This window comes from Allobosea sp. 2KB_26 (genome assembly GCF_052115715.1).
Classification (GTDB): domain Bacteria; phylum Pseudomonadota; class Alphaproteobacteria; order Rhizobiales; family Beijerinckiaceae; genus Allobosea.
The window spans coordinates 113,240-225,839 of record NZ_JBFRHE010000004.1 but is presented as its reverse complement, the minus strand read 5'-3'; the positions used below and the strand labels follow the sequence as shown (position 1 = coordinate 225,839).

The window sequence follows — 112,600 nt, the reverse complement described above, 5'->3', positions numbered from 1 at the left end:
GTCGGCGCTGCAGGACAGGATGGCGCCGTTCCCGATGGAACAGGCACGCGTCGCAATCGAAGCCGCGCATGGCGAGCCGGTCGAAGCCCTGTTCTCCGAATTCGGCGAGCCCGTCGCGGCCGCCTCGATCGCGCAGGTCCACCGCGCACGGCTGAAGGATGGCTCGGAGGTCGCGGTCAAGGTGCTTCGGCCCGGCATCCGTGACCGTTTCAACCGTGACCTGGCGGCGATGCGCTTCGGCGCCGAACTCGCCGAGAGCCGCTCGCATGAGGCGCGCCGTCTGCGTTTCTCCGGCGTGGTCGAGACGCTGGCGCGCTCCGTCACCATGGAAATGGACCTTCGCCTCGAGGCCGCAGCGCTCTCGGAATTCGCCGAGAACACCAGGGACGATGCCGATTTCCGCGTCCCGAAGCCAGACTGGCAGCTGACGGCCCGCGAGGTGCTCGTCGACGAATGGATCGACGGCATTCGCCTCTCCGACGTCGAAGCATTGCGTGCTGCCGGCCATGACCTCGTGGCGCTCGGCCGCACCGTCATCCAGTCCTTCCTGAAGCACGCCATCCGCGACGGCTTCTTCCATGCCGACATGCATCCGGGGAACCTGTTCGTCGATGCGCAGGGCCGGCTGGTTGCGGTCGATGGCGGCATCATGGGCCGACTCGGCCTGAAGGAACGCCGGTTCCTCGCCGAGATCCTGCTCGGCTTCATCACGCGTGACTACGCCCGCGTGGCCCGGGTCCATTTCGAGGCAGGCTATGTTCCGGCCCATCACGATGTTGCGGACTTCGCGCAGGCGATTCGGGCCGTCGGCGAGCCGATCCATGATCGGCGTGCCGACGAGATCTCGATGGCGAAGGTTCTGACCCTGCTCTTCGAGATCACCGGGCTGTTCGATATGGCGACCCGGACCGAGCTCGTGATGCTGCAGAAGACCATGGTCGTGGTCGAAGGTGTAGCGCGCTCGCTCGATCCGCAGCTCGACATGTGGAAGACGGCCGAGCCGGTGGTGCGCGAGTGGATCACCCGCAATCTCGGCCCTCTCGGCAAGATCGAGGAGGTCGGCCGAGGCGCCCAGTCCATGCTCTCGACGCTCGCCAGCCTTCCCGAAACGGCCGCTCGGGCCGAGCGCGTGCTGGGACAACTCGAGGATGCCTCGCGCCAGGGCTTTGTCCTGGACGAACGCAGCATCCAGGAGATCGGCCGGGCCGAAGCCCGGCGCAACCGCTGGGGTAACTGGGCCCTGTGGCTGATCGCCGGCCTGCTGGCCTACAGCATCTTCAGCTGACGCCCCTCAGTCGGCGACCGCCCGATAGGCCAGGACCTGGAATTCCTGGCTGAGGGCGGCGTCTTCCGGACTCTGCATCAGTCTCTGGCTCAGGAAGACCGTGACGAGGTCCCGATACGGGTCGATATTGAGGCTGGTGCCGAACCCGCCTTCCCAGCCATAGCGCCCCGGAACCGCCGAGATGGGGTCGGGCTGCGTCGCGATCCCAAGGCCGAAACCCCAGCCCGTGCTCTCCCAGAAGCCCGGGAAGAACGGCGAAACCGCCTTCTGCTCCGGCGTGATCTGATCCCGCGTCATCTGCTCGACCATCCCTGGCGAGAGGATGCGCTGCCCGCCGTGCTGCCCGCGCGCCAGAAGCATGTGCCCGAACCTCAGGACATCATCGGCCGTCGAGACCAGCTCGCAGGGAAAGGCGGGCGCGCGGGCAAACGCCCCCTCGGCGCCGCGATCGAACAGGACGAGCCGGCCCAATTCCGTATCGAGATGATAGGCGCTGGCCAGTCGTTCGACCTCGCCCGCCGGCGCGCTGAAACCGGTATCGACCATGCCCAGCGGTCGAAACAGACGTTCCTGCATGAGATCGTCAAGCGGCTTGCCGGCAACCCTGGCCAGGAGCACTGAGAGCACGTCGAAACCGGTATGATACATCCAGACTTCACCCGGCTGGTGGATCAACGGCAAGGCGCCGAGCTGTTTCATCCACGCATCGGGCGACATCTCAGGGTTCATTGGACCGGGCGCGACGCCGGCATCGGCCATTGCCTGCTGGATCGGGTAACGGCCCGGCGGCGCCATGATGGCGCCGATGCCGAGCCTCAGCGTCAGCAAATCGCGCAAGGTGATGGATCGCTTGGCCGGCACGGTATCGTCGAGCGGGCCAGCGATGCTGCGCAGGACCCGGCGGTCTGCCAGCTCCGGCAACCAGGGCTCGACGGCATCATCGAGCCCGATCGCTCCATCCTCGACCAGCGACAGAGCTACGACCGCCAGCATGGGCTTCGTCATCGAGGCAATGCGGACGATCGTATCGCGACGCATCGGCGTGGCACTGTCGAGATCGGCGAGGCCGAACGTCTCGACATGCACGTCATCACCCCGGGCGATCAGCGTGGCGATCCCGGCGACGGCACCGCGCGTGACATGGCCGCGCATCGCGGCGGCCATGTCGGCGAGGCCCCTTTCGGACAAGCCAGCGCTCATCCGTTCTTGAACTCGGCATTGACCATCCAATGCGTACCGAAGCGGTCGGTCAGCATGCCGAAGCTCTTGGACCAGAAGGTCTCCCCGATCGGCATCTGGATCTGACCGCCCTCCGAGAGCCCCTTGAAGATGCGCTCGGCCTCCGCGACCTCCTTGACCATGACGTTGACATAGACGCTGCGCATCGGGCCGCTGCTGCGGTCCGGCGGCGCATCGGACGCCATCAGCATCTGGCCGTCGAGTTCCAGGCAGGCGTGGATGATCTTCTTGCGCCAGTCCGGCGAGACGTCGTTCTCCGCCGGCGTGCCTTCATGGCTCATCATCGCGGTGATCTTGCCGCCGAGCACCTTCTGGTAGGTCGTGAACGCTTCTTCGCAATTGCCGTCGAACATCAGATAAGTCGAGAGCTTCATGGGGCTATTCCCTTGAGAAACGGCCGGTCATGCCGGCCCGGATGAGCTGGCTGATCAGGTCTTCTGGTAGTGGGCCTTCATGAACTCGGTCCAGTTGCCGTCGGCGCCAAGGACCTTCGAATAGAACAGTCGTTCGGTCGGGCTCCTGAGCTCGATGATGTCCCGGTATTTCGCCGTCGTGCCGTCTCCGGAGAAGCTTGGCCCTTCGGATTCGAGCGTCAGGATCTTGCGGCTGTCGTCGAGAAAACCTTCATAGGCCCAGATCATCGCCATCATCGAGCCAAGCCAAGTTCCGACGAAACGGCCCTTCTGGGGGTCGAATCCGAGCGTGATCTGCATGGTTGAGGCACCGCCGCCAGGCATCTCGCTCGTGCTCTCCCCAACAACCCAGAGATCGCCGATGGAACGAAAGGTCTCCGAGCCCTTGAAGATCTCGTCCGGCTTGTCAGGCGAGCAGTTCGATTCGTAGGTCCAGTTGCCGACGAGCTGCTGAAGCCAGCGATGCTCGTCCTGCGGTTCGACAGTCTGCATGGGCTTATCCTCCTCTGTGCTGGATCTTCGGGACATGAGACAGGTCTAGCGCTCGGCCGCCATCTTCAGATTGGCGAGGCCGGTCTCGAAATCGCCTCCGATCATGCGATCGACGTTGAAGAAGACGTGCATGATCCGGGCGAGGAACGGTGCCGGGCCGGTCATGGTCCAGATCACCTCGGTCACTGCCCCGCGAGGTTCGAGGGCGAATGTGACCTCGTTATGAGCCTCGAAGGGCTTGATGAAATCGAGCCTCAATCCAACCTTGCGCGGAGCCGAGGCCTCGACGATCTCCATACGCCCCTGGCCGACATTCTTGTCGCCATCCCAGGCATAGACCGCGCCGATGCCGCTTTCCGCACCGCTGAAGCTGCGCTTCATCGCCGGGTCTTTCTTCTCCCAGGGCGACCAGGCACCCCAGCTTCGGAACCCATTGATCAACGGAAAGACCTGCTCGGGCGGCGCGTTGATGGCAAGCGAGCGTTGGACACGGAAACTGTCGGGCTTCATCGCGGCCAGGACAAGCACGATGACGATGCCGAGGGCGAGAATGGCGGCAATGGCCCAGAGAAAGGTGTTGAGCACGGAACGCTCCTGTGACGGATCGAGATGGAGTGGCGAGAGCTGCTAGGCGCTTCGCAGCGGGATGAGTGCGCGCAGCCTCGGATCGCGCAGGTAGAGTCCGCCCCAGGCCATGAGGCCGAGATAGAGCCCAAAGAAAAGGTGGCTGAAGAGCGGGCTGCCGACCCGCAGATGCGTCGCCATGGCACCGCCAAGCAGCCCCGTAAGCAGCACGGCGCCAAGAATGGAGGTGCGGGGATAGGCATAGAGCAGCGCAATGATCAGCGTCATGACGCCGAGCCCCCGGGCCAGCTCGTTGCTTCCGGAATATCCCAGCTGCTGCAGCGTATCGTTGACCACCTGCAGGGGCGCCAGCTTGATGCCGCCGTCGAACAGCAGGAACGCGACGACGACGCCGCTCAGCACCCGTCCCGTCCAGAGTTTAGCTCTTGGCTCCGCGAAGGCGGGCTCGGTAATCGATAGAGACATGATGCTCTCCAAAGTTGTTTGATTGGGATCTAAGATCTCATTGCGAGCAGACAAGACCGCCTGCATTCCCGGGCGATGACGGGCCGCGATCATTGTCCGCCCTCCTCCTGCGAAGGCGGCCTCAGCGACAGCGCCGCATTCTGGTCCTCAGTCCTCAGCTCCAGGATCATGCTCTCCAGCCTGTCCAGGCTCTGGTCCCAGAAGACCCGGTAGTGCTCGAGCCAGGCGGCCACATCGCGCAGCGGGCCGGGATCGAGCCGGCAGGGCCGCCACTGGGCCTCGCGACCACGCGAGATCAGGCCCGCCTTCTCGAGCACCTTCAGATGCTTCGAGACGGCCGGGAGGCTCATCGCGAAGGGCTCCGCCAACTCCTTGACGGAGGTTTCCCCCAGCGCGAGGCGCGCCAGGATGGCCCGCCGCGTTGGATCGGCGAGGGCAGAGAGCGTGGCGCTGAGGTGGTCCGGCGACATCAACTAAACCGATCGGTTAATTAACTGATCGGTTTACTAATGCAGCAAGGCCGTAACGTCAAGCGCCCGTTGCGAGCCCGCCGAACGCCCTGGCCTGCAGACCATCGGCTGGCCCGATGCCGGTTGTTGTCAGGAGCGCCCGCAGCCGGCTAGAGTCAGCCATGAGCTTCGAGATCGCCGCCACACCGCATGACGCCATCAACCGGTTGGAGGCGCTTTATGCCGAAGCGAAGGACGCGCTACGCGCCGATCTCCAACGCTTCTTCGACACGAGACAGCCGCCGACGCAGGAGGAGCGCGCCCGCTACCGCTACCCGATGCTGCGCGTCACCTATGAGCCGTCGAAGCTGCCGGCAGCGACACGCCGCGGCTTCGCCAAATTTGCGGCGCCTGGCATCTACTCGACCACGGTGACCCAGCCGGCCGAGTTCCGGGCCTATCTGCTCGACCAGCTCGAGCCCCTGGTGACGGAATACGGCGCCACCATCGAGACGGGCATCAGCACCCAGGAAATTCCCTACCCCTATGCCATCGAGGGCGGCGACGAGCTGGGCGGCGGACGGATCTCGCCTGCGGAGCTTGCGCGGCATTTCCCGACGCCGCTGCTCTCGCTGGTCGGCGACGAGATCGCCGACGGCACCTTCGAGATCATCGAGGGCGAGCCACGCCCGCTCTCGCTCTTCGATGCCGTGCGCGTCGATTATTCGCTGCGGCGGCTGGTCCACTATACCGGTACGGACTGGCGGTTGGTGCAGCCCTGGGTGCTGTTGACCAACTACCATCGCTATGTCGACCAGTTCGTGCGGCTGGCACTGGCCGAGATCGAGGCCGGCACCGCCGAGGCGCTCGTCGCGCCGGGCGGTATCCGGATCGACCGCGAAGGCATCGATGTCAGCGCCGCCGAGCGCGTGATGTCCGCGCCCTGGCATCGCTTCCAGATGCCGGCTTATCACCTCATCCGGGCTGGAGGCGAAGGCGTCACGCTGGTCAATATCGGCGTCGGCCCGTCCAACGCGAAGAACATCACCGACCATCTCGCGGTGCTCAGGCCGAATTGCTGGTTGATGGTCGGCCATTGCGGTGGCCTCCGGCAGACGCAGATCATTGGCGATTACGTGCTTGCCCACGCCTATCTCCGCCAGGACGGCATCCTGGATGACCATGTACCGCCGGACATTCCGATTCCGGCGCTCGCCGAGGTCCAGGTCGCCTTGCAACAGGCCGCGGCCGAGGTCACGGGCGAGAAGGGGGACCGGCTGAAGCAGAGGCTGCGCACCGGCACCGTCGTGACGCAGGACGACCGCAACTGGGAGCTGCGCTGGACCAAGGAGCGCCGCCGTATCAACCTGTCGCGCGCCATCGCGGTCGACATGGAATCCGGGACCATCGCAGCACAGGGCTACCGGCTGCGGGTGCCCTACGGCACCTTGCTCTGCGTCTCGGACAAGCCGCTGCATGGCGAGATCAAGCTGCCCGGCGCCGCCAATGCCTTCTATGAGCGCGCAGTCGGCGAGCATCTGAAGATCGGACTGGCCGCGCTGGAGAAGCTCAAGGAAGCCGGCAGCACGATCCATTCACGAAAGCTGCGTTCCTTCGACGAGCCGCCCTTCCGCTAAAAGCCCTTGCACGTCCGCCCCATGACAGCCGCGCCTCCGCGATGCTAGGTGAAGGGCTTCTTGCCTCGGGAGCCCGCCCTTGTCCGCATCTCGCTCCGTTCTGCTGATCATCGGCGGGGGAATCGCCGCCTACAAGGTGCTGGAGCTGATCCGGCGCCTGAAGGATCACGGCATCACCTCACGCTGCATCCTGACCAAAGCCGGCGAAGAGTTCGTGACGCCGCTCGCCGTCTCGTCGCTGGCGGGCGAACGCTGCTTCACCGACCTGTTCTCGCTGACCGACGAGGCCGATATCGGCCATATCGCGCTGTCACGCTCGACCGATCTGGTCGTCGTCGCTCCCGCGACCGCCGACCTGATCGCCAAGATGGCGACGGGCCTTGCCAATGACCTTGCCTCGACAGCCCTGCTCGCCACCGACAAGCGCATCCTGATTGCGCCGGCAATGAACCCGCGAATGTGGGAGCACCCGGCGACACGGCGCAACATGGCACAGCTCGAGAAGGACGGAGTGCTCGTCGTCGGACCGAACTCCGGCGCCATGGCCGAGCGGGGCGAAAATGGCGTCGGCCGCATGGCCGAGCCCCATGAGTTGCTGGCAGCGATCGAACAGGCGCTGGCCGGCGAAACCCGGCTCTCCCCGGTTGGAACGATCGGCTTCCTTGGTCGCAATCCGGGCGGCACGTCCAGTGCATCCAAGCTGCTTGCCGGCAAGCGCGTGCTCATCACCTCCGGGCCGACGCATGAGCCGATCGACCCCGTGCGCTACATCGCCAACCGGTCCTCCGGAAAGCAGGGTCACGCGATCGCAGCCGCAGCCGCGGCCGCAGGCGCCAGCGTGACATTGGTCTCCGGCCCGGTCGCGATCGCCGACCCGGAGGGGGTGACCACGATCCATGTCGAGTCCGCCCGCGAGATGCTGGCCGCGGTCGAAGGCGCGCTGCCGGCCGATATCGCGATCTTCGCCGCCGCGGTCGCCGACTGGCGCGTTGCGGAAGAGGCGCCCGGCAAGCTCAAGAAGCAGGCCGGCGCGAGCGCGCCCGCCCTCGCCCTCGTCGAGAATCCCGACATCCTGGCGACGATCGCCGCACGCGAGATCGATCGCCCGGCGCTCGTCGTCGGCTTCGCAGCCGAGACCGATCACGTGATCGACTATGCCCGTGCCAAGCTGGCAAAGAAGGGCTGCGACCTGATCGTCGCAAACGATGTCGGCGGCACTGGGGTGATGGGCGGCGATGCCAACACCGTGCATCTCGTCACCTCCGACAATGTCGAAACCTGGCCGACCCTGCCCAAGGGCGAGGTCGCGAGCCGGCTGATTGCGCATCTGGCGCGCATGCCGCAGGCCAGCGAGACGGAACGCTGAGCGCCATGGTCACGCTTCCCATCAAGCGCCTGCCCCATGGCGCCGACCTGCCGCTGCCGGCCTATGAGAGCAGCGGCGCCGCCGGCATGGATCTCCGCGCCGCCCTGGCCGCCGATGAGCCCTGCGTTCTGGCGCCCGGTGGGCGTGGTCTCATCCCGACGGGGATCGTGCTGCAATTGCCGCAAGGTTTCGAGGGGCAGGTCCGCCCGCGCTCGGGCCTGGCCTTCAAGCATGGCGTCACGGTGCTGAATTCGCCCGGCACCGTCGACAGCGACTATCGTGGGGAGATCAAGGTGATCCTGATCAATCTCGGCACAGAAGACTTCGTGATCCGGCACGGCGACCGCATCGCCCAGCTTGTGGTCGCCCCGGTCTCACAGGCTGCCCTGGTCGAGGCTGCCACACTCGAGGAGACCGCGCGCGGAGATGGCGGCTTCGGCTCGACCGGCACCACTGGCGGCAAGGCGACGGCGGAAGGAGGCGGCCAATGATGCCGCTCTCGCACCGCAGCCTCCTCGCCGTCGCCGCTGTGGTCGATATCGCGCTGCATGCTCGCCCGTCGCCTGTCGCCGCCAAATTCCTGGCTGCACGCCACGACCTGCCGCCGCGCCATCTCGAAACCATGCTGCAGGCGCTCGTGCGCGCCGGCATCCTGAAGGGTGTGCGCGGCCCGCGCGGCGGCTATGAGCTCGCTCGCGAACGCCGCCGCATCACGGCCGGCGATATCGCGCGTGCAGCCATGCAGGAAACGAGCGATGAAACCACGCCCCTGCCGCAGTCCCGACTTATCGACGAGGTGGTCGGCCCAGCGCTGAGGCGGGCGACCGACGCTTTCCTGGCCGAGCTCGACAGCGTCACGGTCGAAGATCTCTGTCGCCAGTCCGAGCAGAAGTCGGTCTTCGGAGAGATCGCCCAGAGAGCCGATTTCACAATTTAATCATGTGATTAAACTTAATTATTCGACAGAAGATGTGAAATACGTTAGCCCTTCCATCCTGACCACATGACGCAAGGGAGGCCGCCATGGCCGAAGCAGCACAGAAGCTCAATCCCGCACAGGACAAGGCGCCCGGTCGCGGCCGGGTCTATGAGTCGATCACCGATACGATTGGTGACACCCCCCTGGTGCGGCTGAACCGCCTCCCGGCAGAACGCGGCGTCAAGGCAACAATCCTTGCCAAGCTCGAATTCTTCAACCCGATCTCCAGCGTCAAGGATCGTATCGGCGTCAACATGGTCGATGCGCTGGAAGCCTCAGGCGCTCTGAAGCCGGGCGGCACGCTGATCGAGCCCACCTCGGGCAATACGGGCATCGCGCTCGCCTTCGTCGCTGCCGCGCGCGGCTACCGCCTGATCCTGGTCATGCCGGAGACGATGTCGCTGGAGCGTCGCAAGATGCTGGCTCTGCTCGGCGCCGAACTCGTGCTGACGCCCGGCCCGGGCGGCATGCGCGGTGCCGTGGCCAAGGCCGAAGAGCTCAAGGCCGAGATCCCGGGTGCGATCATTCCGCAACAGTTCGAGAATCCGGCCAACCCCGAGATTCACCGCAAGACGACCGCCGAAGAGATCTGGAACGACACCAACGGCGAAATCGATATCTTTGTCTCCGGTGTCGGCACCGGCGGCACGATCACCGGTGTCGGCCAGGTGCTGAAGCCCCGCCGGCCCGGGCTGAAGGTCATCGCGGTCGAACCTGAGGACTCCCCGGTCCTCTCCGGCGGCCAACCCGGCCCGCACAAGATCCAGGGCATCGGCGCCGGTTTCGTTCCCGGCGTGCTCGATCGCTCGGTGATCGACGAGGTGGTGACTGTCGGCAACCAGACTTCCTTCGACACGGCTCGCGCGCTGGCCCGCCTCGAAGGCATCCCGGCCGGCATCTCTTCGGGTGCGGCAGTCGCTGCCGCGCTGGAAATCGGCGCGCGCCCCGGCAACGAAGGCAAGACCATCGTCGTGATCATCCCCTCCTTCGCCGAGCGCTATATTTCGAGCGCTCTCTTCGAAGGCCTGTGATCTCCAGCACGCTTCAGGTCGTCCGGCTCAGCGACACGCTGCCGGACGGTTTTTCTGCCCTGCAGGACGAAGCGGCGGCCGAAGGCTACCGCTTCGTCGACGGCTTGCGGGACGAGTGGCAATCCGGCCGTTATCGTGACGCCAACGAGCGGAACGCCCTGTTCGCGGTGTTTCGTGATGGGGTGCTCGCCGCAATCGGCGCGGTGACGCCGGATCCTTATGACCCGGCGCCCGACCTCCTGCGCATTCGCCATGTCTATGTCCGCCCCGCCGGCCGGCGCGGAGGCGTCGGCCGCCTGCTGGCGAGCGCGCTGGTGCAACAAGGGTTGTCGCTGGCGCCGAGGCTCTCGCTCAACGCCGCGGATTCCGGCGCCGCCGCTTTCTGGGAAGCCATGGGCTTCAAGCCCGATGGCGGCGGCACTCGCCGCAGCCATCTGCTCACTCGCTAGGATCGAAGCCTGGATAGGCTTTCCCGAAAACCGCAACCCAGTCAGCGGCGCAGGATCAGACAGTTATTCCAGGGGTCAGCGACGGTGACGGTGACTCCCTGATCACGACCGCCGGCAGCGATCATCCGCGTCCGCATCGCCGCGAAGACCTGATCGTCAGCGGCGACGAGTTCGAAGCTCGCAAGCCCTGCGTCGCCGTCAGCCCGCACGCCTGCCCCCCGACTGCCCCAGACATTGACGGCGATATGGTGGTGGTAGCCGCCGGTCGCGAGGAAGCTCGCGCCGGGATAATGCACCATCACGTCAAAGCCGAGGCCATCGCGGTAGAAGCCCTCGGCCTGGGCGGTGTCGCCGACGCGCAAATGAACATGCCCCATGCCCGTGCCGCTCGGCATGCGGGGATAGGCGGCTCCGTCCGACTCACGCAGGAGCTGGTCGAGATCGAGCCGATCGGTCGACATCTTGATGGCGCCACCATCGAGTCGCGGCCATTCCGGCCGGCTGCGATCACGATAGATCTCGATGCCGTTGCCTTCCGGATCGGAGAGGTAGAGCGCCTCGCTGACAAGATGGTTCGAGGCGCCTTCCAGCGGAACTCGGGTCCTGGCCGCATGCGCCAGCCAGTTGGCAAGGTCACGACGCGAGGGCAACAGGATCGCGAGATGGAAAAGGCCAGCGGCCGATACCGGTGCGCTCGCCCCCGCTTCGAGCCGCACCAATGGTACGCCGTCGACACCAAGCACCGAGAGGCCCGGCTCTTCCGAGATCAGCGTCAGCCCGATCGCGTCGCGATAGAAAGCCGTCAGGCGCGGCAGATCGCGCACCCGCAAGGAAACCGCGCCAATATGAAGGGGCGCGTCATAGGCCTCAAGCCGTAGCGGTGACGAAAGCTTGTCCTGAACCGTGAGCATCGCCGCCTCCGAAATTGATGCGGCCCGTTGTCCGCCGCAGCCTTCAATTGGCAATTATCCGGGCCATTGTCGCCCCTGGGCGTGGCAAGACCAAGATTGCAGCGACGCAATCTCCAATGACGTCAGACAGGGTTCGGGGTGTCGATCGCGAAATGAGAGATCCAGAGCCCCTCCCCACCCCAAGCAGGGCAGGTGAGCCGCTCACGCAGCTGGTTGCTCGCCCAGCAATGCACGCGCCGCCGGTGCGAAAGCTTCGGGTCGCTGGCGCGTGTCGTCAGGATCCAGCATCACCTACTCGTCGGCCATGGCAGCACCGACCCTGTCCGCCATGGTCGCGCCCCTGCGGCCGAGCGGCTTGGGGCGGCCGATCGTGGTGTCGCGCTCGGTCTGATGCTCGAGCTCGGCATTGAGTTCGGCGCCGGCGAGCACGATCATCGCCGACAGCCAGAGCCAGGTCATGAAGACCACCACCGTCGAGAGCGAGCCATAGGTCGCCGTGTAATTGCCGAGCGTTCCGACATACCAGGAAAAGGCCCATGACGCGGCCGTCCAGAGCAGCGAGGCGGCGATGGCGCCAGGCATGACCCAGGCGAAGCGCGGCGGCCGCCGGCTCGGCCCGATCCAGTAGAGGCAGGCGATGGCCAGCATCGCCATCACCACGAAAGTCGGCCAGCGCACCAGCCGGACCAGCTGCTCGAGCTCGTAGTGGAACGGGAAGAACGCTGAGATGACGGGCAGGATGGCGATCGCAATCAGCGCCGCCATCAGCAGCACGACTCCGCTCAGCGTGGTCAGCAGCGAGATCAGGTTCAGCTTGAAGAAGCTGCGCTTCTCCCGTTCGCGATAGATGATGTTCAGCGCATCGAAGACCGCCTTCACCGCGGCGTTCGCACTCCAGGCCGCCACGAGCAGGCTCACCAGGACAGCGAGGGACAGGCCGGTGGTGGATTGTGTCGCAAGCCGCATCGCCTGCTCGCGGATCAACTCGCGTGCGGCAGCCGGAAAGACGGTGGTGAGGCTGTCGAGTTGGCCGGCGATGGTCAGCGGGTCGGTGAAATAGCGGTACAGCGCGACAAGGAGCGAGAGCGCCGGGACAAGCGAAAGCAAGGTGAAGAAGGCGACCGCGCCGGCCAGAGAACTGAGCCGGTTATCGGCAACATTGCCGGCAAAGCGCAGCAGCACATCCTTCCAGCCAAGCCAGGTCATCTCGGGCGGCGAAGCCGCGTCGCGTCCGCGTGCAACCTCCTCACGCGAAGGCCGCGCACGCCAGCGCGAGATCGCCTCGGCCACGTAGCCCAGCGCCACCCCCGCGCCCGCCGCGCCCGTGATGCGTTTCAAGAAGGCCATGAAAACTCTCCGCCGCGCGATGGGTCGACACGCGGGCACCAGCCTAGGGCAAACCGGGCGGACGACGAGTTTGTTCCCTGAACGGGGGGCTTCCTGAGGTCGCTTATCCGTTTGTTAACCTTAACAGTTCCTAATCAGAACCAGAAAGCGCGCGCTTCGAATGCGTCAGCAAGGGCTTGCGACCTCCGCGTCCCGGATGACCGGGGGCACCGCATCTGGCCACCCGATCGGCGAACGACATACAGAGACCTGCGATGAAGATGTTCCTGAAAGCCGGCCTTGCGAGCCTCGCACTTCTGGCTGGCGGCGCGGCCTCCGCGGCGGACATGCCCTATCGCAAGGGCACGCTGCCGCCGGCTCCTGCGCTGCCGGAATTCTTTTCCTGGACCGGGTTCTATGCCGGTGGTCAGATCGGCTATTCCTGGGGCTCGGAGCGCACCCGCTTCATCGCCGCCAACGGCATCGGCGCAGCCTTCTCCTCCGATACCGATTCGGTGCTCGGCGGCGGTCATGCCGGCTTCAACTACCAGTTCGGATCCTATGTCCTCGGCATCGAAGGCGATATCGAGGCCCTGAATAGCAATGGTCGCTTCCATCATTCCCTCGGCATCGGAGAGGTGAAACGCGACTGGCAGGCCTCGATGCGCGGTCGCCTGGGCTTTGCGATGGACCGCTTCATGATCTACGCCACGGGTGGCGCGACCTTCACCGAGTTCGACCAGCAGCTCTTCGATCCGGCCTCGGGAGCGCGTGACAGCGCCCAGACATCACGTACAGGCTGGAGCGTGGGCGGCGGCCTTTCCTTTGCGCTGACCGACCATGTGATCGCCGGCGTCGAATATCGCTACACCGATTTCGGCCGGTTCAACCGCCTGGCGCGCGGCGCCTTCCTTGGTGTGACGACCGATCAGGATTCGACGCTGCACAGCGTCCGCACGAGCCTGAGCTACAAGTTCTGACGGGCGAAAAAGCCCGGATCAGAAGCCCGTGCGCTGGCGAATGGCGGCAGCGAGCGTGCCGTCGTCGAGATAGTCGAGCTCGCCGCCGACGGGCACTCCATGGGCGAGCTTCGTCACCTTGACCGGGAGATGGGTAAGCAGATCGGTGATGAAATGCGCCGTGGTCTGCCCGTCGACAGTGGCGCTGAGCGCCAGGATAACCTCCTTCACGGCCGGGTCGGAGGCGCGGGCCACCAACGCATCGAGCGTCAGGTGCTCGGGCCGGATGCCGTCGAGCGCCGAGAGCACGCCGCCCAGAACATGATAGCGGCCCGAAACGGCACCCGAGCGCTCGAGCGCCCATAGGTCGGAGACGTCGGCGACGACGACGATCACCCCATCGTCGCGGCGGGCGTCGCGACAGACCGAGCAGGGATTGCTGGTATCGATATTGCCGCAGGTCGTGCAGACGACGATGCGCTCGCGCGCCGCGGCCATGGCCTCGGCGAGCGGGCCCAGAAGCTGCTCGCGCTTCTTGACGAGATGCAGGGCTGCGCGCCGGGCCGAACGCGGCCCGAGGCCCGGCAGCTTGGCGAGAAGCTGAATCAGCCGCTCGATCTCGGGGCCGACAATGGCGCGTGACATGCGGACTTGCGGCTCAGAACAGTTTCATGCCGGGCGGGATCGGCAGGCCCTTGGTGATCTCGGCCATGCGCTCCTGCATCACGCGCTCGGCGCGGGCGCGGGCGTCGGTGCTGGCCGCGACGATCAGGTCCTCGAGAATCTCGCGCTCATCGGCCATCATCAGGCTCGGGTCGATCCTGACCGACTTGAGCGCGCCCTTGGCGGTCATCGTCACGGTGACCATGCCGCCGCCAGAGGCGCCCTCGACCTCGATCGTGTCGAGCTCGGCCTGAACATCGGCCATCTTCTGCTGCATCTGCTGCGCCTGCTTCATCAGGCCCATCATGTCGCGCATGGTGTCTCTCCGTATGCGAAAGTGTCAGAAATCGACGCCGTCGAAATCCGGCTCGCTGTCGTCGAACAGCGGCTCGGCATCAGACATGTAATCATCGTCGGCCGAGCCCGAGGACTGCGCCTCGGCAGCTTCCGCCGCCCGCGGATCGCGCACATTGACGATGCGGGCGCCGGGAAAGTGCTCCAGGACCGCCTTCACCGCCGGATGCGCGGCGGCGTCGCTCTCGCGCTGATCCTTGGCGGCAACGGCCTGCTCGCGCAGCGTCGCGCCTCCCTCCGCATTGACGATGACGACCATCCAGGTCTGTCCGGTCCATTCCTTGAGGCGGCGCGACAGATCATTGGCGAGCGTGCGCGAGCCACCTTCGACCAGGGCGAACTCGATCCGCCCCTGCTCGAAGCGAACGGGCCGCACATCGCGCTCGAGCGCAATCTTCAAGGTGATGTCGCGATTCTGCGAGGCGAGCGCGACGATATCTTCGATCGAAGCGACGAGCACGGCAGGGGCCGCAACCGCGCGTGGGGCGGCAGCGGGCGCGGGGTTGGCGCTGGCGAGCACAGGGCGTGCCGCGAGCGCCGTGTTGCCGCCACCGGAGGGCGGGCGCGGCGCGGCTGAACCGCCGTTGCCTGCACCAGCGGGAGAGCCATTGCCATCGCGCAGCATCCGCATGGCCTCGTCGGGCGTCGGCAGGTCGGCCGCATGGGTGAGACGAACCAGCACCATCTCCGCCGCCATCACCGGCCTGTCGGCCTGTTTCACCTCAGCCATGCCGCGCAACAGCATCTGCCAGGCGCGGGCCAGCACGCGCACCGACAGGCGGGCCGCGAAATCACCGCCGCGCACGCGCTCGGCCTGGCTCAAGCCGTTATCCCGGGCGGCTTCCGGCACGAGTTTCAGACGCGTCACCAGATGGGTGAATTCGGCGAGATCGGTCAGCACCACGACCGGATCGGCGCCGGCATCATATTGCGCCCTGAGTTCGCCCAGCGCCGCCGCGATATCGCCCTTCATCACCGACTCGAACAGGTCGATGACGCGGGCCCGATCGGCGAGGCCGAGCATGGAGCGCACATCCTCGAGCGTGATTCGGCCGGCCGCATGGGCGATGGCCTGGTCGAGGATCGAGAGAGAATCGCGAACCGAGCCTTCGGCGGCGCGGGCGACGGCGCCGAGCGCCTCCTCCTCAGCGTCGACCCCTTCCGCCTTGCAGATATTCGAGAGATGGCCGACGAGCAGGCTGCCATCGACCCGGCGCAAATCGAAGCGCTGACAGCGCGACAGCACCGTCACCGGCACCTTGCGGATCTCGGTGGTGGCGAAGATGAACTTTGCGTGCGGCGGCGGCTCTTCCAGGGTCTTCAGGAAGGCATTGAACGCCGCCCCGGTCATCATGTGCACTTCGTCGATGATGTAGACCTTGTAGCGCGCAGAGACCGGCGCGTAGCGCACGCTGTCATTGATCTGGCGGATATTGTCGACGCCGTTATTCGAGGCGGCGTCGATCTCCATGACGTCGATATGCCTGCCCTCGATGATTTCGCGGCAATGCACGCCGAAACGCGAGAGATCGGTGGTCGGCCCACCCGACCCATCCGCGCTCTGGAAATTCAGGGCACGCGCCAGGATGCGGGCCGTGGTCGTCTTGCCGACACCGCGGACGCCCGTCAGCATCCATGCCTGCGGGATACGGCCGGCGGCGAAGGCGTTGGTCAGGGTACGCACCATGGCGTCCTGGCCGATCAAGTCGCCGAAATGGGCGGGGCGGTACTTGCGCGCGAGCACCCGATAAGGCGCCGCGGTCGCGGCGGACGCTGGCGCGAGGCCGGGGAAGCCCAGCTCTTCAACGGAATCGGCAGCGGCGGTCTCGTCGGTCATCCGCATGCTTTCGCCAATCGGGAGGCGACGGTCAACGCCGGACTTGCAATACTCCGGCCGGGACGAGGCAGGAGCGGCCCCGATCCAAGGCTTGGATCGAAGACCTGGCAAGCGGGAGCAGCGCGCAAGGCAGCCGCAAAGTGGGAGGCTGGACGAAGACCCGTTCGGTCTCGTTAGGGCTGCTTCCTTCCGGACCTGACCCGGTTGGCGAGTGAGACGTCCCTCGCCAACCTCCCGGGCGCTATATCGTGCATGTCGGTCGAGAGCGCAAGCAGGAGCTGCGCCTTGTCGCGCAGTCCGACCGGGCGATCCCCCTCTTCCGCCGCGAAGAGATTCTGAGCCTCGGCATTGAGGATTGCTTGCGACCGAGAGCCGCCCGGCCGCCTCCCCCAGCGCGGGCGCGCACCGCCTATATGACAGAGCCAGCCCGATGAACCTCCCCGTCCATCATCCGCGAGCCGATCGGCATGTTCGTCGATGACGGCTCCCCGACGCCGGCCATCCTCGGCGTCATCAACCTTGCACCGGCAGCCACCTGCAACGTTTTGCCACCGTTCGCCATCGCAGGCCTGTACTCGCTGGCTGCATCGCGGCTCTGATGATGAGCGTCTTCAAGGCAGCGCGGGCCGAGCAGCCTGGCCAGCCGATCCGCGCGGCATCGTCGCAGGATGCGCCTTCGGCATTGACTCGCCCCCGGCCTTCCGCCATAAGCCCGCGACCTGCGCAGCCTTTCGGGCGGCGCCGCCCCTTTTGCATGACAGGCTTGGCCGGCCGATTTTCCCCAGCGGAAACCCGGTCGCCATGCCGGAACAAGGCCCCGGAGACGGACCGTGAAGAGAACCTATCAACCCAGCAAGCTGGTTCGCAAGCGCCGCCACGGTTACCGCGCCCGTATGGCGACCAAGGGTGGCCGCAAGGTCATCGCCGCCCGCCGGGCGCACGGCCGCAAGCGCCTGTCGGCCTGAGCTGCCGGCGCGTGACCTGCGCGCCGTTTCCGGAAGACAGGCCCATCGCCATGCGCCACGCCCGTCTGACCGAACGCAAACAGTTTCTGGCGGCGGCCGAGCATGGCCGCCGTTTTCGTTCGCCTGCCTTCACGGCGCAGGTGCGCGACGCCGCGGGTGAAGAAGGTCGTCACGGCCTGCGCCTCGGCCTGACCGCTTCCCGCAAGGTCGGCGATGCCGTTGAGCGCAACCGCATCCGGCGCCGTCTGCGCGCCGCCGCGAAACAAGCACTTGCCACCCAGGCCGACCGGCCCTGCGATCTCGTGATCGTCGCGCGGCGAGAGGTGCTGACAGCTCCGTTTTCCGCGCTGATCGCCGATCTTTCCGTCGCGCTCGATCGCGCCAGACCCGCAAAACCCGGCCGCAGGCCGACCGACAAGCGCCCCACCAGTGGCGGCACCCGTCCCCAGCCTTAGGCCAAAAGCCCTTCGGGGCATTCAGCGAGATCCGTTTCCGGTCATGATGAAAGAAGACAATCGCAACCTGCTTCTGGCGATCACGCTGTCGGTGGTCGTGCTGCTCGGCTGGCAGTTCTTCTACGGCGTGCCGCAGATGGAAAAGCAGAAGCAGGCCGCGCAGCAGAGCCAGCAGGCACAGACCCAGCCAGCCCAGCCCGGCTCGTCAGCCGCTCCGGCTCCGGCGACCGTCCCAGGCCAGCCGGCCGCGACCGCCGCTCCCGGCACGGCCCAGGCTGTCGCAGCCGTCGAAACCCGCGAGCAGGCGCTCGCACGCGGTCCGCGCGTCAAGATCGACACGCCCAAGATTGCCGGTTCGATCTCGCTCACCGGCGCGCGTATCGATGACGTCTCGCTCAGGGCCTATCACGAGACCGTAGATCGCAGCAGCCCGAACATCGTGCTGCTTTCGCCGCTTGGCGGACCGAACGCCTATTATTCCGATTTCGGCTGGGTCGCCGCACCCGGCGCCAATGTCGTGCTGCCGAACGCAACGACCGTCTGGACCGCGGACGCGCAAGTGCTGCGCCCCGGTACGCCGCTGACGCTGACCTGGGACAATGGCCAGGGCCTGCTGTTCAAGCGCATGATCTCGGTCGACGACAACGCGATGTTCTCGATCCGCGACGAGGTCGAGAACAAAGGCGGCGCGCCGGTCACATTGTATCCGTTCGGCCAGGTGGTTCGCCACGGCAAGCCGCACACGCTCGGCTACTACGTGCTGCACGAAGGCCTCGTCGGCAATCTCGGCGAGCAGGGCCTGCAGGAATACACCTACGACAAGATCGACAAGGAGCCGGCTCTCTCGCCCGGCACCACCGGCAAGGTCTGGAAGGACGCTGTCGGCGGCTTCCTCGGCATCACCGACAAGTACTGGGCGGCTGCGGTCATCCCCGATCAGCAGCGAAAGTATGACGGGCGCTATTCTTCGGTCCAGACCGGCAATTCGCACACCTACCAGGCCGATTTCCTCGGCGAGGCCGTCACGGTCGCGCCGGGCGCCAGCGCGACTGCCAATGCCCGGCTCTTCGCCGGTGCCAAGGAAGTCGCCGCCATCGACGGCTACGAGAAGAATCTCGGCATCAAGCGCTTCGAGCTGATGATCGACTGGGGCTGGTTCTATTTCATCACCAAGCCGCTCTTCTTCGTGATGGACTGGGTCTACAAGCACGTCGGCAATTTCGGCGTCTCGATCCTGATCGTCACCGTGCTGCTCAAGGCGCTGTTCTTCCCGCTCGCCAACAAGTCCTACGCCTCGATGGCGAAGATGAAGGCGGTGCAGCCGGAGATGCTCGCCATTCGCGAGCGCTACGCCGACGACAAGATGAAGCAGCAACAGGCTCTGATGGAGCTGTACAAGACCCAGAAGATCAACCCGCTCGCCGGCTGCTGGCCGGTGCTGGTGCAGATCCCGGTCTTTTTTGCGCTCTACAAGATCCTGTTCATCACCATCGAGATGCGGCACGCGCCGTTCTTCGGCTGGATCAAGGATCTCGCTGCCCCCGACCCGACTTCGGTCTTCAACCTGTTCGGGCTGCTGCCCTTCGCCGTCCCCGCCATGCTGATGATTGGCGCTTGGCCGATCTTCATGGGCATCACCATGTTCATCCAGATGAAGATGAACCCGGAGCCGCCGGACCCGGTGCAGAAGATGATGTTCACCTGGATGCCGGTGTTCTTCACCTTCCTGCTCGGCTCTTTCCCGGCCGGCCTGGTGATCTATTGGAGCTGGAACAACCTGCTCTCGATCGTCCAGCAGGGCTTCATCATGCGCAAGCACGGCGTGAAGATCGAACTGTTCGACAATCTGAAGGGCATGTTCGGCAAGAAGCCGGCCGCGGCGGCTGCTACGGCCGCGCCGGCGCCCGGAAAGCCGGCGAACAGCAACAAGGCGAAGTAAGTCTTCGGGCTGCGACGCGACGCCCCTCTCCCTCGGGAGGGGGGCTTTTGCTTTTTCGGACCTCGTTCACGCTGCTTTCGAAAGGGAGCCTCCATGCCGCTTCCCGATCCGCGGACGCTTCACCCGATCCCGGGCTGGAAGGGCACGGCCTTCCTGAGGGCCGTCGTCGACCACCCACTGATCGAGGTCGGCGACTACAGCTATTATGACGACTCGCGCGGGCCGGAGCATTTCGTCGGCCGCTGCGTGCGCTATCATTTCGACTTCATCGGCGACCGGCTGATCATCGGAAAATTCGTCGCCATCGCCCAGGCGGCCCAGTTCATCATGAACGGCGCGAACCATCCGATGGGCGGCTTCTCGACCTACCCCTTTCAGATGCTCGGCTTCGAGGGCGCTTCGGAAATGACGCCGGACAAGCTCGGGCTGCGCGGCGATACGGTGATCGGCAACGACGTCTGGATCGGCCGCGAGGCCGTGATCATGCCCGGCGTGACAATTGGCGACGGCGCCATCATCGGGACGCGGGCACAGGTCTCGCGCGATGTGCCACCCTATGCGGTGGTTGTCGGCAATCCCGGCCGGATCGTAAAGATGCGCTTCCCGGCCGAGACGGTGGCAGAGCTTCTGGCCATTCGCTGGTGGGACTGGGATGCAGAGACAATCGCCCGCAATCTCGGTGCAATCGCCGGCGCCGACATCGACGCCTTGCGCGCCGCCGTGTAGGCAGGACCCATGACAGCAAGCATGACAGCCCCCTTCACTCCCGACGAGATCGAGAGCGCCCGCAAGCTCTTCGAAGGTCCCTGGGATTTCGTCTGGGCCTCGACCAAGATCGACGCCCTGCCACCCATGGTCGGCCAGGAGATCGCCTTTGCCGGGCGCTCCAATGTCGGCAAGTCGAGCCTGATCAATGCCCTGACGCGGCGCAATGCGCTGGCGCGGACCTCGCATACGCCCGGCCGCACCCAGCAGCTCAATTTCTTCCGCCAGGTCGGGCATGATGAGCGCCTGACCATCGTCGACATGCCCGGCTACGGCTATGCCGCCGTCGGGCGCGACAAGGTCGCGGCCTGGACCAATCTGATCCACGAATACCTGCGCGGCCGCTCCAACCTGATGAGGGTCTATGTGCTCATCGACGCCCGCCATGGCATCAAGGATGTCGACGGCGCGGTGCTGGAGACGCTCGACAAGGCCGCCGTCTCCTATCAGGTCGTGCTGACCAAGGGCGACGCGATCAAGAAGGCCGACCAACAGTTCATGCAGGAAGCGACCTTCGACGAGATCAAGCGCCGGCCGGCCGCCTTCCCCGAGGTGCTGCTGACCTCGAGCGAAAAGGGCCTCGGCATTCCGGAGCTGCGCGCAGCGATCGCGCGCGTGCTGGCTGAGCGGGAATGAGCCCCACGGCTGCCGTGATCGCGAGGGAGGCGAGGCAATCCAGCCAGGCCTCCTCGCGAGGACGCGCATGCCCCGCATTTCGGGCCGGTGTAGAGAAGGTGATCCTGCCATGAGCGCTGCAAAGATTCATCTCACGCTGGCCGCGCTGATGGGCCTTGCGGGCGTGACGCTCCTGGCCGCGGCAGCGCACGGGCCAGGAACGAGCGGCCTCCAGACCGCCGGCCAGATGCTGCTGACCCACGCTCCCGTGATCCTGGGCGCGACGGCCGCGCGCAAGGCCGGCCTGCTCTCCGACCTGCTGGCACGTATCGCGCTCTCCGTCATCATCCTCGGCGTTGTGCTCTTTGCCGCCGATCTCACCCGGCGTGGCTTCTATGAGGAGCGGCTCTTTGCAGGCGCCGCCCCCGCCGGCGGCTTCCTGATGCTGGCCGGCTGGCTGGCGCTCGCCTTCTCTGCCCTGTTCGCGCGGCGTAGCTGAACCGCGCCCGCCGGCTTCCGCCCCGGCCATTCTTCGGCTAGAAGGCCCGGCGCGCGATCCTCGCGTCCCGCGGAGCCTGCCGATGATCAATCCCGCCGTCCACCTGACGCCGTCGCAATCGGCAGAACTGCTGGTTCAGGCGCTGCCGCATATGCAGCGTTACGACCAGGAAATCATCGTGATCAAATATGGCGGCAACGCCATGGGCGATGCTGCGACCGCCGAGGATTTTGCCGAGGATATCGTCCTGCTCGAGCAGTCCGGCCTGAAGCCGGTCGTCTGCCATGGCGGCGGCCCGCAGATCGCCCGGATGCTCGACAAGCTCGGCATCAAGTCGGAATTCAAGCAGGGCCTGCGGGTCACCGACCGTGCAACCGTCGATGTCGTCGAGATGGTACTGGCTGGCTCGGTCAACAAGGAGATCGTCGGCTACATCTCGCGCGAGGGTGGCAAGGCGATCGGGCTCTGCGGCAAGGACGGCAATATGGTGACCGCCCGCAAGGTGACGCGCACCGTCGTCGATCCCGATTCGAAGATCGAGCAGGTGCTCGATCTCGGCTTTGTCGGCGAGCCCGAAGCGGTGAATATCAGCGTGTTGGAGGCCGTGCTGAAAGCCGAGCTCATTCCCGTGCTGGCACCGGTCTGCGCCGCCGCCGACGGTCAGACCTACAACGTCAATGCCGATACCTTTGCAGGTGCGATCGCAGGTGCGCTCAACGCCAAGCGCCTGTTGCTGCTGACCGATGTGCCCGGTGTGCTCGACAAGGACAAGAACCTGATTCCGGAGCTCACGGTGGAACAATGCCGCCGACTGATCGCGGACGGCACCATCTCCGGCGGCATGATCCCGAAGATCGAGACCTGCATCTATGCGCTCGAAAAGGGTGTCGAGGCGGTCGTCATCCTCGACGGAAAGATCCCGCACGCGGCGCTGATCGAGCTTTTCACCGATACCGGCTCTGGCACCATCATCAGAAGGTGATCCACCTTTGCCGGTGATGCGCGCCGGCAACGACAGGTTCATCATCCTCCCGGGGGCGCTCTCTCGGGAGGAGCCATGATGGATTACTCGATCACCATTGCGCTCGGCCTTGGTTTCTCGCTGATCGTGGCCGGCGTCGCGCTCGCTCACGCGGTGTCGCGCCGGCGAGCGGACGCTGCGCGCGTGCCGGCGCGAAGCAGCATGCCGTTTCGCAGCAGGGAGTAGGGCGGCGGCCCACATGAGATCCGCTTACGCTTGCACGACGCGCCGGGCCACCGGCCCGATTATTGCTGCGATCACCGGGTAGCTGCCTGTTCGCGATCGACCTGTGTTGATTCGGCCGCTCGCCGGTAAACCTTTGCGGAAGACTTGCATGCGACGCTGGCGTCGCCACATGACATAACCCATGAATCAGAAGCCGATCATATCCGCCGCTACGCCGCTCCTTCCGAATGCGGAAGCGTTTGCACATGTCGAGCACTGGGTTTTCGATCTCGACAACACGCTCTATTCGCACGAGGCAAGGGTCTGGCCGCAGGTCGACGAGCGCATTACGCTGTTCCTGGGCGAGCTGTTCGGGCTCGACGGGCTGTCGTCGCGGGCATTGCAGAAATATTATTATCAGCGCTACGGCACGACCCTGAAGGGGCTGATGGAGGAGCATGGCGTCAATCCCGACGACTTCCTCGATTTCGCCCACCAGATCGACCTGTCCCTGCTCGATCCCAACCCCGCGCTTGGCGACGCCATCGCCGCATTGCCGGGGCGCAAGCTGATCCTCACCAACGGCTCGCGCGGCCATGCCGAGAATGTCGCGGGCAAGCTCGGCATCCTCCACCATTTCGAGGATATCTTCGACATCGTCGAGGCTGGCTTCCTGCCAAAGCCAGAACGCGCGACCTATGAGCATTTCCTGGCGAAACATGCGGTCGATCCCAGCCGCGCCGCCATGTTCGAGGACATCGAGAGGAACCTGCTTGTCCCCAGCGCGCTCGGCATGAAGACCGTGCTGATCCTGCCGCAGACGCCGGACCCGTTCCGCGAGGCCTGGGAGCAAGCCGCAATCGAAGCCGGCCATGTCCACCATGTCACGACCGACCTCACCGGCTTCCTCACCCCGCTCGGGCGCCCGCCGAAACTGTCACGCTAAGGCGCAGATCGCGGGCGTTCCTTCCGGAGAATTTTTGTCCGTCTTTACGAACGATTGCTGAGCTGTTATTCCCCGTGTCCGTTATAACGAACGTACGGAGTTCAGTTCATGTCAGGTCCAGACGCTGGCGCAAAGGCGCTGCATCCCGAAACGCGGCTGGTCCATGCCGGCACCCTGCGCTCGCAGTTCGGCGAGACCTCGGAAGCACTCTTCCTGACGCAGGGCCATGTCTATGACAGTGCCGAGCAGTGCGAGGCGCGCTTCCTGAACAAGGATCCGGGCTTCCAATATGCCCGCTTCTCGAACCCGACCGTGACCATGCTGGAACAGCGCATGGCGGCCTTCGAGGGTGCCGAAGCCTGCCGCGCCACGGCGACCGGCATGGCCGCCGTGACGGCAGCCGTGATGAGCCTGGTGCGTGCTGGCGATCATGTCGTCGCGGCGCAGGCCCTGTTCGGCTCCTGTCGCTACGTCGTCGAGGATCATCTGCCGCGCTACGGCGTGGAATCGACGCTGGTGAACGGCCCGGATATCGCGGCATGGCGGAAGGCCGTGCGGCCCAATACCAAGGTCTTCTTCCTGGAAAGCCCGGCGAACCCGACACTCGAGGTCATCGATATCGCGGCCGTCGCCGCGCTGGCGAAGGAGGTCGGCGCCAAGCTCGTGGTCGACAACGTCTTCGCGACCCCGCTCTTCCAACGTCCGCTCGAACTCGGTGCCGACTGCGTCGTCTACTCCGCGACGAAGCATATCGACGGACAAGGCCGCTGCCTCGGCGGACTGGTCCTCGCCTCGGAGGAATTGATCCAGAGCGAGATCCAGACCTTTCTGCGCCAGACCGGACCGGCGATGTCGCCCTTCAACGCCTGGGTGATGCTCAAGGCCCTGGAGACGCTGCCGCTGCGCGTCAACCGGCAGGCCCAGAGCGCTGCGATCCTTGCCGCCTGGCTGGCTAAGCAGCCCAAGCTGCCGAAGGTGATCTTCCCGGGCGACCCCAATCACCCGCAGGCCGAGATCATTGCGCGCCAGATGAGCGGTCCCTCGACGCTGATCGCCTTCGAGGTCACGGGGGGCAAGGAGGCCGTCTACCGCCTGCTCAATGCGCTCAAGTTGATCCGCATCTCCAACAATCTCGGCGATGCCAAGAGCCTGATCGTGCACCCGGCCACGACGACCCATCAGCGCTTCACGCCGGAGGTCCGCGCCAGCATGGGCGTCACCGACGGGTTGGTGCGCTTCTCCGTCGGGCTCGAACATCCCGACGACCTGATCGCCGATTTCGAGCGTGCGTTGGCGGCGGTCTAAGGGCCGCCCCGCAGCGAAGCGCAAAGCCGGGATCCAGAGCACTCCGGCATGGGTCCCGGATCGGCTTTCGGACAGTATCAGCCGCGGCTATGCCGCGCGCTTCAGTCCCACCCTGCTCCAGATCTCGGTCAGCGCCGTCACGAGCTGGTCGATATCTGCGTCGCTGTGCAGCGGCGACGGCGTGATGCGCAGTCGCTCGGTGCCGCGCGGCACCGTCGGATAGTTGATGGGCTGGACATAGATGTCGAAGCGCGCCAGCAGCTCGTCGCTGATCGCCTTGCAAAGCACCGCGTCGCCGACCATCACCGGGACGATATGGCTCGGGTTGACGAGATGCGCGATGCCGACCGCGTCTAGCCGGCTCCTCAACGCCATGACCCGGTCGCTCTGGCGCTCGCGCTCGACGGAGCTGGTCTTGAGGTGACGGATCGCGGCAAGCGCGCCCGCCGCGAGGTTCGGCGGCAGGGAGCTTGAGAAGATGAAGCCCGAGGCAAAGCTGCGGACATAGTCGCAGAGCGCGGCCGAGCCAGCGATATAGCCGCCCATCACGCCAAAGGATTTGGCGAGCGTGCCCTCGATCAGGGTCAGGCGATCGCTGAGGCCGTCGCGCTCGCTGATGCCGCCGCCACGCGGACCATAGAGGCCGACGGCGTGGACCTCGTCGATATAGGTCATGGCGCCGAACTCGTCGGCGATGTCGCAGAAGGCGGCGACCGGGGCGATATCGCCGTCCATCGAATACACCGATTCGAAGGCGATCAGTTTGGGCCGGGCCGGATCGATGCTCTGCAGCTTGCGGCGCAGATCATCGGGATCATTATGGGCGAAGATCAGCTTCTCCGCGCGCGAATGCCGGATGCCCTCGATCATCGAAGCATGGTTCAGCGCATCGGTCAGGACGACGCAGCCCGGGAGCCGCGAGGCCAGCGTCGAGAGCGAGGCCCAGTTCGACATGTAACCGGAGTTGAAGAGAAGGGCTGCCTCCTTGCCGTGCAGATCGGCCAGCTCCCGCTCGAGCAGCACATGGTAGTGATTGGTGCCGCTGATATTGCGGGTGCCTCCGGCACCAGCGCCGCAACCGGCAAGAGCCTCCTGCATCGCGGCCAGCACGTCGGGGTGCTGGCCCATGCCGAGATAGTCGTTGGAGCACCAGACCGTGATCTCGCGGGGCCCGTCCGCGCCGTGGTAGCGCGCACGCGGAAAGCGCCCGACGATGCGCTCCAGATCAGCGAAGACTCGGTAGCGTCCCTCCTTGCGAAGCGCGTCGAGCTCCGTGCGGAAGAAATGTTCGTAGTCCATCGGCGGCCTCCTGCGACGGGCCTCTCCTACGAGAGCAGAACCTAACGCGAAATGGTGCGCGGTGTCGCGGGGGCCGCTAGGGAAGAAGTGTTACGGCATGTACTGGCCGCCATTGACCTCCAGAATCTGGCCAGTGACGAAGCTGCCGAGTGTCTCGGAGGCGAGATAGAGGAACGCCCCGACGCATTCATCCGCCTTGCCGAGCCGATCCATCGGGATGCCGGCCTGCATCGCGGCGAGTTGCTCGGGGGTCGAGTAGCGCTCGTGGAACGGCGTCATGATCACGCCCGGCGAGACGGCGTTCACCCGGATCCTGTGCTTGACCAGTTCGCGAGCCCAGCCGCGGGTCGCCGTCGAGATGAACCCCTTTGAGGCGGCGTAGAGTACGGAGCCTGGCCCGCCGCCAATGCGCGCCGCGACCGAACTGACATTGACGATGCTGCCGCCCGTGCCCTGCGCGATCAGGGTCTTCGCCGCCTCACGCATGAAATGCGCGACCTGGCGGATGTTGAGATCGATGATGTCGTCGATGATCCCATCGTCATAGTCGGTGACCGGCACGCGCTTCACCAGCCCTCCGGCATTATTGATCAGCACGTCGAGTCCGCCGAGGCCCGAAAGCGCCTCGGCCATGATGCGCGGAATCTCGCCGCTCTTCGTTACGTCGCCGCCGATCAGCACAGCCTTGCCACCGGCCGCCTCGATCTCGCGGGCCACTGCTTCCGCCTTGTCACGACTGGCATTGTAGTGAACGCCGACGTGAGCGCCATTGGCACCAAAGGCACGGGCAGCCGCCGCGCCAATGCCGGTGCTGGCGCCGGTGATCAGTATTCTCTTGCCCCTGAGGTCAGCCAGTTGCGGCCAGTTCGGTGCCGAATGATCCTGTGTCATCGCGCTCAGCGCTCCCTTAATCGATTGAATTCTTGAGCACGCCCAAGAGGCGTTCCTGAACCATATCGCGTGGGGCGCGACATACCAGCGCCCCGGGCGCAGGCACCCGAGGCGTCGCGTCAGATCAGCCCCCCGAAAGGCTGATCAGGCTTGCGGGAGATAGGCGGGCCGCCCGCTCGCCAGAGCAGCGTCGAGGAGTTCGATACGATCCTGGCCCCAGAAGACCTCGCCATCGAGCACATAGGAGGGCGCCCCGAAGACACCGGCAGCGATCGCGTCAACGCGATTGGCTTCGTAGCGCTCAGAACTCGCCGCGCTCTCGGCCGCCGTCAGCAGGGCCTCGGCCGGAAGCCCCTCCGCGGTGGCCAGCCCGGCGATCACCGCGCGATCGCCCATGTCCCGCTCGTCCGACCAGATGGTGTGGAAGGCGCGGCGCAGGAAGGGATCCGGATCATGGCCAGCCGCCACCACGGCGGTGACGAAGCGATCCGCCAGGGAGGGATCGAACGGCACATGCTTCGGCTGCAGCACCAGCGGCAGGCCACGCCGTGCGCGCCAGCGTTGCAGCTCGACGAGACGATAGCGCTGGCGCGAGGGGTGGCGCTTCGGCAGCGGCAGTCCGCCCGTCTCGTCGAAAACCGCCCGCACCGGCATCGGCCGGTAGGTCACCGCCGCGCCATGGCGCTTGGCGGTCTCGAGGAAAGCCGCATGGCCGAGATAGGCCCAGGGCGAGGACAGCGTGAAGAAATAGTCGATCATGCGAGGCATTGGCAGGCGAATCCGTGATCAGGAGCGCTCAAGATGAGGCGTTCGGCGCACCATGCGCTGGTACGGGCTGAGCCACCAATTCCAAATCTTGACCTCGCCCATCAGTGCACGGCCTTTTTCATTGCTGCAGCCACGCCACAAGGGCCGGCCGATTATTCACGAAACGGCAAAGCTGCTTGGTTTGAAACCTGAATCCGTCTTCGATCAAGGAGTTAGGGCGCAAAAACCGCCAGAAGGCCGGTTTCCCCTTTCGGATGCCATGCTCTAGACCAGAGGAAACAGAACGGACCACGCGGAAGGGACGAGCATGGCGGTTTCGATCGACGGGCGCACGCTCAAGGGCAAGCAGGTTCTCAAGGTCGCAAGGCCGGGCCCATCCGGTCGCTACGAGAAGGCCGGCCTCGCCAAGGCGGCACGCGAGCGCATTGCGGCGACACGCGCCCATATCGATGCGCATTTCATGACCGACGATGCGCCTTTCATGTATTCCTTCAACACGGGTGTCGGCCTGTTCAAGGACCAGCGCGTGCTGATGTCGGAGATGACCGAGTATCAGCGCAAGAGCGTCTACGCCCACGCGACCGGCATCGGAGAGCCTTTCCCTGAAGACGTGACGCGCGCCACCATGCTGCTGCGCGCCAATGCCTTCGCCTCGAACTATTCCGGCCCCCAGGTCGAGCTCGTCGAGCGCCTGCTCGCCTGCCTCAATGCCGGCGTGCACCCGGTGATCCCGCAGAAGGGCTCGGTCGGCGCCTCTGGCGATCTCGCCCCGCTCGCCCATATGTCGGCGGCCGTCTGCGGCTTCGCCGAAGCCGAAGCGATCTACAAGGGCAAGCGCATGCCGGCGCGCGATGCGCTGGCGAAGGCTGGCCTCACGCCGGATTTCCCGCTCGGCGCCAAGGATGCCTCTGCCCTGATCAACGGCTCGACGGTTTCGCTCGCGCTCGGCGTGCTGGCGAGCGAGGATGCCAAACGTCTGGTCAAGGCGGCCGATATCGGGCTCGCGCTTTCGCTGGAGGCGATGCGCGGCGAGCTTGCAGCCTTCGATCCGCGCGTCCACGCCGCGCGTCCCCATCCGGGCCAGGGGCTGGTGGCCCGCAATATCCTGAAACTGACGCAGGGCTCGAAGCGCTGCTCGGCTTCGGCCCGCGAGACGATCTACCCGGACGAAATCGGCCGCACCCCCGGCAAGCCGCCGTCACCACGCGTGCAGGACGTCTATTCGCTGCGCTGCGGCCCGCAGGTGCATGGTCCGGCGCGCGAAGCCCTCGACTACGTGCTGCGCGTCATCGGCACCGAGACCAACTCTGCCACGGACAACCCGCTGATCTTCGAGGAAAGCGGCAGCTACACCGTGATCTCCGGCGGTCATTTCCATGGCCAATACGTCGCGCAGGCGATGGACCTGCTCGCCATGGCCATGACCGATCTCGGCTCGATCTGCGAGCGCCGCCTCGCCCGGCTGATCGACCCGACGCTCAGCTACGGCCTGCCGCGCAACCTGCTTGCCGGCAAGCGCGGCCTCAACACCGGCTTCGCCACGGTGCAGTGCTCGATGTCGGCGCTGGTGATGGAGAACCGGACGCTGTCGTCGCCGGGATCCGTCGATTCGATCCCAGGCAAGTCGAATGCCGAGGATCATGTCTCGAACTCGACCTGGTGCGGCCGAAAGGCCCGGACCGTCGTCGAGAATGTCGAGATGATCATCGCCATGGAAATTCTGATGGCGTGCCAGGCGCTGACCCTGATCGCGGAGACGGCCAAGGACCACCCGCTCGGCCGGGGCACTCAGGCTGCACTCGACGCGTTGCGTGAGACGATCCCGCCCGCGCTCGACGGGGACCGCTGGTATGCCGCCGAGATGAATCAGGCGACGGCGCTGGTGCGCTCGGGCGCGATCGTCGAGGCGGTCGAGGCAGTGGTCGGGGCGCTCGAGTAAGGCCCGGGCGCCGGCCGGGCTTGTCCCGGCCATCGGCACTGCCCGGTTCAGGAGATGGTTGCTCGGCACACATAGCCGAGCAGGACAGGGGGGATCACCCCTCCTGTCGCGCCAGCTCCAGGATGGTTTCGAGCAGCACCCGGATCGCGATGCCTGCGTCGAGTTCGGTCATGTTCTCCTGCGGGGAATGACTGATGCCTCTCTCGCAGCGGACAAAGAGCATGGCTGCGGGACAAAGCCTTGCCATCGCCATGGCGTCATGGCCGGCGCCGGACGGGAGACGGCGAGCGCTGAGGTTCGAGCCCGTACGGGCGATGCCCGTCGCAAAGGCCTCCTGCAGCCGCTCCGCCATCGGCGTCGCATCTTCCTGCGAATAGGGCGTGATCTCCAACCCGACACCGCGCCGTGCCGCGATCGCAGCGAAGCGCTCGGCAATGGCCTTGTCCATGCTCGCCAGAGTCTCGTTGCGCGGCGAACGGAAATCGACGGTGAAGTCGACCGCGCCGGGCACGACATTGGTGGCGCCCGGATCAGGCCGGAACACGCCGACCGTGCCGACCGCCTGCTCATGCGCAGCCGCGATGTCCTCGAGCGCCAGCGCCATCTCCGCGGCAGCCGCAAGTGCATCCTTGCGCAGCTTCATCGGGACCGTCCCGGCATGGCCGGCCTCGCCCGTGACGTGGACCCGGGCCCGCTTCTGGGCGTTGATGGCCGTGACGATTCCGACGGCTTCGTTCTCGCTCTCCAGCACCGGACCCTGCTCGATATGGACTTCGAGATAGGCCTTTACGGAGCCGGGCTTGCGCTTCAGCGCAGCGATACCCGATGGGTCCCCGCCGAAGGCGACGAGCGCATCGCGCAGCACCACACCATCATCATCGCGCGAGTCCAGCCAGGCCGGATCATAGTGCCCGATCAAGGCCGACGAGGTCGAAAGGGAGGTCGGAAAGCGCACCGTCTCCTCGTCTCCGAAAGCAACGACCTCCAGTGCGAAGGGCAGGACGATGCCGGCATCGCGAAGCGCCTGCGCTGCGAGGATACCGGCGACGACGCCAAGATTGCCGTCAAACCGGCCGCCATCCTTCACTGTATCGATATGGGAGCCGATCAGCACGGCGGGGAGACCAGGCTTTGCGCCCTCGCGCCGGCCCTGGACCGATCCGGCCGCATCGATGAAGGCCTCAAGCCCCGCCACCTCCATCGCACCCTTCGTCCACTCGGCAGCCTGCCGATGCGAAGGAGACAGGTAGAGGCGGGAGATCTTGCCCGGCTCGTCGGTGAAGCGGTTCAGTCCATCGAGTGCGGCAAAGGCGCGGGCACCAAGGACGGCGGCGGAGGGAAGCGAGGCGGTCATGGCGAAACCATAGCGCATCGGCCCTGCGGGGGAAGCAGTCAGAGACGTCCCCAGGTCGAATTTCCATGACTGGCGCGACAGCCCATCCGCCTGCTAATCATCCAACCGGAGCACCGTCTCTCTTCACCCCCCTGGAAAGCGCTCGTCCGCGCCGCACCGCCGGTACTGGATGAAGCAGCTCCCTATCGCGAGACGTTGCCATGACCGACCCAACCGACCACGTAATCCGCTTCGGGCGGATTGCCGCCATGTTGCCAGTACGCGACATGGACAAGGCCCATGACTTCTACACGCGTGTGCTCGGCTTCCGGAAAACCTTCGAGAACGGTGTCCCCGTCGGCTTCATGATCCTGAAGCGCGATGAAGCCGAACTGCATCTCACCCTGCAGAAGAGGCATCCTGCCGCGCCGTTCAACCTCGCCCATCTGATGGTCGGCGATGCCAAGGCCCTGCACGCGATCTGCCAGCGCGAAGGGCTGCGCATCATCAAGGGGCTGCGCGACCAGGAATACGGGCTGCGGTCCTTCGTCTTCGCCGATCCGGACGGCAACCGGATCGATGTCGGCCAGCGCCTCTGACCGAAGAGGGAAGCCGCGCCGCGCAGAACCGCGCGGCGCGGATCGGCATCAGTAGGTCGCGCGCCCACCCGACAGATCGAATACCGCGCCTGTGGTGAAGCTGTTTTCGGCGGAAGCCAGGAAACCGACCATCGAGGCGACCTCGTCAGGCTGGAGGAAACGGCCGCGCGGGATCTTGGCCAGCATGTAGCCGATATGCTCCTCGCTCATCTGGTCGAAGATGCGGGTCCGCGCCGCCGCGGGGGTGATGCAGTTGACCGCGATATCCTTGTCGGCGAGTTCCTTGCCGAGCGATTTGGTCAACGCGATCACGGCTGCCTTCGAGGCGGAATAGGCCGAGGCGTTGGGGTTGCCTTCCTTGCCGGCGATCGACGCGACCAGCACCAGCCGGCCGTAATTGCGTTTCAGCATTCCGGGTATCACCGCCTGGCAGCAATGCAGCGTGCCATCGACATTCAGGCGCATGATCTTCGCCCATTCGTCGAGCGGGTATTCCCAGGTCTTCAGATTGGGGCCCGCGATGCCGGCACTGGTGACGAGGATATCGACGCTGCCGAGGCGAGCCTCGAGCGCGTCGGCCGCCCGCTTCACGGCGACGGCATCGGTGACATCGATGGCGATTCCGGTCGCGCCCTTGCCGATCTCGCCCGCCACCCTCGCTGCAAGCGCGCCATCGAGGTCCCAGATCTCGACCTTGGCGCCACTCGCCGCGAAACGCTCGGCAACCGCCCGACCAATCCCCTGCGCTCCACCGGTCACGATGGCGACGCGGCCGTCTAAATCGATTTGGTTCATGGCAAGCCCCCGGCTGAGAAATCGGGCTGCACGGTAGCTGCCTGATTTCCGCTAGGCCAGCGCGCTCGATGCCATACTGGTCTGCGCAAATCGGGGCAGATCAGCAACTCGATTATTTGGCGTTGAGATAGGCCCGCGCGCTGAACACGGTGCGCAGGAGAATGCCGAGATCGAGCCAGAACGACCAGTTATCGATGTACCAGTGATCGAATGCGACACGCTTGGCCATCTTTTCGTCCGTGTCGGTCTCACCGCGCAGGCCGTTGACCTGGGCCCAGCCGGTGATGCCCGGCTTCACGTTATGACGCCGCGCATAGAGCGCGATCTTGCGCTGGAACGCGTGATCATGGGCGAGCGCATGCGGGCGCGGCCCAACCAGGGACATCTGACCGGCGATGACGTTCATGAGCTGCGGCAGCTCATCGAGATTGAAGCGACGCAGCAAACGGCCGATGCGCGTGATGCGCGGGTCGTTACGCGTCGCCTGACGAATGACGTCGCCGTCGTCGATGGTCGTCATCGTGCGGAATTTGAAGATCCTGAAGGGCTGCTGGTTGAAGCCGTAACGTCGCTGCAGGAAGAACACAGGCCCGCGCGAGTCGAGCTTGATCAACCCCGCAATGATCAGCAGAACCGGCATCGCAAGAACCAGGATGGTCGAAGCGGCAACGATGTCGAAGCCGCGCTTCGCGATGATCGCAGCGATGGACAGCGCCGGGCGGGTCAGCCGCAGGCTGGCGAACGAGCCGATGCGCACGATATGGGGGCTGTCGAACCGATCCATGATCCGCTCGGGCGCGAGATGGATCGCGACAGGCAGGTTCATGAAGGCATCGATGCAGGCATCGATCGTCTCCTGATCCGACCAGGGCAAGGCGATGAACACCGCGTCCGGCCGCATCTGCCGACAGCGCCCTGCAGCGGTGACCAGATCGGCCTTGAGCGCGGCAATCGGATCATTGATGCGGCGCGCGTCGCTGCTGTGCAGGAAGGCGACATCGACGATGGCGAAGCCCATGTTCCAGGGTTGATGGCGCGAGACGAAGGACATCACGTCGGGTTCGCGGCCGATCAGAAACACCCGCTCCGTGGTGATGCGGCCGGTCTTGCTGGCCACCGAAATGATGCGGGCAATGCCGGCACGCGCCAGAGTGATCAGCGGAATGCCGGCAAGGTAGGTCACGAGCACGACGGCGCGGGAATAATGGTCGACGATCTTGGCGAGGAAGGCGATGGCTATGAAAGCCACCATGGTAATGTTCCAGACCGTGAAGGCCGAGGCGATCTGCCCCTTGGCCGAGAGGTAATGGCTGAGCTGGTAGCGACCGCGCATCACATTGGTGAAGACGAAGATCGCCGCGATCATCATCGCCAGCTCGCGCGTGATCCTGACATCGCCGAAATGGCCATAGACCTGGAGGTGGTAGACCACTGAGGCGAGCGACACGATCGTCAACACCACGACCGCGTCCGTCAGCGCCGTGACCAGACCGATCCAGTGCCGCCAGGCATTGGCGCGTTCGTCGGCAGCCGCCGCCGCATAGTTCAGATCGTTGACGCTCATCATCGCGGCAGGCTCTCCGGAGCCACAACGGCCTGACGGCCGGCGGCGAGCGCTCCGGAACGGAACAGGACGCTCCCTTCCAACTGCGCTTACGGCTGCGAGCGGCAAGCGCCATGCCGCCCGGTCACGCGCCGGAATGAGACGCCGAGAGCGGAGTTCGGCCGCGACACGAAGAGGCCAAGGAATTCGGCTGCAACGACCGACATGACGGCGTCCCGTTATGAGACAGCGCCAATCCCGTTCCGCAACTCCTCGGCAGCCGGTCTGATGGTAGTCAGGGTAAGGGCTGTTCACCGTCCATCGGGCTTGGCGTGATCCACCGTTGTGAGCGGCCAAGACGGGAACCGAAAACGCCTCGAAATGAACGAGATCGTGACTGCCATTTCATTCTTCGACATGTCATCGCACACGCAGCCAGCCGATCATCCCGACCATGCCCGCCGCGATATCGGCGGCATCGATGTGGCTGTGCTTGATCGCGTGCAGGCGCTCGCCGTGCTCGACACGGCGCTTGCCCGTCACCGCCAGGTGAAGCTCGCCTTCTGCAATGCGAACCTCGTCAACCTGGCCGCGGTGGACGCAAGGCTGCAGGCGCAGCTCAAGGACTTCCTGGTGCTTGCGGACGGAATTGGCGTCGATATCGGCTCCCGGCTTCTCTATGGTGCGTCGTTTCCCGCAAATCTCAATGGCACCGACTTCATTCCGGCCCTGCTCGCCGCGCAGAACCGTCCGCTGCGCGTGACGTTGCTGGGCGGGCAGCCAGGTGTGGCCGAGCGCGCTGCGGCCCGCCTGACTCAGGATTACCCGGGGCACGGCTTCACCGTGCTGAGCCACGGTTATTTTGCTCAGAGCGAAGAGGCCGGGCTTCTGGCACAGCTCGCCGAAAACCCTCCCGATCTCCTGCTCGTGGCTTTCGGAAACCCGCTGCAGGAACGCTGGATCGCAGAGAAGATCACGCTCCAACACGCGACGATCGCCGCCGGCATTGGTGCACTGTTCGATTTCCTGGCAGGCGAAGTCGAGCGCGCGCCGGAACTCATGCGGCGCCTGCGGCTTGAATGGCTCTACCGCCTCCTGCTGGAGCCCGGTCGACTATGGCGGCGCTATGTGCTCGGCAATCCCGCTTTCCTGCTGCGGATGCTGCGCATCAGGTTCCAGCCGCGCGGGCCGACGCAATGAGTCTGAGCTACGCCATCGCGACACCGAGCTATGCCGGTGATTTCGAACGCTGCCGGCTGCTCTGCGCCAGCATCGACCGTTTCGTCATCGGCCACACGGCCCATTACCTTCTGGTCGAGGATCGGGACGTCGCGCTGTTCAAGCAGCTGGAAGGTCCGCGGCGGCGGGTAATCGCGGAAGCGGAGCTTCTGCCCTCGTGGCTGAAGCCCCGGCCCGATCTCCTGAGCCTCGGGCGTCGCCGGGTCTGGACGGGTCTCGGTGCCTTGCGGCGCGGCTTGCCGCCACTGCGCGGCTGGCACGCGCAACAGCTGCGCAAACTCGCCTTTCCGATGAAGAGCCACGAGGACGTGGTGATCTTCGCCGATTCCGACATGATGTTCCTGCGCCCCTTCGACGTCACGCGCCTCGGCCGGGACGGGAAGGCCCGGCTCTACCGCAAGCCGGACGGCATCACCGGCACCATGGCCCAGCATACCGACTGGTGCATGATGGCGGCCCGACTGCTCGGACTGCCGGAACCAGCATTTCCCAGCGCCGACTACATCAACAATCTCGTAAGCTGGCGGCGGGACGCCGTGCTGGCGATGATGACGCGCATCGAGGAGATAGCCGGGCGCAGCTGGGTCGAAGCGATCGCCACGCACCGGCAATTCTCGGAATACATGATCTACGGCTATTTCGTTGAACGCGTGCTCGGGCTCGAAGCCGCCGGCCACTGGCCGGACGAACACGAGCTCTGCAAGGTTTACTGGTTTCCTGAAGACGTCGGAGAGCTGGCGACGTTGCGCAGCTTCGAGGACATACTGGAACCGGGACAGGTCGCGGTCGGCGTGCAATCCTTCATCGGGCAGCCCGTCGAGCGCCTGAAGGCTCTGTTCGAGGCCCAATAGTCCCTGCTCAGCGTGCCCGGCCAAGCAACCGATAGGTGACCGTGGCGGAGAGCAGATAGACTGCGCCGAAGACGGCGTTGAACCAGGGCGCCCAGGCTTCGTCCTGGCCGAAGCGTATCATTACCCAGGCGATCAATGCCGCCTTGAGCGCGGTGATCGCGCAGAGCAGCGCGATACGCGATCCGGTGCGCTCCCGCGCATAGAGCAACTCGGCGTGATACTCGACGAGGTTGCGGAAGGCAGGCACCGCGAACATCGGCAGGAAGAGATAGGCAGCGTCGGAGACGTTCCGGCCGAGCGCCCCGGGAAACGGCATCAGCAGGATGACGATGGCGACGAGGCCGCCGATCGAGACCAGTGCGATCGCGAGCTCGACCAGTATCTTGCGCCGCCAGCCGCCGCCGAGGCCGCGATCCTTCATGATCTTCTGGACCAGCATCTGGTTGAAGCTGCGCACCGGCATCGCGGTGAGGTCGATGACGCGCATGGCAATAGCATAGAGCCCTGCTGTGCGTTCGCCCGCGAGCGCCAGCATCAGCAGCTTGTCGAGTTCGGACTGGACGTAGAACACGATGTCAGCCGCGCCCGCGAATACGGCATCGGCCATGCGTCGGGGATAAAGCGCCCTGACGAAACGCAGGCGCAGCGGCGGCAAGAACAGCGTCAGCGCGATCACCGCCGACAGGATCGTGGTCCCGAGATAGGCCCAGACCCAGGTTTCGAGGCTCGCATGGCCCAGACCATAAAAGGCAACCGCAGCAACCGTCCGCAGCGAGGAGCCGATAATGACAAGCAGAGCCGACTGCCTGAAACGCCTGAGGCCGTTATTGATGATGGCGATGACCTCGACGAGGCGCCAGCCGAGCACCTCGGCGATGATGATCAGGGCGAAGGGCAGGAGATCCAGCCGTTCCCTGAACAAGGCGACATAGGCCAGGGCTGCGACTGCAGCGATCAGCGGCAGCGACAGGACGGCAAGCCCGCCGAAGCCGGCGAGATAGGCGCCGAGGAGACGCGGCTTGACCGTGGCGACGCGATAGACCGGCGAGACGAAGCCGAATGCCAGCATTCGCGAGAGAATGAGGCCTGTCGAGGAGGCCGTCGCGAACAGGCCAAACTCACCAAGGGTCAACGTATTCGCAACGATGAGGAAATATACAAGAGAGATAATGAGACGACCGGCTGAGCCGCTCAGGATCGTAAGGTAGGCGGATATGGTGGCACGATCTGGCGACATGGAGTCCATTGCGGCGGCGGCGAGAGCTGGCTCGGGCCCTGCTCACGCCAGAATTGAGCCCGAACCTCGCTTAACGCAAAGGCATTGAGCGACCCTAAACGAAGCACGGGAAGCGCTGCCCCGCGCAGCGGCCTGAATCGGAACGGAACATGAGCCGCATCACCAGGCGCGACGCCCTGGCCGGAACTGCCAGCCTCGCCCTGGCCTGGCCAAGTGCCGGCCTCGCGCAGGCTGGTCGACCAGCCATTCCATTCGGCTCGGCCGCGCAGATCGAGCCCTTCCGCGCCGACCCGCGCTACCGCGAGGCGTTGAAGACCTATTGCAACGTCATTGTCCCGATGAACGACCTCAAATGGGAAGCGCTGCGGCATGACCGCTCCCGGTTCGATTTCTCCGGAGCCGACGAGCTCGTCGCCTTCGCGCGCGGGAACAAGCAGGCCCTGCGCGGCCACGCCTTGGTCTGGGGCATGGCCTTGCCGCCCTGGGCCAAGGAGATGAGCACGAGGGCGGAGGCCGAGCGCGAGCTGATCAGCCATATCGAGACCGTCGTCGACCGCTACAAGGGCGTCATCGCGACCTGGGATGTGGTCAACGAGGTGATCGCTCACGATCCGACTCTCGAGCAACCCTATCGCGACACGATCTGGCAGCGCCTGCTCGGCCCCGAACATATCGAGATCGCGTTCCGGACCGCGGCCCAGATCGATCCAGAGGCGCGGCTGGTGATCAACGACTACGATTTCGAAGATACCGATCCGCGCATCGTGAGACGCCGCGCCGCGGTTCTCTCGCTCATCCGGGACCTGCGCGACAAGGGAATCCCGGTCCATGGACTCGGCATGCAGGCCCATCTTTACGGCGAACGGGCCATCGATACGCCCGGCCTGCAGCATTTCATGCAGGATCTCGGCACGCTCGGCGTCGACGTCGAGATTACCGAACTCGACGTGATCGACTGGAAGTTGCCCGCTCTATCGCGGGAGCGCGACAGTGCCGCGGCAAATCTCGTTTCGACCTTCCTGAACGCGGTGGTCTCCGCGCGCCAGCCCAAGGCGATCGTCACCTGGGGCCTCAGCGACCGCTATTCATGGATCGGAGAGACCTTCGCGCGTAAGGATTCTGCCAAGGCGCGGCCGCTGCCCCTCGATGAGGACTACCGGCCGAAGCCGATGATGAAGGTACTTGACCGCTATCGGCTGGGGACGAGCTGAGCGGTGTTGGTGAGTTCGATGTCCGTCGGGGTGACGACCATCATCATCCCGGGCCGGGCGGGTTTGAGTGAAGCGTAGCGTCATGTTCACGACCGAGACCGCCGATGGCGAGCTCAGCAGAACCGAACAGGCCGGCAGCCGAACGGAGCCGGCGGCCGGCGGAGCCGTGCCGTCGGCACTGGCGCGCCTGACCAACCCGGCCTGGCTCTTTCAGACGCTGTGGAGCCGAAAGGGACTGATCATCGCGGCAGCGCTGGCCGGCGCTCTCCTTGCGGCACTGGCAAGCCTGTTCATTCCGCCGAAATACGTCTCGACCGCCCAGCTTTTCATTGATCCACGCGACCTGCGCGTGCTGCAGAACGAAGTCTCGCCCAATGCGGTCGGCAGCGACCCGACCTCGCTTACGGCCTATCTCGAAAGCCAGGCGCGCATCATCGCCTCGGACAGCATCAAGGCACGCGTGATCAAGAGCGAGGGCCTCGACAAGGATCCGGAATTCGGGGGCGAGGCCGCCAAGAGCGGGCTGGGTCGGCTCCTCTCCGGCAGCAACAGCACCTCAGCCCGCGATGGGCTGCTCTATGCGCTCGCAGCCCTCGACAAGAACGTCACGGTTCGGCGTGGCGAGCGGACCTTCGTCATCGACATCTCGGTGACCTCGCGCGATCCCGACAAGGCGGCACGGATCGCCAATGCGCTTGCGACCGCCTATCTCGACGACCAGGCTTCCGTCCGCGCGGAGGCCGCGCAACGCGCAACCGGCGCGCTGACCGGGCGCCTGGAAGAATTGCGCAACCGCCTGCGCATCGCCGAGGAGAAGGCCGAGAAATATAAGGAGGCCAACAGCCTCGTCGGTGCAGGCGGCAAGACGATCGGTGAAGAGCAGCTTGCGCTGAACAATGCCCAGCTTGTCGCGCTGCGCACCAGGGTCAGCGAAGCCAAGGCCAAATACGACCAGACGCTTGCGACGCGGGCCTCGAGCATCGAAGCGGGTGCCATACCCGAAGCGGTCGCCTCGAACACCATGACCGCGCTCCGGTCCCAACTGGGCGCGGCGCTCAGCAAGGAAGCTGATCTGCTGGCCTCGCTCGGCTCGCGTCACCCGGCGCTCGCCGCGGCGCAGGCGCAGGTGCGCGATGCGCGCCGGCAGATCAACGAGGAACTTGCCCGTATCGCGCGCGCCGCCAAGATCGAATATGACCGCGCCGTCGACGCCGAGAGGCAGATCGCCCGGCGCGTCGAGGAGTTGACCAGGCAGCAATACAGCGCCGGCCGCGCTTCGGTGCAGTTGCGCGAGCTCGAACGCGAGATCGAATCCTCGCGCGCCGTCTATGACGCCTTCTTGCGCCGGGCGCGTGAGACCGGGGAACTATCCGGCATCGATACGACCAATGCGCGCGTCATCAGCATGGCCATGCCGGCGCTCGAGAAGAGCGGCGTCAGCCGGCGCACCATCGTCATGCTCGGAGGCATCGCCGGTGGCGGCCTGGGCGCGATCGCCGCGCTCGGACTGGCGCTGTTTGGCGGTTCCCTGCCTGCACCGCCTCCCGGGCTGCGCCGCTGGCCATTCCGCAACCGGCGTGAGCCTGCTGCCGCTCAAGCACCGTCCTCGCCCGCTCATGTCGAACCCGTCCCCTCGGTCACCGCTGCCACGGAGCCGTCCCCCCCAGATGCAGTCGCGGCCCCCGCCAGGACCGGTTGGCGACGCTTCATGGCGATCCAAGGCGGTCAACCGGTCCCCGCTCCGAATCCGGAGGTCGTACAAGCCTCCGCGGCTCCGCCACCCGCATTACTGGCAAAACTGCCGGCAGTGCGGAATCGACGCTGGCGGCGGGATGGCGAAGTGCGCTCGGTCTTCCAGGCCAAGGCTCATCTCGTTGACGTCATCGACAAACCGAATGCCTCCTTCGCCAGGGCGATCCGCGGCATCCGAACCGAGCTCGCCAGCCAGGGCAGTCCCGGTCGGCGGGTTCTCGTCACCGGATTGCGCCGCAATGCCGGCGCCTCGACGCTGGCGCTCAACCTGGCGCTCGATGCCGCACAGGCGGGATTGCCGGCCATGCTGGTCGATGCCGGCCTCGGCGGAAACAGCCTGACATCGGTCTTCGCGCCGGAGGCGCAGGCAGGTGTGCACGAGATTGTCTCCGGCAGCGCCAGCCTGATCCGCGCGGCGCTGCAGGACGAGGGCACCGGCCTGTTCTTCGTTCCGCGCAAGGGGCATCCGGAACGCGTCACGGCCGAACAGATCAGCCACGACTTCTTCGCCGCAGCCCGCCGCTTCGGGCCGATCTTCATCGATGGCGCCTCGTTGGGCTCCGACGCCTTCACGGAGCGTTTCGCAGATGCGGTCGACGACATCGTGCTGGTCGTTCGCGCGGGCGAGGCCGCCGCGGTCGAACTCCAGCAGGCCAGTAGGGCGCTGGGCAGGAACGCAGCCAAGATCCGTGGCTTCGTCAGCAACGAAGCCTGAGCGCCGCGTCGCTCCCGATCGCCAGACAGGACGCCGTGATGAAGATCGCGCTTATCGGCACAGGGTTCGTTGCCGACTACTACATGACCACGCTGGCCAACCACCGCGGGCTTCAGCTTGCCGGCGTCTATGATCGCTCGCCGGACCGTCTCCGGGCCTTCTGCGCCTTTTACGGCACGAAGCCTTATGAGGGGCTGGAGGCCGTGCTCGCCGATCCGCAGGTCGACATCGTCGTCAACCTGACGACGCCCGAAAGCCATTATGAAATCACCAGGCAGGCGCTCGCCGCAGGCAAGCATGTCTATTGTGAAAAGCCGCTGGCGATGCAGCTCGAGCAGGCAAGCGAGCTCGTCGCCCTGGCGGAAGCCGCTGGATTGACGCTCGCTACCGCACCGGCGAACGGCCTCAGCGATGCCCATCGGTTGGTGAGCGATGCGCTTTCGCAGGGTGCCATCGGCACGCCGCGGCTGGTCTATGCCGCGATGGAGGACGGCCCGGTCTTCCGGGGCAACTGGGCGACCTGGCGGTCGCGCTCCGGCGCACCATGGCCTGGCCTGCATGAGTTCGAGATCGGCTGCACGCTGGAGCATGCGGGCTATGCTCTCTCCTGGCTCGTCTCCCTCTTCGGCCCGGTCGACGCGCTGACCGCGTTCTCAGCGGTGACATTCCCGGACAAGGGTCCCGGCACCGAGACCATCACCATGGCCCCGGATTTCTCGGTCGGCTGCCTCACCTTTCGCTCCGGTCCCGTCGCACGGTTGAGTTGCGGCCTGGCCGCACCCAAGGACCGCTCGCTACAGATTCTCGGGGACAAGGGAACGATCACGGTCCGCGATCTCTGGGACAACCGATCCGCGGTCTATCTCGAGCGCACGGATGGACCGCGCAGTCTCCCCCGCCTGCTGGCGAACCGTGTCGAGGCGCGGCTCGGCCGCTTCCTGCCCTGGAAGCCGGAACCTGGCCGTAGACTCACCTACCCCGCCGCCACGGGCCGGTCCGCGCTGCCGGCCTTCCCCTCGCAAATCGACTTCGCACGCGGCATTGCCGACCAAGCAACCGCGATTGCGGCGAAGCAGAAACCTGCCTTCTCCGGCGCGCTAGCACTCCACATCACCGAGCTTGCGCTGGCGTTGAACAATGCCCGCGACCTGCCGCAGCCCTATCGGATGCAGAGCCGTTTCTGATCAGAAGGTTTTGGCCGGGGGCTGCGCCAGAACCGTCTCGATGATACTCAATACACCCGCACTTTCAGCCAGCGGCATGGTCGCGCAGCCGGTCTCACCGCGTCGAACGGCATCCATCACGGCGCGGGCCTGGAATTGCAGTCCATTGCCGGCAAAGCTGTAGTTCTCCCGGATGCGTCCCGGCATCGGCAGGCGGTCGAGCAGCCTTCCGGCCAGCCCAAACCGGAGTCGCGGCCCTCGCCACGAGCACCCGAGTGCCGCGGTGGAGTAGTGTGTCAGACGCTGCGCCTTGAGGAAGGGCGCGTCCAGACGGATCGCGCCTGCGGCCCCCTCGATCAGGAACTGGTTTCCTCCGTTGCGATCAAAGCCGCAGGAGAGCTCCGCGACCGCCTCCGGATAGTGCAGGACAATCTCGCAACGCAGGTCGACTCCACTGCGCGCCGCCAACCAGCGACCAGTCACGCGCTCGGGACTGCCAAGCCAATGCAAGGCAAGCGAGACCGGATAGACTCCAAGGTCGAATGCCGAGCCTCCGCCCAGCGCAGGGTCGAAGAAGCGGCTGCCGGGGATTTCCTCGCGGACGTAGGAGAGATCCGCCCGAATGCGCCGAACCTTGCCGATCCTCCCCGCCGCCACCTGCTCGCGCGCCGCCACTACGGCCGGCAGGAAGCGCGTCCACATCGCCTCCATCGCGAAGACGCGATGCGCCCGGCTCGCCTCGATCACGCTGTGAACATCGGCCGCTGTGAGGGCGATCGGCTTCTCGATCAAGACCGGCTTGCCGGCAGCGATACCCCGGAGGCCCTGTGCGACATGCAAGGAGTTCGGCGTCGCGATGTAGAGGGCATCGATGGCCGGATCGGCGAGAAGGGGCTCGAGATCGCGATAGGCGACGGTAGCTCCGAACTCGGCAGCAAAGGCTTGCGCCTTGTCCAGCGCACGGGACTGGACCGCGCCGATCCGCGCGTCCGGTAGCAAAGCAAGATCAGCTGCAAATTGCCGCGCGATCACACCGGTTCCAATAATGCCCCAGCAAAAACGCTCCGCTCCTATCGGAGCTGCATCACCATTCGCCATGCCGCACGCTCTAGTTCTTGTCCGGCTTGCGGTATTGCTCGTTGCCGACGCCGAGCTCCGACATCAGGCGACCGAGCGCCACCTGCGCGTGATAGAGCCCGATCGTAGCCGAGCCGGTGCGCAGACCCAGCGCAAGCCCGCGAAAGGGCGAGGCTGCGAGCAGCGCGAGACTCTTCGCCAGAACCTTGAGCCGCCCCCGCGCCGATGGATCGAGGCGGCGTTCGATCGTGGCCGAGATCGCGCCGTTGCGCAGGCTGCGCGCCGCGATCCAGCTGAATTCCGTGCGGCGCCTCGGCATCGTCTCGCGCATTGCGGCATCCTGGACCCACCAGAAGCGGAAGCCGGCTTCCTTGCAGCGCCGGAAGAAATCGCTGTCGCCGCCGCCGGTGAAATCAAAACTCTCGTCGAGGAAGGGGAAGCCGAGTGTCTCCAGCACCCCGCGCCGGATCAGGTAATTGGCGCTCGAGAACAGGATCGGTACTTCGCCCGAGGCAGCATAATGCGATCGAAAGACCGGATGCGCGCTCAGCCAGGCTCGCGATTGATCCTCGAAGACGGGGCTCACCGAGCCGCCGAAGAGCTGGGCCGGCGCAGTCGCCGCCGCACGCAGAAAAGCGTCGAGCCACAGCGGCAGCGCCTCCTCGTCGTCATCGATGCCGAGGACCTGCTTCAGCGCGGGAAGGCGGGTCAGCCCGCAGCGCCAGGCGGCATTATAGGCCTTGCAGTTGCCCTGTCGCGGCTCGACGATGACGTATCCCTTAAACAGCCCCGCTGCGTGAAGGGTGCTCGCCCGCTCCGCGCCGGCGCGCTCGATGCCTTCGTTCTCGACGACGATGATCGCAAAATCATGCCCGCCCTGCTGCACTGCCAGGGAGCGCAAGGTGCGCTCCAGCAGCTCCGGCCGCTTGAAGGTTGGCACGCAAATGACGCTTTCGACGCCTCGCAGCGCCGCCTCTGGCGAAGCCGCGACGATCTCGAAGGTCTCGGGTGCATCGAAGCCGGAAATGGCGGGGCGTCGCGAGGCGCCTTCCAAATTGCCGGCGGAATGATGGAGGGGGTCAGCCATGGTGCCCCAGCATGCCACATCTCCGCTTAAGGTTCGGTGTCGGCGATCCCGTGCCCGCGCGCACACTCCCACATCCGATGTTCAGGATAGTTCGTCGCCGAACTTGACCCGCTCGAACATCTGACGCCTCTCTCACAGCCATCCCTATCGTCAGGATCGGCCCCGTTGCGCCTTGCCTTCATCACCTCGCTGATCCCGGTTGCAAAGCCCGACACCGGCTTCGAGATCGCCAATGCCGCAATCCTCGATGCGCTGCGCTCCGCCGGGCATGAGGTCACCGCCTTCGGTTTCCTGCGCCCGGGCGAAGTGCCGGCCGGCCCCGCACAGGCCGTGGTGATTGGCGCTGTCGATATCGAGAACGCAGTCGCTCCTGCCAGCCGCAGGCTGCAATGGCTTGCCTATGCGCTCAGCCACGGCCTGCCTGTCGCCTGCGCCAAGCTGCGGCTCGCCGGAGCTGGCAAGCTCGTCGAGGCGGTAAGGGCCCGCGGCCCGTTCGATGCTGTGATTCTCAACTCGGTGATGCTGCCCGGCGCCGTCCCGGAGCTGACCACGCTCGGGCCCTGTGTGCTGGTCGAGCACAATATCGAACATGTCTCCGCCCGGCAGAATGCGGCGCATGCCGGCACCGGGCTGATGAGTTGGCTCTATGCCCGTGAGGCGAGGTTGCTGGAAGCCGTCGAGACGCGCCTCTGGAACGAGGTCGGCTATATCTGGACTCTGGCCGAGGAAGACCGACGCGCGCTCGGCCCTGCCGCGGCGAAGGCGGCGGTCCTGCCGCTCGTCTCGGGCAGTGGCCCGCAACCAGCGGCCATGGCGGAGCCGGTCGCACCGGCCTTCGACGTCGGCATGATCGGAACCTGGACCTGGCAGCCGAACTTCATCGGTCTCGACTGGTTCTTGCGCGAGGTCGCTCCGCTCCTTCCGACCGATATCTCGGTTGCGGTTGCTGGGCGGCTTCCCGCGGAGATGCCACCGGTTCCAGAAAGGGTGCGACTGGTCGGGCGCGTCGCTGATGCGAACACCTTCCTCCAGTCCTGCCATGTGCTGGCCTTGTCCAGCCGCGCCGGAACCGGGGTGCAATTGAAGACGATCGAGGCGATGCAACTCGGCATGCCAGCCGTGGCGACGACACTCTCCTGCCGCGGCTTTACAGCGCTGCCGGAGAATTTCTCGCTCGCCGACCAGCCGGAGGCTTTTGCCCAGGCGCTGACAGAACGTGTGCGAGGCGCGCGCGCGGGAAACCCTCAGCGCATCGATGGAGCCGCCTTCATCGCCATCCAGAGGGCTGCCCTGGCGAGCGCGCTGGCCGCCGGGCTCACGGCCGCGCGCCACTAGATCTCGGGACCGGATATCCTATCCGACCCGACGACCTGAGCTTCTGTGTCTGCAACGACCCGAAAACCGCAATCCACTGTTCCGCCGATGCCTCAGGCGCTACTCAGCCGGCGCGGCCTCCGTCTTGCGCTTGTCGCCGAGGATCAGGCCGAAGACCGGCCCGGCGCCGACCATGACCAGGAAGACACGAATGATGTGATGGGCCGCGACGAAGGCGACCTCTGTGTGGAGCGCCAACGCGATCAGGCTCATCTCGGCCAACCCGCCCGGCGAATAGGCCAGGATCAGCGGCACGTGACCATAAATCGAGACCTTCGAGACGCCCCAGGCGAAGGCAATCGTTAGGGCAAGCAGCACCGCCGTCGAGCCGACCGAGAGCAGCAGGACACGCAGGATCACGCTTGGCGAGGTGCCGACAAAGCGGCAGCCGACGGTAACGCCGAGCACGAGCTGGGCTGCGTTGACGACCTGGAAGGGCGGCGCGGAATCGCTCCAGCCGAGGAAATGGACCAGCGCACTCGCTACCATCGGCCCAAGCAGGTGCTTGGCCGGCAGCCGCAGCAAATGCCCGAGGATGACCCCGAAGACGCCACAGCCGATAAGCCAGAGCTCGGCGAAAAGCGGTGTCTGCGCCAGCGAGGGGCCAGCATTGCGGGTTGCGGACAGCGAAACACCCTCGATCGACTGCACGATGAAGGGCAACGTCATCACAACGAGCAGCACGCGGGCGGAGTGGATCAGCGCGATGATGCGGGCATCGCCGCCCTTCTCCTCGCCGAGGAGAACCATCTCCATCAACCCACCCGGCATGCCGGCGAAGAAGGCTGTCACACTGTCGAACCCGGCAACGCGGCGGAAATAGGTGACGCAGCACAGGCCACAGGCGGTCATGAACAGAACGAGGCCGATCAGAGTCGGCAACCAGTTCGGCAATTGCGCCACGAGATCGGGGCGAAAGCCCGCGCCGAGCATGACGCCAATCACAGCGCTCATCGGAGGGCGAATGACGCCAGGCGCGGAGACCGGCGCCTTGAGCAGCGCGGCGACCGTGCAGAACACCATGGAGCCCAGCATCCAGGGCAGTGGCAATTTCGCCTGCACGAAGAGCCAGCCGCCGAAACCGCCGAGCGCAAGGGCGAGGGCAAAACGGCGATAGGGGAAGCGCCGGGGAGAGAGCGAACGCAGGCCGCTCACGAAATCGGACAGCAATTCCCGCATGCGTCTGTCGTACCCTTCAACCCGGCGACGGCCGGAAACGCGTCGATGGTGGCACGGCTCCTACACCGCTTCGGCCGGCGCATACAGTCCGCCGATGGAATGTCGGCTCCGCAAGGCGAACGGGTCGGCGCATGACGACCACCTTCCATCACAACCCCGCCATGCCGACTGACCATCTGGTCAGGGCGTCGAAGATCATCGATGGTTTCAGGGCATGTGCGATGTGAAGAGCCGGGGGCGCGATCGCGCTCGGCCAATGGTTCGGGCGATGAGCGAAGACCGGCTTTCCGAGCAGCGGCGCGGCTCGGGTTCTGACGACGGTGTCGGCGAGCTGCCGACGCCGTTACGGCACGCATCGCCCGAGGATTCCGAACCTCCCGAATCCAGACGCGACGAGGCTCCGCCGATCGTGCTCGCCGCCATTCCCGGCGTGATCGAACCCGGCCCTTCCGGCTGGCTCGCCGGCCGCCGGCACCGGCTGACACATTGGTGGCGCGGCTCGACATCGAACCTGCGCGGTTCGGTCTATATGCTGTCGGCGATGCTGGTCTATGCGGTGATGGTCGGGCTGATCAAGCATATCGGCTCAGCCGTTCCGCTGGTCCAGACGCTGCTGATCCGACAGGTGATCATGAGCGTCATCATCATCGCCTTCGCAGCCAACCAGCTGCCAGCCATGATGCGGACCTCGCGTCTGGGACTGCAGGTCTTCCGCGGGTTGATCACGCTCGCCTCGATGCTCTGCGGCTTCAGCGCCATCATCTACATTCCGCTGGCTCAGGCGACCGCGATCGGATTCAGCCAGGTTCTGTTCGTCACCATCGCCGCGGTGCTGCTGCTGAAGGAGAAGGTCGATGGCCGCCGCTGGGTCGCGACCATCATCGGCTTCATCGGCGTCATCATCATGCTCAATCCATCGGCGCAGGGGCTGAACATCTACGCGCTGATGTCTGTCGCAGGCGCGTTTCTCGGGGCGGGCATCACCATCAGCGTGCGCAAGCTGGCGGCGACGGAGCGGACCGACACGATCCTGATCTACCAGGGCATCGTGCTGATCATCGTGCTCGCCGTGCCGACCTGGATCTTCTGGGTCCAGCCGACCGCCGAGCAGTGGCTCTCGCTGATCCTGCTCAGCCTGTTTGGCACGGCAGGCCAATGGCTGATCACGCGCGCCTATCAGGTCGGGGAGGCGGCCGCGCTCGCTCCGCTGGATTTCACGCGCCTGCTGCTGGCGAGCTTCACCGGCTTCGTCTTTTTCTCAGAGATTCCGGCGCTCACCACCTGGATCGGCGCCACCTTCGTGATCGGGGCAACGCTCTACACGATGCGCAAGAACGCCCGGCCGCTTGCCCCTCCCGCCTGATCTTCGCGCCCGCTACAGGATGCCCTCGTGATCCACCACCAGCTCGATGCCGGACCGAAGACCTGCCACTGGGGCTTCTTCGATGCTGCCTTGCCGCCCGTTCTGACGATCGCGAGCGGCGACAGCGTCACCATCCGCACGATCAACGGCGGCACGGGGGAGCAGCCGAAATCGGGTTTCCATGTTCTGCCCGAAACTCACGAGATTCACGCGAAGGTCGAGCGCCCGATGCCGGGCCATATCCTCACCGGTCCGGTCGCGGTGAGAGGAGCAAGGCCCGGCCATGTCCTCGAGGTGCGCATCCGCGAGGTCAAGCTCCGAACCGATTGGGGCTACACGTTCATCAGACCTCTCGCCGGCACCCTGCCGGAAGAGTTCGACACCTATAAGCTTGTCCATATCGGGCTCGACGCCGAAAGGAATCTTGCGCATCTGCCCTGGGGCATGGAGCTGCCGCTCGCGCCGTTCTTCGGCGTGATGGGCGTGGCTCCGCCCGCGCATTGGGGCCGGCAGAGTTCGCTGGTACCGCGCGCCTTCGGCGGCAATCTCGACAACAAGGAACTGGGGCCGGGGTCGACGCTCTATCTCCCCGTCTTCGTCGAAGGTGGGCTGTTCTCCTGCGGTGATGGCCATGGCGCCCAGGGCGACGGCGAGGTTTGCGTCACCGCGATCGAGACCGCCCTGGAAGGCACCTTCGAGTTCATCCTGCGCGAGGACTTGAGCTTCACCACGCCGCGCGCCGAGACGCCGACGCATCACATCACCATGGGCATCGACCCGGATCTCGACATCTGCGCCCAGAAGGCGCTGCGCGAGATGATCGTCCTGATCTGCGAACGCACCAAACTGACGCGGGAGGAGGCCTATATGCTGTGCAGCCTCGCGGCTGACCTGCGTGTGACCCAGACCGTCAACGGCTCCAAGGGCGTGCACTGCATGCTGGCGAAGAGCCTGGTGGCCTGACTCCCAGCAAGGCACTGGGAGGAGGAATTGCGCCTCCTCTCCAGGCATTCGACCTCTATGGCGGGCACGAGGATCAGACCACCGCCGCGGTACGCTCGAGCTCCTGAGCCAAACTCTCAAGCAACTCGCGGGAGCCGGCCTCCCGCATGGATACCTCATCCTTGCCGTCGAGGAAGGCAGCCTGTTCGGTATAGACGAGGCGGGTGCCCGATCCGACCGGAATGAGCTCGACCGTCGCCAGCGACGCGGAAATCGGCTCGCCTGCGATCGTCATGGTGTAGGCGGAGACGATACGGCGATCGGGCACGATATCCTGAAAGGTCGTGTCGTTGCTGATCGGCGGTCCGCCCTGATAGCGGAAGCTGCTGCGCTCGGAGCCCCCGATCCGAAAATCGACATCGAAGCGCTCGATGCTCCAGCCTTCACCCTCGGCAAACCAGCGGCGCTTCTGCGCCGGATCGGCAAAGGCTGCGAAGACCCGGGAGGGGGAAGCGGCATAATCGCGTTCAATGACGAAGCTGGCGTGAGTGACGGTGCGGTCAGACATATTCGTCTCCAAATCAAAACCAGTTGCTTTTTGCAACTGGTTGTAAGCTAGGGAAACTGATCTCATAATGCAAGCGGTGTTTGAAAGCAGGCTTTCGGGAGACTGCGTATGACCGACGATCCTCGCTCGGGCTGTCCGATCAACCTCACCCTCGAGGTGGTCGGCGACAAATGGAGCTTGCTCATCATTCGCGACATGATGTTCGGCAACCGTCGGCACTTCCGGGAATTGCTGCTGCATTCCAAGGAGGGCATCTCGTCCAACATCCTGGCCGACCGGCTGAAAACGCTGCTCGACCAGGGCATCATCACCAGGAGCGACGACCCCAGCCACAAGCAGAAGGTGACCTACAGCCTGACGGAGAAGGGCATCGGGCTCCTGCCGGCGCTGGCCCAAATGTCGTGCTGGGGGCTGAAATTCCTGCCGGTCAGCGAGGAACTCTCGATCCGCGCCGAACTGCTGGCCGAGGGCGGGCCCGCCCTCTGGGAAGAGTTCATGGACGAACTGCGCGAAAGCCATCTCGGCCAGCCCAATCCGCGACGCGCAAATCCCGGCTGGCTCAGCGTCGGCACGCGCCTGCGGGCCGCCTATGACGCCGTGGTCGCGCGCAAGGCGGCGGAGGCGCTCGCCGACGCAAGCTGATGGCATGCTTCATCGCGAGCGGCACAGTGTGCAGTCATGATGCAAGGGATGTTCGCGATAGCCGCTAGCCGCGTGGAAACATATGCAGGTAGGGCGCGGCCTCTCGCAGCACGCGCATATAGGACGGGCGCTCCAGCAGCCGGTCGAAATAGGCTGCGACGGCCTTGTGCGTGTCGCGGAACGGGAGCACGAGCTCGGAATAATAGAGCGCCGGCGCGGCAGCGCAGTCAGCCATGGTGAAAGCATCCCCTGCGGCCCAGCGCCGTCCGGCCAGCGTATGCTCGAGCACGTCATAGGCCGTCTGGAGCCGTTTCTTTGCCTGTTCGACGCCGGTCGGATCCTTGCCGTCGGCCGGCCTGATGCGGTCACCGACGATCTTCTGCATGGTCTCATTGAGATAAATGTCGAAGAAGCGGTCCTGCAGCCGGGTTTCGAGCGCGTGTCCGGCATCGTCAGGGATCAGCCGGAGGGCCCCCGGATAGGTCTGGTCGAGATAGTCGATGATGATGCTGGACTCAGGCACGATGCGGCCCCGCGCTTCATCCTGCAGCAGCGGGAACCGGCCCATCGGCCAGAGCTGCAGCAGAGCCATGCGCTGATCCGGATCACCCAGGTCGACAAGCTTTGGCGTGAAGGGTGTGCCGTTCTCATAGAGCGCGATCACCACCTTCTGGCAGAACGAGGACAGTGGGTGGAAATGCAGCGTCAGGGACATGGTCGAGCCTCCGTGAGACATCAGGCAGCGGCGGACTGGCGCTGCAATTCGCGGGCGAGATTGTCGAGGCCGATGCGGGTGCCGTGTTCCCGTTCCTCCGGACGGTCGTAACCGTCAAGGAAGGCAGCCTGCTCGGTAAAGACAAGCCGCATTTGCGCACCTTCAGACCTGAACAGAACGGTCGCCAGCGACACCGATATACGCCGCTCGGCCAAGCGCATCGCATAGGCGTAGACGATGCGGCTGCCGGGCACGATATCCTGGTAGACCGCGTCATAGACATGGTCGACGCCGTCGGAATCCCGGGTCGTCGAATGCTCCTGGCCGCCGACCGAGAAGTCGAGCGTGTGTGCGCCGGCCGCCCAGTCGTCATGGCAGGCGAACCAGCGGCGCTTGATCGCCGGATTGGCCCAGGCCGCGAAAACGCGGGCAGCGGAGGCGTCATAGACGCGCTCGATGGTGAAGGTGGCGTGCGTGACACTATGATCTGTCATCCCGTGCTCCTCTGCTCGATGCCGGGCTTCCGTCATCCGGCTCGTCCGGATTTTCTGCGAGATAGGCGCCCAGGCGATCGAAGCGCCGCTCCCACAGCATCCGGCGCTCGCTGATCCAGCGTTCGGCGGCGCGCAGGGCTTGCGTCTCAACATGGCAGGTCCGGACCCGGCCCTGCTTCTGCGAGCGGACGAGGCCGCTTTCCTCGAGCACGGCGAGATGCTGCACGACGGCGGACAATGTCATCGCCAGCGGCGCGGCAAGCTCGCTCACGGATGCCGGCCCATCGCACAGGCGCTCCACCATCAGCCGGCGGGTCGGATCCGCCAGGGCCTGGAACATCAAGTCGAGTTGCGCCGGTTGGTGAAGCATACGCTTAAGTATCTTTGGCGGGCGAAGCTGTCCAGAATTATTTTAGCAACTGCTAAAGTGTTGCCGCTAACGACCGCACCACGCCATTTGCGTCCAGGGTCCCGAACCGGCTATGAGTCCCGGCACGCCTCCTCAGCGCGTGCGCCCGAATTTCGCGCCAAAAGCAGCCGAGGCTTCCATCATGCGTATCGAGAACGATCCCAAGCTCGACTTCCGGGACGTGCTGATCCGGCCCAAGCGGTCGACGCTGGGCAGCCGCGCCCATGTCGACGTCAACCGCACGTTCCGCTTCGCCCATACCGGCAAAGACTGGACCGGCTTTCCGTTGATCGCCGCCAACATGGATGTGGTCGGCACCATGGGCATGGCGCGCGCCTTGCTGAAGCACGGCGCGATGGTGGCCCTGCACAAGCACTACGATGCCGACGATCTGATCGCCTTCTTCAAGGAGAAGGAATCGGCCAACGCCTTCTATTCGCTGGGCACCACCGAGACCGATCACGAGAAGCTGAAGCACGTCCATTCCAAGGCGCCGATCAGCAAGATCTGCCTCGATGTCGCCAATGGCTACACCGAGAAATTCGTCGACACCGTCAAGGCGACCCGCGAAGCCTTCCCGCATGCGGCGATCATGGCCGGCAATGTCGTGACCGGCGACATGACGGAAGCGCTGCTTCTTGCCGGCGCCGACATCGTCAAAGTCGGCATCGGCCCCGGCTCGGTCTGCACCACCCGCAAGATGACCGGCGTCGGCTATCCGCAGCTCTCCGCCATCATCGAATGTTCCGATGCGGCGCATGGCCTGAAGGGCCTGGTCTGCGGGGATGGCGGCTGCACCGTGCCGGGCGATCTCGCCAAGGCCTATGGCGGCGGTGCCGATTTCGTCATGCTGGGCGGCATGCTCGCCGGGCATGACGAATGCGAGGGCAAGATCCGCTACGAGGAGCACGACGGCAAGAAGGTCCCGGTCGCGATGACCTTCTACGGCATGTCCTCGGACACGGCGATGAAGCGCTATTCCGGCGGCGTCGCCAAATACCGCGCCTCGGAAGGCAAGACCGTCGAGGTGCCCTATCGCGGCCCGGTCGAGGGCACGATGCAGGAACTGATGGGCGGCGTGCGCTCGGCGATGACCTATATCGGCGCCGTGCGGCTCAAGGAGATGCCCAAGCGCACCACCTTCATCATGGTCGGCAGCCAGCTGAACACGGTGTTCGGCACCTGAGGCGCTCGCGCGGGCGGCGGCTCAGCCCTCCGTCGGGGTTTCGTCCTCGGTCACCCGGCCATCGACGAGATGGATGCGCCGTCCGATCCGCGCCGCCATCTCCAGGTCATGCGTCACCGCGATCACGGTCTTGCCGCGCTCACGCACCAGCGCGTCCAGAATCGCGAAGACCTGCTCCGAGTTCTTGCTGTCGAGGCTGCCGGTCGGCTCGTCGGCAAGGACGAGCGGCGGATCGTTGGCGAGCGCGCGCGCCACGGCGACACGCTGGCGCTGCCCGCCGGAGAGCTGTTCTGGCCGCTTATCGAGATGCCCGGCAAGGCCAAGCGCCTCGAGCAACTGCGTCGAGCGCTCGCGCATGGCCCCGGTCGAGAGGCGCCCGAGCCGGCGCATCGGGATCTCGATATTCTCGCGCACGGTGAACTCCGGCAGCAGGAAATGGAACTGAAAGACGAATCCGAGCGTCTCCAGCCTGATTCGCGCCTTCTCCCGTTCGCCGAGCCCTTCGGTGTCGCGGCCGCCGATCCGGAGAAGGCCAGCTGTCGGCCGGTCGAGCAAGCCCAGCAGGTAGAGCAGCGAGGATTTGCCCGAGCCGGACGGTCCGGTGATGGCGACGAATTCCCCCTCGCCTATTGTCAGCGATATGTCCTGCACCAGGGTCACGGGCACGGCCGCCGGGAGCACGCGGGTCAGACCGGCTGCTTCGATCAGCGCCGTCATGTCGCCCCCCGGATAATCTCGACCGGGTTGAGCCGCGCCGCCTGCCGCGCCGGTAGATAGCCGGCTATCCCCGCGGAAACCAGGGCGAATCCGGCCGCAATCAGGTAATGCCAGATGCTCCAGGCCAGCGGCAGCCGCGTGATCTCCTGCACCACCGACGCCCCTGAGAGTTCGAAGCGAACGAGCGAGAGCGTGAAGCACAGGCCAAAGCCGACCGCCCAGCCGATCAGCGAACCTCCGGCCCCGAGCACAAGCCCCTCCAGGAGGAACAGACGGCGCATGTCTGCTTCCGTGAAGCCAAGCGACTTCAGGATGGCGATGTCGCGCGCCTTCTCATGGGTGATGGTCGAGATGATGTTGAAGATGCCGAAGCCGGCCACCAACAGGATAGCGCCGACGACGGTGTACATGATGACATTGCGGATCACCAAAGCCTCGAGCAGCGACTCGTTCGCCTCCTGCCAGGCGACCGCCTTGTAGCCGATCAGCGCCTCGGCGCGCCGCGCCACCTGAGGAGCGGACGCGGGATCGTCGAGCTTCAGCCGGATCTCGCTGATCGCGTTCGGCCGCTCGCTCAGGATCTGTGCATTCTTGAGCAGGACATAGCCCTCTCCCTCGTCGCGCGCGGTCGTTCCGGTATGGAACAGGCCGACGATCTTGAAGGCACGGGTCTGGCCGGTGGAGGAGACCACCGTCACGGTTGTTCCGAGCTCGGCACCGAGACGCTGGGCCAGGCGGTCGCCGACGACGATGTTGTTGCCCCCGGCGATCAGCGAGGTGAAGCTCCCCTGGCGGAAATCCCTGGCGATCGAGGAGACGCGCATTTCGGCCTGCGGCTCGATGCCGATGATGCCGATGCCGACATCGCGCCCGGCATAGCGCACCACCCCTTGCGTCTTCAGGCTCGATGCCATCCGGCCGGGAACCCAGGCTCTCAGCAGTGCCGTCGCTTCGGTCGGGTTGAGGATGCCGCGACGATCGTCCTTGGGTCTCAGCCCGGCGATCTGAACCGATGCGAACTGGTCCTGCGCCGGTTGCTGGCGCGCGGTGCGCCGTTCGTCGGTGATGGCGACATGCGGCATGGTGTCGACGAGCCTCGCGACGAAATCGTCCTCGCCCCCCTGCATCAGGGCTGCCATGGCGATGGAGAAGCCGACCCCGAGCGCCACGCCGAGCACGGCAACGAGAGTCTGCCGACCGCGTCCGAGGATATGCGTCAAGGCAAGATCGAGGATCAGCCGCATGGCCTCACCCTCCCTGAACCCTGACGCGAGCGCCGTCACTGAGACGTTCGGGATAGGGGGCAACGACGCGGGCCGTATCCGGCACCCCCGAGAGGACCTCCATCTCGGCCGTACCGCGGATACCGATCGTCAGCTCGCGCCGGCGCACAACATCGCCCTCGACGACGAATACCGCATTGTCGTGCACGGCATTGTTCGGCAGGAGCAGGGCGTTCTGCGATACCCGTACGATGACATTGATTTCGACGGTCATGCCGATCATCAGGGGGGTCTCGTCCGGCAAAGCCAGGTAGACACGATAATTCTTCGCGATCGGATCGCCCTTGGGCGTAATACTGTCGACCGTGGCTTCAAGCCTCCGGCCCGGGAAGGCATCGGCCGTCAGCAAGACCTTTTGGCCGACCTTGACCTGGGGAATGTCCTCCTCGTTCACCTCGGCGACGATGCGCAGCGGCTTCGCCTCGCCAATCCAGAACAGCACCGTGCCGGGCTCAGCGATCTCGCCAACCTCGCCGTCGCGGCGCAGGACAGTGCCACGCATCGGCGCGCGGAGCAGGTAATTCTCCAGCCGGGCGGTCTGGCCTGCGACAAGCGCCGCGGCCTGGCCGATTTCGCTGCGGGCGCGATCGAGCGCCTGCTGGGTGACAACCTTGCGCTCGACAAGCGTCGAAAGCCGCTCAAGCTCCGTCGAGGCGAGGGCGTGGCGCGCCTTCAATTCGGCCAGCGTCGCCTCGGCCTGGGCCCTGTCCAGCCTGGCCAGAATCTGCCCCTCTTCGACCCGGATGCCTTCGCAGTTGCAGAGTTCGACGATGCGTTCGCGGATGAGCGGGGTCACCTTGGCCCAGGTCCGAGGCTCGACGACGCCCGTCGCATAGACGATGGCCGCCGCGTCGCCACGCTTCGCCAGCACGGTGGAAACCTGCGCCGGCCGGGTGAAGGACCAGTAAGTCGCAGCCGCGACGGCGAGCGCGGCCAGGACGAGCAGACGACGAACGAGCTTCAAGGCATCCCTCCCAGGAGGAGGCGGCAACAGCAGCACGGCGCGACGCGATTTTTCATTGCTCCGGCACCGATCCAGGCGCTAAGGTTACAGACCGACGGTCGGTCATCTTACAGACCGACGGTCGGTCGTCAAGTTGGAGAGACCGAACCGACATGCCCCGCGTGGTGAAACACCCCGATGATCGCAGGAACGAACTGCTCGACTGCGCCCAGGCGCTGTTCTTCGAACGCGGCTACGAGCGCACGACGATCAACGACGTGATTGCGCGCGCCGGCATCTCGAAGGGCGGGTTCTATCACCACTTCACCGCCAAGGAGGATTTGCTCACAGCGTTGGCGACGCGGCTTGCACAGGCCTCGGTCGAGCGCCTCGAGGATGTGACGGAGGCACCCGATCTCGCACCGCTCGCACGATTGAACGGTTTTCTGGCGCGCGCCCGGCAAATCAAGCTCGAGGATGCCCCCCGGTTGAGGGCGACATTCGATGTCCTCTTCAAGCCCGAGAACATCGTGCTCTATCACCGCATCAACGCAACCGTGATCCCGCTCGCGGTGCCGGTGCTCACCCGCATCATCGCGGCGGGGAAGGCCGAAGGCGTGTTCAAGGTGCCCGATGCCGGAATCGCAGCCGAGATCGTGCTGCATCTCAGTGCCACCAGTCGCGACGCCATGGCCCGGGCCATCTCGGCATCGGGAACCCCGGACGCTCCGGCGGCGATCGATGCGCTCGATCAGCAGCTGCGTTTCCAAGGCATCGCCATCGACCGCATCCTCGGATTGCCGGATGGCAGCGTCACCTATGTCGAAGACGGATTCGTGCAAGCCATCATGACGGCGCAGTGATGCACCGATGACGGCGCCGCGAGCCTGGCTTCCGCTCGACATCGCATCCGGGATTCGAAATCCACCCACTCCCCTTCGCGGCTCAGCTGTTGCATAGTCACGCCACCATGCAGAAAGCCGCCCAGGCTTCGGGGGAACGACGATGACGAAGATGATGATCCTGGGGGCCGCAGCCGCCCTCGCAGCGGCGGCCACCTCCGCCAGTGCGCAACAGCTGGCGCCAAGTCCGACGCTGGATGCCGTGAAGGCCCGCGGGCATCTCGAATGCGGCGTGCATCTCGGCCTGCCCGGTTTCTCCTTCGCCAATGACAAGGGCGAGTGGACGGGGCTCGATGTCGATTACTGCAAGGCACTGGCTGCGGCCGTGCTGGGCGATGCCACCAAGGTGAAGTTCACGCCGACCTCGGTTCAGCAGCGCTGGCCGATCCTGCAATCGGGCCAGGTCGACCTGCTCTCGCGCAACTCGACCATCACCTTCTCGCGCAACGCGACCTTGGGCCTGAACTTCCAGGGCATCAATTTCTACGAAGGCCAGACCTTCATCGTCCGCAAGTCGACCAATGCCAAGACGGCGGCCGATCTCGACGGCGCCTCGGTCTGCGTCGCAGCCGGCTCGACCGAGGAGAAGAACGCGGCCGACTGGTTCCGCGAGCGCAACCTCAAGGTCACGATCACCAATTTCCAGAAGAACGACGACGCCATCGCCGCCTATGATGCCGGCCGCTGCGACGCCTATACCGCCGGCGTCGGCGCGCTCGCCGGCCAGCGCGCCAAACTCAAGGTCCCCGACGAGCACATCATCCTGACCCAGCCGATCTCGAACGATCCCCAGGGGCCGGTAACGCGCTATGGCGACGAGCGCTGGCAGCTGATCGTGCGCTGGGTGCTGAATGGCACCATCGCCGCCGAAGCGCTCGGCGTCACCTCGGCCAATGTCGACGAGATGAAGGCCAATTCGAAGAACTCGGAAGTCCGCCGCCTGCTTGGCGTCGAAGGCGGTTTCGGCGCGATGATGGGCCTGCCGGACGACTGGATGTACAAGGCCATCAAGCAGGTCGGCAATTATGGCGAGAGCTATGAGCGCTCGGTCGGCATGGGCTCGCCGCTGAAGCTCGAGCGTGGCCAGAACCAGCTCTGGACCAAGGGCGGCTTGCTGTTCACGCCGCCTTTCCAGTGAGAACCACGGCATCGGGCGCCTGACGGTGCTTCGAGAAACCGGGCGTTATTCCGGGCAGGCGGCGAAGCCGTACAGCTCCGGAAGCCATCGCAGCGCGCAGCGCCTTTCGATGGTTTCCGGGCCTGCGCTACGCTCCGCAAGGAATGAGGCCCCTCCTTCGCCACTTGTCTAAGAGGCGGCAACCGTGGCCAGCGTTCTGTCCTTCATCAACGACAAGCGGGTGCGCGACCTGTTCTATCAGGTCGCGCTCGTGCTTGGGCTCGTCGGCGCGACCGTCTGGTTCGTGCGCAACGCCTCGGAGAACATGGTCAAGGCCGGCATCGCGTCGGGCTTCGACTTTCTCTGGCGCACTTCGGGGATCGAGGTTCCCTTCGTCCTGACCGGCTACACCCAGCAGGACAACATCCTCGCGCTGTTCTGGGTCGGCATCGCCAACACGATGCTCGTCACGGTGATCGCGATCGCGCTCGCCACCGTGCTCGGCTTCATCATCGGCATCGCGCGGTTGTCCTCGCACTGGCTGCTCTCGACGATTGCCGGTGCCTATATCGAGTTCGTCCGCAATATCCCGCTGCTGTTCTTCGTCCTGTTCTGGTATTTCGGCGTGATCGCGGCCCTGCCGGCGCCACGCGCCTCGCTGAGCCTATTCGGCGTCGCCTTCCTCAATAATCGCGGCCTGACGATGCCGCTGCCCGACTCGCCGGCGCCCTTCCGCTGGGCATTGGCGATCATGCTCCTGTCCTGGCTCATACAGTGGCTGGTGATGCGCTGGGCACGCCGGCGCAAGGAGGAGACCGGCCGCGATGCGCCCGTGCTCATGCTCGGCATCCTGTTCGTCCTGATCGTGCCCGCTCTGGCCTTCACCTGGGCCGGGCTCGCCGTGCGCTGGGACGTGCCGGTGCTGCGCGGCTTCAATTACCGCGGCGGCTTCGTCGTGATCCCCGAATTCGTCGCGCTGCTGGCGGCCCTCGTCACCTATACGGCGGGCTTCATCGCCGAGATCGTGCGCGGCGGCATCCAGGCCGTGCCGCATGGCCAGAGCGAGGCGTCTGCGGCGCTCGGCCTGCGTCCCGGCCAGATCCTGCGACTTGTCGTCATTCCGCAGGCGCTGCGCGTGATCGTGCCGCCGATGACCAACCAATATCTCAACGTGCTGAAGAACTCGTCCTTCGGTGCGGCCATTGCCTATCCCGACATCGTCAGTTTGTTCATGGGCTCTGCGCTGAACAATACCGGGCAGGCGATCGAAATCATCGCCATGACGCTTGCGGTCTATCTGGTCATCGGGCTTGCCGTCTCTGCCTTCATGAACTGGTACAATGCCAGGATCGCGCTGGTGACACGATGAGCGCAGCGACCTTTCCGCTCTGGCGCCAGAGGCTGTTCGGCACGCCGGCAACCGCCGCCCTTACAGTGGTCCTCGCACTCGGCATCGCCTGGGTCGCGGTCCCGCTGATCCGCTGGGCGCTGATCGACGCAACCTGGTCCGGCACCACGCGCAATGACTGCACCGGCAGCGGTGCCTGCTGGGTCTTCATCCGGGCCCGCTTCGGCCAGTTCATGTATGGGCTCTATCCCGTCGACGAGCGCTGGCGGGCCGATCTCACCGGAGCGATCTTCGCACTCTCTGGGCTCGGCCTCTATCTCTCGCCGAAATCCATGCGGATCCGGCTCGCGATCCTCGCGCTGATCATCCTGCCACCGCTCGGCGTCTGGCTGCTTGCCGGCGGGTTTGGTCTGCGCCCGGTCGAGACGCGCGAGTGGGGCGGGCTGATGCTGACGCTCTTCATCTCGGTCTATTCCAGCCTGATCGCGATCCCGCTCGGCATCCTGCTCGCGCTTGGACGACAGTCGCAGCTCAAGGTGGTGCGGCTGATCAGCGTGCTGTTCATCGAGTTCTGGCGCGGCGTGCCGATCATCGCGGTCATCTTCCTCGCCTCGCTGCTGCTGCCGCTGATCCTGCCGAGCGGCACGGGCATCGACCGCCTGGCGCGCGCCGTGATCGGGCTCGGCCTCGTCATCGCCGCCTATATGGCCGAAGCCGTCCGCGGCGGATTGCAGGCGCTTCCCTCCGGCCAGCGCGAGGCCGCAACCGCGCTGGGACTGACCTATTGGAAGACGACCGGGCTGATCGTTCTGCCGCAGGCCTTGCGGATTTCCCTGCCGGCGATGACCAACGAATTCATAGCGCTGATCAAGAACACGACGCTCGTGCTCGTCGTCTCGATCCTCGACCTGCTCGGCATCGCCCAGGCCTCGCTTGCCGACCCCAACTGGGTCGGGATGAACATGGAGGCCTATGCCTTTGCCGGGGCGATCTATTGGCTGATCTGCTACGCGCTCTCACGCTGGAGCAAGCGCCTCGAGCGACGCAAACTGGGTTAAGCGACCGTAAAGTCGGGATCACCCGCTCCGCTCCCGCGGGCCCTAATGAAAAAGCCGGCCTTGCGGGCCGGCTTCGATTTCAGATCCAAGGAGCCTTGGCTCAGGCGCGCACGACCTTGCGGTCGCGACGGCGATCGGCCGCGGGCTGATAGGCAATCCGGGCGTGGTAGCTGCAATAGGGCATGCCGGTCTGCGAACGGCCGCCGCAGAAGCGGAATTCCGCCGTGGTCGGGTCGCCCATCGGCCAGCGGCACATATATTCGCGCAGGTCCATGATGGTGACCCGATCGGAGAACGGCACCACGACGTCCTCAGGCAAAGCCGGCGCCTGTTGTGCCTCGACCTCGACCTCGGGCTCATATTGCGGCGCGAGCGCATTGGCGCCACGGGTCATGCCGGCATTGCCGCCGACAGGATGGCTCGGCGCGCGGGTCGGCGCCTTGCGGGGGCGCGGCGTCGACGAAGCGGCCGGGCTCTTGGCTCGCCCGGAAAGACCAAGCCGGTGCACCTTGCCGATCACGGCATTACGCGTGACGTTGCCGAGTTCGCCCGCAATCTGGCTGGCGCTCAGTCCGTCGCTCCAGAGCTTCTTGAGAAGCTCGACGCGTTCGTCCGTCCATGCTCCGACGTCGTTCATGGCTTCACCTGTCTCATCGGGCCAGTTCCTTCACGGAACCGGCCTATGGGCCGATCGTGGGCGGAATCCGAAACCGGCAGCTCCCGTTGCTAAACGGAGGCCGTTACACCCGGAATTGACGGTACAGGAGACGCCGCACGAGATGTCGTATCTGACAAAGCGGACCATACAAGATGCCGGGACTCGGCCACAAGAGTCCCCGAATCGGAAATTGGTTTTTCCCCAGCCATTCGCGGATCGCGGGTCAAGCCCCCACCTGCGGAGCAACTGACCTTACGGCGCGGAATTGACAGCGGGGGACCGGTTTTGCATAGTCTCGCCTACCTAGCCGCCCTCCACGGGCGGCGCTTATGTTTTTGACGGATCAAGGTCTTCTTGGTGATGCGGATGACGGCGCGACGAGACGTCGGGAACTGGCTGCGACGATAATGTCGCCGGCGGGTCGCAGAGGGCTGCCAATTCTTGCCCCGCGACTCCGTTCTTCCATCCAGCGCCCACCCGTTCTCATTCGCCCTTCCGTGAGGATCGCCTGTCATGACCCCTGCTCCCGTTAATCCCTCCCAGTCCGTGCTGTTGCCGACCTATGCTCGCGCGCCGATCGCGCTCGAGCGCGGCGAAGGCGCCTGGGTGGTCGCATCGGACGGCCAGCGCTATCTCGATTTCGGCGCAGGCATCGCCGTCAATGCGCTCGGCCATGCGCACCCGCATCTGATCCAGGCGCTGACCGAGCAAGCCTCGCGCATCTGGCACACCTCAAACCTCTACAGCATGCCGGAAGGAGAACGGCTGGCCCGGCGGCTCTGCGAGGCGACCTTCGCGGAACGGGCGTTCTTCACCAATTCCGGCGCCGAGGCCAATGAGTGCGCCATCAAGATGGCGCGCAAGTACCATGCTGCGAAGGGCCATCCCGAGCGCTATCGCATCATCACCTTCGAGGGCGCCTTCCATGGTCGTACGCTTGCGACCATCGCTGCCGGCGGCCAGCAGAAATATATCGACGGCTTCGGCCCGAAGGTCGACGGCTTCGACCAGGTGCCGTTCGACGACGTGGCCGCGCTGAAGGCCGCGATCGGGCCCGAGACGGCTGCGCTGATGATCGAGCCGATCCAGGGCGAGGGCGGCCTGCGCTCCGCGCCCGTGCGCTTCCTCAAGCTGCTCCGCGAGCTCTGCGACACGCATGGCCTGATGTTGATCTTCGACGAGATCCAGACCGGCGTCGGGCGCACCGGCAAGTTCTTCTCCTATGAGCTCTCGGGCGTCGCGCCCGACATCATGGCAATCGCCAAGGGCATTGGCGGCGGCTTCCCGATGGGCGCTTGCCTCGCCACCGAGGAAGCGGCTTCGGGCATGACGCTCGGCACGCATGGCACGACGTTCGGCGGCAATCCGCTCGCCATGGCGGTGGGCAATGCCGTACTCGATGTCGTGCTGGCACCGGGCTTCCTCGATCACGTCCAGCAAATAAGCCTGCGCCTGCGGCAGTCGCTGGCCCAGCTCAGGGATCACCATCCCGACGTGATCTCGGAGATCCGCGGCGAGGGGCTGATGATCGGCCTGAAGCTCAACACGCCGAACACCGATTTCGTGGTCGAGGCGCGTGCGGCCGGACTGTTGGTCGTCGCGGCCGGCGACAATGTCGTGCGCCTGCTGCCGCCGCTGATCATCACCGAGGCCGATGCCGCCGAGGCGATCGTGCGGCTCGAAAGGGCTGCGCAAGCGGTCGAGGCCACCCTGAAGCGACCGGCGGCCGAATAACGAACCCTCCGCCCACGGCACGTTTTTTGAAGGTAGCGCCGACGATGCGCCATTTCCTCGATCTTTCCGATTTCTCCAGCGACCAGCTCCGCGCCATCCTGCGCGCAGGCGAGGAGATGAAGGCCCGCCGCCGCACGCCGGCGGCAGCCTCCGACCGCCTGCTCGAAGGCAAGGTCATCGCCATGATCTTCGAACAGCCTTCCTTGCGGACCCGCGTCTCCTTCGACGTCGGCATCCGTGAGCTTGGCGGCTCGCCGATGATGGTGACGGGGCAGGAGATCGAGCTCGGCGAGCGCGAAACCATTGCCGATACCGCCCGCGTGCTGTCGCGCTATGTCGACGCCATCATGATCCGCATGCTCGACCATGATTCCGTGGTCGAGATGGCGAAATATGCCACCGTGCCGGTCATCAACGGGCTGACCAAGCGCCAGCATCCCTGCCAGGTCATGGCCGACGTCATGACCTTCGAGGAGCGCAGGGGGCCGATCACCGGCAAGCGCATCGCCTGGACAGGCGACACGAACAATGTCCTGACCTCCTGGGTGCACGCGGCCGGGCGGCTCGATTTCGAGCTTGCGATCGCGACGCCGGAAGAGCTGTCGCCCCCGCCGGCCCTGATCGACTGGGCTCGCAAGCAGGGCGCCAAGATCCGGCTGACCAGCCGGCCCGAAGCCGCGGTCGAGGGCGCAGATTGCGTCATCACCGATTGCTGGGTCTCGATGGGGGACGAGGAAGGCACGCGCCACAATCTGCTGCGCCCCTACCAGGTCGACGAGCGCCTGCTCGGTCGCGCCGAAAAGGATGCGATCTTCATGCACTGCCTGCCGGCGAGCCGCGGCGAGGAAGTCACCGATGCGGTCATGGACGGCCCGCAATCGGCCGTCTTCGACGAAGCCGAGAACCGGCTGCATGCGCAAAAGGGCATCCTGGCCTGGTGCTTTGGCGGCGTCGCAGCCTGATGGCCGTCGCTGACACCCCCTCGGAGACGGCGGCGCTAGACGATCGGGTCGTGCCGTTCACGGTCCCGGACCTCGACATTCGCGGCCGGGTCGTACGGCTCGGCGCCTCGATCGACACAGTCCTCGAGCGTCACAACTATCCGGAGCCGGTCTCGCGCGTCCTTGGCGAAGCAGCCGCGCTTACCGTTCTGCTCGGCACCGCACTTAAATTCGAAGGCCGTTTCCAGCTCCAGACCAAGAGCGACGGGCCGATCTCCATGCTGGTGGTCGATTTCAACGCGCCCGACAATTATCGCGCCGTCGCGCATTACGACGAGGCGCGGCTACAGCAGGCGGTCGCTGAGGGCACGTTGAGCACGGGCGATCTGCTCGGCAAGGGCCATCTCGGCCTGACGGTCGATCAGGGCTCGCAGTCGACGCGCTATCAGGGCGTGGTCGCGCTCGAACATCAGAGCCTCGAAGACGCGGCGCATCAGTACTTCAAGCAGTCCGAACAGATTCCGAGCCGGGTGCGGCTCGGCGTCGGCAGCGTCGTCACAGGCGCGGGACGGCAATGGCGAGCTGGCGGGCTGATCGTGCAGTTCATGCCGACCTCGCCCGACCGGCTACGCGCCGCCGACATCCATCCGGGCGATGCCCCGCAGGGGCACGAGATCCTGGCCAGCGACCACCCCGACGGGATCGCCGACGATGCCTGGGCCGAGGCCCGCTCGCTGGTCGAGACGGTCGAGGACCACGAGTTGCTCGACCCGATGCTGGAAAGCGAGCGGCTGCTCTATCGCCTGTTCCACGAGCGTGGCGCACGCGTCTTCGAGCCGGTGATCGTGCATGAATCCTGCCGCTGCTCGCGCGAGCGCGTGCTCGGCATGCTGCGCGGCTTTTCCGCCGAGGACCGCCGGGCCATGGTCGCCGATGACGGCACGCTCGCCGTCACCTGCGAATTCTGCTCGCGGCGCTATGATTTCGACCCGACCGAGGTCGAGGCGGGGCTGAACACCTCGCTCTGACGGTGCCATGGCTCTCGCGCCTCCGCGGCTCTCTCAGAGCGACAGCCCGGCGGCTTTCATCAGAAGACGGAAGCCGAGGGCAACGATGCCGAGCGTCAGCACGCTTGCGGCCCAGATCAGGACGAGCCAGCCGAAGCGGCTGAGCCAGGGCTTGCGAGGGGCTGTGACCGGCGCCATCAGTGATAGCCCTCCCCCGCCCTGACCTTGCCGCGGAACACGTAATAGGACCACGCGGTATAGGCGAGGATGATCGGGATGATGAAGAGCGCCCCGACCAGCGTGAAGCCCAGGCTCTGCGGCGGAGCCGCTGCCGCGCGGATCGAGATGTCGGGCGGGATGATGTTGGGCCAGAGGCTGATCGCAAGGCCGCTATAGCCGAGGAAGAGCAGCACCAGCGAGAGCAGGAAGGGGGCGGCATGCGTCGCCGGCCGCTTCAGCACCGACAGGATCAGCGCGGCCGTCGCGAAGACCAGGATGGGGACCGGCGCGAAGAAGAACAGGTTCGGCAACGTGAACCAGCGCTCCGCCACGCGCTGGTGCAGCCATGGCGTCCACAGGCTGACAAGCACGATGGCGACGAGCAGGGCGATGACGATCGGGCGGGCGAGCGCGATCATGCGCTGCTGCAGCTGTTCCTCCGTCTTCATGATCAGCCAGGTGCTGCCCAGCAGCGCATAGGCCACCAGGAGACCAAGTCCGGTGAACAGGCTGAACGGTGTCAGCCAATCGAGCGCGCCGCCGGCAAAGGCGCCGTCGCGCACCACAAAGCCATTGATGAAGGCGCCCAGCGACACGCCCTGGAAATAGGTGGCGATGTAGGACCCCCAGGCAAAGGCCTTGTCCCAGAACGGCTTGTGCGCCTCGTCGGCCTTGAAGCGGAACTCGAAGGCGACGCCGCGCCAGATCAGCCCGGCCAGCATCAGGACGAGCGGAAGATAAAGCGCGCTGAGGATCACGGCATAGGCGAGCGGGAAGGCGGCCATCAGCGCTGCGCCGCCCAGCACCAGCCAGGTTTCATTGCCATCCCAGACCGGCGCCACCGTGTTGACCATGGTGTCGCGATCCTCCCGCCCCTTCACGAAGGGGAACAGGATCCCGATGCCGAGGTCGAAACCGTCCATGATCACATACATCATCAGGCCGAAGCCGATGATCACCGCCCAGATGATCGGAAGATCGATACCCATCTCGCTCACGCTCCCTTGCCGGCGCCGCTGGGGGCATCGAGGTGATCCGGCGCGGCCGAGAGCGGCCGGGCCGGGCGTTGGTTCAAGAGCTCATCGCCATGGGCCTCCGGCTCCGGGCCGTGGCTCTCGGGACCATGTCCCACCAGCTTCAGCATGTAGCTGACACCGGTTCCGAAGACCGCGATGTACATGACGATGAAGACGATCAGCGTCGCCGACAGCGCCAGTGCCGAGTGGTTGGAGACGGCGTCCTTCGTTCGCATCACGCCATAGACGATCCAGGGCTGACGACCGATCTCCGTCGTGAACCAGCCTGCGAGGATGGCGACCAGCCCCGACGGCCCCATCAGCAAGGCAAAGCGCAGGAACAGCTTCGACTCGTACAATCCTCCGCGCCAGCGCAGCCACACGCTCCAGAGGCCGAGCGCCAGCATGAGGAAGCCGAGGCCGACCATGATGCGGAAACTCCAGAACACGATGGTCGAATTGGGCCGGTCCTCGGGGGCGAACTCTTTCAGGCCCTGAATCTGTCCATTCCAGTCATGGGTCAGGATCAGGCTTCCCAGGCGGGGGATCTCGAGCTTGTAGCGCGTCGTCTCCGCCGCCATGTCGGGCCAGCCGAACAGCACCAGCGGCACCCCCTCACCGGGCTTGTTCTCCCAGTGTCCTTCCATCGCGGCGATCTTGGCCGGCTGATATTTGAGCGTGTTCAGGCCATGCGCATCGCCAACGGCAACCTGCAGCGGCGCGACGACCAGCAGCATCCACATCGCCATCGACAGCATCGTCCTGACCGCCGGCGTGTCGCGCCCGCGCAGCAGATGCCAGGCGCCGGAGGCGGCGACGAACAGGGCCGTCGCGAGAAAGGCGGCGATGGTCATATGCACGAGACGATAGGGGAAGGACGGGTTGAAGATGACTTTCAGCCAGTCGACCGGGATGACCCGACCGTCGATGATCTCGAAGCCCTGCGGGGTCTGCATCCAGCTGTTGGACGCAAGAATCCAGGTCGCCGAGACGAGCGTGCCCAGCGCGACCATGATCGTCGCGAAGAAATGCAGGCCAGGTCCGACCTTGTTCCAGCCGAAGAGCATGACTCCGAGGAAGCCGGCCTCGAGGAAGAACGCGGTCAGCACCTCATAGGTCAGGAGCGGCCCGGTGACGCTGCCGGCAAAAGAGGAGAAATAGCTCCAGTTCGTGCCGAACTGGTAGGCCATGACCAGCCCCGAGACGACGCCCATGGCAAAATTCACGGCAAAGATCGTCGACCAGAAATGGTAGAGGTCGCGATAGACGGTGTCGCGCTTCCACAGCCACAGGCCTTCCAGCACGGCGAGATAGCTCGCGAGCCCGATCGTGATCGCCGGGAAGATGATGTGGAACGAGATGGTGAAGCCGAACTGGATACGGGCCAGCTCGAGTGCGGTCAGACCGAACATCTCAGCTCCTCACCCATGCCGCTGCCGAGGCAGGTTTCCCGCGGGCGAGCGCCGAGTTTGACGCGTTTTCCATCGCTTCACCAGAGTTCGGCGAGCAATGGATCATCGCTCGCTACATCCAATCAATGTCCGCATACATTATTACTAAGCGTATGCATTTTCCAGTGAAGCGTGCCGCGCGCAAGCGAGGCAAGACAGCGCAGGCGCCCTTGAACGGGCACTGCGCTGCGACGTGTACGGCGTTATGCGAGCAAGTTCAGCACGGGCAAGACGACGCACCTGGCCCGGACGGTGCGCCCGGGGCGCGCTGAACGGCAGAACATCGGGCTGCGGCTGGCTGGGCAGACCTCGCCCCCAACGCACCGAGGCGACGCTCGCCCCGGCGGCCTGCCGTCACCCATGCGGGGGCTCAGAGCCTCTCAGCTCCGGCAGCTCTCCATCAGATCACGCATGAATGCCTCGCCGGCGGCGAGCTGCTCGAGCGTGATGAACTCGTCAGGCTGATGCGCCTGATCGATCGAGCCCGGGCCGCAGACGACCGTGGGCAGGCCGGCGCGCTGGAAATGCCCAGCCTCGGTCGCATAGGGCACGGCAATCGTGCTGTTGCGGCCGGCAAGCCGCATGGTGAGGGCCTCCGCCGTCGAGCCGGCATCGGGCCCGAGGCCCGGCACATCCGATGTCATCACGGTCGTGATCGTCGAGGACGGCGCCGTCCGGCGCATGCGCGCGAGCACCGTTTCGGCATAGGCGGCGAAGCGATCCGGCACCTCGTCCGGATCCGAGCCCGGCAGGGTGCGCACCTCCCAGCCGAGCTCGCAGCGATCGGCCAGGATGTTGCGGGCAATGCCGCCATGGAACTTGCCGACATGGACCGTGTCGTAGGGCGGATCGAAGCGATCTGCCGGGTCGGCCCGCTCCATCAGCTCCTGCGCCATCCGGTCGAGCTCGGCAGCGAGCAACGCCCCGGCATGGACGGCGCTGGCGCCGAGATGCGGCTTAGAGGAATGGGCGGCGAAGCCGGTGACGACGGTATTGAAGGTGCGGATGCCCTTATGGGCGTCGGCAATTTCGAGCGAAGTTGGCTCGCCGACGATGACAGCGCGCGGCAGCGGCAGATCGCGGCCCATGCGGGCAATGCCGTCCACCACGCCAAGACAGGTGAGTTCCTCGTCATAGGACAGGAAGAGGTGGATCGGCGTCGTCAGTCTGGCGGCCAGGAAATCCGGAACCAGGGCAAGCCCCAGTGCCACAAAGCCCTTCATATCGACGGCGCCCCGGCCATAGGCCCTGCCATCGGCAATGCGCAGAGTGAAGGGATCGCTCGACCAGGCCTGGCCCGCGACGGGCACGACATCGGTATGGCCGGAGAGGACGATGCCACCACGATCGGCCGGGCCGATCGTGGCGAAAAGCGCCGCCTTGTCGCTCTCGGCATTGGGAATCCGGATCGAGGACACGCCCCAGCTCTCGAGATAATCCGCCACGAAGGCGATGAGATCGAGATTGGATTTGGCGCTCACCGTGTCGAAGGCGACGAGGCGCGACAGCATTTCGAGCGGCGTGTAGCGCCGCGCGGCCGTGGTCGGAATGGTCAATGCAGAACCTTCTTCACATAGGGGGAATCAAGCGGGAACAGCGGCACCTCGACATCGAAGACCACGCCATCCTCTCCCAGCATGGCGTAATAGCCGCGCATCGAGCCGTCGGGCGTCATCAGCGGGCAGCCCGAGGTGTAGCTGAAGCTCTCGCCCGGCCGCAGCACCGGCTGCTTGCCGACCACGCCATCGCCGCGCACTTCATGGACCTCACCACGGCCATCGGTGATGAACCAGTGGCGGGTCATCAACTGCACGGTCTGTCGCGACTGGTTCACGATCTCGATCGTATAGGCCCAGAAATAGCGACCCTGCTCATGGGCGGATTCCCGTTCCATGAACTCGGGAACGGCGGTCACGCGCACGCCTCGGGTTTGCGCCTGATACATGCTCAGCGGCTCCGTGCCGTTGCGGTTCGCCGGCGGGCGGAATTGGGCCGGGAACGACGTCCCTGTTATGGACCGGCCGGCGGCAGCGTCAATCCCGAAGCCGCGCTGGCCAGTCCTGCGTCCGGCCCGGCGCGGCGGCGGACAGAATGATTCCCGCATGGACAACCGCCCCGAAAACGGGCGATAGGACTGGCCCGCCTGGGCCCTTGCGCCAGGCTTCGCTAGCTCAGGCTGAACAGGTCCGACGCTCATGCTGCCCTTCCTGCCCGGCATCCAGCCCGACAGCCGCATCCGTGCCTTCATCGAGGAGGGTGTGATCAAGCTCGCGCGCCCGCCCGCGGAGGGCCAGATCCAGCCGGCCAGCCTCGACCTCAGGCTCGGCGACAAGGCCTATCGCGTCCGCGCCAGCTTTCTGCCCGGCCCGGGATCGACCGTCGCGCGACGGCTCGACCAGCTCGCCCTGCATGAGATCGACCTGACCAGGGGCGCCGTGCTGGAGACCGGCTGCGTCTATGTCGCGGAGCTGATGGAAGGGCTGGCGCTGCCCCAGGGCCTGCGCGCCGCCGCCAACCCGAAGAGCTCGACGGGTCGGCTCGACGTCTTCACCCGCGTCATCACCGACCGGGCGCGCGAATTCGATCTGGTCGAGGAAGGCTATGAGGGCCCGCTCTTCATCGAGATCTCGCCACGCACCTTCCCGGTCCTGGTGCGCTCCGGCTCGCGGCTCTCTCAGATCCGCTTCCGCGCCGGCGATGCCCGGCTCGACGACCGCACTCTGGGCGAACTGCACGAGCGCGAGACGCTGGTCAGCGCGGCCACTCCCTCCTTCCAGAGCGGCGTCGCCGTCAGTGTCGACCTTGCCGGCTTCGACGGTCTCGTCGGCTATCGCGGCAAGCGCCATACCGCACTCGTCGATGTCGACCGGGTCGGCGCCTATCGCGTCGCCGATTTCTGGGAGCCGATCCAGGCGGACGCCTCGCGCTCCCTGATCCTCGATCCCGACCAGTTCTATATCCTGGCCTCGAAGGAGGCGGTGCATGTGCCCCCAGACTATGCCGTCGAGATGACGCCATTCGATGCGCTCGTCGGCGAGTTCCGCGTCCATTATGCCGGCTTCTTCGACCCCGGCTTCGGCCATGGCGGCGCCGGCGGCAAGGGCGCACGCGCCGTTCTCGAGGTCCGCTCGCGCGACGTGCCCTTCATCATCGAGGACGGCCAGATCGTCGGCCGGCTGGTCTACGAGCACATGGCAGCTCGCCCGGACGCCCTCTACGGCGCGGACCTGAAATCGAACTATCAGGGTCAGGCGCTCAAGCTCTCGAAGCATTTTCGCGACTGAGTGAATCAGCAACGTCACCCTGCACGATTGCCGGATGACACCTGCGCCGGAAGCCGCTATGAGATTCGTGTCCTCGCCGTTGATCTGCGGTCGCTGCGAGCGCATGCGGGCGTAGTTCAGTGGTAGAACGTCAGCTTCCCAAGCTGAATGTCGTCGGTTCGATCCCGATCGCCCGCTCCAAAATCTATTTTATTACAGTACGTTAGCGCAAACTTGCATCGAGCGATGCCAGTAAGTCGAACTCTGTGGCAGGGCTTGGCAGGGAACGTGAGCGTGTAATTTCAATGGGTTAAGTAGGCGCCGCGCGAGGGGGCTGGTCGCCTTGACCGGCTCCGAAACGCGGAAATCGGTTGCAGTCTCTTTCGTCGTTAAGGACGGTTGTCTTGTTGGAGCCATACCGACGGAGGCTGGTCCCAGGTTTTATCGGCGACTTGAACGCCAACCTGATAAGCCATAAACATCTGCCCTCCGTTTTTCGGATTATTTGCTGCTAATATCCACGTTCGCGCAATCTGCTTCGCGGACGTTCCAACTTTCTGTGTGGCAGTGCGCAAATCTTTTAGCGCGTTTCGCCTTTCCTCAGCTTCGGCGCTTGGAGCGATAAAGGCAGCTAAAACTCCGACAGCCTCCTGCCACTGCTGTTCGTCGGCGCTTTGCCTGTAAGCCGTAATCATCTTCAGTCCTGCATTGTCTCGGAGAACAGTCATCCTCACCGTTGCAACGTCAAACAAGGCCATCTTAGGCGTGTCGAGGTGGATGATGACGGCCAGCCTTTGCCCTAGCTCGTGCTCGACTTGCTCCGTGGCTTGACGAAACAGCATGCTGATTGGGGGCGCCTCCGCTGCAAATACTGCCGTCACAGGCGTGAGCCCAAGAATTGAGCTAGCCCATACTGCTCCCGAAATTATCAGCGCACGGCGCATCCGCTTGACTACTCCGTCCCCTGCTGGCCAGTAGCTGTAGCTGGCAGTGCGCATATAGCAAGCTAGCTTGAGTTTCCCGTATCGACCTGACCCATTGCTGACGCTGCTTTCGCGACATGATACGTGGTCACGATGTTCCCCGGATCAGGCTCTGCGTGATGACGACCGTATTTGTGCTCTTCCATACGCATGATCTCGGGGACGGCGAGACGGACGACAAACTCATAGGCATTTACTCGTCGCGGGCGGATGCCGAACAAGCCCAGACAAGGACAGCAGTACTAGAAGGCTTTCGTGATGCGCCAGTAGGGTTCGTGATCGATCCCTACGAACTAGGGAAGGATCACTGGAACACGGGCTACGTCACGGTCGACTCTGGACGGCCACTCCCGCGAGAGGAGCAGGACTGATCAGCCGTCTGAGTGTCCGCTTCCGCCCCATTCAAGACGCTGCCGGTTTTTGCGTTTGGGGAACGCAGGTGCGGTAATTCAACGACTTAGCTCCGCTTCCCAAGCTGAATGTCGTCGGTTCGATCCCGATCGCCGGCTCCAAAAACCTGTTTTATTACAGTCCGTTAGCGCAAAATTCCATCGAGCGATGCCAGTAAGTCGAACTCTGGGGCAAGACTTGCCAGGGAACGAGAGCGTGTAATTTCAATGGGTTAAGACTAACCGGCGACGCGCAAGGGGGCTAGTCGCCTTGACCGGCACCGAAACAGCGGCGTGTTTAGGCCTTCAGCCAAACTCCCGTTACAGTCACTCGTTGATATGTGGTTGATCGGGTGACCGGGCCGGAGGTCGAACAATGCGAAGCCTACTTCTGCTATTTTGCCTCCCGCTTACCGGAACTGTTCAAGCCCAAGATTTGAGCACCGTGATAGCGAGTATGTCGACGCCTCTGGCCTATATGCGCGTGTGCGAAACGCAGTTTGGCAGGCTGAGACCAGGTATTTTGGAGATGTTGCGGGAGGAGGCGGCGAAATTGGGCCATGATCCTAATTCCCCAGGATTCCAGCAAGCGCTAGCTAATGAAACAGACGTGGCAGCGACTGCTTTGAGCGGGCAGAACAAGGAGCTGTTTTGCACTATGTTGAAGGATCGCCTCGACAGATTTCCACGTTGACGTGCCCTGTTCGATCTTTCACGCGCAGGCTTTCGACCCGTTGCGGACATAGTGCGTTCTTTGGGTCAACGAGCATTCCGATCACCAAGATGGGTGTAGCCTAGTCAGCTTTCTGCTCCGGGAGTAGCCGCTCCCACCCACGCCTTCTGGTGTCCTTGAAATACATGAGCTTCTGCACGACGCTGTCTTGCGAGCTTTTGTAAAAATCAGCCACCAGCAATAGCATATCGGCGTCCGACATTAGCTTGACGATGACGGTGTCGTTCGTGAATTTGCTCGGATTGGCGATGACCAAATCAACAAAGGCCGTCCTGTCAGCCTCGGAATGTTCCCAATCTGACTGAATGACGAAGCGCACGCCTTTCTGGTCTTTGATCCGACCATCGCCGAGATGCGTTGTGACTGTGATGGATTTCGCGTGCAGAACGCGAAACGGATCGTCAGGATCCAGCGTCTGGGCTGCGACGGGCTTTGTCAGAAGGAACCAAACGGCAAGTGCGCTGAACAGCCTGATCATCAAATCATCGCCTGGCTTGTGTCTTCCTATATGAACGTGCATGTCACATGTGGAGTTGGAAGAGGCACGAGCTGAAAGACTATAGGTCTGTCTGGTTACGACCCGAAGCAGGCCTCACGGCTCAACCTTATAGGTCTCTTCTAGGAAGCGCCGCCCCGCCTCCGTCCAATCGCCTCGAATGCGATGCCCGCCCTTAAGTGTGACGAGGCCATATTCTGAGAGCACCGTGAGTGCGTGCTCTCCTGCGCCCATGGCCATGCTGTCCAATTCAGTGTCTTGCACGCAGTGAACGAGATACTGCGCCGCCATCAGAGCCAACGGATAGAGAAGCCTTCGTTCTGTCTCGTTCATCGCAACCTTCAAGCGAAACCCTACCTCGGCGACTGACTATCATGAGGAAGGCATGGTCTGATTCCCACCCATTCAAGACGCTGCCGGTTTATACGTTGGGGAACGCAGGTGCGGTAATTCAATGACTTAGCTCCGCTTCCCAAGCTGAATGTCGTCGGTTCGATCCCGATCGCCCGCTCCAATTCCTTCCAACTACAATATGTTACGGCGCTATTTCTCGAGCAGTGCCGGTCATTCGAACTCTCCGCCATGTCTGGCTGAGAACGCCGGCGTGCATCTTCAACAGTTTGAGAATTTGCGCTCAGGCATCTCAGCCGGTGCGTTCGGCGATGGCGGTCCCGGCCGCCCAGCCGGATGACCACGCCCATTGGAAGTTGTAGCCGCCAAGCCAGCCCGTGACGTCGACCACTTCACCGATGAAGTACAGGCCGTCCACTGTCCTTGCTTCCATCGTCCGTGAGTTCAGACCGGACGTATCGACGCCACCGAGCGTCACCTCCGCGGTCCGGTATCCTTCCGACCCGATGGGCATGACGTCCCAGCCCTGAACGGTCGAAGCGATCGCGGCCAGCTTCTTGTCGCTTGCGTCGCCGATGGGCCCCATCCAACCATGGGCATCTGCGAGATAAGCGGCCAATCGCTTCGGCAGAAGATCACCAAGCGTATTTGCGATGCTTCGGCGGCCGTTTTCCTGTCTGGAAGAACGCAAGTCGGCGAACACGTCCTGCGTGGGCAGGAAGGCGATCCTGATCGGTTCCTTCTCGCGCCAATACGACGAAATCTGCAGAATCGCGGGGCCGGAAAGCCCGCGATGTGTGAACAAAAGCGCCTCATCGAATGTGGTCTTGCCGCACGAGATCCGCGCATCCGCGGCGACGCCGGCAATCTCGCGAAACCCGGCAAGGACATCTTCACCGAAAGTCAGCGGTACCAGGGCTGGGCGCGTTTCCGTCACCGCCAGACCAAACCGGCCGGCGATCTGGTAGCCAAGGCTGGATGCCCCCATTTTCGGGATGGATTTTCCTCCGGACGCGACGACAAAATGCCGGCACCGAATTTTTGCAGCACCATCACCACCGAGCGTGATCGCAAAGCCGTCATCGATCCGCTCAAGGCTTTCCAGCGTGGTTCTGAGGCGCAATTCGCATGCCGCGCGCGCCATCTCATCCATCAGCATTGCGATGATATCCTTGGCGGAATCATCGCAGAAGAGCTGCCCGAGCGTCTTTTCGTGATAGGCGATGCCGTGCTTTTCGACCAACGCAACGAAATCATGCTGCGTGTATCGGCCAAGCGCAGATTTTGCGAAATGAGGGTTGTTCGACAGAAAATTCCGTGCGCTCGTGCCGATATTGGTGAAGTTGCAGCGACCCCCGCCTGAAATGCGGATTTTTTCGCCGGGTGCTTTGGCCTGATCGACGATAAGAACACGCCCTCCGCGTGATGCGGCATGGATCGCGCACATCATTCCAGCAGCACCCGCGCCCAGGATGACAGTGTCGAAACGCTCAACCGACATCGAATGCTGCTAGCCTCAGAACGGCCCTGACGGGCATTGCGCGGCATTCCGGATGACATCGCGCTACACTCGGCTTCGGGTAGATGATCCAGGACCGTCCATCAACAGATGCGACGGGAATCGAGCGCTTTATCGCGGCCGGGCGATCCTGTCGGCCTATCCGCCTGGGAGCACGTAGGAGAGATTCAACGTCCAAGCAGCGCTTCCCAAGCGCGATGTCGCCGGTTCGATCCCGATCGCCCGTTCCAATCTCTCTCCCCTGCGTCACGGTTGCCGCTTCCGACCTCAGCTTGGCGCGGCTATGCTCGCGGTCATGACGCAATCGGACCAGACAGGCGCCGAGCATGAGGCCCAGGCCTCGCGGACCGGGCTATGGCTGCTCGGCGGCGGCGCTTTTGCGCTGCTGCTGACCGGGTTGCTGCTCTGGTGGCGCGAGGGCGACCGGCTCTTCACCGACGGCCTCATCGCCGCCATCGTTGCCTGTTTCTGAGGCGCCCCGCGCCGTCCGACTTTTTCCGAGGATCCCGTGAACCGTCGCCTCATTCTGCCTCTCGTGGTCTTTCTGGCCGGCGCAGTCGCCCTGGCCGCCGCCGCGATCCTGACCTTCAGCCCGGTGCGTCAGGGTCAGGGCGCGACCTCCAGCGTCGGCGGGCCCTTCGCGTTGACGACGGCCGAAGGCAAGCCGCTGACCGACACAGATCTGCGCGGCGCCCCGTTCCTGGTCTTCTTCGGCTTCACCCATTGCCCGGATATCTGCCCGACCAAGCTCTTCGAGATTTCGGAGACCCTGCGCGCCGCCGGCCCCAAGGGCGAAAAGCTGCGCGCGCTGTTCATCAGCGTCGACCCTGAGCGTGACACACCGGAGGTGCTGAAGAGCTATCTCGGCAGTTTCGACCCGCGCATCGTCGGCCTGACCGGCGACCGCGCCGCCATCGACGCCACGATCAAGGCCTATCGCGCCTATTCCAAGAAGGTTCCGCTCAAGGAAGGCGATTACACGATGGATCACACCGCGCTCGTCTATCTCATGGACAAGAAGGGCGGTTTCGTTGGCGCCTTCAATATCGAGCGGCCGCCCGCGGAAGCGGCCGCGGAATGGCTCAGGCATCTGTGAGGCTGCGTCAGATCATCTGCGATTGCGTCGGCTCTCCCGAAAACCGCAATTCACTTTTCCGGCCGATGCTTGGCGCGCGATCCGCGCGCCGGCGGGCAAGCGCGGCGCCTGTGCTCGGCGGGAGCGACAGGAGCCGAGCGCTGCTCAGCTCTGGGGAATGAGCGTGACGCCCGAATTTGCGAAGGACAGCCCGACTTCGCTGCCATAGGGCAGCAGATCGCGCCCGCCCGGCTGGACGACGAAGAGTTCGCCAACCTCGGTCTCGATCATCAGATCGAGGTGGTTGCCGAGATAGGCGCATTTGCGGACGGTGCCGCGCAGGCCCGGCCCGGAGGCAGGTCCCATCAACAGGCTCTCGGGCCGGATCGCCGCCCTGGCCGGTCCGGCCGCCAGGCCGCGCGCCGGCAATTTCACCTTTGCCGAGCCGATCATCACATCGGCGATGCCTTCGGAAACCTCCGCGATCGTGACCGGAACCATGTTGGCATCGCCGATGAAGTCGGCGACGAAGGGATTGGCCGGCTCCTCATAGAGCTCACGGGGCGAGCCCTCCTGCGCGATACGGGCATTCGACATCACGATGATGCGGTCGGAGACGGCGAGCGCCTCTTCCTGATCATGGGTGACATAGGCCACCGTCAGATTGAGGCTCTGCTGCAGCTCGCGGATCTCCTCACGCACCTTGCGGCGGAGCTTGGCGTCGAGATTCGACAATGGCTCGTCGAAGAGCAGCACCTGCGGCTCGAGCACCAGCGCGCGCGCCACGGCGACGCGTTGCTGCTGGCCGCCCGAGAGCTCGGAGGGATAGCGCTTCTCGAAGCCCTTGAGGCCGACGAGGGCGAGCTTGGTCAGCGCCATGTCCTGCGCCTCGGCCTTTGGCAGCCCCTTCACCAGCGGCCCGTAGGCGGCATTCTCCAGCACGCTCATATGCGGAAACAGCGCATAGGACTGGAAGACCATGCTGACGTCACGGTCAGCGGCCGAGAGCCGCGTGACATCCTTGCCGCCGATCAGCACCTGGCCTTCGCTGGCGATCTCGAGCCCCGCGATCATGCGCAAGGTCGTGGTCTTGCCGCAGCCGGAGGGGCCGAGCAGGGTCACCAGCTTTCCCGGCTCGATCGTGAAGCTGATATTGTCGACCGCAGTCACCGCGCCATAGCGCATGCTGACATTGCGGAATTCGACTGAGGCAGGTCCCGCCTTGGCCATGAGAAGTGCTGCTCCTTACTTGACGGGCTGTGCGGCGGATGTGGCGAGCGGGATCGTGCTGCGCCGTCCGAGCTTGCGCTCGCCGACGCCGAGCTGGATCAGGCCGATACCCACGGCCATGACCACGATCAGCACCGAGGAATAGGCAATGGCGAGCCCGAACTCGCCGGCCTCGACGCGCCCGACGATATAGGCCGTCGCCAGGTTGTACTCGGCGGAGACCAGGAAGATCACGGCGCTGACCGAGGTGATGCTGCGCACGAAGCTGTAGACCAGCGCGGAGACGAGCGCAGGGCGCAGCAGGGGCAACACCACGCGCCAGAGCGTGGTGAAGCTGCGGGCCCGCAAGGTGATCGAAGCCTCGTCGAGGCTCTTGTCGATCTGCGACAGGCCGGCGATGCCGGAACGGACACCGACGGGCATGTTCCGGAAGACGAAGGCGATGATCAGGATCAGCCCGGTCCCGGTGATCTCGATCGGCGGCACGTTGAAGGCAAGGATATAGGCGACGCCGAGCACCGTGCCGGGGATGGCGAAGCTCAGCATGGTGGTGAATTCGAGCACGTGGCGGCCGCGGAACTGCTGCCGCATCAACAGATAGGCGGTGAGCAGGCCGAGCACCGCCGTCAGCGGGGCCGAGATCGCCGCGACCTTCAGTGTCGTGAACAGCGAGTCCCAGGCCGCACCTTCGAAGAATATTCCACGGCTGAAATCGATGGCGAAACCGGTGCGATAATGCTCCAGCGTCGGGGTGTGGTCGCGGCCCATGGTCTTCACGAAACCACCCATCAGGATGATCACGTAGATCACGAAGGTCAGCGCCACCCAGGGCACGATCACCAGTGCGGAGATGAAGGTGACCGGCTTCGGCAGTTTTGCCGGCAGGCCGGAATCGCCCTTGCCGGTGACGGTCGTATAGGATTTGCCGCCGAGCCAGCGCTGCTGCACCCAGAAGGCACCGAGCGTGAAGACGAGGAGCACCATCGCCAGCACCGCCGCCTGCCCTTGATTATGCGCGGCGCCGACCACGGCGAAGAAGATCTTGGTCGACAGAACCTCGAAATTGCCGCCGAGCACCAACGGGTTGCCGAAATCAGCCATGCTCTCGACAAAGCCGAGCAGGAAGGCATTGGCGAGGCCGGGCTTGAGCAGCGGCCAGGTCACCGTGCGGAACGTCGCCCAGCGCTTGGCGCCCAGCGTTTGCGAGGCTTCCTCCAGGCTGGGGCTGATCCCCTGTACGACCCCGATCAGGACGAGGAACGCGATCGGCGCGAAGGCCAGGACCTGTGCCAGCAGCACGCCGGGCAGCCCGTAGATCCAGCGGGAGCGCGGAATCGAAAACCAGTCGTAGAGCAGTCCGGAGACCACGCCGGAGCGGCCGAAGAGCAGGATCAGTGCGAGACCGATGACGAAAGGCGGCGTGATGATCGGCAAGACGGTGAGCGCGCGCATCACACGTTTGCCCGGCATGCGCGTGCGCAGCACGAGCAGCGCGCAGGCAAGCCCGAGCAGGGTCGTGATGACCCCAGTCAGCACGGCAAGGATCAGCGTGTTCCAGGCGACGCCGCAATTGGTGTTCGCCGTGACGCAGCCAAGTCCCCAGATCGAGGAATCGAACAGGCGCGCGACGAAGATGCCGGGCGCGAAGGCGCCGGCCTGATCGACAAGCGCGCTTTGCAGGATCGTCGCCACCGGGAAGAAGATGAAGAGCCCGATCAGCAGGACGATGATGCCGATCGAGCTTGTGGTGAAGATGTCACCCCGGCAGAAGCCGCGATAGGCGAGCCCATGACAGAGCAGCAGCAGGAGCGAAAGCACCGTCAGGAAGGCGCCGAAGCCCATGCCGCCCTGAGCCGCGCCGCTGCCGCCGAGCAATGCTGCGAGCCAGGGTATGCCCTGGCCCTGCAGCGTGATGGCAAAGCCCTGCGCGAAGAACAGGACCATGCCGGTGAGCCCCGCCCAGATCAGGGTCCTGCCGACCGCAGCACTCTCGCTGCGGCCGAGCAACAGCGTCACGGCCAGCAGCGCCACGCCAACCGGCAGCAGCCAGGGGGCCGTTCCGGACAGGGCCAGCGCGAGCGCCGTGCCGACCTTGCCGAAGGGATACCCCGCGAGCCAGCCGAACTGGCTGAGACTGACGCCGTCAGGCAGGTACCAGGGAATGACCGCATAGCCGAGCCAGCCGAGCAGCAGGACGAGCCGTGTCGCAGGACGCATCGCAGGGGATCTCTTCAGGGCGCTGGACGGAGAGTTACTTCGGCAGCGCCTTGACCTCCTTGTCCCATTTCGTCAGCAGCCGCGTCCGCTCCGCGGACGAGCCGTATTTGACGAAGTCATAGTCGATCATCTTCATCTCGGACATCTTCGGCGCCTGCGGGGGCACCGTGGAGTTCTTGTTGGAAGGCACCTGATAGGACTTGGCCGGAGCTGCCAACGCCTGAGCCGCCGGGGTCAGCGCCCAGTCATAGAACTTCTTGGCGTTGTCGAGATTGCGCGCGCCCTTGATGATCGACATCGAACCGATCTCGTAGCCGGTGCCCTCGCAAGGCGCGACTGCCTTGATCGGATCTCCCTGGACCGCGAAGACGACCGCGTCGTGGATGAAGACGATGCCGACGGCCGTTTCGCCGAGGCTCGCGGCCTTGGCGGGGGCAGCACCCGACTTGGTGTACTGGCTGACGTTCTTGTGCAACTTCTTGAGATAGTCGAAGCCCTTCTCCTCGCCCATCAGCTGGACCACGGTCGCGAGCAGATTGTAGGCCGTCCCCGAGGAGTTCGGATCGGCGACCTGGACGTCGTCCTTGAGCTTCGGATCAAGCAGATCGGCCCAGCATTTCGGCTCGCTCAGGCCCTTCTGCTTGATCTGCTGGGTGTTGTAGCCGAAGCCGAGCGCGCCCGCGTAAATGCCGACGGAGCGCTTCTGTGCTGCCTTCCACTGCGACAGCGCCCAGTCGTGAAGGTCCTTGTTGACCGGCGATTCATATTCGAAGGTCAGCCCTTCCTCGGCCGCCTGGAGATGGGGGTCACCCGTGCCACCCCACCAGATATCGCCGCGCGGATTGGCCGATTCCGCCTTGAGCTGGGCGTAGATCTCGCCCGCCGATTTCCGGGTCATCGCGACCTTGATCCCCGTATCGCGCTCGAACGCGGTCGACATGGCGCGGCACCATTCCTCCTGGACGCCGCAATACATGACGAGTGCGCCCTGAGCCTGAGCGGGCGCCGCCGCAAAAGCGGCCCCGCTGGCCAGCGCCGCCAGGACCCCGGTCCGGAGCCATTGAAATCCCTGCATGTCGTCCTCCCGTTTCGTGTCGTTCTTGGTTTTGTTGTTGGCTTGATAGTGACGTGTTGCCGGCAAAGATCAATCGTTCGCCTGCCGGCCCCCGATCTGGGTGATCTGTTCGAGCTCGTGGCGAAGTCCCGGCGTGCAGCACAGGATCGGGTTGCCCCTGGCGATGCCGTCCCCGCTGAAGAAATCGCTGACAAAGGCACCGGCTTCGGCGGCGATCACGACACCGGCCGCAACATCCCATGCGTTGATATGGAGTTCGGCATAGGCCTCCGTCCGGCCATTCGCGACATGGGCAAGGCCCAGCGCACCGGAGCCACCGCGCTTGACCGAGGCGCCTGCGGCGTAGCCGCGCCCGATCATTGCGACATAGCGTTCGGCCGGGATGCGCGTCGACCAGCCCAGTTCGACATAGGCGCGCTTGATATCGGTCTGCCCCGACACCTTGATCGCTTCGCCATTCAGGGTCGCGCCTCGCCCCTTGCGTCCGACATAGATCTCGCCCAGCGCCGGCGCAGAAAGAATGCCGATTTCGGGAACGCCGTTCAGCAGAAACCCGATCGAGATGCACCAGTTGCGGTCGCCACGGGCGAAATTCGAGGTGCCGTCGATCGGGTCGATGATCCAGACCGCGTCCGAGGCCTCGCCGCCGCCCTCTTCGCCGATGATCGCATCCTGCGGGAACATCACGGCAAGCCGCTGCCGCAGGAAATCCTCGACCGCGCCGTCGGCAACGGTGAGCCAATCCTGGGCCCCCTTCATCGTGACGCCGAGGCTTTCGCTCTTGTTGAAATAGTCGAGCGCCATGAAGCCGGCCTGCTGGACGAGGCCCAGCACGGCATATTGGCGCAGATCGAGTTCAGCAGGCGTCATGATCAGATCGCCCCGAGTGCGACGGAGACCGGCTTGCCGCTGCGAGCGGATTCGGTCGCCGCATCGGCCAGGATCTGTGCCTTCAGGCCGTCCTCTCCGGAGGGCAGCGGCGCCGTCTTGCCCTTCAGGGCGGCGACGAAGGCATCGAGTTCGGCGCGATAGGCAGCGGCATAGCGCTCGAGGAAGAAGTTCTGCACCGGGTCGGCCCGGAAGCCGGCGCCGGTTGCGACCTCGACCGTGGTCTCGTGGATATTGCCGGCCCGCAGCATGCCCTTCGAGCCATGGACCTCGATGCGCTGGTCGTAGCCGTATGTGGCGCGGCGCGAATTGGAGATCTGCGCGATCTTGCCCGACGCCGTGCGCATCAGAACCGCGGCCGTATCGACATCCCCGGCCTGGCCGATCGCCGGATCGACCAGCGCCGAACCGAGCGCGAAGACCTCGACCGGCTCCTCGGCGAGGAGGAAGCGGGCCATGTCGAAATCGTGGATCATCATGTCGCGGAACAGACCGCCCGAGCGCTTGACATAGTCGACCGGCGGCGGCGAGGGGTCGCGCGAGATCACGCTGACGATCTCGATCGCGCCCGCCTCTCCGGCCCGCAGGCGGTTCTGAAGCGCGGCGAAGCTCGGGTCGAAGCGCCGGTTGAAGCCGATCATCAGTGGCCTGCCGGTCTTGGCGACGGTCTTGAGGCATGCCCTGATGCGCTCGGCGTCGAGATCGACCGGCTTTTCGCAGAACACTGCCTTGCCGGAGGCGACGGCGGCCTCGATCAGATCGGCATGGGTGTCGGTCGGCGTGCAGATCAGGACCGCATCGAGCGTCTTGTCGGCGAGAATCGCGTCGAGACTGGCAACGGTCGCGCCGGTCTCGGCCGCCAGCGAGGCCGCCGCATCCGCAAAGGCGTCCGCAACCGAAACCAGCGTCGCGTCCTTGCGCGCCGCAAGGTTCAACCCATGAATGCGTCCGATCCGGCCGGCACCCAGCAATCCCATGCGCATCGTCATATGTCCTGTCGTCAAGGCTGTGGCTGCGGCAGGGTTACTGCCGCGCTCCAAGAATCGTCTGGTCGAAATCGATGTTCGAGCCTGTCATCAGACCCGATTCGGCCGAGGCCAGATAGGCGACGGCGCGGGCGACCTCTTGCGGGTCGAGCAGGCGGCCGAAGGGCTGGCTCGCGGCAGCCTGATCGAGCCAGCCATCCTGCGCGTCATGGCGCAACCGCATGATCGCGTCTTCGCCCGGCGTCGCCATCCAGCCGATATTCAGTCCATTGACCCGGATACGGTGCTCGAGCAGCCCGAAGGCAGCGTTGCGGGTCAGCGTCGCCAGCGCGCCCTTGGAGACGCTGTAGGCGCTCAGGAATGGCTGGCCGCCATGCGCCGACATCGACTGGATATTGACGATGGCACCTTCGATCCCGAGCCGGCACATCAGCTCGGCCGCGCCCTGGATCAGGAAGAAGGGCGCACGCAGATTGACCGCCATGATGCGCTCGTAGAGCTCGGGCGTCGTCTCCAGGATGGAGCCGCGATCCGTATCGCCGGCGGCGTTCACCAGGATGTCGACACGACCGAACGCCGCCTCGGCGGCCGGAACGATTGACTTGACCTGGTCGAGATCGGAAAGATCGGCGGCGTGGAAACGAACATCGCAGCCAGCATTGCGAAGATCGCGGGCAACCGCCTCGCCGCGCTCGCGATTGCGGCCGGTCAGCAGCAGGGAAGCAATCCCGCGCGCCTGGAACTCGCGGGCGACGGCTTCGCCAAGCCCCTGGCTGCCACCGGTCACGATGGCGGCCTTGCCGGTCAGATCACGACCGAATTCGTTCTTCCCTGACACCTGACGCCACGCTCCCCAGCGAAATTTTGATATGAATGGATTGTCTTTGTCTGATTTTGGAATAAACATTCCGCCGATCGGCGCTTGAAGTCAAGGCGCTTTAACCGGAACCGGCATGTCATCAGGATCACAGCCTCAGCCCACGGACAGGCCGGAATTCGACCGTTTCGTCGCCTTGTTGCGCGAACGGCGGCCATCCCTGCCGAAGCGGCTGAAACAAGTCGCTGATCATGCACTTGCCCATCTCGACGACATGGCATTCGGCTCCACCGCGCAGATCGCGGAGAAGGCCGGCGTGCAGGCCTCGACACTGGTGCGTTTCGCGCAGGCGCTCGACTATTCCGGCTTCAGCGAACTCCAGGAGGTGTTCCGCTCGCGGCTGCGCCGGCATGCCGCCGACCATCGCGCGCGCCTGGCCGCCCTGCGAACGGCGGGAACAGGCTCGGACGGTAGCGCAGCGCTGCTCGACGGCTTCATTCAGGCAAGCGAAGCCTCGCTTGCCCAGCTCAGGGCGGCTGTCAGGCCCGACCAGCTGGAAGAGGCGGCTGCCTTGCTGGCCAAGGCGCAAACCATCGTCCTCGTCGGCGCACGACGCATGTTCCCGGTGGTGTCCTACCTGGCCTATGCCTTCGGCAAGCTCGGCATCAGGGCGGTGCTGGTCGACCATGTCGGCGGCCTCGGCCAGGAGCAGGCCGCCCTTGCCGGGCCCGGCGACGCCATCCTGGCGATCAGCTGCGCGCCCTATACGACTGCCACGGTCGAGATCGCTGCCGCCGCACATCAGCGCGGCATTCCGGTGCTGGCCCTGACCGACAGCCCGCTCAGTCCGCTCGCCGAGAACTGCGAACTCTGGCTCGATGTCGCGGAGGCAGATTTCGGTGCATTCCGCTCGATGGCGGCCAGCCTCACCCTGGCGATGGCGCTTGCGGTCGCTACCGCCGAACACGCCGGCGCCAGCGCCGATCCCGATCTCGCAGGTTAGTGCGGAAAGCCGAAGCACCATGCCCGTCGCCCCTCAGCTCGACGTCATCACGATTGGCCGCTCCTCGGTCGATCTCTACGGCCAGCAAATCGGCGGCCGGCTTGAAGACATGGGCAGCTTCGTCAAGGCGGTCGGGGGCTGCCCGACCAATATCGCGATCGGCACCGCGCGCCTGGGCCTGAAATCGGCCGTGATCACCCGTGTCGGCGACGAGCAGATGGGCCGGTTCATCCGCGAACAGCTGGAGCGCGAGGGTGTCGAGACGAGCGGCGTGGTCACCGACCCGAAGCGGCTGACCGCACTCGTCATCCTCGGGGTCCGCGACGAGAAGACCTTCCCGCTGATCTTCTACCGCACCGACTGCGCCGACGCCGCATTGCAGGAAAGCGAGATCGACAAGGCCTTCATCGCCTCCGCCAGGGCGATCGTCGTCACCGGCACGCATTTTGCCATTCCCAACGCCGCCGCAGCACAGAAGAAGGCGATCGCGCTTGCCCGCAAACATGGCCGCAAGGTCGTGTTCGATGTCGACTACCGGCCCAATCTCTGGGGGCTTGCCGGGCACCAGGCCGGGGAGGAACGCTATATCCGCTCCGAGACGGTGACCGAGCATCTCCAGGCGATCCTGCCCGATTGCGACCTGATCGTCGGCACCGAGGAAGAGCTCCACGCCGCCGGCGGCTCGGAGGATACGCTTCAGGCCATCCGCACGATCCGGTCCCTGAGCGCCGCGACGATCGTCTGCAAGCGCGGGCCGATGGGCTGCGTGGTATTTCCCGGCGCGATCCCCGCCTCGCTCGAAGACGGAATCAAGGGGCCGGGCTTTCCGGTCGAGGTCTACAACGTGCTCGGTGCCGGTGACGCCTTCATGTCCGGCTTCCTGCGCGGCTGGCTGCGCGACGAGCCGCTCGCGACCTGCTGCGCCTTCGCCAATGCCTGCGGCGCCTTCGCGGTCTCCAGGCTGCTATGCTCGCCGGAAAGCCCGACCTTTCCAGAGCTGCAATATTTCCTGGCTCATGGCTCGCCGCACCGGGCGCTGCGCCGGGACGGCGAGATCAACCATGTGCATTGGGCGACGACACGCCTGCCGCAGCCCGCGGGCGTGATGGCGCTCGCCATCGATCATCGGGCCCAGCTCGAGGAAATGGCCGACGCGGCAGGCGTGCCGCATGAGCGGATCGCCCATTTCAAGACGCTTGCCGTTAAGGCGGCGGCCCGTGTCGCCGACGGACGTCCTGGCTTCGGCATGCTGGTCGACGGCATCCATGGTCGCGAAGCCCTGTTCCGGGCGGAGGATCACGGCTTCTGGATCGCCCGCCCCCTTGAACTCCCGGGCTCGCGACCGCTCGCGCTGGAGACCGACGCGACGGGATCACTCGGCGCCGCCCTGGCCGAATGGCCGGTCAGCCATGTCGCCAAATGCCTGTGTTTCTACCACCCCGACGACTCCGAGGCTCTCAGGAGCGCGCAGGAGCAGGTGCTGAAGCGCGTCGCGCTCGCCTGCCGCCAGGTCGGGCGGGAATTGCTCGTCGAGATCATTGCCTCGAAGCACGGTGCCGTCGCGGATGATACAGTCGCGCGGGTGATGACGCGGCTCTACGCCATCGGCATCAGGCCGGACTGGTGGAAGCTCGAAGGCCAGCCCTCGCCAGCCGCATGGCGCGAGATCGATGCGGTCATCGCCGGCCATGACCCTTATTGCCGCGGTGTATTGCTGCTCGGCCTCGACGCACCGGAAGAGACGGTCGCGCAGGCCTTCCGCGCAGCGCAGGGCTCGGCATCGGTCAAGGGCTTCGCCGTCGGCCGCACGATTTTCGGGGAAGCGGCGCGTGGCTGGCTTGCCGGCAACCTCAATGACGAGGCTGCGACCGCGATGATGGCAGAACGCTTCGCCCGGCTGGTCGCAGCCTGGCAGGAACGCTGAGGAACTCCCAATGGGTACGATCCGCCTCACCATGGCGCAGGCACTGACACGCGCCATGCAGGCACAGAAGACGGTGATCGACGGCAAGACCGTACCGATCTTCGCGGGCGTCTGGGCCATCTTCGGGCACGGCAATGTCGCCGGACTCGGAGAGGCGCTGCATGCCGCTCGCGACACGTTGCCGACCTATCGCGCCCATAACGAGCAGGCCATGGCGCATGCTGCGATCGCCTTCGCCAAGGCTTCGCGCCGGCGTCGGATGATGGCGGTGACGAGTTCGATCGGCCCCGGTGCCACCAACATGGTCACGGCCGCCGCCGTCGCGCATGTCAACCGCCTGCCGCTGCTGCTGCTGCCGGGCGATGTCTTTGCCGGGCGCCTGCCCGACCCCGTGCTGCAGCAGATCGAGGATTTCGGCGACGGCACGGTCTCCGCCAATGACTGCTTTCGTCCGGTCTCGCGCTATTTCGACCGACTGACTCGGCCGGAGCAGCTGATGCCGGCCTTCGAGCGGGCCATGGCCGTCCTGACCGATCCGGCCGAATGCGGGCCGGTGACGCTGGCGCTCTGCCAGGACGTACAGGCCGAAGCCTATGACTATCCCGAGAGTTTCTTTGCCGAGCGGCTCTGGACGCCACGCCGCCCCCGCCCGGACGAGCAGGAGTTGGCCGATGCAGTCAGACTGCTCAAGGCGGCGAAGAAGCCACTCGTCATTGCCGGCGGTGGCGTACTCTATAGCGGAGCCGAAGCCGCGCTCGCCGAATTCTGCGAGGCGCACGGCATTCCCGCCGCTGAGACGCAGGCCGGCAAGAGCAGCCTCGGCGCAACCCACAGGCTCAATCTCGGCGCCATCGGCGTCACCGGCACGGCCGCTGCCAATGCGCTGGCGCGCGAGGCCGATCTGGTGCTCGCCATCGGCACGAGGCTGCAGGATTTCACCACCGGCTCCTGGGCACTCTTCGCCAACCCGGCCTGCCGGATCGTCGGACTGAACACGCAGGCCTTCGATGCCGGCAAGCACCGCGCGCTTCCGCTGGTCTGCGACGCCCTGGCCGGCCTCTCCGAGCTGGCTACGGCACTGGCGGGGCATCGCGCCCCGGCGGCATGGACGGAGCGGGCGGAATCCGAGGGCAAGACCTGGCTTGGCCTCGCCGCGCGCTACACTGATCCCGGCAACCAGCCCCTGCCGAGCGATGCGCAGGTGATCGGCGCCGTGCAGCGCTGGAGCGAGCCGTCCGATGTCGTGCTCTGCGCCGCCGGCGGACTGCCTGGCGAGTTGCACAAGCTCTGGCAAGCCGGCGCGCCCGGCGGCTACCACATGGAATACGGCTATTCCTGCATGGGCTACGAAATCGCCGGCGGCCTCGGCGTCAAGATGGCCGATCCGAGCCGCGAGGTCGTCGTCATGGTCGGCGACGGCTCCTATCTGATGATGAACTCCGAGATCGCGACCTCGGTGATGCTCGGCCTGAAGCTGACGATCGTCCTGCTCGATAATCGCGGCTACGGCTGCATCAACCGGCTGCAGAATGCGACGGGCGGCGCCTCCTTCAACAACCTGCTGCGCGACACCCGCCACGAGACGCTGCCCGCAATCGATTTTGCCGCGCATGCCGCTTCGCTCGGTGCCGTCGCCACGAAGGCCGGAAGCCTCGCCGAGCTGGACGAAGCGCTGCGTGCCGCCCGCGCGCATGCGCGGACCAGCGTCGTGGTGATCGATACCGACCCGCTCGCCTCGACCGATGCCGGCGGCCACTGGTGGGATGTCGCGGTGCCGGCAACCTCATCGCGCGCCGAAGTCCGGCAGGCGCGCGAGCGCTATGAGACCGCGCTGAAGTCACGCCCCTGATCCGAAGGACAGTTTTCCATGCCCATCCGCATTGGTGCCAACCCGATTGGCTGGTCGAATGACGATCTCCAGGAAATCGGCGGCGCGACACCGCTCGAAACCTGCCTCGCCGAGGCACGCGAGGCCGGCTTCACCGGCATGGAGCTTGGTCACAAGTTCCCACGGCAGCCGGCAGCGCTGAAGGCGGCTCTCGCCCCCTTCGGCATGGACTGCATCTCGGGCTGGTATTCAGCTGAACTGCTGCAGCGCGACGCCGACGAGGAGATGCGCCATCTGCGGCCGCATCTCGATCTGCTCAAGGCCATGGGCTCGACCGCGCTGGTCTTCGCCGAGACATCGAATGCGATCCATGGCGACCGCTCGAAACCGCTCTCACAGCGCCCTGTGATGAGCGCGCAGGATTGGGCCGAGTTCGGCCGGCGGATCACGCAGGTTGCCGAGCGCACGCTGAGCGAGGGCGTCCGGCTGGTCTATCATCACCACATGGGCACGATCGTGCAGAGCGAGGCCGATATCGACGCCTTCATGGCGGCGACGGGTTCTGCCGTGCATCTCCTGCTCGATACCGGCCATGCCACCTGGGGTGGCTCGGACCCAGCCGCGCTCGCCGCGCGCTATCGCGAGCGGATCAGCCATGTCCACGCCAAGGACGTGCGCCCGCATGTCATGACGCAGGCAGCGGCGGAAGGCTGGAGCTTCCTTGACGCCGTTCTCGGCAAGGGCAGCGATCTCGGCATCTATACCGTGCCGGGCGACGGGATGATCGATTATCCCGCAGTGTTTCGCGCATTGCCGGGCTATTCCGGCTGGGTCGTGGTCGAAGCCGAGCAGGATCCGGAAAAGGCCCATCCGCTGACCTATGCCAAGAAGGGCGTCGCCCATCTCAAGCACAGCCTGAAGGAGGCCGGGCTCGTCTGAGGCCCGGATGCGCCATGTCGAAGCTGCTCGTCAAACCATCCGCCCCAGATCAGGACGGCCGCATCCATCACGTCACCCCGGAATCGGCCGGCTGGGGCCATGTCGGCTTCGACGTCCACCGGCTTGCCGACGGACAGGTGCTCGAACGGGAGACCGGAGACCGCGAGGTTTGCGTCGTCCTGCTGTCGGGGAAGGCCGCGGCCATGGTCGAGGACACCGATTTCGGCATCATTGGCGGGCGATCCTCGCCATTCGAACCCGACCCCTGGTCGCTCTATGTCCCGGCCGGGCTGCGCTTTGCCGTGACGGCGCAGGGTCCCTGCGAGCTGGCGATCTGCTCGGCACCGGGAAACCCGGGCTCAAAGCCGCGGGTGATCGCGCCAGGGGATGTCGGCTGCATGACCCGCGGCAGCGGTACGAACACCCGCCATGTCCGTAATATCCTGCCCGAGACCGAGCCCGCCGATGGCCTGCTCGTCGTCGAGGTGATCACCCCGTCAGGCAACTGGTCGAGTTATCCGCCGCACAAGCATGACCAGGACAGGCTGCCGCAGGAATCGCTGCTGGAGGAGACCTATTACCACCGGCTCTCGCCGCCCCAGGGCTTTGCGCTGCAGCGCGTCTATACCGACGACCGTTCGCTCGATGAGACGCTCTGCGCCGAGGATGGCGATGTCGTGCTGGTGCCAAGGGGCTATCATCCGGTCGCAGCACCGCACGGCTATGAGCTGTATTATCTCAACGTAATGGCGGGTCCGAAGCGGGTTTGGAAGTTCGCCAACGATCCGGCCCATGAGTGGATCGTCAAGCCCTGAACGGTCAGACGCGGCGGGTCGCACGAATGCAATCCGCCGCTTGCGATGACCGCGGGCTCAGCGGCGTTTTCGGATGTCCCGCAAGCGTTCGATGTCGGCGCAGAGACGCTCGGCGATCTCCGGTGGATATCGACGCAGCACCCGGCCCCGTTCCAGCGAAGGCAGCCATAGCAGATAGTCGACATCCCGCTCGTGGCACCATTCCGGCGACGAGATTGCGACCATCTGCCCGGCCAGTTCAGACCAGATCATACGTTCCCCGCTGCCGTTATCCTTGGTCATACCCAGCCCCCCGCTGGAGATTCAGAACAGCGTTACCTGATACTTGTTCCAATCACCTAGTACTTTAACCAGTCGAATCCTTGCGTTACTCCTCTCTCAGAGAGCCTGGCGTGAAACTTCTCGAAAATACTTGAGAACCTGAAACCCCGATTTCGACGACGAGCCCCATCGGCGACGACAGCTCCGCCGCAAGTCAGGACCGATTCAAATATACCATCCAATGACCAGGAGTACGGTTTCCCCGGTACAAGTAAATCATAACGTTCGTAAAATTCCAGAGCATCATCTCACCGGGTTGATGAATATCGCTTCGGGTATCGTTTCAGATACTCCCCCTCCTTGTGCGGAAGCTGCGGGCCGCGCGACTTCCATCCGCCTGAGAGGATCGTCTCGCGCCGCCGCCGACATTGCGCCATGTTCGGCATGACCCTTGGCCAGGCCAGCATCTCCCTTTGCGTAACAATCTCGTGAGGATGGCCGTCGCCAAGCGATCGCGTGCGCCCTTGCGTCCCGCGTCACGCTGAAATATCCTCACTTGTAGATTTTATAACAATCATCCGAGCAATGCCCCGATCCGACCGATCCACTTCCCCCGTTCCAGCTCCGCGCCCTCGCGGTCGGCGGCTCAAGGACCAGATGCCGGGCCGCGAGGCTCTGCTTCTCGCTGCGACGAGCGCTTTTGCGCGTCATGGCTATGACAGCGTCGATCTGCGTAGCCTGGCCGCTGCCGCCAAGGTCGACCCTGGGCTGGTGCGTGTGCATTTTGGCGGAAAGGAAGGGCTCTGGCTCGCGAGCATCGACCATGTCGCCTCGTATACGACGCAGTTGCACGCCGAGATCCGACGTCTGACGGCCGAGACACGCCCAGTCAGGGAGCGAATGAGCGATGCCATCCGCCTGATGGTGCTCTTCCATTTCAGCCACCCGGAACTCGGCCTCTTCATCGCGCAGCAAGCGCGGGAGAGCGGGGCGCGACTGGCCGCCCTCAAGGAGCGCCTGCTTCGTCCAGCACTCGATGCCTTCATACCGCTTCTCGACCAGGCGGTTCGCGAAGGTGTCACGCATGCGAGCGACCCCTTCATCGCCTTCTCGATTCTCGCCGGCGCATTCTTCTGGCCCTCGACCGCGCCCGACCTCGTTCAATCCCTGTCCGCGAGCCCCATGGATCGCAGCCAGTTTCAGGAGCACTTCCTTGAGAATCTCATCGCCGTATTCCTCTCCAAGCCCCACTAGCGAGAGGCCTTCCCAGCCTCATGCTCCCGCACGTGCGATGAAGGCCGCCCGCGATTCCGGCGGGCAAGACTTGTGGTTTGATGCGGGCCTCGCTCATGGAAGACTGCACGATGCCCCGACGGCGAACGCGCCGCGACCTGCACCATTGGAAGGATGCGACGGATGACCACCTCCACGCCGCGGCGCCGTTTCGCGCTCTTCTGCCTTGCCTTCATCTGGCCGCTGCTTGGCGCAGCAACCGTGGCCCGGGCGCAGGGGGCTGCGCCCCCGCCCCAGGTGACCGTGGTCGAGGTCAAAGCCGGTAAGGTCCCGCTGACATTCGAGTATGCCGCACGCGTCGAGGCCTCGCGGGAGGTTCAGGTCCGGGCCCAGGTTGGCGGGATTCTGCTGAAGCGGAATTTCGTCGAGGGCGCCGAGGTCAAGGCCGGCGACATCCTCTTCGAAATAGACCCGAGGCGCTACGAGGCGGACGTCGCCAAGGCCAAGGCACAGCTCCAGCAGGCGGAGGCACAACTCGCCCAGGCGACGCGCGATGCCGAACGCTATACGCGGCTGGCCCAGAGCGGCTCCGGTACGGAAAAGGCGCGCGATGATGCCCTCTCCGCCAAGGAGCTCGCGACGGCGTCGGTCGCCGTCGCCCACGCCGACCTGAACGTCGCAGAACTCAATCTCGGCTACACCAATGTGAGGGCGCCGATCAGTGGGGTCACGAGTCGCGAGGAGTTGCCCGAGGGCAGCCTGATCGGCACCACGGGCGACAGCAGCCTGCTCACCAAGATCACCCAGCTCGACCCCGTCTATGTCATCTTCAACTCCAGCGAGAGCGAAGTTGCCGAGGTGAGGGCACTGCTCGAAGCACAGGGCATCTGGGAGCGTGCCGGAGAGGTCCTCTCTGTCACGCTCACCTATGGCGATGGCCGCGTCTATGCTCAACCTGGCGTGATCGATTTCGCCTCCTCCGGCCTTGATCCGGAAACCGGGACGCTGCGGCTGCGTGCCGTTGTCCCCAATCCCGAGCATCGCCTGCTGCCCGGCCAGTTCCTGCGCGCGATCGTGATGGGGGTCGTTCTCAACGACGCCATCGTCGTTCCGCAGGCTGCCGTCTCGCAGGGGCCCCGCGGACAGTTCGTCTACACGGTCGACAGCCAGGGGAAGGCCGAAGCCCGCCCGGTCGTACTCGGACGTCAGGTCTCTGACGGCTGGATCGTCACCTCAGGCCTCAAGCCCGGCGACAAGCTGATCACGGAAGGGATTATCAAGGTTCGTCCCGGCGCTCCGGTCACGATCGCCGCCGCGGCGCCCGGAGCTGCCAAGCCATGAATCGCTTCTTCATCGACAGGCCCGTCTTCGCCGCCGTCATCTCGATCGTCATCGTGCTTGCCGGCATCGTCGCGATCCGCGTGCTTCCGATCGCGCAATATCCCGAGCTGACGCCGCCGCAGATCGTCGTCAGCGCCACCTATCCCGGCGCCAGCGCCGAGACGATCGCGCAGACGGTGGCAGCGCCGCTCGAGCAGCAGATCAACGGCGTCGAGGGCATGCTCTACATGCAGTCCTCGAACTCCAGCAGCGGCCAGATGTCGCTGACGGTGACATTCGCTCAGGGCACCGATCCCGATCAGGCAACGATCAACGTCAATAATCGCGTCCAGCGCGCGACGCCGACCTTGCCGCAAGAGGTCACCCGGCTCGGCGTGACGGTCAGCCAGCGCTCGACCTCCATCCTCGGCCTCGTGGCGATGTATTCGGAGAACGACCGCTTCGACACGACCTATGTCGGCAACTATGCCCTGCTGAACGTCATTGACGATCTGAAGCGCATTCCCGGCGTCGGCGACGCGGCATTGCTCGGGCAGCGAGACTACTCGATGCGGATCTGGCTGAGCCCCGACAAGCTCGCCCGCTACGGCCTGACGACGACCGATGTCGCGGCAGCCATTCGCGAACAGAATGCCCAGTTCGCAGCCGGCCGCTTCGGCGATGAGCCGAACGACCCATCGACCCCCTTCACCTATTCCGCCACGACCCAGGGGCGTCTCCCGGATGCCGAGGCGTTCGGCAACATCATCCTGCGCTCCGACATCAACGCGGCGACGCTCAGGCTCAAGGATGTGGCGCGGGTCGAGCTCGGATCGGCCAGCTATACCGTCGACAGCAAGCTCAACGGCAAGCCTGCGGTGCCACTCGCGGTCTATCTTCAGACCGGAGCGAATGCGCTCTCGACCATGGAGGCGCTCAAGAGCCGCATGGAAGAACTGAAGCAGTCCTTCCCGGAGGGCATGGCCTACAGCATTCCCTACGACACGACGAAGTTCATCCAGGTCTCGATCGAGGAGGTGGTCAAGACCTTCGTCGAGGCCATCGTCCTGGTCATCCTCGTCGTCTTCCTTTTCCTGCAGAACTTCCGGGCCACGCTCATCCCGGTCATTGCCGTACCGATCTCGATCATCGGCACCTTTGCCGGCATGTACATGTTCGGCTTCTCGATCAACCTGCTCACCCTGTTCGGCCTGGTCCTCGCCATCGGCATCGTGGTCGACGACGCGATCGTGGTTCTGGAAAACGTCGAGCGAATCATGGCGACAGAGCATCTGTCGCCGCGAAGGCTTCGATCAAGGCGATGGGCGAAGTCACCGGACCGGTCATCGCGATCGTCCTGGTGCTGTGCGCGGTCTTCATCCCCGTGTCGTTCATGGGCGGGCTGGCCGGTGCGATGTACAAGCAGTTTGCGGTCACGATCGCCCTGTCGGTCACGATCTCGGGCATCGTCGCGCTGACGCTGACTCCGGCCCTGTGCGCACTGATCCTGAAGCCCGGCCATCAGGAGCCGGCACTGCCGTTCCGGCTGTTCAACCGCTTCTTCGACAAGCTGACGAGCGGCTATGTCTCCGGCGTCGGCTTCCTCATCAAGCGCTTCGCCATCGGCCTCGTTCTCTTCGCCGTGCTCATCGCCGGCACCGGCATCCTGTTCCGGATCGTTCCGGGCTCGCTGGTTCCAGACGAAGACCAGGGCGTGCTGCTTGGGGTGGCCATCCTGCCTCCGGCCGCGTCGCTGAACCGCACCGTGGCCGCGATGGATGAGGCCGCCACCAATATCGGCAAGCACCCGGCCGTCGAGAATGTCTTCGCCATTTCGGGGTTCGACCTTCTCTCCGGCAGCGAGCGGACCAGTGCCGCCACGACCTTTGTGACGCTCAAGGACTGGAGCGAGCGCAGGACCCCGGACCTCGATGCGCGCAACCTGGTCAAGACGTTCACCGGCATGAATATCGGGATCAAGGACGCCATGGTGCTGTTCTTCAATCCGCCGCCGATCAGCGGGTTGAGCACCACGGGCGGATTCGAACTTTATGTGCAGGACCGCACCGGAGGCGGCGTCCAGTCGCTCTCTGCCGCCACCGCGCAACTGGTCGAAGCCGCCGCGAAACGTCCCGAGCTGGCCGGCGTGCGCACGACCTTCGACACCGGCGTTCCCCAGTACCGCCTCGACCTGGACCGCGACATGGCCAAGGCGCTCGGCGTGCCGATCAGCTCCGTCTTCGAGACGATGCAAAGCACGTTCGGCAGCCTCTACGTCAATGACTTCACGCTCTATGGGCGCAACTACCGCGTCAACCTGCAGTCCGAGGCCGCTTTCCGTCAGGCGCCGAAGGATCTCAAGCAGGTCTTCGTGCGCTCAAGCAACAACAAGATGGTGCCGCTCGATACGCTGGTGAAAGCCGTGCGCGTCGCCGGTCCCGACCAGTTCGAGCGCTTCAACGCCTTTGCCGCCGCCAAGGTGATGGGCAACCCGGCGCCCGGATACACGTCGGGCGCGGCGATCGCGGCGATGCAGGAGGTGGCGCGCGAGCTACCGCAGGGCTTCCAGATCGCCTGGACGGGCTCGGCCTATCAGGAGCTCGCAACCAGCGGAACCGGCTCGCAAGCCATGATCTTCGGCATCATCATGGTGTTCCTGATCCTCGCTGCGCAGTACGAGAAATGGACCCTGCCGCTGGCTGTCATTCTCGCGGTTCCGTTCGCGCTGTTCGGGGCGCTGCTTGCGGTCTGGCTCCGCGGCCTGACCAACGACGTCTACTTCCAGATCGGCCTTGTCACGCTGATCGGTCTGGCCGCCAAGAACGCCATCCTGATCGTCGAATTCGCCGTTCTTGTGCGCCAGGAGGGCATGAGTGCCGCCGACGCTGCGCTCGAAGCAGCGCGGCTGCGCTTCCGACCGATCGTGATGACCTCGCTCGCCTTCATTCTCGGCGTCGTTCCGCTCGCGATCAGCAGCGGCGCGGGCTCCGCGAGCCGGCACTCGATCGGCACGGGCGTGATCGGCGGCATGTTGGCTGCGACCTTCATCGCCACCTTCTTCATCCCGATGTTCTATCGGCTCATCGACTGGCGCGCGCCTCGCCCTGCCAAGGATGCAGGGCCGGCGGCGAATGCCGAGGTGACGGCGGAGAAGGCTGGAAGCTCGATCTAAGGTTCGGACCAGTCCTTGGACCGGTCCCGCAATCACCCTGATCACGTTGGCGCGCGGCCAGGATGATCGTGCGCGACAAATCGGGTGGCGGGAACTAGGCTCGACGCCGCAACCAGCACGATGTGATGGGACAAACCATGAGCGAATTCAGAATTGCCGTCGTGATCGGCAGCCTTCGGCGTGATTCCTTCAACCGCAAGCTTGCCACGGCCATCGCCAAACTGGCCCCGCCGGAGTTCAGGTTCCATCAGGTCGCGATCGGCGATCTGCCGCTCTACAATCAGGATGACGACGCCAACCAGGCCCCGGTCGTGAAGCGGCTGAAGGCCGAGATCGCCGGCTCCCAGGGCGTCATCTTCGTCACGGCCGAATATAACCGTTCCATCCCCGGCGTGCTGAAGAACGCCATCGATCAGGCCTCGCGGCCCTATGGGCAGAGTGCCTGGGCCGGCAAGCCGGCCGGTGTTCTCGGCGTGTCGGTCGGCGCTATCGGAACAGCGATTGCGCAGCAGCATCTGCGCAATGTCCTCGCCTATCTCGACATGCCGACACTCGGACAGCCGGAAATCTTCATCCAGGCCAAGGATGGGTTGTTCACCGAGAGCGGCGAGATCGGTGAATCCAGCCGGGCTTTTCTGCAAGGCTGGATGGATGCCTATGTCGCCTGGGTGAAGAAGCACTCAGCCTAACGCGACCTCTCTGGGAAAGTTTAAGGACGACATCCCGGCTCTGTGCCGCTGAAGCGGCCTGACCGGAATGAGCGCCGAGCCTACGCGGCATCGCAGGTCCCAAGGCGAAACCAGCGCAACGCGGCCTCCTGCGCGCGCCATTAGGCGTCGGTGAGAAAGGGCTCCGCCTGCCGAAATGCCGCTGCGGCCTCCTTCATTGCGCGTGCGGCCTCGGCATTCGCGAGCTTTCGCGCGGCCTCGTCGAACAATTCCGGTCTGGGCGTTTCCGTCCTGAACCGCCCCAGAGCTGCGAGCCCCTGCGCAATCAGCCGCCGATCCTCGTCCCCGAGCCTTCCCTCAGACATCAACCGCTGCAGCGCCGTCGCCGCGATGCCGAGATTGAGCACGCCAAGCAGGCCATGCGCAGCGCCGCAATCGCCTTCTCCGGCTCTGGCGAGGTGCAGAGTGAGGCGCATGATCTGCCGGGTCATGCCCTGATCCCAGCTTGCCCCGCGCCTGGCCTGCGGATTGGCGAGGAGCCGCTCGAGGTCTCGCCGGATATCCTCGCGGGTCCTTGCCGCGTGCCGGTCATGCCTGCGCGGCAGCAGAATGAAGCTGCTTGTCACCAGCACCGCAGCGGCGACAAGCGCGCCGGCCTCGCTCAGGATTGCGGCGGGTCTGGTGACGGCCGGCAACACCGCCTGGCTGGCCAGGAGAAAACACATATTGGCGTCGATCGCCGCGATTGCCGTCCTGCGGCTCGCGCGCGCCAACCCTCCAAGCAGGAGGAACGGTGCCACCGAAACCAACAGCTCGGGCACGGTCTGGACATGCGGCTGCACGCCGAAGCGATAGATCAGGGCAGCCGCCACCCCAGCCAGCACCCCCTTCAGCATATGCGGTGCAATGGCCTGCGGCTGCGCCAGCGAGCCCAGGACCATCGAGAAGATGCAAACTCCCAGCGCTGCCAGTTCCGCCACCGGCCAGTTTGCAGCATAGGCCGCAGAGCCAGCCAGCCAGGTGGCCAACCCCGACACCGCGCCAGCGGTCGTGCCCAGCGACCAATCGCCATGAGGATTGCGCAGGAAGGCCGGCACCCGGCCGGAGAGCTCATCTCCGGCCTGGCGGTCCGCACGCAGTGCGGTGTCTGCTGCGACCAGCCCCCGCAGACTGTCCGACAGGCGGGGATCCAGCCCTTCGCCAAGCGGCGCCTCCCCTTCCGCCTCTGTCTCCCGCTCGAAATGTCGCGCCAACCGGTCAAGTTCTGCCCGAGCCCTGGCGATGGTCTCCCCCGACGCTTCCCGCGACGCAGCTGCGCGCCCTGCCGACATCACCAACAAGGCGGCCGCGACCAGTGCATCGACGCGCTTGCGACGCCGCGAGCCCCGCAGCGAGCCTGCCGTCATCTGATCCGCCGCCTGGGTGACGCTGCTCATCTCGGCGAGAAGTTGCTGTTCTGCTACGGCAAGCTGCTCCTGCGGAACGCCCTCGATCACCAAGGCTGCGAACCGCACCGCTTGGCCGGCCATCAGCCGCGCCCGAGACATGAGAGCAGAACGCGATGCTGCCGGTGTGAACAGCGCCGTGACCAAGGTCACCACGGCCACCCCGATCAACGTGCACTCAACCCGTGCAATGGCGATGTCCCAGGATCGTTCGGGAGAGAACACCGTTGGCAGGATGACGATGGCCGCGGTCATACCGCTCATCAGGGCGCCATAGGCGGTGACGCCGCGCAGCACATGCGTCAGCGCCGTGTTGAAGCCGACCCACAGACCGAGCGCGAGCAAGAGAAAATAGTGGTTGGGAATCAGATGCAGCAGACCGAAGCCGACGGCTGCACCTATCAACGTTCCGAGAATCCGAAGAAAGCCACGGGCGAACAAGAGCCCGCGCGAGGCTTGCGCCACGACCCAGACCGGCATCGCGGCCCAGTAGGCGTTGGTGATATGAAGCGACGATGCGAGAGCAAATGCGAGCCAGGCGGCAAGAGCCAGCAGCCCTGCTTGCCGGAGGGCGGCACGATCCAGTCCCAACCCGAGCAAGCGCGAGGATCTCACGGCCATTGCTTGCGGACGTCCTGAGCAGCCTTCTTCAAGCAGACCTCATGTCGGTCGGTTGCCCGGCACCAAGCCCGGCGCGCGTTCAAGCCACCATACCGCATCAGGCCAGTGGAGTGCACAACGCGCGCCTTGCTCGGCTCAGCCCCACGACACTTCCGGTAAGTGAGCAGGCGGCACCGATCAACCCGTGTCGGTCGGCACGACCATGTCGATGACTGAGGCGGGCGGTTTCAAGCGTGGGCAGATTGGAGCTGCACCAATGATAGTGTAGGGTTTGCGACTACGGGTTGCGCGGGCCGGCCTGCTACTGGTGGCGGGCCGAACCGAACTCGAAGGAGGCCCTTCGATGATACGCTTGGCCTTGACGACCGCCCTGCTTCTCCAAGTCCTTTCCCACCCAGTCATGGCAGCAGGAGACGCCACCACAGGCGAGAAGATCTTCCTGCGATGCCGCGCCTGCCACCAGATCGGCGAGACCGCGAAGAACGCGGTCGGCCCCAAGCTCAACGGCCTGCTTGGGCGACCGGCGGGGTCGGTCGAGGGCTACAGCTACTCGGCTGCCAACAAGAATTCCGGCATCACCTGGGACGAGACCACGTTCCGCGACTACATCAAGGCGCCCCAGGCCAAGATTCCCGGTACCAAGATGGTGTTCGCCGGCCTGAAATCCGATCAAGAAATCGATGATGTCGTTGCCTTCCTCAAGCAGTTCGACGCTGAGGGAAAGAAGAAATAGCCTCCCTCGGCGCTGAGCTGCGGCAATAGCGCAGCTGGCTCCCGTGGGGCCTCGATTGACAACCAGCGAACGCAGTCGGACAATATTCGTCGACCATAGGCTGAGAAGCAGAGCGCTTTGCAGCCTGGGCGGGAGCTTTGGCGTCATATGTGACGCGCAATCGTCTGACGGACCGGGAGGTTCGGCGATGGCGAGCAGGAAGCGACGCTTGAAACCGGCTGACGCGCTCGTCCGAGCCCGCGCCACGCGATCCCTCTGCGCCCTCCCTCCCGTCTGCCTTCCCGACCCGTTCATGCCGCTCCCTGACACCGCCATGAGCAGGCGGTCTCGTTTTCACGCCGACGAGAAGCCCACTTTCACGACGTCGCCACGCCTCGATCGCGTCGCGGCGCCCGCCGAACCCCGTTCATCGCCGCCATAGGCAAAGGTGACCGACCATGGGTGTTGCCGTCGTACTTGCGCTGGTCGTGATCGGCTCGGTGACGTTCCACCTGCTGAGCCCGTGGTGGTGGACACCGATCGCCTCCAACTGGCACTATATCGACAACACCATCATCATCACCTTCTGGATCACCGGCACGGTCTTCGCTGCCGTGGTGCTGTTCATGGCCTATTGCGTGCTCCGCTTCCGCCACCGCGAAGGACATCGCGCCGCTTATGAGCCCGAGAACAAGCGGCTGGAATGGTGGCTCGCGATCGGGACCGGTATCGGAGTCGCCGCCATGCTGGCGCCTGGCCTCGTCGTCTGGAAGCAGTTCGTCACCGTTCCAGCCGATGCTGCAACGGTCGAGATCGTGGGCCAGCAATGGCAATGGAGCTATCGCCTGCCCGGTGCCGATGGCCGGCTTGGCGCGACCGACGTGACCCTTGTCAGCGCCGAGAATCCGCTTGGCCTCGACCCCAAGGATGCGCGCGGGCAGGACGACATCATCATCCAGGGCGACCAGCTTCATCTCCTGCTCGACAAGCCGGTGAAGGTGCTGCTGCGCTCACTCGACGTCGTCCATGATTTCTACGTGCCCGAGTTCCGCGCCAAGATGGACATGATCCCGGGCAACGTCACCTATTACTGGTTCACGCCGACCCGCACCGGCACGTTCGAGGCGCTGTGCGCCGAACTCTGCAGCACCGGCCATACCTTCATGCGCGGGGGTGTCGTCGTCGAGCCGGAGAGCGAGTACCGCGCGTGGCTCCAGCAACAGAAGACCTTCGCGCAGCTCACTGCGGCGGCGCGAGCCCAGGCGAGAAACTAGGGATCGAAGACGGCCTCGCCTCCGGCGAGGCGTGCCAGCTGAAGAAGAGCGGGAGGCGGTTTGATGGTCGATGTGCCGAGTGACGCTGCCGTACCTCTATCAACCGCCGAGGTCGAGGATGTCGAGCTCTATCATCCGAGAAGCTGGGTCACGAAATATGTCTTCTCCCAGGACGCCAAGATCATCGCGATACAGTACTCGTTGACTGCGCTCGCGATCGGCCTCGTCGCCCTCGTCCTGTCCTGGCTGATGCGGCTGCAGCTCGGCTTCCCCGGCCTCGTCTCCTTCATCGACCCGGAGCGCTATTACCAGCTCATCACCATGCACGGCATGATCATGGTGATCTATCTGCTGACCGCCCTGTTCCTCGGCGGCTTCGGCAACTACCTGATCCCGCTGATGCTCGGCGCCCGCGACATGGTCTTTCCCTATGTCAACATGCTGAGCTACTGGATCTATCTTCTTGCCGTGCTGGTGCTCGTCGCCGGCTTCTTCGTGCCCGGCGGAGCGACCGGGGCCGGCTGGACCCTCTATCCACCGCAGGCGATCCTCCCCAACACGCCCGGGCAGCCCTGGGGCATCATCGTGATGCTGGTCTCGCTGATCCTCTTCATCATCGGCTTCACCATGGGCGGGCTGAACTATGTCGTGACCGTGCTGCAGGGCCGGACCAGGGGCATGACGCTGATGCGGATGCCGCTGACCATCTGGGGCATCTTCACCGCGACCGTGATGGCGCTGCTGGCCTTCCCCGCCCTCTTCGTCGGCGCGGTGATGATGCTGCTCGACCGGCTGATCGGGACGAGTTTCTTCATGCCGTCCATCGTGGCTCTGGGAGAACAGCTCCCTTATCGCGGTGGCAGTCCGATCCTGTTCCAGCACCTGTTCTGGTTCTTCGGGCACCCTGAAGTCTACATTGTCGCGTTGCCGGCCTTCGGGATCGTCTCCGACCTGATCAGCACCCATGCGCGCAAGAACATCTTCGGCTATCGCATGATGGTCTGGGCGCTGGTGGCCATCGGCGCGCTGAGCTTCGTCGTCTGGGCGCACCACATGTATGTCAGCGGCATGCATCCCAGTTTCGGGTTCTTCTTCGCGACCACGACGCTGATCATCGCCATCCCGACTGCCATCAAGGTCTATAACTGGGTGCTGACGCTCTGGCGCGGCGACATCCATTTCACCCTGCCGATGCTGTTCGCGCTCGGCTTCATCGTCACCTTCGTCAATGGCGGGCTAACCGGCCTGTTTCTCGGCAATGTCGTCGTCGATGTGCCGCTCTCGGACACGATGTTCGTCGTCGCCCATTTCCACATGGTGATGGGTGTCGCTCCGATCCTCGTCATCTTCGGCGCGATCTATCACTGGTATCCCAAGGTCACCGGCCGGATGCTCGATACCACCCTCGGGAAACTTCATTTCTGGATCACCTTCCTGGGCGCCTACCTGATCTTCTTCCCGATGCACTATATCGGCCTGATGGGCGTGCCGCGCCGCTATCACGAGATCGGCGACATGGCCTTCGTTCCAGCATCGACGGCGACGCTGAACGGCTTCATTACCGTCGTCGCCCTGATCGTCGGCGCCGCCCAGCTCATCTTCGTCTTCAATCTCGCCTGGAGCCTGAAGCGAGGCCAGCCGGCTGGCGGCAACCCCTGGCGGGCGACCACGTTGGAATGGCAGACGCCCGAGACACCGCCGGCTCACGGCAACTGGGGCAAGACCCTGCCCGTGGTCTATCGCTGGGCCTATGACTACAGCGTGCCCGGCGCCGCAGAGGATTTCCTGCCGCAGAACCAGCCTCCCGATCCGGCAACGGCGTAAGGAGGCGGCATCATGAGCGTCATCGTCCTGTTCATGGTCATGATGGCAACCCTCGCGGGCTGGTGGCTGTCGCATCAGCGGCTGACAGCCAAGCCCTGGCTCGAAGTCGGGGTCATCGACCAGGCCGGTGATACCGGGACGCGATCCCCCTTGATCGCCAAGCTCGGCCTCGGCGCCTTCCTCGCCGTCGCCGGCTCCCTCTTCGCGCTCCTGATCAGCGCCTATTCAATGCGCATGAGCATGGCGGACTGGCGCTCGCTGCCGATGCCGACCGTGCTCTGGTTCAACACCGGACTGCTGATGCTCGCCAGCGTCGCCCTGCATTCGGCGGTGATCGCTGCGCGCTGTGACGAACCAGCCAGCATCCGCTCCGGGCTGCTGGCCGCAGGGGTCTGCTCGCTGGCCTTCCTCGCCGGACAGGTGCTGGCCTGGCGCGAGCTCGCGGCTGCCGGCTATTTCAGCGCGGCGAACCCGGCGAGCGCCTTCTTCTATCTGGTCACCGCAATCCACGGCCTGCACATGCTTGGAGGTCTCGTGGCGCTGGGCCGGACGACGGCCCGGTCTTTCGCACCGACCGGGGGCACCCCCCAGGCATCGGGCACCTTGCGCCTCAGCGTCGAGCTCTGCGCGATCTACTGGCATTTCCTGCTGCTGGTCTGGCTCATTCTCTTCAGCCTGCTGATGCGCTGGACCGACGACCTGATCGAGATTTGTCGCGGATTGCTGAGCTAGGAGGCGCGACCGATGAACGAGCTATCGCCAACCGCCCTGAGGCCCGAAGGCACGCATCTCACCGGCTGGAGCAGTGTCGAGGCGGACTGGTCCGCGGATCAGCGAGCGTTCAGGACGGCCTCCTGGGGGAAGGCCATGATGTGGATCTTCCTGCTCAGCGACACATTCATCTTCGGCACCTTCCTGATCTCCTACATGACAGTGAGAATGTCGACCGTCGTGCCCTGGCCCAATCCGAGCGAGGTCTTCGCGCTCGAGATCGGCGGCCACCACCTGCCGTTGATCCTGATCGCCATCATGACCTTCGTGCTGATCAGCAGCAGCGGCACCATGGCGATGGCCGTCAATTTCGGCTACCGGCGCGACCGCCGGAAGACGGCGATCCTGATGCTGCTGACCGCGCTGCTCGGCGCAACCTTCGTCGGCATGCAGGCCTTCGAATGGTCGAAGCTGATCGCGGAAGGCGTCCGTCCCTGGGGCAATCCCTGGGGCGCCGAGCAATTCGGCTCGAGTTTCTTCATGATCACCGGCTTCCACGGCACCCATGTCACGATCGGCGTGATCTTCCTGCTGATCATCGCGCGGAAGGTCTGGCGCGGCGATTTCGACCAGGCGCGACGCGGATTCTTCACGAGCCGGAAGGGCCGCTACGAAATCGTCGAGATCACCGGCCTGTACTGGCACTTCGTCGATCTCGTCTGGGTCTTCATCTTCGCGCTGTTCTATCTCTGGTGAGAGGTCGACATGGCTCAGTCAAACACTCCGCATGGCGATACGCAGCAGCATCCGATCCGGCTCTATCTCGTCGTCTGGGCCTGGCTGTTCATCCTCAGTGCCTGCTCCTACATGGTCGATTACTTCGGCCTCGTCGGCTATCTGCGCTGGTCGCTGATCTTGCTCTTCATGGCGCTGAAGGCGGGGTTGATCGTCGCGGTCTTCATGCACATGGCCTGGGAGCGCCTGGCGCTCGCCTACGCGATCCTGCTACCGCCCGCGGCCTTGATGGTCTTCGTGGCGATCATGGTCTTCGAAGCGCACTACACGCTCTTCAACCGGCTCGCATTCTTCGCGACGGGGTGACGTGCCCGGCCGCCCTACGCGCTGCGCAACGGCCCAGCAAGGTGCTTCCTCTCCTGGCGGCCTCGGACAGGGCGCCAGGAGGGTGAGGACGGACCGCTATCAGGCGTTGCCGACGCTGCCATAGACCATGCGCCCGCGATGGAAGGTGGCGCTGCGTGCCGGCAGGCGGGCGACCGCCTCGGCGGAGCAACTGGCCCCGACCAGGGTGAAGGCTGCGTCATCGCCGGCCTTTGGCCAGACGCGATTGCCCTTGTCGTCCAAGGGCAGCACCCCGCCTGTGGAGATGGCCATGGCACGCGACAGCCGGAACTCGTCGCTACCCCGGTAGAGCTGAGCATACAGGTTGGCCTTTTCCAGCATGTCGGCGCAGCCGAAGGGTGACCAGTGATCGATCACGCTGTCGGTCCCAGTCATCACGAAGACGCCTGCTTCGCTCAGCCGCGGCAGCGGCATCATCAGGCTGCCGATCGGGACCGTCGAGGCGATGGTCATCTGCTGCGCGGCCAGGCGGGAGGCCGTCTCAGCCAGGGCCTCCGGAGCAAGCGTGGTGAGCGCGAAGGCGTGGCTGATGGTCACCTTGCCCCGCAGTGCCGGATTTTTCTCCACCGTATCGATCATGTGGTTGATCGCGGCCACCCCCGCCGGATTGGTCTCATGCAGGTGGATATCGACGCCCTTGCCGGTATCGAGAGCGATCTGGAACATCGCGTCGAGCGATTTCTGCATCGAACCGTCGACATTGGTCGGATCCAGCCCGCCGACATAGTGCACGCCCATCTGCATGGCTTCGCGCATCAAGCCGTCGACCTTGGAATGCAGCAGGCCGTGCTGCGGGAATGCGACGATCTCGCAGCTGAAATCGCTGCGGTGATTCTCCAGCGCGCGCTGCAGATGCTCCAGGCTTTTCAGCCCACTGACCGGATCGATGTTGCAATGGCTGCGCGCCACGGTCGTGCCCTTGGACTGCAGAAGGGCAATCAGCTGCTCGGCGCGCTGCTGCGAGGTCGGCAGGAGCTTGGGGAGCAGATCCTGTTCCAGCGCGATCATGTCCAGGATGGTCTTGCCCTGGCGCGGTCGCGGTGCCTGCCATGGGCCCCCATAGAACGTCTTGTCCAGATGAATGTGCATGTCGCGCATCGCCGGCAGCATGAGCTGGCCGTGCGCCTGATAGCGCGGCACGCCGGCGGGCGGGGCGGTGTTTGCCGGGTGCAGTGCGGCGATCTTGCCGTCCTTGATCTCAAGCGTGTGGAGCGTGGTGCGGGTGCCGACGACCGTATCACCGTCATACTCGAAGCCTGCTTCAAGCCGCACGTCGCTCAGATAGTAATGACGATCGGTCAGCGTGGTCGCGCCGGCCTCGGATGCGGGGCGGCTCGCGCTGGCCGGCGCAGCCTGTGCACCACCACCGGCCAGGCCGATGACGGCGCAAGCGGTGGTGAGTTTCCCGGTCTGGCCGAGAAAGCCCCTGCGGCTTTGGTGATGGACGCTTTCCACGTTTGTTTCCTTAAACTTGGGTCTGGGCGTTTCGGCTCCTAGATTACGAATGGGCTGCGTGGGTTGGCAGCGATATTTGCCAATGATGACTATTCGATTTGGCAATGATGTCCGTCGCGGGCAACGCAACGCCGTCACCCTGGCCCGCTCATCGTTCCAGCCGGCAGAACTCGGCTAGCCTTTCCGCCAGAACGACGGCCGCGGCAGGAGCGTTGTCGCGGTAGTACAGCGCCAGCTCGAAATCGTTCACCGGCGGCAAGCCTTCCGCTGTGCCCAGCGTGCGGTGGCCGGGCAGCCGGCAGCCGACCGGCAGCAGGGTCACGCCCAGCCCGGCGGCGGAGGCGGCAGCGAGGGCAGCCAGGCTGGCGCTGCTGTAGCTCACACGCCAGCGAATGCCGAGGCTGTCCAGCGCCTGGCAGAGCTCTTCGCGATAGAGACCGTTGAGCGGGAACACCGCCAGCGGCACCGGCGAGCGTTCGATGGCCGGGTGCGCCAGGCTGTCCAGCCACAGCAACGGTTCGAGCCTGGCGGCGCGCGGCGGTTGGCGGCGGCGCTGCTTGACCAGGATCAGGTCCAGCTCTTCGCGCTCATAGGCGCTGCGCAGATCGGCGCTGAGGCCGCTGGTGACGTCCAGCCGCAGATGCGGCTGCTCACGGCTGAATGCCGCCAGCAGGTCGACGGTTGGGACCGTAAAGTCCTCCGGCATGCCAAGCCGCAGCACGCCGTCGCGCCAGAAACCGGTCAAGGCGTCATGCGCCTCCTCGTTCAGGGCGATGATGCGTCGCGCATAGCTCAGCAGCCGCCCACCCTCCTCGGTCAGCTCAACCTGATGCGAGGTGCGCTCGAAGAGCGGCTTGCCCAGCATCTCCTCCAGGCGCCTGACCTGCTGGCTGACGGTGGACTGCGACAGGGACACGCGGTCGGCGGCGCGGGTGAAGCTCTGGCTCTCGCAGACCGCGACGAAGCTGAGCAGCAGCTGCGGGTTGAACATCGGATAGCGATTCATGCGCCCGCCGCCAGCATTTCATGGGCCGATTTGCCTGATACTAGGCGGTGCGGGCAGTCATGACCAAGGCGAAGGAAGCCTGCGCGCGAATGGCCATGGGTTGGCGTCGGACTCGCGGCCGCCGTATCCACTCCCTGAGCCAATCTGACCGGCTTGCTGCGCCGGCTCATTTTCTTGTTTGCCCGTTGGGTATCGGCTTCGCCCGGAGCGGTCTTCGCGATGTTTGGGGCTTCAGCTATAATTTTGCGACTATGAGGGCTCCGCCTTCTGCCCGGAGAGTGCGGCGCGTACGGCATCAAGCATCGCGAAGCCGTCTTCGGGCTCGGCCTGCAACGGCAAGCGTCCAAGTCGATCCTGCTGTAGAACGACGCCCTCGGTGACGGCCGGGTCGATGCCAAGCTCGCGAAGCGTCAGCGCGACCTCTCGCATTTCGGCGGCACGCCGGACGCCATGCTGCAGCATGCGGCTGACATTGTAGGGAACGACCGTTGGCCAATCGAGCCCGGGATAGCTGCGCCCGAGGGAGTCGAGGATCAACGGGTCGATTCCCGCGACGCGCGCAGCCATGAAACATTCATAGGTCAACGCCTCCAGTCCTTTGACCATGACGCTGCGGATCATCTTGATGATGGTTGCCGAGCCGATCTCCGGCCCTGCCAGCGCGAGCTCCATGCCGAAGCTCCCGAAGATCGCGATGAAGCTCTCGGCCGCCTCACCGGCGACCAGGCACCGTGTGGCATGGCGCTTGGGGTGAACCGGCGCCATGATCGCGAGGTCGATATAGGCACCCGGCGCGGCAAAAGCCGCGGCCGCCTCGCGCTTGCGGCCGGGCGATACCGAATTGACGTCGACGAAGACCTGGCCGGAGGTAAGACGCGACGCAGCCTGGCAGGCGGCGTCGAGGCTGTCGGCCGCGGTGACAGCCGAGAACACGAAGTCGGCGCCGGCCAGCGCGGCCTCGAGGCTGTCGGTGAGGCGGACGCCCAGGCGCTCTGCCGGCTTGCGGACGCGCTCCTGCGTACCCGCGGTGTCGAAGGCGGCAATCTCGACGATGCCGGCTTCGAGCAGGCCGCCGGCGAAGGCTTGCCCGGCCTCGCCGAAGCCGATGAAGCAAAGTCGCGGCGGGTTGGTGCGCGGGGAAACGGTTTGCAGCATGATGCTCTCCGCGATCAGAGAATCTGGCAGATATCGTCGAAGTCGAACCGCGCGGCGCGCGGTCTGACGCTCGCCGGGTCGCGATGACCGATATTGTTCAGGACATTGGACCTGACCTGATCGCCTGGGAAGAATTCGGCGTCCACGACATCATGCAGGCCCCCAGACATCGGGCCGCAATCGAGATCGAGCGCCCGCGCCGCCATCAGCAGACAGGTGCGCGCCTCACGGATGAGAATGTCGACGTAATGCTCGGATACGCACTGTCTTGAAGCCTGCGGAAGCATGAGCTGCGAACCCTGCGGATGTGACGCCGGAAGCTATCCGCAGGATGCCCGACGCGTCTTCGTCTGCTGGTTCACAAGAGCTATAAGTGCCGGGAATATCACGTGCCGGCGAGCGCATCCGGCGAGGCGCCGTCCTCGTCGAGCAGGCCGGTCGCCCGCAATTCGCGCAGATGATCGCGCAGCGCCGCCAGCAGGGCCCCGAGGCTCGGCGACCGTCGGCGATGGCGCAAGGTGATGATTCCGGCCGGCCGGCTGCCAGAGACCATCGGAATGGGCAAGATCCTGACAGCACCGCGGCCGAGATCCCCGGCGAGCATCAGCCGCGGAAGGACGGTGACGTAATCGCTCGACAGGACGAGCTCGCGGATGAAGGAAATCGAGGTCGAGCGTAGCGGCGCAGCCAGCATCTCCAACCCGGAATAGGCGATCACCGCGTCGATCTCCTGGCCAAGGCGCTGTTCCAGCGAGGGTAGCACGAGACCGAACTTACCGAGCTCGGTTCGCGGGCTGCCAGGGCGCCCGAGCAAGGGATGGCCGGCTCGTGCCAGGACCGAGATCGGCTCGTGATAGATCGTCTCGCGGTGAACATCATGCGCGGTCTCGAGCTCGTAGAGCCGCCCGACGATCAGATCGAGCTTGCCGCTCTCGAGCTGCGGCATCAGCTCGGCCGTGCGTCCCTGCACCAGCCTGATGTTCAGCTCGGGATTGGACGCGCGCAGCCGGCCGAGCGTCGGCGGCAGCACGCTCGTCGCAGCTGTCGGCAGGGCGCCGATGACCAGCGTGCCGGCCTGTCCCTGCTCGATCAGCCCGATATCGTCGGTGAGCCGCTCGACCAGCGACAGCATGGCCCGGCCGCGCTCGACAACGGCGCGGCCGAAGGGATTGATCATCACGCCGCGCGCCATCCGGTCGAAGATGGGATGGCCGACGATCTGCTCGACATCCTGCACCGCCTTCGACACCGCGGGCTGCGTGATGCTGAGCGTGTGGGCCGCGGCCAGGAAGCTGCCCTGCTCGGCCACGGCAATGACGATCTCGATCTGCCGCAGCTTCAGGCGCGCATTGATCTGCGATCGCATGGCCTGCCTCTCCCCATTGCAGGCAAGCCCTTTGCCCTAGTGCGGGGGCAATGACAAATTCGGGGAATCAGGCATCTCGCCGGCGCGCACCAACGAATCGCTGAGCTGTCGGCCGGTTGGGCCTTCCCGGCGAGAACGCCCGACATAGTCGGGCGACCGCAATGGTGATTCTCGGGAGCGATCTGTTCGACGGGCTCTGAGCAACCCTGAGGGCCGAGCGCGGCAACCCAGGATCACGGTCGCAGAGGCGACCCGCCACTCTCGATGATGTGATCCGGATCGGAAGATTTGGTGGAGCCAGGCGGAATCGAACCGCCGACCTCTTGAATGCCATTCAAGCGCTCTCCCAACTGAGCTATGGCCCCACGCTGGCCGATTGATTTGGGGGTCAACCGGCAAATTCCCGGACACCGCAGGAGTGGCTTCAACTTCGAAGCCCGGCGATGTCCGCGTCGTCACTGTCGCGACGGAGGGCTCTATAGGCGGGCTCGGCGGAAGACACAAGCACCTATATCGCAGAAATATTTTTTGTCCTCAGACGTCCTCGTCGCCCTCGATGTCGCCATCGATCAGATCGGAGACGTCATCATCGCCTTCCTCGTCCTCTTCCAGGAACGTGTCGTCTTCCTCGGCAGCGATGTCGTCCTCGACCTCGATGTCGTCCTCGCTGGTGACAACCGCGTCCTTCTCGCTCGTCTCGGCATCAGCCTCATCGAGAGAGACAAGCTCGACCGCGCCGTCAGCGGCCTCGGTCTCGTCCTCGTCATCCGCTTCCTTGGCGACAACCGCGGCCGCTTTGGCCTGCGGCTCGAACATCGAACGCGGGAAAGCCTGCCCCGTATAGGGCGAGACAATCGGGTCCTTGTTCAGGTCGTAGAATTTGCGTCCCGTGGTCGGGCAAACGCGCTTGGTACCAAGTTCCGGTTTCGCCACTGCGTCGGACCTTCATTCATTCATGTTTTGAAAAGCAGGCGCGTCCGTTAGTCGTGCCGGCCGGCCCTGTCAAATGCTGATTTCATTCACGTCTCGCGCGTGGCGCAGGACGGGTGGCCATGCTAGGCAGCCAGCGTCCAAGATCAAGCAGCCAGAGACGATCGACGTGGCCCACGCGCAGCACCCAACTCCCGTCACCGCCCGGGCCTCCGGCCCACTCTCCGGCCGTGTCCGGGTTCCCGGCGACAAGTCGATCTCGCATCGCGCGATGATCTTCGGCTTGCTCGCCATCGGCGAGACCAAGGTCACCGGCCTGCTCGAAGGCGAGGACGTATTGCGAACAGCCGATGCAGCCCGCGCGCTCGGCGCGATCGTGCATCATGACGGACCCGGCGCCTGGCGCGTCCAGGGCGTCGGCGTCGGCGGGCTGAGGGAGCCGGCCGGCCTGCTCGATTTCGGCAATGCCGGCACTGGCTCACGCCTGATGATGGGCGTTTGCGGCGCCCATCCGATCACCACCACCTTCGATGGCGACGCCTCGCTGCGGAAGCGGCCAATGCGGCGTATCCTCGATCCGCTCGAACTGATGGGCGCGACCATCCTGTCGCAGGAAGAGGGCGGACGCGTGCCGTTGACGATCCGCGGGCCGAAGGAGGCGCTGCCGATCACCTATCGCACACCGGTCGCCTCGGCGCAGATCAAGTCGGCCGTGCTGCTCGCCGGCCTCGCCGCCCCGGGCGAGACCACGGTGATCGAAACCGAAGCGACGCGCGATCATACCGAGAAGATGCTGGCGCATTTCGGGGCCGAGGTGCGGGTGACACCTGAAGGCGCCCATGGCCGGCGGATCGTGCTGAAGGGCCAGCCCGAATTGCAGGCGGCGCCGATCGTGGTGCCTGCCGACCCCTCCTCCGCCGCCTTCCCGCTGGTCGCTGCACTGATCGTGCCGGGCTCCGACATCCTGATCGAGAGCGTGATGACCAATCCGCTCCGCAGCGGGCTGCTGACCACGCTGCGCGAGATGGGCGCCGACATCACGGTCGAAAGCGAGGCCAATGAAGGCGGCGAGACGGTTGCAACGCTGCGCGTCCGCGCCGGCGCCCTCAAGGGCGTCGAGGTGCCGCCGGAGCGCGCGCCATCGATGATCGACGAGTATCCGGTCCTCGCGGTCGCTGCGTCCTTCGCCACGGGGACGACCCGGATGCGGGGGCTGCAGGAGCTGCGCGTCAAGGAATCCGACCGGCTCGCCGCAGTCGAAGCCGGGCTGAAGGCCGCGGGCGTGACCTGCCGGATCGAAGGCGACGACCTCGTCGTCGAGGGCGGAAACGGCACGGTCGCGGGGGGCGGCACGGCCGCGACCCATCTCGACCACCGCATCGCGATGAGCTTCCTCGTCATGGGGCTGGCGACGCAAAAACCGATGCAGGTCGATGACGGAGCGATGATCGCGACCAGCTTCCCGACCTTCATCAGCCTGATGAACGGGCTGGGCGCAGAGATCGCATGAGCCCTGCCGCGATGCGCAAGCGCCTGGTCATCGCCGTGGACGGCCCCGCCGCCTCGGGCAAGGGTACGCTGGCGCGGCGGCTCGCGGCCCATTACGGCCTGCCCTATCTCGATACCGGCCTGCTCTATCGCATGGTGGCCCGCGCAATGCGGGACGCGGGCAAGGATATCCATGATGCCGAGGCCGCCGCAGTCATCGTCTCGACATTCGATGAAAAGGCCTTCGCCGAGGACAGCCTGCGTGGCCGCGAGATCGGCGAGGCGGCATCCGTCGTTGCGGCGATGCCGGCGGTCCGCAAGGGACTGATCGACCGGCAGCGCCGCTTCGCCGGGCAGCCGGGCGGGGCCGTTCTCGATGGGCGCGATATCGGCACGGTGATCTGCCCC

General features: G+C 65.1%; 109 protein-coding genes, 2 tRNA genes, 1 other RNA gene and 1 pseudogene (2 of these 113 cut by a window edge). 59 read left to right on the top strand and 54 right to left on the bottom strand.

The genetic code is table 11. The features are described 5' to 3' along the window. On the top strand, positions 1–1,285 hold the 3' portion of the coding sequence (gene ubiB, locus AB4099_RS14550) for a 2-polyprenylphenol 6-hydroxylase (protein WP_441478588.1). It extends 272 nt beyond the left edge of the window; only the last 1,285 of its 1,557 coding nucleotides appear in the window; its start codon lies off the left edge, out of view; the stop codon is at positions 1,283–1,285. A 6-nt stretch (positions 1,286–1,291) separates the two neighbouring features. Here the strand turns inward: ubiB and AB4099_RS14545 are convergent, their stop codons facing one another. The 6 genes from AB4099_RS14545 to AB4099_RS14520 all read right to left on the bottom strand — a co-directional run bounded on the left by AB4099_RS14545 (position 1,292) and on the right by AB4099_RS14520 (position 4,949). Continuing rightward, positions 1,292–2,473 carry a serine hydrolase domain-containing protein gene (locus tag AB4099_RS14545; protein ID WP_441478587.1) on the bottom strand — a complete coding sequence of 394 codons (1,182 nt, stop codon included), beginning with the start codon at positions 2,471–2,473 and terminating at the stop codon, positions 1,292–1,294. Between the two features lie 8 nt (positions 2,474–2,481). Further along, the gene (locus AB4099_RS14540) at positions 2,482–2,898 is read right to left on the bottom strand and encodes a VOC family protein (protein WP_441478586.1); all 417 of its coding nucleotides are present in this window, start codon (positions 2,896–2,898) and stop codon (positions 2,482–2,484) included. A gap of 54 nt (positions 2,899–2,952) precedes the next feature. Further along, positions 2,953–3,429, bottom strand: coding sequence for a DUF1579 domain-containing protein (locus AB4099_RS14535; protein WP_113516845.1), 477 nt, complete (start codon positions 3,427–3,429; stop codon positions 2,953–2,955). 45 nt (positions 3,430–3,474) lie between these two features. Next, positions 3,475–4,014: an SRPBCC family protein gene (locus AB4099_RS14530; protein ID WP_441478585.1), complete on the bottom strand. Its 540-nt coding sequence runs from the start codon at positions 4,012–4,014 to the stop codon at positions 3,475–3,477. A gap of 42 nt (positions 4,015–4,056) precedes the next feature. Continuing rightward, complete coding sequence (locus tag AB4099_RS14525; protein ID WP_441478584.1) at positions 4,057–4,479, bottom strand: DoxX family protein; 423 nt, start codon at positions 4,477–4,479, stop codon at positions 4,057–4,059. A gap of 89 nt (positions 4,480–4,568) precedes the next feature. Next, positions 4,569–4,949: an ArsR/SmtB family transcription factor gene (locus AB4099_RS14520; protein ID WP_441478583.1), complete on the bottom strand. Its 381-nt coding sequence runs from the start codon at positions 4,947–4,949 to the stop codon at positions 4,569–4,571. A 161-nt stretch (positions 4,950–5,110) separates the two neighbouring features. Between AB4099_RS14520 and AB4099_RS14515 the strand changes: the two genes are divergently transcribed. From AB4099_RS14515 to AB4099_RS14490, 6 genes are all read left to right on the top strand, one after another. Next, positions 5,111–6,565, top strand: coding sequence for an AMP nucleosidase (locus tag AB4099_RS14515; protein ID WP_113516843.1), 1,455 nt, complete (start codon positions 5,111–5,113; stop codon positions 6,563–6,565). Between the two features lie 79 nt (positions 6,566–6,644). Next, positions 6,645–7,931, top strand: coding sequence for a phosphopantothenoylcysteine decarboxylase domain-containing protein (locus AB4099_RS14510; RefSeq protein ID WP_441478582.1), 1,287 nt, complete (start codon positions 6,645–6,647; stop codon positions 7,929–7,931). A gap of 5 nt (positions 7,932–7,936) precedes the next feature. Then, positions 7,937–8,422: a dUTP diphosphatase gene (dut, locus tag AB4099_RS14505; RefSeq protein ID WP_441478581.1), complete on the top strand. Its 486-nt coding sequence runs from the start codon at positions 7,937–7,939 to the stop codon at positions 8,420–8,422. Beyond that, positions 8,419–8,868: an RrF2 family transcriptional regulator gene (locus tag AB4099_RS14500; protein ID WP_113516840.1), complete on the top strand. Its 450-nt coding sequence runs from the start codon at positions 8,419–8,421 to the stop codon at positions 8,866–8,868. Before dut ends, AB4099_RS14500 begins: the two co-directional genes overlap by 4 nt. An 86-nt stretch (positions 8,869–8,954) precedes the next feature. After that, a complete protein-coding gene (gene cysK, locus AB4099_RS14495; protein WP_441478580.1) occupies positions 8,955–9,941 on the top strand; it encodes a cysteine synthase A in 987 nt (328 codons plus the stop codon). Then, positions 9,938–10,390, top strand: coding sequence for a GNAT family N-acetyltransferase (locus tag AB4099_RS14490; protein WP_113516838.1), 453 nt, complete (start codon positions 9,938–9,940; stop codon positions 10,388–10,390). Before cysK ends, AB4099_RS14490 begins: the two co-directional genes overlap by 4 nt. Before the next feature lie 41 nt (positions 10,391–10,431). Here the strand turns inward: AB4099_RS14490 and AB4099_RS14485 are convergent, their stop codons facing one another. After that, positions 10,432–11,301 carry a VOC family protein gene (locus AB4099_RS14485; protein WP_441478579.1) on the bottom strand — a complete coding sequence of 290 codons (870 nt, stop codon included), beginning with the start codon at positions 11,299–11,301 and terminating at the stop codon, positions 10,432–10,434. 291 nt (positions 11,302–11,592) lie between these two features. Continuing rightward, on the bottom strand, positions 11,593–12,648 hold the full coding sequence (locus AB4099_RS14480) for a YihY/virulence factor BrkB family protein (RefSeq protein WP_441478578.1): 1,056 nt from the start codon (positions 12,646–12,648) through the stop codon (positions 11,593–11,595). A 254-nt stretch (positions 12,649–12,902) separates the two neighbouring features. Between AB4099_RS14480 and AB4099_RS14475 the strand changes: the two genes are divergently transcribed. Further along, positions 12,903–13,607 carry an outer membrane protein gene (locus tag AB4099_RS14475; protein WP_113516835.1) on the top strand — a complete coding sequence of 235 codons (705 nt, stop codon included), beginning with the start codon at positions 12,903–12,905 and terminating at the stop codon, positions 13,605–13,607. A gap of 18 nt (positions 13,608–13,625) precedes the next feature. On the opposite strand, the gene recR is transcribed toward AB4099_RS14475, so the two are convergent. The 4 genes from recR to ffs form a co-directional block, all read right to left on the bottom strand. Further along, on the bottom strand, positions 13,626–14,231 hold the full coding sequence (gene recR / locus AB4099_RS14470; protein WP_113516834.1) for a recombination mediator RecR: 606 nt from the start codon (positions 14,229–14,231) through the stop codon (positions 13,626–13,628). A 13-nt stretch (positions 14,232–14,244) separates the two neighbouring features. Further along, on the bottom strand, positions 14,245–14,565 hold the full coding sequence (locus AB4099_RS14465; protein ID WP_113516833.1) for a YbaB/EbfC family nucleoid-associated protein: 321 nt from the start codon (positions 14,563–14,565) through the stop codon (positions 14,245–14,247). 24 nt (positions 14,566–14,589) lie between these two features. Beyond that, a complete protein-coding gene (locus AB4099_RS14460; protein ID WP_441478577.1) occupies positions 14,590–16,440 on the bottom strand; it encodes a DNA polymerase III subunit gamma/tau in 1,851 nt (616 codons plus the stop codon). 139 nt (positions 16,441–16,579) lie between these two features. Beyond that, an RNA gene (ffs, locus tag AB4099_RS14455) (signal recognition particle sRNA small type) lies at positions 16,580–16,676 on the bottom strand. A gap of 231 nt (positions 16,677–16,907) precedes the next feature. Here ffs and AB4099_RS14450 point away from each other — a divergent pair. The 11 genes from AB4099_RS14450 to AB4099_RS14400 all read left to right on the top strand — a co-directional run bounded on the left by AB4099_RS14450 (position 16,908) and on the right by AB4099_RS14400 (position 25,115). Continuing rightward, a complete protein-coding gene (locus tag AB4099_RS14450; protein ID WP_441478576.1) occupies positions 16,908–17,039 on the top strand; it encodes a hypothetical protein in 132 nt (43 codons plus the stop codon). A gap of 231 nt (positions 17,040–17,270) precedes the next feature. Next, on the top strand, positions 17,271–17,405 hold the full coding sequence (gene rpmH / locus AB4099_RS14445) for a 50S ribosomal protein L34 (protein WP_038364779.1): 135 nt from the start codon (positions 17,271–17,273) through the stop codon (positions 17,403–17,405). 11 nt (positions 17,406–17,416) lie between these two features. Next, a complete protein-coding gene (gene rnpA, locus AB4099_RS14440; RefSeq protein ID WP_441478575.1) occupies positions 17,417–17,860 on the top strand; it encodes a ribonuclease P protein component in 444 nt (147 codons plus the stop codon). Positions 17,861–17,906: 46 nt separating this feature from the next. Continuing rightward, on the top strand, positions 17,907–19,799 hold the full coding sequence (yidC, locus tag AB4099_RS14435; protein WP_441478748.1) for a membrane protein insertase YidC: 1,893 nt from the start codon (positions 17,907–17,909) through the stop codon (positions 19,797–19,799). A gap of 93 nt (positions 19,800–19,892) precedes the next feature. After that, the gene (locus AB4099_RS14430; RefSeq protein WP_441478574.1) at positions 19,893–20,525 is read left to right on the top strand and encodes a CatB-related O-acetyltransferase; all 633 of its coding nucleotides are present in this window, start codon (positions 19,893–19,895) and stop codon (positions 20,523–20,525) included. A gap of 21 nt (positions 20,526–20,546) precedes the next feature. After that, a complete protein-coding gene (yihA, locus tag AB4099_RS14425; RefSeq protein ID WP_441478573.1) occupies positions 20,547–21,200 on the top strand; it encodes a ribosome biogenesis GTP-binding protein YihA/YsxC in 654 nt (217 codons plus the stop codon). A gap of 109 nt (positions 21,201–21,309) precedes the next feature. Then, positions 21,310–21,678 (top strand): DUF423 domain-containing protein, encoded by a 369-nt coding sequence (locus tag AB4099_RS14420; RefSeq protein WP_441478572.1) that lies wholly within the window; start codon positions 21,310–21,312, stop codon positions 21,676–21,678. Between the two features lie 82 nt (positions 21,679–21,760). Continuing rightward, positions 21,761–22,660, top strand: a complete 900-nt coding sequence (gene argB, locus AB4099_RS14415; protein WP_043234901.1) for an acetylglutamate kinase — start codon at positions 21,761–21,763, stop codon at positions 22,658–22,660. A gap of 75 nt (positions 22,661–22,735) precedes the next feature. After that, complete coding sequence (locus AB4099_RS14410; protein WP_162768289.1) at positions 22,736–22,885, top strand: hypothetical protein; 150 nt, start codon at positions 22,736–22,738, stop codon at positions 22,883–22,885. A 181-nt stretch (positions 22,886–23,066) separates the two neighbouring features. Beyond that, positions 23,067–23,810: a pyrimidine 5'-nucleotidase gene (locus AB4099_RS14405; RefSeq protein ID WP_441478571.1), complete on the top strand. Its 744-nt coding sequence runs from the start codon at positions 23,067–23,069 to the stop codon at positions 23,808–23,810. 108 nt (positions 23,811–23,918) lie between these two features. Further along, on the top strand, positions 23,919–25,115 hold the full coding sequence (locus tag AB4099_RS14400) for an O-succinylhomoserine sulfhydrylase (RefSeq protein ID WP_441478570.1): 1,197 nt from the start codon (positions 23,919–23,921) through the stop codon (positions 25,113–25,115). Between the two features lie 87 nt (positions 25,116–25,202). Here AB4099_RS14400 and hemA read toward each other — a convergent pair whose 3' ends face one another. From hemA to AB4099_RS14385, 3 genes are all read right to left on the bottom strand, one after another. Continuing rightward, on the bottom strand, positions 25,203–26,414 hold the full coding sequence (gene hemA / locus AB4099_RS14395) for a 5-aminolevulinate synthase (protein ID WP_441478569.1): 1,212 nt from the start codon (positions 26,412–26,414) through the stop codon (positions 25,203–25,205). Positions 26,415–26,504: 90 nt separating this feature from the next. Beyond that, complete coding sequence (locus AB4099_RS14390; RefSeq protein ID WP_441478568.1) at positions 26,505–27,305, bottom strand: SDR family NAD(P)-dependent oxidoreductase; 801 nt, start codon at positions 27,303–27,305, stop codon at positions 26,505–26,507. Positions 27,306–27,449: 144 nt separating this feature from the next. Continuing rightward, entirely contained in the window at positions 27,450–28,073 is a 624-nt protein-coding gene (locus AB4099_RS14385; protein ID WP_441478567.1) for a 2-hydroxychromene-2-carboxylate isomerase, read from the bottom strand. Between the two features lie 307 nt (positions 28,074–28,380). Between AB4099_RS14385 and AB4099_RS14380 the strand changes: the two genes are divergently transcribed. Next, entirely contained in the window at positions 28,381–30,012 is a 1,632-nt protein-coding gene (locus AB4099_RS14380) for an HAL/PAL/TAL family ammonia-lyase (protein ID WP_113516823.1), read from the top strand. 94 nt (positions 30,013–30,106) lie between these two features. On the opposite strand, the gene AB4099_RS14375 is transcribed toward AB4099_RS14380, so the two are convergent. Next, positions 30,107–31,366: an allantoate amidohydrolase gene (locus AB4099_RS14375; protein ID WP_441478566.1), complete on the bottom strand. Its 1,260-nt coding sequence runs from the start codon at positions 31,364–31,366 to the stop codon at positions 30,107–30,109. 200 nt (positions 31,367–31,566) lie between these two features. Here AB4099_RS14375 and AB4099_RS14370 point away from each other — a divergent pair, with 200 nt between their 5' ends. Continuing rightward, a complete protein-coding gene (locus AB4099_RS14370; protein WP_441478565.1) occupies positions 31,567–31,944 on the top strand; it encodes a glyoxalase superfamily protein in 378 nt (125 codons plus the stop codon). Positions 31,945–31,992: 48 nt separating this feature from the next. On the opposite strand, the gene AB4099_RS14365 is transcribed toward AB4099_RS14370, so the two are convergent. Both AB4099_RS14365 and AB4099_RS14360 read right to left on the bottom strand, forming a co-directional pair. Continuing rightward, the gene (locus AB4099_RS14365; RefSeq protein WP_441478564.1) at positions 31,993–32,739 is read right to left on the bottom strand and encodes an SDR family NAD(P)-dependent oxidoreductase; all 747 of its coding nucleotides are present in this window, start codon (positions 32,737–32,739) and stop codon (positions 31,993–31,995) included. Positions 32,740–32,851: 112 nt separating this feature from the next. Then, entirely contained in the window at positions 32,852–34,306 is a 1,455-nt protein-coding gene (locus AB4099_RS14360) for an undecaprenyl-phosphate glucose phosphotransferase (RefSeq protein WP_441478563.1), read from the bottom strand. 369 nt (positions 34,307–34,675) lie between these two features. Between AB4099_RS14360 and AB4099_RS14355 the strand changes: the two genes are divergently transcribed. Beyond that, on the top strand, positions 34,676–35,482 hold the full coding sequence (locus AB4099_RS14355) for a WecB/TagA/CpsF family glycosyltransferase (protein WP_441478562.1): 807 nt from the start codon (positions 34,676–34,678) through the stop codon (positions 35,480–35,482). After that, a complete protein-coding gene (locus AB4099_RS14350) occupies positions 35,479–36,372 on the top strand; it encodes a DUF6492 family protein (RefSeq protein WP_113516818.1) in 894 nt (297 codons plus the stop codon). The genes AB4099_RS14355 and AB4099_RS14350 overlap by 4 nt, the downstream gene beginning before the upstream one ends. 7 nt (positions 36,373–36,379) lie before the next feature. Here AB4099_RS14350 and AB4099_RS14345 read toward each other — a convergent pair whose 3' ends face one another. Beyond that, positions 36,380–37,504 carry a lipopolysaccharide biosynthesis protein gene (locus AB4099_RS14345; protein WP_441478561.1) on the bottom strand — a complete coding sequence of 375 codons (1,125 nt, stop codon included), beginning with the start codon at positions 37,502–37,504 and terminating at the stop codon, positions 36,380–36,382. A 254-nt stretch (positions 37,505–37,758) separates the two neighbouring features. On the opposite strand from AB4099_RS14345, the gene AB4099_RS14340 reads away from it, so the two are divergent. The 3 genes from AB4099_RS14340 to AB4099_RS14330 all read left to right on the top strand — a co-directional run bounded on the left by AB4099_RS14340 (position 37,759) and on the right by AB4099_RS14330 (position 42,471). Continuing rightward, on the top strand, positions 37,759–38,820 hold the full coding sequence (locus AB4099_RS14340; RefSeq protein WP_441478560.1) for an endo-1,4-beta-xylanase: 1,062 nt from the start codon (positions 37,759–37,761) through the stop codon (positions 38,818–38,820). Between the two features lie 67 nt (positions 38,821–38,887). After that, complete coding sequence (locus tag AB4099_RS14335) at positions 38,888–41,287, top strand: Wzz/FepE/Etk N-terminal domain-containing protein (protein ID WP_441478559.1); 2,400 nt, start codon at positions 38,888–38,890, stop codon at positions 41,285–41,287. Positions 41,288–41,325: 38 nt separating this feature from the next. Further along, positions 41,326–42,471 (top strand): Gfo/Idh/MocA family protein, encoded by a 1,146-nt coding sequence (locus AB4099_RS14330; protein WP_441478558.1) that lies wholly within the window; start codon positions 41,326–41,328, stop codon positions 42,469–42,471. Here AB4099_RS14330 and AB4099_RS14325 read toward each other — a convergent pair whose 3' ends face one another. Then, positions 42,472–43,548 (bottom strand): Gfo/Idh/MocA family protein, encoded by a 1,077-nt coding sequence (locus AB4099_RS14325; RefSeq protein ID WP_441478557.1) that lies wholly within the window; start codon positions 43,546–43,548, stop codon positions 42,472–42,474. A 10-nt stretch (positions 43,549–43,558) separates the two neighbouring features. Further along, the gene (locus AB4099_RS14320; protein WP_441478556.1) at positions 43,559–44,614 is read right to left on the bottom strand and encodes a glycosyltransferase family 2 protein; all 1,056 of its coding nucleotides are present in this window, start codon (positions 44,612–44,614) and stop codon (positions 43,559–43,561) included. A gap of 165 nt (positions 44,615–44,779) precedes the next feature. Here AB4099_RS14320 and AB4099_RS14315 point away from each other — a divergent pair, with 165 nt between their 5' ends. Then, positions 44,780–45,949 (top strand): glycosyltransferase, encoded by a 1,170-nt coding sequence (locus AB4099_RS14315; protein ID WP_441478555.1) that lies wholly within the window; start codon positions 44,780–44,782, stop codon positions 45,947–45,949. Between the two features lie 99 nt (positions 45,950–46,048). Here the strand turns inward: AB4099_RS14315 and AB4099_RS14310 are convergent, their stop codons facing one another. Further along, positions 46,049–47,167 carry an AbrB family transcriptional regulator gene (locus AB4099_RS14310; RefSeq protein WP_113516811.1) on the bottom strand — a complete coding sequence of 373 codons (1,119 nt, stop codon included), beginning with the start codon at positions 47,165–47,167 and terminating at the stop codon, positions 46,049–46,051. A 268-nt stretch (positions 47,168–47,435) separates the two neighbouring features. On the opposite strand from AB4099_RS14310, the gene AB4099_RS14305 reads away from it, so the two are divergent. Beyond that, a complete protein-coding gene (locus tag AB4099_RS14305; protein ID WP_441478554.1) occupies positions 47,436–48,530 on the top strand; it encodes a DMT family transporter in 1,095 nt (364 codons plus the stop codon). Positions 48,531–48,557: 27 nt separating this feature from the next. Next, on the top strand, positions 48,558–49,493 hold the full coding sequence (locus tag AB4099_RS14300; protein ID WP_441478553.1) for an acetamidase/formamidase family protein: 936 nt from the start codon (positions 48,558–48,560) through the stop codon (positions 49,491–49,493). A gap of 73 nt (positions 49,494–49,566) precedes the next feature. Here the strand turns inward: AB4099_RS14300 and AB4099_RS14295 are convergent, their stop codons facing one another. Next, a complete protein-coding gene (locus tag AB4099_RS14295) occupies positions 49,567–50,040 on the bottom strand; it encodes an SRPBCC family protein (protein WP_441478552.1) in 474 nt (157 codons plus the stop codon). Between the two features lie 108 nt (positions 50,041–50,148). Here AB4099_RS14295 and AB4099_RS14290 point away from each other — a divergent pair, with 108 nt between their 5' ends. After that, positions 50,149–50,682, top strand: coding sequence for a winged helix-turn-helix transcriptional regulator (locus AB4099_RS14290; RefSeq protein ID WP_441478551.1), 534 nt, complete (start codon positions 50,149–50,151; stop codon positions 50,680–50,682). Positions 50,683–50,746: 64 nt separating this feature from the next. Here AB4099_RS14290 and AB4099_RS14285 read toward each other — a convergent pair whose 3' ends face one another. The 3 genes from AB4099_RS14285 to AB4099_RS14275 are packed head-to-tail and all read right to left on the bottom strand — an operon-like array spanning position 50,747 to position 52,261. Next, positions 50,747–51,397 (bottom strand): glutathione S-transferase family protein, encoded by a 651-nt coding sequence (locus tag AB4099_RS14285; protein ID WP_441478550.1) that lies wholly within the window; start codon positions 51,395–51,397, stop codon positions 50,747–50,749. 20 nt (positions 51,398–51,417) lie between these two features. Further along, on the bottom strand, positions 51,418–51,891 hold the full coding sequence (locus AB4099_RS14280; protein WP_441478549.1) for an SRPBCC family protein: 474 nt from the start codon (positions 51,889–51,891) through the stop codon (positions 51,418–51,420). Beyond that, positions 51,878–52,261 carry an ArsR/SmtB family transcription factor gene (locus tag AB4099_RS14275; protein WP_113516804.1) on the bottom strand — a complete coding sequence of 128 codons (384 nt, stop codon included), beginning with the start codon at positions 52,259–52,261 and terminating at the stop codon, positions 51,878–51,880. Before AB4099_RS14275 ends, AB4099_RS14280 begins: the two co-directional genes overlap by 14 nt. 181 nt (positions 52,262–52,442) lie before the next feature. Here AB4099_RS14275 and AB4099_RS14270 point away from each other — a divergent pair, with 181 nt between their 5' ends. After that, a complete protein-coding gene (locus tag AB4099_RS14270; protein WP_441478548.1) occupies positions 52,443–53,486 on the top strand; it encodes a GMP reductase in 1,044 nt (347 codons plus the stop codon). A 21-nt stretch (positions 53,487–53,507) separates the two neighbouring features. Here the strand turns inward: AB4099_RS14270 and AB4099_RS14265 are convergent, their stop codons facing one another. From AB4099_RS14265 to AB4099_RS14255, 3 genes are read right to left on the bottom strand one after another with little or no spacing between them, the layout of a single operon-like run. Continuing rightward, entirely contained in the window at positions 53,508–54,203 is a 696-nt protein-coding gene (locus AB4099_RS14265; RefSeq protein ID WP_441478547.1) for an ABC transporter ATP-binding protein, read from the bottom strand. Then, positions 54,200–55,447: an ABC transporter permease gene (locus AB4099_RS14260; RefSeq protein WP_441478546.1), complete on the bottom strand. Its 1,248-nt coding sequence runs from the start codon at positions 55,445–55,447 to the stop codon at positions 54,200–54,202. Before AB4099_RS14260 ends, AB4099_RS14265 begins: the two co-directional genes overlap by 4 nt. Before the next feature lie 4 nt (positions 55,448–55,451). After that, positions 55,452–56,450: an efflux RND transporter periplasmic adaptor subunit gene (locus AB4099_RS14255; RefSeq protein ID WP_441478545.1), complete on the bottom strand. Its 999-nt coding sequence runs from the start codon at positions 56,448–56,450 to the stop codon at positions 55,452–55,454. A 152-nt stretch (positions 56,451–56,602) separates the two neighbouring features. On the opposite strand from AB4099_RS14255, the gene AB4099_RS14250 reads away from it, so the two are divergent. The 4 genes from AB4099_RS14250 (at position 56,603) to AB4099_RS14235 (ending at position 60,854) form a co-directional block, all read left to right on the top strand. Then, positions 56,603–57,292 carry a TetR/AcrR family transcriptional regulator gene (locus AB4099_RS14250; protein ID WP_441478544.1) on the top strand — a complete coding sequence of 230 codons (690 nt, stop codon included), beginning with the start codon at positions 56,603–56,605 and terminating at the stop codon, positions 57,290–57,292. Between the two features lie 142 nt (positions 57,293–57,434). Then, on the top strand, positions 57,435–58,469 hold the full coding sequence (locus AB4099_RS14245) for an amino acid ABC transporter substrate-binding protein (RefSeq protein WP_441478543.1): 1,035 nt from the start codon (positions 57,435–57,437) through the stop codon (positions 58,467–58,469). A 184-nt stretch (positions 58,470–58,653) separates the two neighbouring features. Beyond that, positions 58,654–59,817, top strand: coding sequence for an amino acid ABC transporter permease (locus tag AB4099_RS14240; RefSeq protein ID WP_441478542.1), 1,164 nt, complete (start codon positions 58,654–58,656; stop codon positions 59,815–59,817). Next, complete coding sequence (locus AB4099_RS14235) at positions 59,814–60,854, top strand: amino acid ABC transporter permease (RefSeq protein ID WP_441478541.1); 1,041 nt, start codon at positions 59,814–59,816, stop codon at positions 60,852–60,854. Before AB4099_RS14240 ends, AB4099_RS14235 begins: the two co-directional genes overlap by 4 nt. A 100-nt stretch (positions 60,855–60,954) precedes the next feature. Here AB4099_RS14235 and AB4099_RS14230 read toward each other — a convergent pair whose 3' ends face one another. Then, on the bottom strand, positions 60,955–61,491 hold the full coding sequence (locus AB4099_RS14230; protein ID WP_113516797.1) for a GcrA family cell cycle regulator: 537 nt from the start codon (positions 61,489–61,491) through the stop codon (positions 60,955–60,957). A gap of 534 nt (positions 61,492–62,025) precedes the next feature. On the opposite strand from AB4099_RS14230, the gene AB4099_RS14225 reads away from it, so the two are divergent. The 3 genes from AB4099_RS14225 to AB4099_RS14215 are packed head-to-tail and all read left to right on the top strand — an operon-like array spanning position 62,026 to position 65,215. Next, entirely contained in the window at positions 62,026–63,246 is a 1,221-nt protein-coding gene (locus AB4099_RS14225) for an aspartate aminotransferase family protein (protein ID WP_441478540.1), read from the top strand. Between the two features lie 44 nt (positions 63,247–63,290). Beyond that, a complete protein-coding gene (gene argF, locus AB4099_RS14220) occupies positions 63,291–64,208 on the top strand; it encodes an ornithine carbamoyltransferase (protein ID WP_113516795.1) in 918 nt (305 codons plus the stop codon). Continuing rightward, positions 64,208–65,215 carry an Hsp33 family molecular chaperone gene (locus tag AB4099_RS14215; RefSeq protein ID WP_441478539.1) on the top strand — a complete coding sequence of 336 codons (1,008 nt, stop codon included), beginning with the start codon at positions 64,208–64,210 and terminating at the stop codon, positions 65,213–65,215. Before argF ends, AB4099_RS14215 begins: the two co-directional genes overlap by 1 nt. Positions 65,216–65,248: 33 nt before the next feature. Here the strand turns inward: AB4099_RS14215 and AB4099_RS14210 are convergent, their stop codons facing one another. The 5 genes from AB4099_RS14210 to apaG form a co-directional block, all read right to left on the bottom strand. After that, entirely contained in the window at positions 65,249–65,392 is a 144-nt protein-coding gene (locus tag AB4099_RS14210) for a DUF2474 domain-containing protein (RefSeq protein WP_441478538.1), read from the bottom strand. Then, on the bottom strand, positions 65,392–66,402 hold the full coding sequence (cydB, locus tag AB4099_RS14205) for a cytochrome d ubiquinol oxidase subunit II (RefSeq protein WP_441478537.1): 1,011 nt from the start codon (positions 66,400–66,402) through the stop codon (positions 65,392–65,394). The genes AB4099_RS14210 and cydB overlap by 1 nt, the downstream gene beginning before the upstream one ends. A 5-nt stretch (positions 66,403–66,407) precedes the next feature. Further along, entirely contained in the window at positions 66,408–67,841 is a 1,434-nt protein-coding gene (locus tag AB4099_RS14200) for a cytochrome ubiquinol oxidase subunit I (protein WP_441478536.1), read from the bottom strand. A gap of 419 nt (positions 67,842–68,260) precedes the next feature. After that, complete coding sequence (argE, locus tag AB4099_RS14195; protein WP_441478535.1) at positions 68,261–69,436, bottom strand: acetylornithine deacetylase; 1,176 nt, start codon at positions 69,434–69,436, stop codon at positions 68,261–68,263. Further along, positions 69,433–69,825, bottom strand: a complete 393-nt coding sequence (gene apaG, locus AB4099_RS14190; RefSeq protein WP_069878462.1) for a Co2+/Mg2+ efflux protein ApaG — start codon at positions 69,823–69,825, stop codon at positions 69,433–69,435. Before apaG ends, argE begins: the two co-directional genes overlap by 4 nt. Before the next feature lie 250 nt (positions 69,826–70,075). On the opposite strand from apaG, the gene AB4099_RS14185 reads away from it, so the two are divergent. After that, positions 70,076–71,164: a 2'-deoxycytidine 5'-triphosphate deaminase gene (locus AB4099_RS14185; protein ID WP_441478534.1), complete on the top strand. Its 1,089-nt coding sequence runs from the start codon at positions 70,076–70,078 to the stop codon at positions 71,162–71,164. 105 nt (positions 71,165–71,269) lie between these two features. Then, positions 71,270–71,344, top strand: a tRNA-Gly gene (locus tag AB4099_RS14180). A 188-nt stretch (positions 71,345–71,532) separates the two neighbouring features. On the opposite strand, the gene AB4099_RS14175 is transcribed toward AB4099_RS14180, so the two are convergent. The 4 genes from AB4099_RS14175 to AB4099_RS14160 form a co-directional block, all read right to left on the bottom strand. Continuing rightward, positions 71,533–71,985 (bottom strand): hypothetical protein, encoded by a 453-nt coding sequence (locus AB4099_RS14175; protein WP_113516790.1) that lies wholly within the window; start codon positions 71,983–71,985, stop codon positions 71,533–71,535. A gap of 1,324 nt (positions 71,986–73,309) precedes the next feature. Next, positions 73,310–73,726, bottom strand: coding sequence for a hypothetical protein (locus AB4099_RS14170; protein WP_441478533.1), 417 nt, complete (start codon positions 73,724–73,726; stop codon positions 73,310–73,312). A 114-nt stretch (positions 73,727–73,840) separates the two neighbouring features. Further along, positions 73,841–74,077, bottom strand: coding sequence for a hypothetical protein (locus AB4099_RS14165; protein WP_113515620.1), 237 nt, complete (start codon positions 74,075–74,077; stop codon positions 73,841–73,843). Positions 74,078–74,387: 310 nt separating this feature from the next. Beyond that, complete coding sequence (locus AB4099_RS14160; RefSeq protein ID WP_441478532.1) at positions 74,388–75,596, bottom strand: BaiN/RdsA family NAD(P)/FAD-dependent oxidoreductase; 1,209 nt, start codon at positions 75,594–75,596, stop codon at positions 74,388–74,390. Positions 75,597–75,909: 313 nt separating this feature from the next. Here AB4099_RS14160 and AB4099_RS14155 point away from each other — a divergent pair, with 313 nt between their 5' ends. Both AB4099_RS14155 and AB4099_RS14150 read left to right on the top strand, forming a co-directional pair. After that, a complete protein-coding gene (locus AB4099_RS14155) occupies positions 75,910–76,086 on the top strand; it encodes a hypothetical protein (RefSeq protein WP_161783814.1) in 177 nt (58 codons plus the stop codon). 36 nt (positions 76,087–76,122) lie between these two features. Next, complete coding sequence (locus tag AB4099_RS14150; protein ID WP_441478531.1) at positions 76,123–76,710, top strand: SCO family protein; 588 nt, start codon at positions 76,123–76,125, stop codon at positions 76,708–76,710. Positions 76,711–76,854: 144 nt separating this feature from the next. On the opposite strand, the gene AB4099_RS14145 is transcribed toward AB4099_RS14150, so the two are convergent. The 6 genes from AB4099_RS14145 to AB4099_RS14120 all read right to left on the bottom strand — a co-directional run bounded on the left by AB4099_RS14145 (position 76,855) and on the right by AB4099_RS14120 (position 83,923). Then, the gene (locus AB4099_RS14145; RefSeq protein ID WP_441478530.1) at positions 76,855–77,919 is read right to left on the bottom strand and encodes an ABC transporter ATP-binding protein; all 1,065 of its coding nucleotides are present in this window, start codon (positions 77,917–77,919) and stop codon (positions 76,855–76,857) included. Positions 77,920–77,934: 15 nt separating this feature from the next. Next, positions 77,935–80,136: an ABC transporter permease gene (locus tag AB4099_RS14140; RefSeq protein ID WP_441478529.1), complete on the bottom strand. Its 2,202-nt coding sequence runs from the start codon at positions 80,134–80,136 to the stop codon at positions 77,935–77,937. 34 nt (positions 80,137–80,170) lie between these two features. Continuing rightward, positions 80,171–81,211, bottom strand: coding sequence for an ABC transporter substrate-binding protein (locus AB4099_RS14135; protein ID WP_441478528.1), 1,041 nt, complete (start codon positions 81,209–81,211; stop codon positions 80,171–80,173). 69 nt (positions 81,212–81,280) lie between these two features. Continuing rightward, the gene (locus AB4099_RS14130; RefSeq protein WP_441478527.1) at positions 81,281–82,081 is read right to left on the bottom strand and encodes an inositol monophosphatase family protein; all 801 of its coding nucleotides are present in this window, start codon (positions 82,079–82,081) and stop codon (positions 81,281–81,283) included. Between the two features lie 2 nt (positions 82,082–82,083). Continuing rightward, on the bottom strand, positions 82,084–83,088 hold the full coding sequence (gene iolG, locus AB4099_RS14125) for an inositol 2-dehydrogenase (RefSeq protein ID WP_441478526.1): 1,005 nt from the start codon (positions 83,086–83,088) through the stop codon (positions 82,084–82,086). 34 nt (positions 83,089–83,122) lie between these two features. Next, a complete protein-coding gene (locus tag AB4099_RS14120) occupies positions 83,123–83,923 on the bottom strand; it encodes an SDR family oxidoreductase (protein WP_441478525.1) in 801 nt (266 codons plus the stop codon). 115 nt (positions 83,924–84,038) lie between these two features. Here AB4099_RS14120 and AB4099_RS14115 point away from each other — a divergent pair, with 115 nt between their 5' ends. The 5 genes from AB4099_RS14115 to iolB are packed head-to-tail and all read left to right on the top strand — an operon-like array spanning position 84,039 to position 90,411. Next, the gene (locus AB4099_RS14115) at positions 84,039–84,905 is read left to right on the top strand and encodes a MurR/RpiR family transcriptional regulator (protein ID WP_441478524.1); all 867 of its coding nucleotides are present in this window, start codon (positions 84,039–84,041) and stop codon (positions 84,903–84,905) included. Positions 84,906–84,924: 19 nt separating this feature from the next. Then, on the top strand, positions 84,925–86,829 hold the full coding sequence (locus AB4099_RS14110; protein ID WP_441478523.1) for a bifunctional 5-dehydro-2-deoxygluconokinase/5-dehydro-2-deoxyphosphogluconate aldolase: 1,905 nt from the start codon (positions 84,925–84,927) through the stop codon (positions 86,827–86,829). 10 nt (positions 86,830–86,839) lie between these two features. Next, positions 86,840–88,678 carry a 3D-(3,5/4)-trihydroxycyclohexane-1,2-dione acylhydrolase (decyclizing) gene (gene iolD / locus AB4099_RS14105; RefSeq protein ID WP_441478522.1) on the top strand — a complete coding sequence of 613 codons (1,839 nt, stop codon included), beginning with the start codon at positions 86,840–86,842 and terminating at the stop codon, positions 88,676–88,678. 18 nt (positions 88,679–88,696) lie between these two features. Next, entirely contained in the window at positions 88,697–89,596 is a 900-nt protein-coding gene (iolE, locus tag AB4099_RS14100) for a myo-inosose-2 dehydratase (protein WP_441478521.1), read from the top strand. A 14-nt stretch (positions 89,597–89,610) separates the two neighbouring features. Beyond that, a complete protein-coding gene (iolB, locus tag AB4099_RS14095) occupies positions 89,611–90,411 on the top strand; it encodes a 5-deoxy-glucuronate isomerase (RefSeq protein ID WP_113515631.1) in 801 nt (266 codons plus the stop codon). A 57-nt stretch (positions 90,412–90,468) separates the two neighbouring features. Here the strand turns inward: iolB and AB4099_RS14090 are convergent, their stop codons facing one another. Beyond that, positions 90,469–90,693, bottom strand: coding sequence for a hypothetical protein (locus tag AB4099_RS14090; protein WP_441478520.1), 225 nt, complete (start codon positions 90,691–90,693; stop codon positions 90,469–90,471). A gap of 636 nt (positions 90,694–91,329) precedes the next feature. On the opposite strand from AB4099_RS14090, the gene AB4099_RS14085 reads away from it, so the two are divergent. From AB4099_RS14085 to AB4099_RS14070, 4 genes and pseudogenes are all read left to right on the top strand, one after another. Beyond that, positions 91,330–91,926 (top strand): TetR/AcrR family transcriptional regulator, encoded by a 597-nt coding sequence (locus AB4099_RS14085; protein ID WP_441478519.1) that lies wholly within the window; start codon positions 91,330–91,332, stop codon positions 91,924–91,926. A gap of 162 nt (positions 91,927–92,088) precedes the next feature. After that, positions 92,089–93,246 (top strand): efflux RND transporter periplasmic adaptor subunit, encoded by a 1,158-nt coding sequence (locus AB4099_RS14080; RefSeq protein ID WP_441478518.1) that lies wholly within the window; start codon positions 92,089–92,091, stop codon positions 93,244–93,246. Continuing rightward, a pseudogene (locus AB4099_RS14075) lies at positions 93,243–96,397 on the top strand (efflux RND transporter permease subunit). The gene AB4099_RS14080 and the pseudogene AB4099_RS14075 overlap by 4 nt, the downstream one beginning before the upstream one ends. A 137-nt stretch (positions 96,398–96,534) precedes the next feature. Further along, positions 96,535–97,086: an NADPH-dependent FMN reductase gene (locus tag AB4099_RS14070; protein WP_113515636.1), complete on the top strand. Its 552-nt coding sequence runs from the start codon at positions 96,535–96,537 to the stop codon at positions 97,084–97,086. Positions 97,087–97,226: 140 nt separating this feature from the next. Here the strand turns inward: AB4099_RS14070 and AB4099_RS14065 are convergent, their stop codons facing one another. Continuing rightward, entirely contained in the window at positions 97,227–99,131 is a 1,905-nt protein-coding gene (locus AB4099_RS14065) for an FUSC family protein (RefSeq protein ID WP_441478517.1), read from the bottom strand. Between the two features lie 343 nt (positions 99,132–99,474). Between AB4099_RS14065 and AB4099_RS14060 the strand changes: the two genes are divergently transcribed. The 6 genes from AB4099_RS14060 (at position 99,475) to AB4099_RS14035 (ending at position 104,753) form a co-directional block, all read left to right on the top strand. Then, positions 99,475–99,864 (top strand): c-type cytochrome, encoded by a 390-nt coding sequence (locus tag AB4099_RS14060; protein ID WP_441478516.1) that lies wholly within the window; start codon positions 99,475–99,477, stop codon positions 99,862–99,864. A 437-nt stretch (positions 99,865–100,301) separates the two neighbouring features. Beyond that, complete coding sequence (locus AB4099_RS14055) at positions 100,302–101,117, top strand: cytochrome c oxidase subunit II (protein WP_441478515.1); 816 nt, start codon at positions 100,302–100,304, stop codon at positions 101,115–101,117. Between the two features lie 63 nt (positions 101,118–101,180). Then, entirely contained in the window at positions 101,181–102,941 is a 1,761-nt protein-coding gene (locus AB4099_RS14050; RefSeq protein ID WP_441478514.1) for a cytochrome c oxidase subunit I, read from the top strand. Between the two features lie 12 nt (positions 102,942–102,953). Then, on the top strand, positions 102,954–103,673 hold the full coding sequence (locus AB4099_RS14045) for a cytochrome c oxidase subunit 3 (protein WP_441478513.1): 720 nt from the start codon (positions 102,954–102,956) through the stop codon (positions 103,671–103,673). 12 nt (positions 103,674–103,685) lie between these two features. Beyond that, on the top strand, positions 103,686–104,408 hold the full coding sequence (locus AB4099_RS14040) for a heme-copper oxidase subunit III family protein (protein WP_113515642.1): 723 nt from the start codon (positions 103,686–103,688) through the stop codon (positions 104,406–104,408). A 9-nt stretch (positions 104,409–104,417) separates the two neighbouring features. Beyond that, entirely contained in the window at positions 104,418–104,753 is a 336-nt protein-coding gene (locus tag AB4099_RS14035) for a cytochrome C oxidase subunit IV family protein (RefSeq protein WP_113515643.1), read from the top strand. Positions 104,754–104,852: 99 nt separating this feature from the next. On the opposite strand, the gene AB4099_RS14030 is transcribed toward AB4099_RS14035, so the two are convergent. The 7 genes from AB4099_RS14030 to AB4099_RS14000 form a co-directional block, all read right to left on the bottom strand. Next, on the bottom strand, positions 104,853–106,247 hold the full coding sequence (locus AB4099_RS14030) for an amidohydrolase family protein (RefSeq protein ID WP_113515644.1): 1,395 nt from the start codon (positions 106,245–106,247) through the stop codon (positions 104,853–104,855). Between the two features lie 148 nt (positions 106,248–106,395). Next, on the bottom strand, positions 106,396–107,253 hold the full coding sequence (locus AB4099_RS14025) for a LysR family transcriptional regulator (RefSeq protein WP_113515645.1): 858 nt from the start codon (positions 107,251–107,253) through the stop codon (positions 106,396–106,398). Between the two features lie 249 nt (positions 107,254–107,502). Continuing rightward, positions 107,503–108,408 carry an NAD(P)-dependent oxidoreductase gene (locus AB4099_RS14020; RefSeq protein ID WP_441478512.1) on the bottom strand — a complete coding sequence of 302 codons (906 nt, stop codon included), beginning with the start codon at positions 108,406–108,408 and terminating at the stop codon, positions 107,503–107,505. Positions 108,409–108,422: 14 nt separating this feature from the next. After that, positions 108,423–108,695, bottom strand: a complete 273-nt coding sequence (locus AB4099_RS14015; protein ID WP_441478511.1) for a nitroreductase family protein — start codon at positions 108,693–108,695, stop codon at positions 108,423–108,425. 98 nt (positions 108,696–108,793) lie between these two features. After that, positions 108,794–109,774 (bottom strand): LysR substrate-binding domain-containing protein, encoded by a 981-nt coding sequence (locus AB4099_RS14010; RefSeq protein WP_441478510.1) that lies wholly within the window; start codon positions 109,772–109,774, stop codon positions 108,794–108,796. 289 nt (positions 109,775–110,063) lie between these two features. Continuing rightward, a tRNA-Ala gene (locus AB4099_RS14005) sits at positions 110,064–110,139 on the bottom strand. 169 nt (positions 110,140–110,308) lie between these two features. Continuing rightward, positions 110,309–110,707, bottom strand: coding sequence for a TIGR02300 family protein (locus AB4099_RS14000; RefSeq protein WP_113515648.1), 399 nt, complete (start codon positions 110,705–110,707; stop codon positions 110,309–110,311). A gap of 166 nt (positions 110,708–110,873) precedes the next feature. Between AB4099_RS14000 and aroA the strand changes: the two genes are divergently transcribed. Both aroA and cmk read left to right on the top strand, forming a co-directional pair. Further along, positions 110,874–112,214, top strand: coding sequence for a 3-phosphoshikimate 1-carboxyvinyltransferase (gene aroA / locus AB4099_RS13995; protein ID WP_441478509.1), 1,341 nt, complete (start codon positions 110,874–110,876; stop codon positions 112,212–112,214). Positions 112,215–112,237: 23 nt separating this feature from the next. Further along, a protein-coding gene (gene cmk, locus AB4099_RS13990; protein WP_441478747.1) for a (d)CMP kinase crosses the window boundary here: on the top strand, positions 112,238–112,600 show its 5' portion. Its footprint extends 264 nt past the window's final position; only the first 363 of its 627 coding nucleotides appear in the window; the start codon lies at positions 112,238–112,240; its stop codon lies beyond the right edge, outside the window.

Bases quoted from the DNA above. Each gene is read 5' to 3' on its own strand.
- AB4099_RS14540 (WP_441478586.1), bottom strand. From the start codon at position 2,898: ATGAAGCTCTCGACTTATCTGATGTTCGACGGCAATTGCGAAGAAGCG.
- AB4099_RS14535 (WP_113516845.1), bottom strand. From the start codon at position 3,429: ATGCAGACTGTCGAACCGCAGGACGAGCATCGCTGGCTTCAGCAGCTC.
- AB4099_RS14525 (WP_441478584.1), bottom strand. From the start codon at position 4,479: ATGTCTCTATCGATTACCGAGCCCGCCTTCGCGGAGCCAAGAGCTAAA.
- AB4099_RS14520 (WP_441478583.1), bottom strand. From the start codon at position 4,949: ATGTCGCCGGACCACCTCAGCGCCACGCTCTCTGCCCTCGCCGATCCA.
- AB4099_RS14515 (WP_113516843.1), top strand. From the start codon at position 5,111: ATGAGCTTCGAGATCGCCGCCACACCGCATGACGCCATCAACCGGTTG.
- dut (WP_441478581.1), top strand. From the start codon at position 7,937: ATGGTCACGCTTCCCATCAAGCGCCTGCCCCATGGCGCCGACCTGCCG.
- AB4099_RS14500 (WP_113516840.1), top strand. From the start codon at position 8,419: ATGATGCCGCTCTCGCACCGCAGCCTCCTCGCCGTCGCCGCTGTGGTC.
- cysK (WP_441478580.1), top strand. From the start codon at position 8,955: ATGGCCGAAGCAGCACAGAAGCTCAATCCCGCACAGGACAAGGCGCCC.
- AB4099_RS14485 (WP_441478579.1), bottom strand. From the start codon at position 11,301: ATGCTCACGGTTCAGGACAAGCTTTCGTCACCGCTACGGCTTGAGGCC.
- AB4099_RS14480 (WP_441478578.1), bottom strand. From the start codon at position 12,648: ATGGCCTTCTTGAAACGCATCACGGGCGCGGCGGGCGCGGGGGTGGCG.
- AB4099_RS14475 (WP_113516835.1), top strand. From the start codon at position 12,903: ATGAAGATGTTCCTGAAAGCCGGCCTTGCGAGCCTCGCACTTCTGGCT.
- recR (WP_113516834.1), bottom strand. From the start codon at position 14,231: ATGTCACGCGCCATTGTCGGCCCCGAGATCGAGCGGCTGATTCAGCTT.
- AB4099_RS14465 (WP_113516833.1), bottom strand. From the start codon at position 14,565: ATGCGCGACATGATGGGCCTGATGAAGCAGGCGCAGCAGATGCAGCAG.
- AB4099_RS14460 (WP_441478577.1), bottom strand. From the start codon at position 16,440: ATGACCGACGAGACCGCCGCTGCCGATTCCGTTGAAGAGCTGGGCTTC.
- AB4099_RS14450 (WP_441478576.1), top strand. From the start codon at position 16,908: ATGTTCGTCGATGACGGCTCCCCGACGCCGGCCATCCTCGGCGTCATC.
- yidC (WP_441478748.1), top strand. From the start codon at position 17,907: ATGAAAGAAGACAATCGCAACCTGCTTCTGGCGATCACGCTGTCGGTG.
- AB4099_RS14430 (WP_441478574.1), top strand. From the start codon at position 19,893: ATGCCGCTTCCCGATCCGCGGACGCTTCACCCGATCCCGGGCTGGAAG.
- yihA (WP_441478573.1), top strand. From the start codon at position 20,547: ATGACAGCCCCCTTCACTCCCGACGAGATCGAGAGCGCCCGCAAGCTC.
- AB4099_RS14420 (WP_441478572.1), top strand. From the start codon at position 21,310: ATGAGCGCTGCAAAGATTCATCTCACGCTGGCCGCGCTGATGGGCCTT.
- argB (WP_043234901.1), top strand. From the start codon at position 21,761: ATGATCAATCCCGCCGTCCACCTGACGCCGTCGCAATCGGCAGAACTG.
- AB4099_RS14410 (WP_162768289.1), top strand. From the start codon at position 22,736: ATGATGGATTACTCGATCACCATTGCGCTCGGCCTTGGTTTCTCGCTG.
- AB4099_RS14405 (WP_441478571.1), top strand. From the start codon at position 23,067: ATGAATCAGAAGCCGATCATATCCGCCGCTACGCCGCTCCTTCCGAAT.
- AB4099_RS14400 (WP_441478570.1), top strand. From the start codon at position 23,919: ATGTCAGGTCCAGACGCTGGCGCAAAGGCGCTGCATCCCGAAACGCGG.
- hemA (WP_441478569.1), bottom strand. From the start codon at position 26,414: ATGGACTACGAACATTTCTTCCGCACGGAGCTCGACGCGCTTCGCAAG.
- AB4099_RS14390 (WP_441478568.1), bottom strand. From the start codon at position 27,305: ATGACACAGGATCATTCGGCACCGAACTGGCCGCAACTGGCTGACCTC.
- AB4099_RS14385 (WP_441478567.1), bottom strand. From the start codon at position 28,073: ATGCCTCGCATGATCGACTATTTCTTCACGCTGTCCTCGCCCTGGGCC.
- AB4099_RS14380 (WP_113516823.1), top strand. From the start codon at position 28,381: ATGGCGGTTTCGATCGACGGGCGCACGCTCAAGGGCAAGCAGGTTCTC.
- AB4099_RS14375 (WP_441478566.1), bottom strand. From the start codon at position 31,366: ATGACCGCCTCGCTTCCCTCCGCCGCCGTCCTTGGTGCCCGCGCCTTT.
- AB4099_RS14370 (WP_441478565.1), top strand. From the start codon at position 31,567: ATGACCGACCCAACCGACCACGTAATCCGCTTCGGGCGGATTGCCGCC.
- AB4099_RS14365 (WP_441478564.1), bottom strand. From the start codon at position 32,739: ATGAACCAAATCGATTTAGACGGCCGCGTCGCCATCGTGACCGGTGGA.
- AB4099_RS14360 (WP_441478563.1), bottom strand. From the start codon at position 34,306: ATGATGAGCGTCAACGATCTGAACTATGCGGCGGCGGCTGCCGACGAA.
- AB4099_RS14350 (WP_113516818.1), top strand. From the start codon at position 35,479: ATGAGTCTGAGCTACGCCATCGCGACACCGAGCTATGCCGGTGATTTC.
- AB4099_RS14340 (WP_441478560.1), top strand. From the start codon at position 37,759: ATGAGCCGCATCACCAGGCGCGACGCCCTGGCCGGAACTGCCAGCCTC.
- AB4099_RS14330 (WP_441478558.1), top strand. From the start codon at position 41,326: ATGAAGATCGCGCTTATCGGCACAGGGTTCGTTGCCGACTACTACATG.
- AB4099_RS14325 (WP_441478557.1), bottom strand. From the start codon at position 43,548: ATGGCGAATGGTGATGCAGCTCCGATAGGAGCGGAGCGTTTTTGCTGG.
- AB4099_RS14320 (WP_441478556.1), bottom strand. From the start codon at position 44,614: ATGGCTGACCCCCTCCATCATTCCGCCGGCAATTTGGAAGGCGCCTCG.
- AB4099_RS14310 (WP_113516811.1), bottom strand. From the start codon at position 47,167: ATGCGGGAATTGCTGTCCGATTTCGTGAGCGGCCTGCGTTCGCTCTCT.
- AB4099_RS14305 (WP_441478554.1), top strand. From the start codon at position 47,436: ATGAGCGAAGACCGGCTTTCCGAGCAGCGGCGCGGCTCGGGTTCTGAC.
- AB4099_RS14295 (WP_441478552.1), bottom strand. From the start codon at position 50,040: ATGTCTGACCGCACCGTCACTCACGCCAGCTTCGTCATTGAACGCGAT.
- AB4099_RS14290 (WP_441478551.1), top strand. From the start codon at position 50,149: ATGACCGACGATCCTCGCTCGGGCTGTCCGATCAACCTCACCCTCGAG.
- AB4099_RS14285 (WP_441478550.1), bottom strand. From the start codon at position 51,397: ATGTCCCTGACGCTGCATTTCCACCCACTGTCCTCGTTCTGCCAGAAG.
- AB4099_RS14280 (WP_441478549.1), bottom strand. From the start codon at position 51,891: ATGACAGATCATAGTGTCACGCACGCCACCTTCACCATCGAGCGCGTC.
- AB4099_RS14275 (WP_113516804.1), bottom strand. From the start codon at position 52,261: ATGCTTCACCAACCGGCGCAACTCGACTTGATGTTCCAGGCCCTGGCG.
- AB4099_RS14270 (WP_441478548.1), top strand. From the start codon at position 52,443: ATGCGTATCGAGAACGATCCCAAGCTCGACTTCCGGGACGTGCTGATC.
- AB4099_RS14265 (WP_441478547.1), bottom strand. From the start codon at position 54,203: ATGACGGCGCTGATCGAAGCAGCCGGTCTGACCCGCGTGCTCCCGGCG.
- AB4099_RS14260 (WP_441478546.1), bottom strand. From the start codon at position 55,447: ATGCGGCTGATCCTCGATCTTGCCTTGACGCATATCCTCGGACGCGGT.
- AB4099_RS14250 (WP_441478544.1), top strand. From the start codon at position 56,603: ATGCCCCGCGTGGTGAAACACCCCGATGATCGCAGGAACGAACTGCTC.
- AB4099_RS14245 (WP_441478543.1), top strand. From the start codon at position 57,435: ATGACGAAGATGATGATCCTGGGGGCCGCAGCCGCCCTCGCAGCGGCG.
- AB4099_RS14235 (WP_441478541.1), top strand. From the start codon at position 59,814: ATGAGCGCAGCGACCTTTCCGCTCTGGCGCCAGAGGCTGTTCGGCACG.
- AB4099_RS14230 (WP_113516797.1), bottom strand. From the start codon at position 61,491: ATGAACGACGTCGGAGCATGGACGGACGAACGCGTCGAGCTTCTCAAG.
- AB4099_RS14225 (WP_441478540.1), top strand. From the start codon at position 62,026: ATGACCCCTGCTCCCGTTAATCCCTCCCAGTCCGTGCTGTTGCCGACC.
- argF (WP_113516795.1), top strand. From the start codon at position 63,291: ATGCGCCATTTCCTCGATCTTTCCGATTTCTCCAGCGACCAGCTCCGC.
- AB4099_RS14215 (WP_441478539.1), top strand. From the start codon at position 64,208: ATGGCCGTCGCTGACACCCCCTCGGAGACGGCGGCGCTAGACGATCGG.
- AB4099_RS14210 (WP_441478538.1), bottom strand. From the start codon at position 65,392: ATGGCGCCGGTCACAGCCCCTCGCAAGCCCTGGCTCAGCCGCTTCGGC.
- cydB (WP_441478537.1), bottom strand. From the start codon at position 66,402: ATGGGTATCGATCTTCCGATCATCTGGGCGGTGATCATCGGCTTCGGC.
- AB4099_RS14200 (WP_441478536.1), bottom strand. From the start codon at position 67,841: ATGTTCGGTCTGACCGCACTCGAGCTGGCCCGTATCCAGTTCGGCTTC.
- apaG (WP_069878462.1), bottom strand. From the start codon at position 69,825: ATGTATCAGGCGCAAACCCGAGGCGTGCGCGTGACCGCCGTTCCCGAG.
- AB4099_RS14185 (WP_441478534.1), top strand. From the start codon at position 70,076: ATGCTGCCCTTCCTGCCCGGCATCCAGCCCGACAGCCGCATCCGTGCC.
- AB4099_RS14175 (WP_113516790.1), bottom strand. From the start codon at position 71,985: ATGCTGTTTCGTCAAGCCACGGAGCAAGTCGAGCACGAGCTAGGGCAA.
- AB4099_RS14170 (WP_441478533.1), bottom strand. From the start codon at position 73,726: ATGATCAGGCTGTTCAGCGCACTTGCCGTTTGGTTCCTTCTGACAAAG.
- AB4099_RS14165 (WP_113515620.1), bottom strand. From the start codon at position 74,077: ATGAACGAGACAGAACGAAGGCTTCTCTATCCGTTGGCTCTGATGGCG.
- AB4099_RS14160 (WP_441478532.1), bottom strand. From the start codon at position 75,596: ATGTCGGTTGAGCGTTTCGACACTGTCATCCTGGGCGCGGGTGCTGCT.
- AB4099_RS14155 (WP_161783814.1), top strand. From the start codon at position 75,910: ATGACGCAATCGGACCAGACAGGCGCCGAGCATGAGGCCCAGGCCTCG.
- AB4099_RS14145 (WP_441478530.1), bottom strand. From the start codon at position 77,919: ATGGCCAAGGCGGGACCTGCCTCAGTCGAATTCCGCAATGTCAGCATG.
- AB4099_RS14140 (WP_441478529.1), bottom strand. From the start codon at position 80,136: ATGCGTCCTGCGACACGGCTCGTCCTGCTGCTCGGCTGGCTCGGCTAT.
- AB4099_RS14135 (WP_441478528.1), bottom strand. From the start codon at position 81,211: ATGCAGGGATTTCAATGGCTCCGGACCGGGGTCCTGGCGGCGCTGGCC.
- AB4099_RS14130 (WP_441478527.1), bottom strand. From the start codon at position 82,081: ATGACGCCTGCTGAACTCGATCTGCGCCAATATGCCGTGCTGGGCCTC.
- iolG (WP_441478526.1), bottom strand. From the start codon at position 83,088: ATGACGATGCGCATGGGATTGCTGGGTGCCGGCCGGATCGGACGCATT.
- AB4099_RS14115 (WP_441478524.1), top strand. From the start codon at position 84,039: ATGTCATCAGGATCACAGCCTCAGCCCACGGACAGGCCGGAATTCGAC.
- AB4099_RS14110 (WP_441478523.1), top strand. From the start codon at position 84,925: ATGCCCGTCGCCCCTCAGCTCGACGTCATCACGATTGGCCGCTCCTCG.
- iolD (WP_441478522.1), top strand. From the start codon at position 86,840: ATGGGTACGATCCGCCTCACCATGGCGCAGGCACTGACACGCGCCATG.
- iolE (WP_441478521.1), top strand. From the start codon at position 88,697: ATGCCCATCCGCATTGGTGCCAACCCGATTGGCTGGTCGAATGACGAT.
- iolB (WP_113515631.1), top strand. From the start codon at position 89,611: ATGTCGAAGCTGCTCGTCAAACCATCCGCCCCAGATCAGGACGGCCGC.
- AB4099_RS14090 (WP_441478520.1), bottom strand. From the start codon at position 90,693: ATGACCAAGGATAACGGCAGCGGGGAACGTATGATCTGGTCTGAACTG.
- AB4099_RS14085 (WP_441478519.1), top strand. From the start codon at position 91,330: ATGCCGGGCCGCGAGGCTCTGCTTCTCGCTGCGACGAGCGCTTTTGCG.
- AB4099_RS14080 (WP_441478518.1), top strand. From the start codon at position 92,089: ATGACCACCTCCACGCCGCGGCGCCGTTTCGCGCTCTTCTGCCTTGCC.
- AB4099_RS14070 (WP_113515636.1), top strand. From the start codon at position 96,535: ATGAGCGAATTCAGAATTGCCGTCGTGATCGGCAGCCTTCGGCGTGAT.
- AB4099_RS14065 (WP_441478517.1), bottom strand. From the start codon at position 99,131: ATGGCCGTGAGATCCTCGCGCTTGCTCGGGTTGGGACTGGATCGTGCC.
- AB4099_RS14060 (WP_441478516.1), top strand. From the start codon at position 99,475: ATGATACGCTTGGCCTTGACGACCGCCCTGCTTCTCCAAGTCCTTTCC.
- AB4099_RS14055 (WP_441478515.1), top strand. From the start codon at position 100,302: ATGGGTGTTGCCGTCGTACTTGCGCTGGTCGTGATCGGCTCGGTGACG.
- AB4099_RS14050 (WP_441478514.1), top strand. From the start codon at position 101,181: ATGGTCGATGTGCCGAGTGACGCTGCCGTACCTCTATCAACCGCCGAG.
- AB4099_RS14045 (WP_441478513.1), top strand. From the start codon at position 102,954: ATGAGCGTCATCGTCCTGTTCATGGTCATGATGGCAACCCTCGCGGGC.
- AB4099_RS14040 (WP_113515642.1), top strand. From the start codon at position 103,686: ATGAACGAGCTATCGCCAACCGCCCTGAGGCCCGAAGGCACGCATCTC.
- AB4099_RS14035 (WP_113515643.1), top strand. From the start codon at position 104,418: ATGGCTCAGTCAAACACTCCGCATGGCGATACGCAGCAGCATCCGATC.
- AB4099_RS14025 (WP_113515645.1), bottom strand. From the start codon at position 107,253: ATGAATCGCTATCCGATGTTCAACCCGCAGCTGCTGCTCAGCTTCGTC.
- AB4099_RS14020 (WP_441478512.1), bottom strand. From the start codon at position 108,408: ATGCTGCAAACCGTTTCCCCGCGCACCAACCCGCCGCGACTTTGCTTC.
- AB4099_RS14015 (WP_441478511.1), bottom strand. From the start codon at position 108,695: ATGCTTCCGCAGGCTTCAAGACAGTGCGTATCCGAGCATTACGTCGAC.
- AB4099_RS14010 (WP_441478510.1), bottom strand. From the start codon at position 109,774: ATGCGATCGCAGATCAATGCGCGCCTGAAGCTGCGGCAGATCGAGATC.